Genomic DNA, 112,985 nt, shown 5'->3' on the forward strand with positions numbered 1-112,985 from the left:
CGGGCGCACCGGTCGCGGGCAGCACGGTCTCGCGGGGCGCCGCGGCCAGCTCGACCAGGTGCCGGTCGACGAAGGTGGTGTCCAGTGTCCCGTCGACCAGCTCGGGGCGGGCGAGGACGGCCTGCAGCAGCCCCAGGGTGACCGCGACGCCGGCCACGTCGAACCCGGCGAGGGCACGCCGGGCGGCGGCGGCAGCGGCCTCCGGCGTCGCCCCGCGGGCGACGACCTTGGCCAGCAGCGGGTCGTAGCGTGGCCCGACCCGGTACCCGGCGTAGCCGTGGGTGTCGACGCGGACCCCGCGCCCGGCGGGCGGCTGGAAGCGGGTCAGGGTCCCGGCGGCCGGGACGAGGGCCCCGTCCGGCCCGACGGTCTCGGTCGTCACCCGGGCCTGGACCGCGGTCCCGCGCGGCGCGGGCGGGGAGGCGAGGCCGAGGTCGGCGAGCCGGGCGCCGTAGGCGACCCGCAGCCCCAGCTCGACGAGGTCGAGGCCGGTGGTCTCCTCGGTGACGGTGTGCTCGACCTGGATCCGCGGGTTGACCTCCAGGAACGCGATGTCCTGCCCGGCGAGCAGGAACTCGACGGTGGCGAGGCCGCGGTAGCCGTCGCACAGGCGCAGCGCGGCCTCGTGCAGCCGCGCGCGCACCGGGGCGGGCACGGCGGGGGCGGGCGCGATCTCGACGAGCTTCTGCCGGCGGCGCTGCGCGGAGCAGTCCCGGTCCCCCAGCACGACGGCGCCGGTGCCGTCGCCGAGGACCTGCACCTCGACGTGCCGGGCGGCCGGCAGGAGGCGTTCGACCTGCACCGCGCCGTCGCCGAACGCGGCGAGCGCCTCGGACGAGCAGCGGCGCACGGCGTCGTCGAGGTCGGCCGGGTCGGTGACCGGGCGCATCCCGCGCCCGCCGCCGCCGGAGCGGGCCTTGACCATGACGGCGCCGCCGGGGCCGAGGCGGGACAGCAGCGCGGCGCCGTCGGCGGGTTCGACGGCCTCCAGCACCGGTACGCCGAGCGCCCCCGCGTGGTCGCGGGCGGCGGCCTTGTCCCCGAACAGCTCCAGCGCCTGCGGCGACGGCCCGACGAACACCACTCCGGCGTCCGCACAGGCCCGGGCCAGCGCCGGCCTCTCGGAGGCGAACCCGTAGCCGGGGTGCAGCGCACCGGCCCCGGCGTCGACGGCGGCACACACCAGCGCGGCGACGTCGAGGTAGGCGGCGGCGCCGGTGCCGGGCAGCGCGACGGCGGCGTCGGCGCGGGCGACGTGCGCGCAGGCGGCGTCGTCGGCCGCGTGCACGGCGACCGTGCGCACGCCCAGCCCCGACGCCGTCTCCATGATCCGGACGGCGATCTCGGCGCGGTTGGCGACGAGCAGCGCCCCGGGGAGCGCGGGGCTCAGGACAGCAGACCCGCGGCCCGCAGCGCGGCGCGGACGTCCTCGTGGTGCCACTCGTCCAGCGGCACCAGCGGCAGCCTGATTCCGCCGGGCATGAGCCCCAGCTCGGCCAGGGCCCACTTCACCGGGATCGGGTTCGGCTCGGAGAACAGCGCCGCGTGCAGGCCCGCGAGGTCGGCGTCGAGCGCGGAGGCGGTCTCGGCGTCACCGGCGACGGCGGCCTTGCACATCCGGGCCATCGTCTCGGGGGCGACGTTCGCGGTGACCGAGATGTCGCCGTGGAACCCGGCGAGCATCGACGCGCGGGCGGTGCCGTCGTCACCGGAGTACAGCGCGAAGTCGTCCAGGCCCAGCGCGACGAGCTCGCGGACCCGGTCCAGGTCGCCCTTGGCCTCCTTGAGGCCGACGATGTTCGGGATCTCCGCCAGCCGGGCCACCGTCGACGGCAGCATGTCGCAGGCCGTGCGGCCCGGGACGTTGTAGAGGTACTGCGGGATGTCGACGGTCTCGGCGATCCGCTTGAAGTGCTGGTAGAGGCCCTCCTGCGGAGGCTTGTTGTAGTACGGCGTCACGAGCAGCGCGCCGTCGGCGCCGGCCGCCCGCGCGGCGCGGGTCAGGTGGATCGCCTCGTCGGTGGAGTTCGCCCCGGTGCCGGCGATGACCGGGACCCGGCCGTTCGCGACCTCGATGGTGCGCCGCATGACCTCGGTGTGCTCGAGCACCGACAGCGTGGACGACTCGCCGGTCGTGCCGACCGAGACGATCGCCGCGGTGCCCGCGTCGACCTGCCGCTCGACGAGCTCGCCGAGGGCCTTGTGGTCGACCTCGCCGCTGTCGTGCATCGGGGTCACGATCGCGACGATGCTTCCGGTGATCATGCCGGGCCTCCCTGGTACCGCTGCTCCTGCCGGTGCGACCGTAGCAAGCGGGACCGACGTCCCGGTGCGGGTTTCCTCTCAGCCGCCGGCTCAGCCCAGGGCCAGCCGGGCGGGCTGGACCGACCGCGTGATCCGGCGCACCGCCTGCACCGCGATCACCCCGGCCGCGACCGTCGCGACGACGGTGACGGCGATCGGCCGGTCGTTGGCCACGATGCCGAGCAGCGCCCAGCACAGCGCCCCGGCGAAGCCCGCGAACCCGGCGGTGGAACCGACGACCGACAGCACGACCGCGGTGAGGATCACGAGCAGCAGGATGGCCGCGACCTGCGGGAGCACCCCGTCGGACGGCAGCCCGACCGCGACTCCGGCCGCCATCAGGCCCAGCACCAGCGCGGCCGAGGACCAGCCGAGGTAGATCGCCAGCGGCAGCCGCATCGCCAGCCGTTCCGCCCAGCCGTCGGCGACGCTGCGGGACAGCCGTCCGTAGACGACACCGAGCGCGACGACGAGCAGGACCAGCAGCACCTCGGCGGTGACCACCCACCGGTTCGAGAAGGCCGCGATCCACAGCGGGTTGAGCACCGCGGTCGCCGCGACCCACCAGCCGACGCGGCGGTGCACCTCGCGGCCGCGCTGGCCGGGCAGCAGGGCGTAGCCGGCGTAGACCAGCACGCCCAGGTAGATCAGACCCCAGATCGAGAACGCCCAGCCCGCGGCCAGCAGCGGGGTGTCGTAGTCGCGCGCGACGGCGCCGATCCCCGACCCCCCGAACGCCGACACGAGCACCTGCAGGATCGCCAGGACCGCCACGACGACTCCACGGATTAGGTCCGCGGTCGTCGGGCGCGGGGTGAGCACGGTCATGGCCCACATGGTGGACCGCGGGGACGGCCTCTGCCATCCGGCCGTCGGGGGGAATCGATCTTCCCGCGGGCCGGGGGTCAACCGAGCGGCAGGTAGAACAGGTGGACGTCGCGCGCGTCCTCCGGGGAGAGCAGCACCCCGCCGGGCAACCTGCCGTACTCGACGAAGCCGCGGGCGGCGTAGAACGCGGGCAGCGGGGTGCCGCCGCGGGCGCCGAGGGTCAGCATCGCCAGGCCCGTCTCCCGGGCGTGGGCGACGGCGGCGTCGAGCAGGACCGTGCCGAGACCACGTCCCTGCAGGGCCGGGCGGACCATGAGGCGCTGCACGTCGGCGCGGTGCGCGGCGATGCCGGTGTTCGGGACCAGGAAGACCGTGCCCAGCGGGGCGGTCTCCTCCCCCAGCACGAACATCCGGGACGCGCCGGACCGGGCGGCGTCGACGGTCTCGACCGCCAGTGCGCGGACCTCGTCCGGGTCGGCGCCGGGCACGAAGTCCACGGCGCCGCCGGCCTCGGTCACGGCGATCCAGAGGTCACCGAGCGCGGCGGCGGCGCCGGGGTGGGGGTCGACGACCCGGCGGACGGCCGGGACGCCTGCGGTCACAGGTTCGGGAACCAGAGCTTGATCTCCCGGTCGGCCGACTCCGGGGAGTCCGAGCCGTGCACCAGGTTGGAACCGGTCTCCAGGGCGAGGTCGCCACGGATGCTGCCGGGGGTGGCCTTCTCCACCGGGTCGGTGCCGCCGGCGATCTGCCGCCAGGCGGCGATGGCGCGGGGGCCCTCGACGACCGCGGCCAGGACCGGGCCGGAGGTGATGAACGACAGCAGCTCCTCGAAGAAGGGCTTGCCGTCGTGCTCGGCGTAGTGCTGGGCGGCCAGCTCACGGTCCACCGTGCGCAGGTCGAGGGCCACCAGACCGAGGCCCTTGCGCTCGATGCGCGAGACGACCTCACCGACGAGCTTGCGCGCGACGCCGTCGGGCTTGACCAGGACGAGAGTGCGTTCAGTCACGCGCGACAGGGTAGCGACGACCCGGTGGGGGTCCGGCACCCACCGTCAGGACGGCGGCTCCGGCTCGTCGGTGAGCTCCGCCAGCGCGGCGGCGATCCCAGGAAGGTCATGCAGACTGCCCTCGGACACCGAGACCACCGACGTGAACACGGCGTCCTGGTCGACCCGCGGCGGATGCCCGTTCAGTACCAGGAACACCGCCGTCGTCGCCCAGGCCAGCCGCTTGTCGCCGTCCACCAGGGCGTGGTTGCCGCAGATGCTCTGGAGCAGCGCGGCCGCCTTGAGGTGGACGGTCGGATAGGCGTCTCGGCCGAACAGCACGGTCGCCGGCCGGGCCGGCGCGGACTCGAGCAGACCGAAGTCGCGGACCACCGGCTCCTGGCCGAGTGCGTCCGGGGCGAACCGCAGGACGTCGACCAGGGAGAGGTACCGGGTCACGCCCGCCCGAGCCGGTCGAGGGCCTCCCGGAAGTTCGTGGTGACCCATGCGGCTGCGTGGTCGACGTCGGCGTCGTGGTCGTGGCGGGCGACGTACTCCCGGACCGCGGACCGCGCGACCTCCTGCATGGAGCGTCCCTCCGCCTCCGCCCGGGCGCGGAGGGCGTCGGACTCGTCATCGGTCAGGCGGAGGGTCATGGCCACGACCGAGGACGATGCCGGAAGTGATACCGCCGGACTCAGTCCTGCTGCTGCGACGGCAGCGTCCCCGCCGCCATCCGCCGGGCCACCTCGCGCCGCATCCAGACCAGGACCGCCCACACGAGGATGAACACCACCGCGACCACGACCAGCGACGACAGGAACACCAGCGCCGCGACGAGCAGCGCCCCCTGCAGCACCAGCGCCGCGGTGAGCCCCCACGGCCGCCGCTGCACCCCGGACGCCAGGATCATGGCGACGGCGATGCCCGCCACCACCCCGAAGCCGAGCGCGGTCGACCCGGTGCCGAAGCGCGGGAGCACCAGCAGCGCCAGGAGGACGACGATCGCCTCCAGGATCAGCGTCGCGGCGAACACGCCGCGGGCGCCCTTCATGGGGTCGGTGGGCGGCGGCCGCACACCCTCGGGCACACCCGGCACGTCGCTCACTCCGGTTCCTTCCCGAACAGCGACCGCGCCTCGCCGACGGTGACGACCGACCCGGTGACGACGACGCCGACCCCGGACCCGCCCGCCTCCTCGGCGATCTCACGGGCCTGCTCGACGGCCTCGGCCAGCGACGGCTCGACGCTGACCCGCTCGGAGCCGAACACCTCGGCGGCGAGCGCACCGAGCGCGTCGGGGTCCATGGCGCGCGGCGAGGAGTTGGTGGTGACGACGACCTCGTGCAGCGCGGGCTGGAGTGCCTCCAGGATGCCGCGGGCGTCCTTGCCCTCCAGCACCCCGATCACGCCGACCAGCCGGGTGAAGCGGAACTCGGTGCCGAGCGCGGCGGCCAGCGCCGTCGCCCCGGCCGGGTTGTGCGCGGCGTCGAGCAGCACGGTCGGCCGGTCCGGCCCGCCCTCGACGGGCTCGAGCCGCCCGGGTGAGCGGACCGAGGCGAACGCGGCGCGGACCGCGTCGGGGTCGAGGGGCTGCGCGGTGCCGGCGCCGACGAGCGCCTCGGCCGCGGCCAGCGCGACCGCCGCGTTCGACGCCTGGTGCTCGCCGTGCAGCGGCAGGAAGATCTCGTCGTAGCGGCCGGACAGGCCCTGCAGCTCCAGGCGCTGCCCGCCGACGGCGATCTCGCGGGAGACGACGCCGAACTCCGCGCCCTCCCGCGCGACCTGCGCGTCGACCTCGGCGCAGCGGGCCAGCAGGATCTCGGCGACCTTCCGGTCCTGCGCGGCGAGGACGGCGACGGAGCCCTCCTTGATGATCCCGGCCTTCTCGCGGGCGATGTCGGTGATGTCGTCGCCGAGGTACTCGGCGTGGTCGAGCCCCACCGGCAGGACGACGGCGACGTGCGCGTCGGCGACGTTGGTGGCGTCCCAGCGCCCGCCGAGCCCGACCTCGATCACCGCGGCCTCGACCGGGGCGTCGGAGAAGGCGGCGAAGGCCATCCCGGTGAGCACCTCGAACTTGCTGAGCGCGGGCCCGTCGCCGCGCTTGGCGTCGACGAGCTCGACCAGCGGCTCCACCTCGCGGTAGGCCGCGACATAGCGCTCGGGGGTGACGGGCCGGTTGTCGAGGTTGATCCGCTCGGTGGCGCGCTGCAGGTGCGGGCTGGTGTAGCGCCCGGTCCGCAGCCCGATCTCGGTGAGCAGCGCGTCGACCATCCGGGAGGTGGAGGTCTTGCCGTTGGTGCCGGTCAGGTGCACGACCGGGTAGCCGCGCTGCGGGTCGCCGAGGGCGTCGCACAGGGCCTGCATCCGCTCCAGCGACGGCTCCATCACCGACTCGGGCCAGCGCCGGTCCAGCGCCGCGTCGACGGCGAGGAACTCGGCGTAGCCGGTCACCGTGGACTGGGCCGGGACGACGTCGGGGTCTCCCCCGCCGCGGATCTCGTCCAGGACGGCCGCGATCAGGGCCTCCTGGGTGTCCTCCGGTGCCGCGGCGGACGCCTCGGGGGCGTCGGAGCGGTCCTCGCCACCGGGCTCGTCGTCCTGCTCCTGCTCGGCGTCGCCGCCGGACGGCTCACCGTCGGGCGAGTCGCCGAACCCGCCCTCGGCCCACCGGTCGCCGCCGTAGGTCGGCGAGTCGGCCTCGGTGAAGTCGTCGAACTCGTCGTACTCCTTCGCCACGGCGGGATCAGGCCTCCGGGAGCGCGGCGAGCCGCGCGGTGATGCGGTCGATGTCGGCGACGGCGGTCGCGTGCCGGGCACGGATCCCGTCGACGACCTCGGCCGGTGCCTTCTCGGTGAACTTCGGGTTGGTCAGCTTCTTGTCCGCCTGGTCGCGCTCCTTCTCGGCGACGGCGAGGTCCTTGCCGAGCCGGGCCCGCTCGGCGGCGACGTCGATCGCCCCCGAGGTGTCCAGCTCGACGGTGACCGGACCGCCGGAGGTGGCGACCTCGAAGCTCGCGGTGGCGGCGAAGTCGTCACCGGCCGGGTCGAGGCGGTTCAGGAAGCGCAGCGCGCGCTCGTGCGCGGCCAGCCCGGCGTCGCCGAGGCCGGTGAGGCGGGCGGCGACGGCCTTGCGGTCGGGCAGCCCCTGCTCGGTGCGGAACCGGCGGACCTCGGTGATGACCTTCTGCGCGTCGGTGACCCGGGCCGTGGCGGCCGCGTCGACCGGCGCGCCGGTGCCCTCGGCCGTCGGCCAGGCCGCGGTCACGACGGTTTCGCCGCCGGTCAGCGCGGTCCACAGCGCCTCGGTGACGAACGGCGCGATCGGGTGCAGCATCCGCAGCAGCGCGTCGAGGACGTGCCCGAGGACCGCCCGGGTGCCCGGCTCGGTCGCCGGGTCGTCGAGCTGGGTCTTGCACAGCTCGACGTACCAGTCGGCCAGCTCGTCCCACGCGAAGTGGTAGAGCCCCTCGGTCGCCTTCGCGAACTGGTAGCCGTCGAGCAGCTCGTCGGTCTGCGCGCGGACCTCGGCGAGCCGGCCCAGGATCCAGCGGTCGGCGTCGGTCCGGTCGGCGTCCGCGGGCAGCGGCAGGCTGGCGTCCGCGCCCTTGGCCAGGGCGAACCGGGTGATGTTCCAGAGCTTCGTGGTGAAGTTCCGGGACCCGGCGACCCACTCCTCCGACAGCGACATGTCGGTGCCGGGGTTGGAGCCGCGGGCGATGGTGAACCGCAGCGCGTCCGCTCCGTAGGAGTCGATCAGCGCCAGCGGGTCGATGACGTTGCCCTTGGACTTCGACATCTTCTTGCCGTGCTCGTCGCGGATGAGCCCGTGCAGGTAGACGTCGCGGAACGGGGCCTTCCCCATCACGTAGGTCCCGAACATCATCATCCGGACGACCCAGAAGAACAGGATGTCGTAGCCGGTGACCAGGACCGAGTTCGGGTAGTAGCGCTCCAGGTCCGGGGTCTCGTCCGGCCAGCCGAGCGTGGAGAACGGCCACAGCCCGGAGGAGAACCAGGTGTCCAGGACGTCGGGGTCCTGGCGCCAGCCCTCGCCCGACGGCGGCTGCTCGTCCGGTCCGACGCAGACGACCTCGCCGTCCGGGCCGTACCAGACCGGGATGCGGTGCCCCCACCACAGCTGACGGCTGATGGTCCAGTCGTGCATGTTGTCGACCCAGTCGAAGTACCGCTTGGCCTGCTCCTTCGGGTGCAGGACGGTCTCGCCGGAGCGGACGGCGTCGCCCGCGGACCGGGCGAGCGGCTCGACCTTGACGAACCACTGCAGGCTCAGCCGCGGCTCGATCGGGACCCCGGTGCGCGAGTCGTGCCCGACCGAGTGCAGGTAGGGACGCTTCTCGGCGACGATCCGGCCCTGGGCGCGCAGCTCCTCGCGGATGGCCTCGCGCGCCTCGAACCGGTCCATGCCGTCGAACCGGGTGCCGGTCCCGGCGATGGTGCCGGCCTCGTCCATGATCGTCGGCATCGGCAGGTCGTGCCGACGGCCGACCTCGAAGTCGTTCGGGTCGTGCGCCGGGGTGATCTTGACGGCGCCGGAGCCGAACTCGGGGTCGACGTAGTCGTCGGCGACGACCGGGATCATCCGCCCGGTGATCGGCATCTCGATCTCGGTGCCGACCAGTGCGGCGTAGCGCTCGTCGTCGGGGTGGACGGCGACCGCGGTGTCGCCCAGCATCGTCTCGACCCGGGTGGTCGCGACGACGACCGAGGCGTCCCCGTCGCCGTAGCGCATCGAGACGAGCTCACCCTCGGTCTCGATGTGGTCGACCTCGATGTCCGAGATCGCCGAGCGCAGCGCCGGGGACCAGTTGACCAGGCGCTCGGCCCGGTAGATCAGCCCGTCGTCGAACATCTTCTTGAAGACGGTGGCGACGGCGCGCGACAGCCCCTCGTCGAGGGTGAAGCGCTCGCGGGACCAGTCGACGCCGTCCCCGAGGCGCTCCATCTGCCCCAGGATCGAGCCGCCGGACTCGGCCTTCCACTCCCAGACCTTCTCGACGAACGCCGCGCGGCCGATCGCGTGCCGGTCGGGCTCGCCCGCGGCGGCCATCCGCCGCTCGACGACCGACTGGGTCGCGATCCCGGCGTGGTCCATGCCGGGCAGCCACAGCGCGTCGCGCCCCTGCATCCGGGCGCGCCGGGTCAGGACGTCGATCAGCGTGTGGTCCATCGCGTGGCCCAGGTGCAGGCTGCCGGTGACGTTCGGCGGCGGGATGACGATGCAGAACGGGTCGGCGTCCGACGACGGGTCGGCCCGGAAGTACCCGGCGTCGACCCAGCGGCGGTACATGTCGCCCTCTACCTCGCCCGGGGTCCACTTGGCGGGCAGGTCGGCGGTACGCGCTGGCAGGGTCTCGGTCACATGTCAAGTCTACGAGTCGACACCGACAGCATTTCCGGCCCCCGCACCGTCGCGCCCGCGACCGGGACACGCGTCGCAGCCCGCCGGACGGGCACCCCCGCACGGCCCGCCGCCCGGTGATCGCCGGAAGTGGAGTCGCGGGTGCGGCCGACCCGCCCCGGCGCTCCACTCCCGGCGATCACCGGGCGGGTAGCAGCACCGCCCACGGTCGCGGCCACCCCAGCAGCCCGGTGACGGCGGCCGGGTCCCCCTGCCCGAACAGCTCCGGGTCGACGGCCCGCACCCGGCCGGAGCCGGGCTCGTAGACGCGCCACCGGCCGTCGCCGGACGGGGGCAGGACCAGCACCCAGTGCCGCGGCAGCCACCCGGACCCGACCAGCAGCGGGACCGGGACCCCGGCGTCGCGCACCCCAGCCAGCGCACCCGCGGTCGCCGGGCGGACGCGGTAGCGCCCCGCGGCGGGCGCGTGCCGGTGCAGCCAGGCCCGCATGCCCCACGGCGTGGTGCCGAGGGCGCGTGGCCAGAGCCGGTTGGCCTGCCGGTGCGCGGTGCGCTGGGCCTCGGCGAACCGGTCGGCCACGGCGCCGGGCCACCCGGATCCGGTCAGCACCGCGGTCACGACCAGCACCGACGGTCCGCAGGTGACGCCGTCGACCTGACGGCCGAGCAGGGTGCCGGGTGGGAGGTCGTCCATGACGACACCCTCCCCCGCGGCGGGCCCCGCGGTCACCGTGGCGCGCCCCGGCGCCGGTCGCGGCGCCCTAGGCTCGGTTCCATGACCGCTCTGAGCCACGAGGTCGTCGCGTTCCTCTCCCACGGCACCCGCACCGGCATGCTCGGCTGGACCGCGCAGGACGGGCGCCCGCTCGTCGCGCCGGTCTGGTTCCTCGTCGAGGACGACGCGATCGTGTTCAACACCGGCGCCGCGACCGCGAAGGGCCGGGCGATCGCCCGCGACCCGCGCGTCGTGCTCACCGCCGACCTGCCCGAGCCCCCGTACGGGTTCGTGCAGGTCCAGGGCGTCGCCGAGACCAGCCAGGATCCCGACGAGCTGCTGCGCACCGCGACCGCGCTCGGTGGCCGCTACATGGGTGCCGACCGTGCGGAGGAGTTCGGCCGGCGCAACGGCGTCCCCGGCGAGCTGGTCGTCCGGATCCGCCCCACCAAGGTCATCGCCCAGCTCGACGCGACCGCCTGACCCCCGGCTCCGTCCCCGGGACCCGCGCGTGCACCCGCCGGGATCCACACCCCCTGGCAGGCGTCCACACCCGTCGCAACAGGTGTGGGCGCCCGCCAAGGGGTGTGGACGTGGCCGGAGGAGTTGTCGCACCCCTACGGGGGTCGGCGCACCCGCCGCGGAGGGTGCGACGACCTCCGCCCGGGTGCGGCGGGCCGCCGGTGACCGCCACGGCCGCTCCGGTCGCGGAGGCCGGACGCCGCGGAAACCGGAAGCCGCCGAGGCCGAGGAGGCCGGGGCCGCGGAAGCCAGAGGCCTCTGGGCCCGCGGAAGCCGGGGCCCGCGGAAGCCGGGGGCCGCGGAAGCCGGGGGCCGCGGAGGCCCGAGGCCGAGGAGGCCGCGTCCCACGTGGCGGGTTCGGGCGACGACACCGGTCACCTCCCGCGGGCACCCCCCGGTGGCGCCGCACAGCTGTCGGCCACGCGGGGAGTGCGGACGCGGTCGTCAGGTCCGGCGCAGGGTGGTGGTCCAGAGGGAGGCGCCGGCCTGGTCGCGCAGGTGGACCTCCAGGGTCGTCCCGTCGGGGGCGATGTCGAGCTCCCCGAAGTGCTGGAACCCCTCCAGCGGGCTCGCGCCCTGCCGGGACGGTCCGCGCACGAACTCCGCCCGCGGACCGAAGGTCGGGTCGAGCTCGTTCGGACCGAAGGCACCGGCGTGCAGCGGGCCGGAGACGAACTCCCAGAACGGGTCGAAGTCGGTGAACGCGGCGCGCTCGGGGGCGTAGTGGTGGGCGGCGGTGTAGTGCACGTCCGCGGTCACCCACACCACGTTGCGAACCTTCCGCCGGCGGATCCCGGCGAGCACCCCGGCGATCTCGGACTCACGCCCGCTCGGCGGCCCCGGCACCCCGTTGGCGACGGCCTCCCAGGCGGTGTCGCCGTCGGGTACCAGCACCCCGATCGGCATGTCCGAGGCGACGATCTTCCAGGTCGCCCGGGAGGACGCGAGCGCGTCGACGAGCCAGCGGGCCTGGGCCTCCTCCAGGATCCGCTCGCCGCGGCCGGTGTTGGCGGAGTTCGCGCTGCGGTAGGTGCGCATGTCCAGCACGAACACCTCGACGTGCGGGCCGAACGGCACCCGCCGGTACACCCGTCCGTCGACGGCGAGGCGCGGGTCGACCGGCTGCCACTCGTGGAACGCGCGGAACCCGCGGGCCGCGAGCACGTCCACCCGCTTCTCGGTGTACTTCTCCCCCACCTCACCGGTGAGGATCTCCCCCGGGTACCAGTTGTTGGTGACCTCGTGGTCGTCCCACTGCACGATCTGACCGACCGAGGCCGCGAACCGGCGCAGGTTGTCGTCGCGCAGGTTGTAGGCGAACTGGCCGCGGAACTCGGTCAGGGTCTCGGCGACCTTCGCCTTCTCGGGCGTCATCTCGTTGCGCCACACCCGGCCGTCGGGCAGCGTGACGGTCTCGGTGAGCGGGCCGTCGGCGTAGACGGTGTCGCCGGAGTGCAGGAACAGGTCGGGGTGGCGGTCGGCCATCGCGGAGAAGATCCGCATGCCGCCGGTGGCGCGGTCGATGCCCCAGCCCTGCCCGACGACGTCGCCGGACCACTGGATCCGCACCGGCTCGCCGCGCCCGGGGACCGCCCGGAAGGAGCCGGTCAGCGGCGCGCTCGCGGGACCGCCGTCGAGCGGCTCGGCGACGACGCGGTAGTGCACCCGTCCCCGCGTCGCCGGGACCCGCAGCTTCCCGGTGAGGTCGGTGTCCGGGGTCAGCACCGGGCCGGGGATCCGCAGCGCCCGCCGGAAGTCCGGCGAGCCCGCGACCTCCACGACCATCCGCGACGGCCGGTCGGCGCGGGTCCAGACGAGCCCGGAGCCGGGCCGGACGTCACCGGCGGCGACGCCGTGGGTCAGGACCGGCCGGCCGGAGCGCACCAGGGCGGGTGCGGCCGCACCCGTCCCCGGCAGGGCGAGGGCCGCGGCGCCGGCGAGACCGCCGGCGGCCGCGGTGCGGAACAGGGAGCGTCGGGAGAGAACCACGCCCGCCGTTCTAACCCGGACGAGTGATCACGAACCGGACCGTACGGGTGAACGGCGGGCGAAGACTCAGCCGAACAGGGCGGGGATCTTCAGGACGAGCTCGTACAGCCCGTAGGCGAACGGGACGCCGACCCACACCCAGGCCAGGACGGCCCCGATCCACTGCACCGGCCCCCAGGTCGACGACCCGCCGGTCTCGGCAACGCTGCTCACGCGGTCTCCTTCTGGGTCGGGGTCCGGGCCGCCTCTGCGGACGGCTCGTGGTGCTTCGCGTCGACCGGCTTGATCAGCTCGTTGCAGACGAACGCGATGACCAGCAGCACGATCATGATGATGAACGCGGTCGTGTAGCGGGCCGGGCCCTCGACGCCGGCCTCGATCCGCGCGTCGGCGATCGCGTTGACGATCAGCGGGCCGAGGACGCCCGCGGTGGACCACGCCGTCAGCAGCCGGCCGTGGATCGCGCCGACCTGGTAGGTGCCGAACAGGTCCCGCAGGTACGCCGGGACGGTGGCGAACCCGGCGCCGTAGAACGACAGGATCAGCACCGCGGCGACGATGAACAGCGCCCGCGACTGGTTCGGGATCAGCGTGATCAGCAGGTACAGCAGCGCGCCGACGCCCAGGTAGATGCGGTACATGTTCTTGCGGCCCAGCACGTCGGACAGCGACGACCAGGCGATGCGCCCGGCCGAGTTCGCCAGCGACAGGATCGCGACGAACCCGCCCGCCGCCGCGGCGAGGGTGGCCGTGGCCCCGTTCTCCGCGAAGAAGTCCTGGAAGATCGGCGAGGCCCGTTCCAGGATGCCGATGCCCGCGGTGACGTTGAAGCACAGCACGACCCACAGCAGCCAGAACTGCGGCGTGCGGATCGCGTTGTTCGCCGAGACGTTCCCGGTCGAGATCATCCCGCTCTTCTTGGCCGTCGACGGGTCCCAGCCCGGCGGCGTCCAGCCCTCGGCGGGCACCCGGATGAGGATCCAGCCGACCGACATGAAGACCAGGTAGATCAGGCCCATCGTGAGGAATGTGGACCCGATGCCGGCCGAGGTGGCCCCGTCGCCGGAGCCGCCGAACGCCGACAGCAGCGAGTTCGTGAGCGGGGTCGCGATGAGCGCGCCGCCGCCGAAGCCCATGATCGCCAGGCCGGTGGACAGGCCCGGGCGGTCCGGGAACCACTTGATCAGCGTGGAGACCGGCGAGATGTAGCCGATGCCCAGGCCGATGCCGCCGACGAAGCCGTAGCCCAGCACGACCAGCCAGTACTGCTCGGCGTAGAGGCCGAGACCCGAGATCAGGAACCCGGCGACGAAACAGCTCGACGCGACGACCATCGCCCAGCGCGGGCCGTTGCTGTCGACCTTCGTGCCGAATAGCGCCGAGGACAGGCCCAGCATGATGATGCCGAGCGTGAAGGGCAGCGCCGTGGCGACGCCCGACAGGTCGAGTGCGTTTGCCAGCGGGGTCTTGAAGACGCTCCAGGCGTAGACCTGGCCGATCGCCAGGTGGATGGACAGCGCTGCCGGTGGGACGAGCCAACGGCTCCATCCGGGTGGAGCAACGATGCGCTCCCGCGTGAGAAATCCGGACATGTCGCCCCTCCGTCGTATGTTGACGGAGCAACGCTAAGTAGTGCGGAAGGGTGCAGCAACCCGAGCGGGTCTCGAAACGACAACGCCGGTCCCACCTGCTGGTGGGACCGGCGTCGGGTCGGTTCTCGCGGCGGCTCAGGCCGAGCGGTCGCGGCGCTCCCGGCGCTGCGGCTGGCGCGGGACGATCGTCGGGTTGACGTTGTCCTTCACCGTCTGCGCGGTCACGACGACCTTCGCCACGTCGTCGCGGCTGGGGATGTCGTACATGACCGGGAGGAGCACCTCCTCCATGATCGCCCGCAGGCCACGGGCGCCGGTGCCGCGCAGGATCGCCTGGTCGGCGACGGCGTCGAGGGCGTCCTCGGCGAACTCCAGCTCCACGCCGTCCATCTCGAACAGCTTGCGGTACTGCTTCACCAGGGCGTTCCGCGGCTCGGTCAGGATCTTGACCAGGGCGTCCTTGTCGAGCGAGGTCACCGAGGCGACGATCGGCAGCCGGCCGATGAACTCGGGGATCAGACCGAACTTGATCAGGTCCTCGGGGAGGGTCTCGGCGAAGCGCTCCGCGGAGTCCAGGTCCTTCTTCGAGCGGATGTCGGCGCCGAAGCCGATGCCGGACTGGCCGACCCGCTCGCCGATGATCCGCTCCAGCCCGGCGAAGGCGCCGGCCACGATGAACAGGACGTTCGTCGTGTCGATCTGGATGAACTCCTGGTGCGGGTGCTTGCGGCCGCCCTGCGGCGGGACGCTCGCGGTGGTGCCCTCGAGGATCTTCAGCAGCGCCTGCTGCACGCCCTCGCCGGACACGTCGCGGGTGATCGACGGGTTCTCCGACTTCCGCGCGATCTTGTCGACCTCGTCGATGTAGATGATGCCGGTCTCGGCGCGCTTCACGTCGTAGTCGGCGGCCTGGATGAGCTTGAGCAGGATGTTCTCGACGTCCTCGCCCACGTAGCCGGCCTCGGTGAGGGCGGTCGCGTCGGCGATGGCGAACGGGACGTTGAGCATCTTGGCCAGCGTCTGCGCCAGGTAGGTCTTGCCGCACCCGGTGGGGCCGAGCATCAGGATGTTCGACTTGGCGATCTCGATGCCGTCGGAGGCGTCGCCGCCCGCGGCACGGCTGCGCTCGCCGGCCTGGATGCGCTTGTAGTGGTTGTAGACCGCCACCGACAGCGTGCGCTTGGTGGTGGCCTGACCGACGACGTACTGGTCGAGGAACTCGTGGATCTCGGTGGGCTTGGGCAGCTCGTCGAGCTTGACCTCACCGGCCTCGGCCAGCTCCTCCTCGATGATCTCGTTGCAGAGATCGATGCACTCGTCGCAGATGTAGACGCCGGGGCCGGCGATGAGCTTCTTGACCTGCTTCTGGCTCTTCCCGCAGAACGAGCACTTGAGCAGGTCCCCGCCGTCGCCGATGCGTGCCATAGGTGTCGATCCCCAGTCCTGGTCCGGCGTTCTCGCGTCGCGCCCGTCGCCCCGTGCGGGTTGACGGTACCTGCCCGCGGCCCGCACGGGGACCGGAAGCGGTGTCCGGTTCCCCGGCGGGTCGCCGGGCGGTCACCGGCGGCCGGAACCGGCCGCCGGTGACCCGGGTGTCACTTGCCGCCGGCGGTACCGGACAGCTTGCGGCTCTGCACGATCTCGTCGACCAGGCCGTACTCCTTGGCCTCCTCGGCCGTCAGGATCTTGTCCCGGTCGATGTCCTCGCGCACCTGCTCCGCGGAACGGTTCGAGTGCCGCGCGATGACCTCCTCCATCCGCTTGCGGATGCGGGAGATCTCCGCCGCCTGGATCTCCAGGTCCGACACCTGGCCGTACACGCCTTGGGTGGCCGGCTGGTGGATCAGGATGCGGGCGTTCTCGACCGCCATACGACGGCCGGGGGTGCCCGCGCACAGCAGCACGGCCGCGGCCGACGCCGCCTGCCCGAGGCAGACGGTCTGGATGTCGGGGCGGATGAACTGCATCGTGTCGTAGATCGCCATCAGCGACGTGAACGACCCGCCCGGCGAGTTGATGTACAGCGAGATCTCGCGGTCCGGGTCGAGCGACTCGAGCACCAGGAGCTGCGCCATGGTGTCGTTCGCCGAGGTGTCGTTGATCTGCTCACCGAGGAAGATGATGCGCTCCTCGAAGAGCTTGTTGTACGGGTTCGACTCCTTGACCCCGTAGCTGGTGCGCTCCACGTACGACGGGAGCACGTACCGGGAGCGGGCCGGGTCCGGCGCCCAGCCGCCGGGGCCGCGCAGGTCGGTCATCGACTCCGGGTGGCGCGGGTCGAAGGTGCTCACTTGTCGCTCCCGTTCTGCTCGCCGATCCGCCCGGCGTGCGTCACGACGTGGTCGACGAAGCCGTAGTCCTTGGCCTCCGGCGCGGAGAACCAGCGGTCCCGGTCGGAGTCGCGCTCGATGGTCTCGACCGACTGACCGGTGTGCTGGGCGATCAGCTCCGCCATCTCCCGCTTGGTGCGGCGGAACTGCTCGGCCTGGATGGTGATGTCGGCTTCGGTGCCGCCGACGCCCGCGGACGGCTGGTGCATCATGATCCGCGCGTGCGGCAGCGCCGAGCGCTTGCCCGGGGTTCCCGCCGACAGCAGGAACTGCCCCATCGACGCGGCCATGCCCATCGCCGTGGTCGCCACGTCGCACGGGATCAGGTTCATCGTGTCGAAGATGGCCATGCCGTCGGTGACCGAGCCACCGGGCGAGTTGATGTAGAGCTCGATGTCCTTGTCCGGGTCCTCGGCCGCGAGCAGCAGCATCTGCGCCGCGATGCGGTTCGAGATCTCCGCGTCCACCTGCTGACCGAGCACGATGATGCGCTGCTGGAGCAGGCGGTCGTACACGGAGTCGGACAGCGACATCGCGCTGATGCCGGACCGCATCTGCGGCCCGGTGCCGCGGCCCGCGGACGGGCCGGTGTCCTGCTGGCTCACTTCACCCTGCTTTCCGAAGTCGGGCCCACCCCCGCGGCGCGGACGCCGCGGGAGAGGGTCCCGGAGTCTTCCTCTGGATCGCTCTCGGTTCTCCGGTGTCGGGTCTTGCGAACCCGTTCACGGTCCCGGTTGGGGACCGGTTCGGGGCCGACCCTACGCGGAGCGGATGCCCCGTGTAGGGAACGACGCCCGATGTTCGCCGACAGCGCACGACGTGTCGTGCGAGGCCGGGTGACGGCCGCCGATCAGGCCTTCGCGTCGGCCTTGTCGGAGGCCTCGTCGGCGGTGGTGTCCGTGGCGTCGTCGGCGGTGTCGTCGGCACCGTCCACGTCGGTCGCGGGGATCTCCTCGACGGTGGTCTCGTCCTCGTCCGGCCCGAGCAGGTCGGACAGGTCGACGGCCTCGCCACCCGGCAGGGTGACGGTCGCCGCGCGCACCGCGGTGATGAGCGCCTTGGAGCGGCGGACGTCCTGGTAGATCACGCCGAGCTGGCCGGCCTGCTGGATCTGCTGGACGAACTGCTCCGGGGCCATGCCGTACTGCTGGGCCTGGTAGACGATCCGCTCGGTGAGCTCCTGGTCCCCGACCGAGATCTCCTCGCGGTCGGCCAGGGTGTCGAGCACGAGGCGGTAGCGGACGGCCTTCTCGGCCTCCTCGCGCGTCTCGGTGTCGAACTGCTCGCGGGTCTTGTCCTGCGAGGAGAGGAACTCGCCGAACTTGTCCTCGTCGTGGTCGAAGGCGTGCACCGCGTCGTGGGTGCGGGTCTCGACCTCGGCGGCGACGACCGACTCCGGCAGCGGCACCTCGGTGTCCTCGACGAGCTTGTCCAGGAGACGGTCGCGGGCCTGCGCGGCCTGCTCCATCCGCTTGGACCGGCCCAGGCGCTCGCGCAGGTTCTCGGTCAGCTCGTCGAGCGTGTCGAACTCCGAGGCCAGCTGGGCGAACTCGTCGTCGGCGTCGGGGAGGTGACGCTCCTTCACGGTGGTCACCTTGACGGTGATCTCCGCGTCCTTGTCGGCGTGCTCGCCGGCGACCAGCTTCGAGGTGAAGGTCTTCTCCTCGTCGGCCGACATGCCCTCGAGGGCCTCGTCGATGCCGTCGATGAGACCGCCCTGGCCGACCTCGTAGGAGAAGCCGGTGGTGGTGGCCTCCTCGATCTCCTTGCCGTCGACGGCGGCGGAGAGGTCGATCTGGACGTAGTCGCCGGACTGCGCGGGACGCTCGACACCGGCCAGGGTGCCGAACCGGGCGCGCAGCTGGTCGAGCTGCTCGGTGACCTCGTCCTCGGTCACCTCGGTCTCGTCGACCTCGACGGTCAGGCCGTCCAGGTCGGGGAGGGTGATCTCGGGGCGGACGTCGACCTCGGCGGTGAACGCGATGCGCTCGCCGTCGGCGATCTCGGTGACCTCGATGTCGGGCCGGCCGATCGGCTTGACGTCCTCGGACGTCACCACGGCCTCCTGGTACTTGACCGGGATCGCGGCGTTCACGACCTCGTCCAGGACGGGGCCACGGCCGATCCGGGCCTCCAGGATGCGGGCCGGCGCCTTGCCCGGGCGGAAGCCGGGGATGCGGACCTGCTGGGCGATCTTCTTGTACGCGCGGTCGAAGTCGGGCTTGAGCTCGTCGAACGGCACCTCGACGTTGATCCGGACGCGCGTCGGGCTGAGGTGCTCGACGGTGCTCTTCACGGTGGAACTCCTTGGGCGGTACGAGTGCTGCAACGGGCCGCGGCACGCGCGGCCCCCGGTCGGTGGCCCCGCCCGCCGGCGCCGGACGATCCCGGCTCTGCGCCGGGCGTCCCGTGCCACCGGCCGCCGGGTACGTGGGACGCGCCCGGTGACGGCGGGGCTCGCGCGAGTCTAGGCGAGCCCGGTCACCGTGCGACGGCCCGGGCGCGGGTCACGGCGCGGCGGGGCCCTCGACGCCGCCGGCCGCACCGACGTCGGCGACGGTCACGTCGACGGCCAGGGTGTCGTCGCCGAGGACGGCACGGACCCGGTCGGCGACCTCGTCGGCGACCGCGGCGAAGGGCCTGCCCAGCCGCACGACGACGGCGATCTCCACCGGGTCGGCCAGCCGCACGCCCTGGACCCGGTGCCCCGGCAGGTACGACGCGACCGAGCCGAACGGGCCGCCGTCGAGCCGCAGCACCGACGGGTGGGCCAGCACGGCGTCCGCGACGGCCTGCGGGCCGGGTCCTGCGGCGGGGTCGGTCACGGGGCGGACCTTAGCCATAGAAGACGGCGGCGGCACCCCGCTGTGGGGTGCCGCCGCCGTCGTCGTGCGCGGGTCAGCTCTTGAAGGTGTCCTTGAGCTTCTCGCCGGCCTGCTTCAGGTTGCCGGTGGCCTGGTCGGCCTTGCCCTCGGCCTGCAGGTCCTTGTCGTCGGTGGCCTTGCCGGTGGCCTCCTTGGCCTTGCCACCCAGCTCCTCGGCCTTGTTGCTGATCTTGTCTCCGAGACCCATGGGGCTCACCTGCTTCCTGATCGCGTGTCCGGCGGGCGGGGGTGCGAGCCGGTCGCTACGGTCCTTGACGGGGTGGACTACCCCCACCCTCCACTTTCCAATCCCGACGGGGCGCTCATGGCGAACGCGCAGGTCAGCGGCCCACCGGCCGCCGGGGCCCCGGTCCCCGACGTGCCGTCGGCGCGGCCGGTGCGGGTGCCGTCGCGGGCCGCGCTGGACGAGACCACGCTGGTCGTCCGGGCCCAGGACGGCGACGTCGGCGCGTTCGAGGAGCTGGCCCGCCGCCACCAGAACGCCCTGTTCCGGGTCGCGGTCCGGGTGCTCGGCGACGCCACCGACGCCGAGGACGCCCTGCAGGACGCGCTCATCGACGCCTGGCGGCGGATCGGCACCTTCCGCGGCGAGGCGGCCTTCTCCACCTGGATGTACCGGATCGTCACCCACCGCTGCACCGCACTGGTCCGGCGGCGGCGACGGACCGACCCGCTCCCGGCCGACGACGGACCGGGCGCCCCGGCCGACGACCGCTCCCCCACCCCGGAGCGGGCCGCCGAGGTCGACGCGGAGATGGCGGCACTGTCGCGGGCCGTCGCGTCGCTGCCGGAGGACCAGCGCACGGCCTGGGTGCTGCGGGAGCTGGAGGGGCTGGGCTACAGCGAGATCTCGCAGATCACCGGGGCGGGTGAGACCGCCGTCCGCGGCCGGATCCACCGGGCGCGCGGGGCACTGGCGGAGAGGATGCGGGCATGGCGGTAGAGAGGACCGGGGCGGAGCGCGTCGAGCCGCTGGCCTGCGGCCGGGACGCCGCCGACGTCTGGGACCACGCGGAGGCGGGTGTGCTCGACGAGCACGAGCTGACCTGCCCGCACTGCGTGCGCGCCCACGCGGACCACGACCGGCTCGGTGGGCTGGTGGCGCGGATGGCGGCCGAGCCGCTGCGGCCGCCGCCGTCGGTGCTGGAGCAGGTGATGGGCGCGGTCGTCGCGGACCTGCGCCCGCACGAGCTGCTCGCCCTCGGGCCGGACGCCTGGCTGGGCAGGCCGACCGCGGAGGCGGCGCTGCGCCACGTCGTGGACACGATGGACGGGCTGCGGGCCCGCCGGTGCCGGATCGAGCAGCTGCGCGACCCGGACGGTTCCGCGGACGGCCCGGCCGCGGTGTGGGTGCGGGTGACGGTCGCGGCCCGGTTCGGGGTCGACCTCGCCTCGGTCACCGCGCGCGTCCGGCAGATGATGATCTCGGCCGGGGACCGCACGCTCGGCGTGCCGATCGCCGGGGTGGACATCCTGGTGGAGGACCTGTGGGAGGAGCCGGCATGAGCGGGCCGACGACGGTGTCCGTCTCCGACCTGGCCGTCGCGCGGGTGGCGGCGCGGCGGGTCCGGCGGGTGCCGGGGGTGGCTGCGCTGCTGGGCGACGTCGCGCAGACCCTGCTGGGGCTGGCCGCGGACTGGTTGCCCCGCGACCCGGTGCCCGAGGAGCTGCGGGTGCAGGGCCTGGTCGCGTCGGTGCACGGGCACGAGGCCGAGATCCGGGTGACGGTCGGGGTGCGGTTCGGCACGAACTGCGCCGAGCTGGCCGAGCGGGTGCGCCGGGAGGTGGCCGAGGAGGTCGCGACGGTGTGCGGTCTCGACGCCCGGGTGCGGGTGACCGTCGCCGACATCGCGCTGCCGGTCTGACCCTCCCCCGCCCGCGTGCGGGCCCGCCGGGGTCAGGCCCGGCCGACGAGCACGCAGTCGCCGCAGGTCCCGCCGCCGGGGGCGCGGACGTAGAGGCAGCAGGAGCGGCGCCGGAACGCCCACTCGGTGTCCGGGTCGGTGTCGTCGAGGCGGAGCAGGCGCCCGGTGGCCCCCGACGGCAGCGGCCCGCGCAGCACCGGGTGGTCGGCGAGCGCGTCGAGCAGGGCCAGGTAGCGGCGCCGGTCCGGGCGTCGCATGGCCTCCATGACCCGTGCCGCCCCGCCGATCGAGGACACCACGTTGCCGCGCAGCACCCGCGGCGACACCGCGGCCCGGGCGGCGACGGCGGCGTACAGCGGCTCGAGGTGGGTGGCGGCGAGCTCGCGGGCGAGCAGGTCCGCGGCGCCCGCCGGGTCGTCGGCGACGTCCGGGGTCTCGACGCCGGTGGGCCCGGCGGGCAGGCTCGGCGCCCACGGGTCGGCGGCGCCGGGGTCGCGGCGCAGCTCCCCCAGCGACGGGAGCACACCGTGCAGGGCCACGGCCGCGAAGGGCATCGACACGAGCCGCGCCGCGAGTCCCATCACCGCCACCGAGGCCCCGATCCGCCGGTCCCCGCCGAGCGCGGTGGTGACCTCGTCGATCCGCCGGCCGAGCGGGTCCGGGCCGCCGGGGACGGGCGCGGCGTAGAGCCCGTCCCACCGGACGGTGCCGGACGCGGCGGGCGTCGCCACCGCGAACCAGGGACCGATCGTGGCGACGTCGGTCAGCACGGCGGCGACCCGCTCGTCCGTCACCCGACCGGGTGATGGCGACGACGGCTCGGCGGCGGCGGGGTGGGACGGGGACGCGTTCATCGCCCCCAGTCTCCCCCGGGCCCCGGGCTGCGGTGCGTAACGGTTCGGACGCCCGCGGCGATCCCATGCAGTAGAAGGCCGCTCCCGACGGGTGGTCACGCCTTGCTCACCGTCCGGACACGGGACGGCAACGTTGACCTGCTCGCATGGTCAGCGATCCACATCACGGGACCGGTGGGCCGCTCTCAGTAGCGCACCGCGGTTGCGACGTGCGACTCTGTGCACTCGCCAGACCGCACTCGCCGGGGTGTGCGGTCGAACCGTGCCGCAGGAATGGCCGGGTACTGGAAGTCAGCGCCCGGCTGCTAGGCGTGCCCGGAGGAAGATTCCGTCCGCCGGTCACCCACCCGGCGGCACGGTGCACCTGAACGGCCCTCGTCGCACGTCCCACTCGGGCTGCGCGCTGTATTCTGAAAACCTTTTTCGGACCGCAGCGAGCTGCCCGGTCCGGGTCGTCCGATGCGGGTGGCTCCAGGTGCACCGAGACGACAGGAGGAGCAGTTGGCCGCGATCAGTGACCAGACGCGTCGCCCCTCGCCCGGTGGGCTGTACGCCGCCGATCACGAGCACGACGCCTGCGGTGTGGCCATGTTGGCCGACGTCACCGGCAAGCGCAGCCACGCCATCGTGCAGAAGGCCATCGAGGCCCTGCTGCGACTGGAGCACCGCGGTGCGCGTGGCGCCGAGTACAACACCGGTGACGGTGCCGGGATCCTGATCCAGGTCCCGGACGCGTTCTACCGCGAGGTCACCGACTTCGACCTGCCCGCGGAGGGCGCCTACGCCACCGGCATCGCGATGCTGCCGCGTGACGAGGCCGAGGCCGCCGCGGCGATCGAGCGGATCGACGCGCTCGCCGCCGAGGAGGACCTCACGGTCCTCGGGTGGCGCGAGCTCCCGACCGACCCCGACGCCGCGGACCTGGGCTCGATTGCCCGGGACGCGATGCCCGGCTTCCGCCAGCTGTTCGTCGGCGGTGTCGAGCTGACCGGGGACGCCCCGGAGAACGCGCCCGCCGGCATCGAGCTGGAGCGCCGCGCGTTCTGCTTCCGGAAGCGGGTCGAGCACGACACCGAGACCTACTTCCCGTCGCTGTCGCCGCGCACCGTCATCTACAAGGGCATGCTCGCCGAGCCGCAGGTCGCCGCGTTCTACCCGGACCTGAACGACGAGCGCGTGACCTCCGCGCTGGCGATCGTGCACTCGCGGTTCTCCACGAACACGTTCCCGGCGTGGCCGCTGGCGCACCCGTTCCGCTACGTGGCGCACAACGGTGAGATCAACACCCTGCGCGGCAACCGGAACTGGATGGCGGCCCGCGAGTCGCTGCTGGAGTCCGCGAACCTGCCCGGCGACCTGTCGCGGCTGACCCCGATCGTCACCCCGGACGCGTCGGACTCGGCCACCTTCGACGAGGTCCTGGAGCTGCTGCACCTGTCCGGGCGCAGCCTGCCGCACGCGGTGCTGATGATGATCCCGGAGGCCTGGGAGCACAACACCGAGATGGACCCCGCCCGGCGGGCGTTCTACGAGTACCACTCCACGCTGATGGAGCCGTGGGACGGACCGGCCCTGGTCGCGTTCACCGACGGCACCCAGATCGGCGCGGTCCTCGACCGCAACGGCCTGCGCCCGGCCCGCTACTGGGTCACCGAGGACGGCCTGGTCGTGCTCGCCTCCGAGGTCGGCGTGCTGGACGTCGCGCCCGACAAGGTCGTCCGCAAGGGCCGCCTCGAGCCGGGCCGCATGTTCCTCATCGACACCGAGCGCGGCAAGATCGTCGACGACGACGAGGTCAAGGGCGCGCTGGCCGCCGAGCAGCCGTACACCGACTGGCTGCACGCCGGTCTGATCCGGCTCGACGACCTGCCCACGCGTACCCGCGAGACCCCGACCCACGAGACGCTCAACCTGCGCCAGCAGGCCCTCGGCTACACCGAGGAGGAGCTCAACCTGCTGCTCCGCCCGATGGCGGTCACCGGGGCCGAGCCGATCGGCTCGATGGGCAACGACGCGCCGATCGCGGCCATCTCCGAGCGCCCGCGTCAGCTCTACGACTACTTCATCCAGCTGTTCGCCCAGGTCACCAACCCGCCGCTGGACGCGATCCGCGAGGAGCTCGTCACCTCGCTGTTCAGCCAGCTCGGGCCGGAGCAGAACCTGCTCGACGCGACGCCCGCGCACTGCCGCACGATCGTCGTGCCGTTCCCGGTGCTGACCAACGACGACCTCGCGAAGATCGTCCACATCAACGACGACGGCGAGTTCCCGGGCTTCAGCTCGCACGTCGTGCGGGGCACGTTCTTCGCCCGCGACGGCGGCAAGGGCATGCTGTCGCGGCTGGCCGAGATCAAGCAGGAGGTGTCCCGCGCGATCGAGGGCGGGGCCCGCCTGATCGTGCTGTCCCAGCGCGGGGTGGACGCCGAGCACGCGCCGATCCCGTCGCTGCTGCTCACCGGCGCCGTGCACCACCACCTGGTGCGGGAGCGTTCCCGTACCCGGGTCGGGCTGCTCGTCGAGTCCGCCGACGCCCGCGAGGTGCACCACATCGCGCTGCTGCTGGGCTACGGCGCCTCGGCGGTGAACCCGTACCTGGCGATGGCCACGGTCGAGGACCTCGCCGAGCGCGGCGACGTCCCCGGCGTCGACGGCCGGACCGCGGCCAAGAACCTGGTCAAGGCGCTCGGCAAGGGCGTCCGCAAGACCATGTCGAAGATGGGTGTCTCGACCGTCGCGTCCTACACCGGCGCGCAGATCTTCGAGGCCATCGGTCTCGGGTCCGAGGTCGTGGACTCGGCGTTCGTGGGCACCACCTCGCGGCTGGGCGGCGTCGGCTTCGACGTGCTCGCCGAGGAGGTCCTCTCCCACCACCGCCGCGCCTACCCGGCCGACGACGTCCGTGCCTCGCACCGGGCGCTGCCGGTCGGCGGCGAGTATCAGTGGCGTCGCGAGGGCGAGCTGCACCTGTTCAACCCGCAGACCGTCTTCAAGCTGCAGCACTCCACGCGGGCCGGGAAGTACGAGGTCTTCAAGGAGTACACGAAGGCCGTCGACGACCAGGCGCGGAAGCTGATGACGCTGCGCGGCCTGTTCACCTTCAAGGACGGCCAGCGCGAGCCCGTGTCGGTCGACGAGGTCGAGTCGATCGAGTCGATCATGACCCGGTTCGCGACCGGCGCGATCTCCTACGGCTCCATCTCCCAGGAGATGCACGAGACCCTGGCGATCGCGATGAACCGCATCGGCGGCCGGTCCAACACCGGTGAGGGCGGCGAGGACCCGGACCGCTTCACCCCGGACCCGAACGGCGACTCGCGGCGCAGTGCGGTTAAGCAGGCGGCGTCCGGCCGGTTCGGCGTCACCTCCGAGTACCTGGTCAACGCCGACGACATCCAGATCAAGATCGCCCAGGGCGCCAAGCCCGGTGAGGGCGGCCAGCTGCCCGGCGGCAAGGTCTACCCGTGGATCGCGACCACCCGGTACTCGACGCCGGGCGTCGGCCTCATCTCGCCGCCGCCGCACCACGACATCTACTCGATCGAGGACATCAAGCAGCTCATCCACGACCTGAAGAACGCCAACCCGCGGGCCCGCATCCACGTGAAGCTGGTGTCCCAGGTCGGCGTCGGGACCGTGGCGGCCGGCGTGTCCAAGGCGCACTCCGACGTCGTGCTCATCTCGGGCCACGACGGTGGCACCGGCGCCTCGCCGCTGTCCTCGATCAAGCACGCGGGCGGTCCCTGGGAGCTCGGCCTGGCCGAGACCCAGCAGACGCTGATGGCCAACGGGCTGCGTGACCGGATCACCGTGCAGGCCGACGGCCAGCTCAAGACCGGGCGCGACGTCGTCATCGCGGCGCTGCTCGGCGCCGAGGAGTACGGCTTCGCGACCGCCCCGCTGGTCGTGTCGGGCTGCATCATGATGCGCGTCTGTCACCTGGACACCTGTCCGGTCGGCGTCGCGACGCAGAACCCGGAGCTGCGCAAGAAGTTCAACGGCAAGGCCGAGTACGTCGTGAACTTCATGAGGTTCGTGGCGCAGGAGGTCCGCGAGATCCTCGCCGAGCTGGGCTTCCGCTCGCTCGACGAGGCGATCGGCCGGGCCGACGTGCTCGACGTCGACACCGCCGCCCAGCACTGGAAGTCCAAGCACCTGGACCTCTCGCCGATCTTCAAGATCGCCGACGTGCCGGACGACGCGCCGCGCAAGCGGACCCGCGAGCAGGACCACGGCCTGGACAAGGCGCTGGACAACACCATGATCCAGCTGGCCGAGGGCGCGCTGCGCAACGGCGACCGGGTCCGCCTGGACCTGCCGGTGCGCAACGTCAACCGCACCGTCGGCACGATGCTCGGGTCCGAGCTGACCCGGGCGCACGGCGGCAAGGGCCTGCCCGACGACACGATCGACATCACGTTCACCGGCGCGGCCGGGCAGAGCTTCGGTGCGTTCGTGCCCAAGGGCATCACGCTGCGGCTGGTCGGCGACACGAACGACTACTTCGGCAAGGGCCTGTCCGGTGGCCGGCTGACCCTGCGGCCGGACCCGTCGTCGCCGTTCACCGCCGAGGAGAACGTCATCGCCGGCAACGTGATCGGCTACGGCGCGACCTCGGGCGAGATGTTCATCCGCGGTGTCGTCGGCGAGCGGTTCTGCGTCCGGAACTCGGGCGCGGTGGCCGTCGTCGAGGGCGTCGGTGACCACGGCTGCGAGTACATGACCGGTGGCCGGGTCGTCGTCCTCGGGCGGACCGGGCGCAACTTCGCGGCCGGCATGTCCGGCGGCGTCGCCTACCTGCTCGACGTGGACCGGAACCGGGTCAACCCGGAGATGGTCGACCTCGACCCGCTCTCGGACGAGGACCGGTCGATCGTGCACGACCTCGTCGAGCGGCACCACGCCGAGACCGGTTCCGCGGTGGCGCATGCGCTGCTCACCGACTGGGACGCCGCCGTCGAGCGGTTCGGCAAGGTCATGCCCAAGGACTACAAGCGCGTGCTGCTCGCGACGGAGAACGCCGAGCGCGAGGGCCGCGATGTCAACCAGGCGATCATGGAGGCTGCTCATGGGTGACCCCAAGGGCTTCATGACCACTCCCCGGCAGACGCCCACCCGGCGGCCGGTGGACCTGCGGCTGATGGACTGGCGCGAGGTCTACGAGGACTTCCCGACGAAGACCCTGGAGTCCCAGGCCGGGCGCTGCATGAACTGCGGCATCCCGTTCTGCCACCAGGGCTGCCCGCTGGGGAACCTCATCCCCGAGTGGAACGACCTGGTCTACCGCCAGGACTGGCGGGAGGCGATCGAGCGGCTGCACGCCACGAACAACTTCCCGGAGTTCACCGGGACGCTGTGCCCCGCCCCGTGCGAGGCGGCGTGCGTGCTGGCCATCAACGACGACGCGGTCACGATCAAGCAGGTCGAGATCGAGATCGTCGACAAGGCCTGGGACGAGGGCTGGGTCGGCCCGCAGGTGCCCGAGGTGAAGACCGGCAAGAAGGTCGCCGTCGTCGGGTCGGGTCCGGCCGGGCTGGCCGCCGCCCAGCAGCTGACCCGGGTCGGGCACGACGTCGTCGTGTTCGAGCGGGCCGACCGCATCGGCGGGCTGCTGCGCTACGGCATCCCCGAGTTCAAGATGGAGAAGGCGCGCCTGGACCGGCGCCTGGAGCAGATGGTCGCCGAGGGCACCCACTTCCGGGCCTCGGTCGACGTCGGCACCGACATCACCGTCGAGCAGCTGCGGGCCGACTTCGACGCGGTCGTCCTCGCCGGTGGCGCGACGGCGTGGCGCGACCTGCCCGCCGACGGCCGCGACGCCGAGGGCGTCTACCAGGCGATGGAGTTCCTGCCGTGGGCCAACCACGTGCAGCAGGGCGACATGGACGCGCCGCCCATCTCCGCCGAGGGCAAGGACGTCGTGATCATCGGCGGCGGTGACACCGGCGCCGACTGCCTGGGCACCTCGCACCGTCAGGGCGCGAGGTCGGTGACCCAGCTGGAGATCATGCCGACCCCGCCGGAGCACCGCACCGACGGCATGCCCTGGCCGACCTACCCGATGGTCTACCGCGTCTCCTCGGCCCACGAGGAGGGCGGCGAGCGCCTGTTCTCGGTCAACACGACCGAGTTCGTGAAGGACGCCGACGGCAAGCTCGCCGGCATCCGGATCGTCGAGGTCACGCGCGGCGAGAAGGGCTTCGAGCCGGTCGAGGGCACCGACAAGGAGCTCCCGGCCCAGCTGGTGCTCCTCGCGATGGGCTTCGTCGGCCCGGAGAAGGGCGCCCTGCTGAACGACCTCGAGGTCGACCTCGACGAGCGCGGCAACGTCGCCCGCGACGACCGCTACATGTCCTCGGTCGACGGCGTGTTCGTCGCCGGTGACATCGGCCGCGGCCAGTCGCTGATCGTGTGGGCCATCGCCGAGGGCCGCTCCGCGGCCGCCGGTGTGGACGAGTGGCTCACCGGCCGCTCCGTGCTGCCCCGCCCGATCGACCCGGGCGACCGCCAGATCGCCTGACGTCGTACGCACGGACGAGGGGCCCGGCCGCACAGGCCGGGCCCCTCCCGTGTGCCGGGGTCAGTCCATGCGCTCCAGCTCGTACGCGTCGTCGCCGATCCAGATCCGCACGCCCTCGGCGTCGTCGGAGATGTAGCCGTCCTCCTCCTCGCCGAGCTCGCGGATCGCGCCGAGCGCGAGCCGGTCGAACTCCACGACGCCGTCGCCCACGTCGACCGGCCGGTACTCCCGGGCCAGCATCGCGGTGCGGCACTGCGTCGCCAACCACGTCGCGTTCTCCGTACCGACCTCGACCCGCCACCGCTCACCGCGCATGCGACGAGTATGGCCTGGATCACTCCGTCCGTCGCCGGTCCTCTACCGGCGATCGTGACGGAATGCTCCTCATCGGACGCACACCGCGATCCGCTCCCGCCCGTCGCGGGGGCGGCGCCGCTCACGGTGGCGGGCGAGACAGGGGCCACTGCACCCACAACCCGACGGCGGGTCGGGCGTTGAACCCCGTGACCGGCATCTGCAGAACCGGGAGCCCCTGTCGATGCCGGGCACCATCGGGTCATCGGGTACCGCGGCCACGCGCCGCGGGCCCGATGCCCGGTGGTGTATCCCCGCCCCGGTCGCCGCGCGAGGCGATGAGTTCTCCGGGTCCCGCCGGTCATAGGCGGTGAGTGCCCCGGAACCGCCGGGGCCGTGCCCGCGGAGGCCACCATGACCGCTCCCTCCCCCACCCGCCGTATGCCGGTCGCCGCACACCGTGCGCTGTGGGTGCTGCAGATCCTGCTCGGCCTGTTCTTCGTCCTGGCCTCGGCGCTGCCGAAGTTCTGGGGCGACCCGTTCGCCGTCGCGATCTTCGACGGGATCGGCCTCGGCCAGTGGCTGCGCTACGTCGTCGGGTTCCTCGAGCTGGCCGGCGGGATCGGCCTGTGCACCCGGCGCTTCGCCACCCCGGCCGCCACCGGGCTCGTCCTGCTGATGATCGGTGCGGCGCTCACCCAGGCATTCGTCCTGCACGGCGGGACGCTGGTCGTCACGCCGCTGGTCCTCGGCGCCCTGGCCGCCGTGATCGCGGTCGCGCGACGGAACGAGACGCTCACCACGCCTCGCTGACCTGCGTTTACGCACAGCGATCATCGGGCATCTCCGGGGAGAGAAGACCGATCCGGATACCCCGGTTCGCCCGAGTCAGTCCCGCAAGGGGGAGGAACCCGCCATGGCCGACCGCCACGTCAAGCCGGTCGACGACGGCTGGACCGTCGAGAAGGAAGACGCCCAGCGCCCGAGTGCCCGTACGAGCACCCAGGCCGAGGCCATCACCCGGGCGGTGGAGATCATCGCCAACGACGGCGGCGGCAACCTCGTCGTGTACGGCACCGACGGCTCGGTGCGCGAACGCCGCTCCATCGACTCCGACGCCGACGCCGGCACCGCCACGAAGGCCGCCGCGAGCGCCACCGCCACCGCGGCCGGCGACACCGCGTCGAAGGCCGCCGAGACCACCGGCAAGGCCGCCGACAAGATCGGTGCCGACACGAGGACCACCGCCAAGAAGGTCGCCGGCGAGACCGGTGACAGCGCGGCGAAGGCCGGCGAGACCGTCAAGAAGGGCGCCGACAAGGTCGTCGCCGAGGCCCGCAAGGTCGACGACCAGGGCAAGGACCCGAAGAAGGCGGGCAAGGCCGCCGCCGAGGCCGCGAAGGCCACCGGCGAGCAGCTGGCCGGGAACGCCCAGCGCACCGGCAAGCAGGTCGCCGGCGAGGTGTCGGCGTCCGCGGAGCGGTCCGCCGCCACCGTCAAGGCCGTCGCCGGACAGGGTGCCGACTCCGCGGTGCGCACCGCGGACCGGGCCGCGCGCGTGAGCGCCCGCGTCGAGGACGACCTCGACGACACCGGGGCCCGCCTGGCCCGCCGGCTCTACGAGAACGGCGAGCGTGCCGCCTCGCAGCTCGACGACCTCGCCCTGCGCGTCTACAAGCCGCTGAACCCGATCCGGTTCACCAGCCGCGTCGCCGCCGGGGCGGTCGCCACCGCGTTCGGCGTGACCGGTGCGGTCACCTCGCGCGCGGGCAAGCTGTTCCAGCGCGGGACCCGCAAGGCCGCCGGCCGCTGAGTCCCTGCAGTACCGCGACCGCGCCCCCGCCGACCTCGTCGGCGGGGGCGCGGTCGTGTGCGGTCAGGACGGCGGGCGCAGCACGTAGTCGCCGGTGTCGTCGCTCCACTCCATCGCGATGAGGTCCCGGGCGCGGGCCGCCTTCGCGAAGGACAGGAAGCTGCCGAAGCCGTAGCGCTTCTCGGAGAAGTCCGGCACCCGCTTGCGGAGCTGGTTCTTCAGCCCGGACAGCTGCGGCGGGTCTCCGGCCGCGGCGATCCCGCGCACCACGTCGACGAGCAGCGCGAACGCGTCGTGGTCGGCGTCCGGGTCGTCGGGCAGCGCCACCTCGGGGTCACCCTGCGCCGCACCGGTGGTCAGCGTGACCGCGCCGCGGTCCTGCAGGTGGCGCAGCAGCTCGCCGAAACCGCGGAAGCCGTGGTCGGCCTCGTCGAAGGTCGGGTCCTTGCGCAGGATCGCGCGCTTGAGCCGCGACGCCAGCACGGTGCCGTCGGCCTGCCGGGCGAGACCGCCCAGGGTGCTGACGACGAGCCCCGCGACGTCGCGCTCCTCGGCACCGGTGGTGGCGGTGTCGTCGCTGCCGTCGGAGAAGGTGACGTCGAACGGGTCCGGCGGGACGATCGGTTCCGGTTCCGGCTCCGGGACCGCGACCGGGGCGGGCGTCGACACCGGTCCCGCGGCCGCGGCGGCGGCCGGAGCCGGGCGGGGACTCCCCCGGCGACGACGCGGCGGCGCGGGCGCCTGGGTCGGCTCGACACCGGGGAGCCGGTCGTAGAACAGGAACTCGTCGCAGGCGGGCGGCAGCAGCGCCGAGGTCGAGGACTGCACCCCGATCCCGATCACGCGCTTGTCCAGCTCGCGCAGCTTGTGCATGAGCGGGGTGAAGTCGGAGTCGCCGGTGCCGATGGCGAAGGTGGTGATGAACTCCCGCTCGTAGGCGAGCTCGATCGCGTCGACGGCGAGCTTGATGTCCGCCGCGTTCTTGCGGGAGCCGCCGATCCGCTGCGGGATCTCGATGAGCTCCACCTGGGCGCGGGCCATCAGGCGGCGGTCCTCGTCGAAGGAGGACCAGTCGGCGTAGGCGCGGCGGACCACGACCCGCCCGCGTTCGGCGAGCGCGTCGGCCACCGGGCCGAAGTCGAAGGGGACGACCCCGAGCCCGTCGCGGGCGCCGATCGCGAGGTTCTCGTAGTCGAGCAGCAGTGCGATGCGTTCGTCCTCGTGGGCCACCGCGGAAGCCTAATGCGCTGGCCCGGGTGCCCGCCCGCAGGGCACGGTGCACCGATGCGCGCGGAGGACGTCGAGAACGCGGTGACGGTACTGGTCGGAGCGCTGGGGACGGTGCCCGACGACGGCTGGTCCGCCCCGGCCGGACCGCTGGACTGGTCGTGCCGCGACACCGTGGTGCACGTCGCGGACGACCTGTTCGGCTACGCCGCCCAGGTGGCGCTCGCCCCGCCCGACGACTACCCGCCGTTCGAGATCGTGGTGCCCGGCGGCGTCGGCACCGCCGGGCTGCTGCAGGTCGTCGCGACCGGCGGGGCGATGCTCGCCGCCGCCGTCCGGACCGCGCCCGCGGGGGTGCGCGGCTGGCACCCCTACGGCGACGCCGACGCGGCCGGGTTCGCCGCGATGGGCGTCGCCGAGGTCCTGGTGCACACCCACGACATCACCCGGGCCACCGAACCGGCGTGGGCGCTGCCGGCGGCGCCGTGCCGGGACGTGCTCGCCCGGCTGTGGCCGGACGTCGACGCGGGCGACGACCCGGCCGGGGCGCTGCTGCACCACACCGGCCGGGCGTCGTGGCGCGGTGTGCCCGCGCCGGTCCGGTGGCGCTGGTACGGCGCGCCGCGCTGAGGGCGGCGCCGGGCCTGAGGGGGCGCGGGCGGTCAGCCGCCGTCCGGCTCCCCCTGCGACCCGCCCAGCGGCTGCTCGGCGACCTGGCCGGTCCACGCGGCACGCGCCCCGGAGTCCCCGATCCGCACCGTCGTCACCACCGCCCCGACCGCGACGACGACGGCCAGCACGGCCACCACCACCGTCGCGACGGTCCCGCCGGGCGCCGTCCCGGCCGGGACCTCCGGGGCCCCGCCGCCGACCGTCGCGGGGACGCGGCGCCCGGCCCGGACCGCCGCGACGTGGCGCACCGCGACCACGACGGCGACCACGGCCAGCCCGGCGACCCACGGCAGCAGCCCGTCGCCCAGCTCGGTGTGGGCCCGGATGAGCGGGGTCCGCGGCAGCCGGTGCTCCAGCCACTCCCCCGCCTCGGTGGTCACCGGGACCAGGGCCAGGGTGGCCGCGGCGAGCACCACGGTCGGCCAGACCAGACGCACCCGCGCCGCGGGCCAGACCGCGACCAGCACCAGCCCGAGGGCGGTCAGCGGGACCAGCACCACGACGCCGTGCACCAGCAGGATGTGCGCCGGCAGCCCGGCGATCGTCGACTCCACACCGGCGACGCTAGGACCGGCGTCACCCCTCCGGACAGTGAACTCAGCAGATCCTCACCGGGTTCTCACCCGGGCCTCACAGCGGCAGGGGATGATCTCGCGGGCACGACACGAGGAGAACGGTCCATGGACGCCGGCACCACCGGGATCGACGCGGTCCCGATCACCACGTGGCAGTTCGTGACGGGGTTCGTCCTCGCCGGTGTGGTGGTCCTCGTGCTGGTCGTCCTGGGGGTGCGGCGGGCCGGGCGGTCCCGGTACCGGTCGCTGCGGATCCTCGCCCGGCTGGGCGCGACGGGCGTCGTCGGGGTGGTGCTGCTGTCGAACGCCCTGGTCGGGGTGAACGCCGGGCTGGACTACCTGCGGACCGTCGGTGACGTGGCCGGGACCGGACCGGTCGAGGGGATCGGGGTCGCCCAGCTGCTGCTGAGCCGGAAGGTCCCGGCGACCGGTCAGGTCGTGCAGATCCCGATCCCGGGGACGGCGTCGCACTTCGCCGCCAGGCCCGCGGTCGTGTGGGTGCCGCCGGCCTGGTACGAGCGGCCCCGGCCGCAGCTGCCGGTGATCGTGCTGCTCCACGGGACCCCCGGACGTCCGGTGGACTGGGTGGACTCCGGGGGCGCCGCCGACGTCGCGAACGCCTGGGCCGCCCAGCATCACGGGGTGGCGCCGATCCTGGTGATGCCCGACGTCAACGGCACCTACACCGCGGACTCCGAGTGCGTCGACACCTCGACCGCGAAGGTCGAGACCTACCTGACCCGCGACGTGCCCCGGGTGGTGAGCAGGCTGCTGGGGACGCGGCCGCCGGGGCCGTCGTGGGCGGTGGCGGGGTTGTCCGAGGGCGGCAGCTGCGCGGTGATGCTGGCGCTGCGCCACCCCACGGTGTTCGCCACGTTCGGTGACTACGCCGGGCTGCTCGGCCCGCGGGTCGGGGACTCCAACGGCGGGGTCCCGGACACCGTCGCCGGGCTGTTCGGCGGGTCGCAGACCGCGTTCGCCGCACACGACCCGGCGACCCTGCTGGCCGCGAACCGGGTCCCCGGGATCGCCGGCTGGTTCGAGGCGGGCGACGCCGACACCGACCCGGCCGCCGCCGCGCGCACACTGTCGGCGGTGGCGACCCGGGCCGGTGTCGAGAACCGGCTGGTGATCGTGCCCGGTGGCGGGCACGACTTCGACCTGTTCTCCCAGGCGCTGTCGGACTCCTACCCCTGGCTCGTGGGACGGGTGTCGGCCCCGATCCCCTGATCCGCGGTCAGGGCGCGCCGAAGCCGGCCGCCCCCAGGACCTGACGGCCCTCGTCGCCGTTCACGAACTGCACCCACTTCTGCGCCAGCTCGGCGTTCTTCGTGTTCTTCAGGACGACGATCGGGTACTGGTTGACCGCCTCCGACGCCTGCGGGATGTCGACGCCCTGCGTCTGCCCCTTCGACGCGGTGACGTCGGTCCGGTAGACGAGCCCGGCGTCGGCGTTGCCGGTGGTGACCTTCTGCAGCACCGACTTGACGTCCTGCTCCTCGGAGACGGGCGTGATGTCCACGCCGGCGGCCTTCTCGACCTTCTCCGTCGCCGAGCCGCACGGCACCTGCGGGGCGCAGACCACGGTCCGCAGACCGGGCTTGCTCAGGTCCTGCAGCGACGCGATCTGCTTCGGGTTCTGCGGCGCGACCGCGATCTGCAGGGTGTTGGTGGCGAAGACCTCGGGCTGCCCCTGGGCGTTGCCCGCGTCGGTCACCTTGGTCATGTTGTTCTGGTCGGCCGAGGCGAACACGTCGGCCGGGGCGCCCTGGTTGATCTGCTGGGCCAGGGCCGAGGACCCGGCGAAGTTGAACACCACGTCCGTGCCCGGGTTGGCGGCCTCGAACTTCTTCTCCAGGTCACCGAACGTGCCGGTCAGCGACGCCGCGGCGAACACCGTCAGCGTGCCGCCCTGCGCCTCGCCGCTCGGCTGCGCGGCGGTCCCGCCGCCCCCGGCTCCCCCGCCGCAGCCCGCCAGCGCGAACAGCGCCGTCGCCGCCAGCGCGGCGCCGGCCACTCGTCCTCTGATCCTCACGAACACCCTCCCGGGATCGACTCCTCGCGCCGTTCGCCGATCACGAACTGCGGCTCGGCGGGCATCTTATGCACGCAATCACCGGTTACGCACCATCGATCGGCACGCAGGACCGGATCTCTACCGCGCGGCTCGACTGTGGACTCTCAGTGATCGCTCAGCGTCCTCTGGGGTTGCTCTGCGCAACGACCGGAAGGGTCACCCACGGCGGCGGATCGTGCCGCCACGACGCAGGAGGACGACGGCGCATGGTGCTGGAGACGCTGGTCCCGCCGGGGGCCCCGGCCCCGGGGACGACGGCGGTGGGGTCGGCCCGCGGGCGGGACGGGTCCACCCCGGGTCCGGCGGTGCGGCGATGAGCGCGGTCGAGACCACCGTCGAGATCGCACCGCCACCGGGGCCGTCGCGGCGTCGCCGGCGCCGACGTCGGGCGGGTGCCGTGCTGGGGGTGCTCGTGGTGCTGCTCGGCGGCGCGGGCGCCGGGGTCGGCGCGGTGACGCTGGCCGCGCCCCCCGGGACCGGGCCGGTCGAGGCGACCGCCGAGTGGGCCCGCGACCACGGGCTGAACTGGCTCGTCACCGGCCTGGAGAAGCTCCAGTACGACGTGGACGCGCCGTCCGAGGGCGGCACCCCGGCCGGCGGGATCCCGCGGGCTCCGGGTGCGCTGTCCGACCCGGCGACGACGCCGCCGCTCGCCCCGGTCGCGGCGGGGGCCCCGCTGCCCGGGGAGGGCGTGTGGCAGACCGTCGTCGCCGACCACGGGCGGCCCGCGGTCCAGGTGACGACGCTGCGGGTCGACGACACCCACACCTCCTACCTCGCCGGGGTGCTGCGGATGGACCCCGCGCTGGTGCGGGGCACCCTGCACCCGGGCGTCGGCGAGCCCGCCGGGCACTGGCACGCGTCGACGTCGCTGGCCGGGCGGGCGGGTGACGGCGTGGCGGTGGCGTTCAACGGCGGGTTCAAGCTGTCCGACCCCAGCCACAACGGCTACTACGCCGAGGGCCGCACGGTCGCGCCGCTGCTGCCCGGCAAGGCCAGCCTGGTCCTGCACACCGACGGCCGGGCCGACGTCGGGGCGTGGGGCACCGAGGTCGGGATGGGGCCGGACGTCGCGAGCGTGCGGCAGAACCTGCTCCCGCTCGTCGACGACGGCGCGGTGAACCCGACGTGTGCCACCGGCGGCACCGCGGAGTGGGGCAGCACGATCGGCCAGAACGCGTTCGTCCACCGGTCCGGTTTCGGCGTGACCGCCGACGGCACCGAGGTGTACGTCGCCGGACCGGCGCTGTCGGTGTGCACGCTGGGCAGGCTGCTCGCCGACGCCGGCGTGGTCCGCGGCATGGAGCTGGACATCAACCCGGCCTGGGTCAGCGGGACCTACTTCCACGACCGGCCCGGGCACGCCCCGCAGGGGTTCGCGCTGTTCCCGGCCGAGCAGGTGCCGCCCACCCACTACCTCGCGCCGACGATGCGGGACTGGTTCGCCTGGTACCTGCGGTCGTGACCGGGCGGCGGGTCCCGCCCGGGACGGGTCAGTCCTCGGGCGGGGCCTCGCCCAGCTCGTCGGCCTCCGCACCGGCGGCGGCGATCTCCTCCTTGACCACCCCGTAGGCGACCCCGGGCCCGTAGCCCTTGCGCGCGAGCATGCCGACCAGCTTGCGGGCGCTGGACTGCCGCTCCTCGCGACTCCCGACGGGCAGGCTCCGCAGCCGCCGTACGACGAGCTCGCGGGCCCGGTCGCGTTCGGAGTCGTCGTCGATGCCGGTGAGCGCCTCGTCGGCGATCTCGCGGTCGACGCCCTTGCGGTGCAGCTCCATCGCGATCGCCCGTTTGCCGAGGCCGCGGTGGCGGTGCCGGGACCGGACCCACTGCTCGGCGAAGGCCTGGTCGTCGACGAGTCCGACCTCGTCGAACCGCTCGAGGACGCGGTGCGCGACCTCGTCGGGGATCTCCTTGCGGCGCAGCGCGTCGCCGAGCTCCTTGACCGTGCGGGCGCGGTCGGTGAGCAGGCGCAGGCAGATGTCGCGGGCGCGGGTCTCCTGCTCCTGCGGTGTCTCGACGCGTGGGGTGGCGTCCTCGCCCCGGCGTCTCCCCCGGCCACGGCCCTCTCCGCGGCGCCGGCCACGGGGGGTGGTGCTCTCCTCGACCGGGTCCGGCCCGGTGCCCTCGGGCGCGGCGGCCGCGGCGTCCGGGTCGGTCGGGCCTGCCGCGGCGGCCGGACGCCGACGCGGGGTCGCGCGGTCGCGACGGGGTCCGCTGCGGCGAGCGCCCCGTCCGGACAGCTCCTCGAAGGAGACCACACGGGGCGAGCCGGGTCCTGCATCGTCGACGCCGTCGTCGGCACTCCCGCCGGAAGCAGGGTCGGGGCCGGAGTCGGGGCCGTCGAGGGTCAGTCTGCGGACCGGGGCGGGGGCCGCCGCCTCGTCTGTCGCGCCGTCCGCCGCGGGGCCCGGGGACCAGGCCGCCGGCGGGTCGGTCGCCGTCGTGGGGGCCTCGTCGGCGCCGCTCAGCGCGGCGAACGAGACCTGGTGGGGGCTCGTGTCCCAGCCGGGGACCGCCGGGGGCTCGGCGACGGACTCGTCCGGCCCACCGCGGGTCGGGTCGGCGGTCCGGATCGCGGGCGGATCCTGCTCGTCGGTGACCGACGGGGTCACGCCGAACAGGTCGTCGAGCGGGACGGTGCGGGGCCTGGTCGGCTCCGCACCGTCCCGTCCGGACGTGCCTCCGGACCCGTCGCGCTCGCCGGTCACGCTCAGAAGTCGACCGGGGCCGGGAGGGGCTCGACCGGGCTGGTCTCCTCGGCGTCGACGACGGCGCCGATCCCCAGCTTCTCCTTGATGCGCTTCTCGACCTCGGCGGCGACGTCCGGGTTCTCCTTGAGGAACTTGCGGGCGTTCTCCTTGCCCTGCCCCATCTGGTCGCCCTCGTAGGTGTACCAGGCACCGGACTTGCGGATGATCCCCTGTTCGACGCCCACGTCGATCAGCGAACCCTCCTTGGAGATGCCGACGCCGTAGAGCACGTCGAACTCCGCCTGCTTGAACGGCGGGGCCACCTTGTTCTTCACGACCTTGACCCGGGTCCGGCTGCCGACCATGTCGGTGCCGTCCTTCAGGGTCTCGATGCGGCGGATGTCCATACGGACCGACGCGTAGAACTTCAGCGCCTTACCACCGGTCGTGGTCTCCGGGGACCCGAACATCACGCCGATCTTCTCGCGCAGCTGGTTGATGAAGATCGCGGTGGTGCCGGAGTTGCTGAGCGCACCGGTGATCTTCCGCAGCGCCTGGCTCATCAGCCGGGCCTGCAGACCGACGTGGCTGTCGCCCATCTCGCCCTCGATCTCGGCGCGCGGCACGAGCGCGGCCACCGAGTCGATGACGATGATGTCGAGCGCGCCGGAGCGGATCAGCATGTCCGCGATCTCCAGCGCCTGCTCACCGGTGTCCGGCTGGGAGACCAGCAGGTCGTCGGTGTCGACACCGAGCGCCTTGGCGTACTCCGGGTCGAGCGCGTGCTCGGCGTCGATGAACGCCGCGACACCGCCCGCGGCCTGCGCGCTCGCCACGCAGTGCAGCGCGACGGTCGTCTTACCGCTGGACTCCGGGCCGTAGATCTCGACGACGCGGCCGCGCGGGATGCCCCCGACGCCGAGCGCGACGTCGAGCGCGATGGAGCCCGTGGAGATGGCACTGATCGGGACGCGGGCCTGGTCGCCCAGGCGCATCACCGATCCCTTGCCGTGGTTCTTCTCGATCTGGGCGAGGGCGAGTTCGAGCGCCTTGCCGCGGTCCGGAGCGGACATCTCTTGACTCCTCGCTGGTGGTCGACGATCGGGTCCTGCTGGTGTCTTTCGGGGAGGCACACCACAACGGTATGGGGTACCCCTGACAGTTACGGGCCCGGATCGGCGCCTGTGGACAACTCGTCCGACACCGCGCCGCAGGACCGGTACCGCGAGCCCTGCCGGAACCGTAGACGAACACGCGTTCGATCCGACACCGCGACACGCCGACCGGGCACCCACGGGAGCCGAGCGGTCACCACGACCGCCCGGGGCGCCGCTACCGCCGTGCGGGTGGGACCTCGTAGGCCGCGCAGACCGCGCGCCAGACCCGGCGCAGGTCGAGACCCGCCTCGATCGCCTGCTCGACGGTCCGGCCGCCGAGGTCGGCGAAGACGTGGTCACGGGCCAGCGACGCCGCCCGCACCGGCCCGAACTCGCCCTCCATCAGTTCCCGGAAGTGGCTCAGTCGCACGCCCGCGAGGGTAGACGGGTCACCCGTTCCGTGCGGTGTCCGCCCGATGACGGCCCGGAGCCGGTAGCCTGGGTGATATGTCCGAACTGCTCGCCACCGTCCCGGTCGACGTCGCCGACGAGGTCCTCGCGACGACCGGCATCGGGTCGCCGCTGGCGTGGCAGGTCGTGTCGCTGCTCGCTCTGCTGTCCGCGCTGGTCGTGCTGGTGCGCTGGTGGCTCCACCAGCGCCGTCGCTGAGGGTCCCGCTCAGCCGGCCGCCGGGCGTCCCGTGCGGGCCGCGCGCGCGGCCACCAGCAGGAACGGCACCGTCGCCACGACCACCAGCGCGCCGAGCAGCGCGTAGGACGACACCGTCACGAGCACCCCGGCCACGATCCCGGCGGCGGCGCCGGCCAGGTTCATCGCCACGTCCACCGAGCCCTGCACCCGCGGCCGGTCGGCCACCGCCAGCGACGCCGTGAGCTGCGCCGACCCGCCCACCACCGCTGCCGACCAGCCCAGGCCGAGCAGCACCAGGCCTACCGACAGCAGGCCGGTCGCGGTCGGCGCGGCGAGGGCGCAGACCACCCCCGCCAGCGGCAGCAGCACCCCGGCACCGGCCAGCACCCGCGCCGGTCCGAGCCGGTCGGCGAGCCACCCGAACAGCGGGCTGAGCGCGTACATCCCCGCGATGTGCAGGCTGATCACCAGCCCGACGACCGACAGCGCCGCGCCGCCGTGGTCCATGTGCACCGGGGTCATCGACATCAGCCCGACCATCACCGCGTGCCCGAGCACGATGCCGACCGCGCCGAGCAGCGCGGGGCGCGAGGCCCGCAGCACCGCCCACGGCCGCACCGCTGTGGCCCCCGGCGCGATGGCCGGGGTGCCCGCGCGCTCCCGGGCCCGCAGCAGCGGGTCGGGCCGCAGACCCAGCCACCCGGTCAGGGCCGCCAGGGCGAACGCGACCGCGCAGAGCAGGTACGGACCGGCGACACCGGGCAGCCCGACCGACACGGCCACGGCGTCCAGCGGACCGAGCAGGTTCGGCCCGGCGACCGCACCGACCGTCGTCGCCCACACCACCAGCGCGAGCGCGCGGCCGGCCCGCACCGGCGCGGCCAGGTCGGTGGCGGCGTAGCGCGCGGCGAGCCCGACCGCCGTCCCCGAGCCCACCAGCAGCAACGACACCAGCAGCAGCGCCACCGAGCCGGTCGTGGCCGCGACGACGGCACCGACCGCGCCGAGCAGCCCCACCAGATGACCGCCGACCAGCGCGGGACGCCGTCCCCGGGCCTGGGCCACCCGTGCGACGACGGCGGCCGCACCCGCCGCGCCCAGCACGCTCGCCGTCGACGCGACGCCACCGACCGCGGGCGAGCCGGACAGCCGGGAGGCGACCAGCGAGCTCGCCGCGATCGAGGTCGCGACGGCCGTCCCACCGAGCACCTGCCCGATCGCGAGCACCGCCAGCAGGCGGGGCTGGGCGGGGTCCTGCGGCGGGGAGACGGCGTCGGGTGCGGCGGTCACGGACGGATGCTGCCGTGCGACGGCCGCCGCGCGCCAGGGCGTTACGCTCCGGCCCGGCCACACGAGCGGAGGACGGTGGACATGGCGGGCACGACCCCGAACACACGCAGGTCGGCGGGCACGGACGACGCGGAGCTGCAGAACGCCTACCGCATGGTCTCCGACGTGCTGGCCGGAGCGGTGCGCGAGACCCTCGCCACGCCGGGGCCCGACCCGGCCCGGTTCGCCGTGCGCCGGCTGACCGCGGTCGACCGGGACATGCCGCCGGACGCCACCCCGCCCGGCTGGTCGCTGGCCTTCCTGGTGCTGGCCGACTGGTACGACGCCGCCCGCACCGCGCTCGCCGACCACGACGACCGCTCCGAGCGGGCGCTGGCCTGGATCGGGAGCAACCTGGGCCCGCGCTACGCGGCCCGGGCCCGCTACACGGTCGCCCCGCTCGTGGATCCGGCCGACGCCCGCGAGACCTCGCACTACGTCGACGCGCTGGGCGTGGACTTCCTGGCGTCGATGGTCTGGACGGTCGCGGCGGTCGTCGCCGAGTTCCCGGCCGAGGACACCGCGGAGGTCTGGCCCCGCACGAGGGCCGACGCCGCCCGCTGACGTCGCAGGTCACGCCCGGTCCGACGGGCGCTCGACGGGTGACTGTCGGACCCCACCCGCATGATGGTCGGCGTGACCGCACTCGAGGGCTTCTCCCCCGCCACCCGCCAGTGGTTCGAGGGGGCCTTCGCCGCGCCCACGGCGGCCCAGGAGGGCGCCTGGTCCGCGGCGCAGGCCGGGCGCAACGCGCTCGTCGTCGCGCCGACCGGGTCCGGCAAGACCCTCGCCGCGTTCCTCTGGGCGCTGGACCGGCTCGCCGCCACCCCGCCGCCCGCCGAGCCGAAGCACCGCTGCCGGGTCCTCTACGTCTCGCCCCTCAAGGCCCTCGCCGTCGACGTGCAGCGCAACCTGCGCTCGCCGCTGACCGGCATCCGCCAGGCCGCGCAGCGGCTCGACGAGCCGGTCCCCGACATCACCGTCGGGATGCGCACCGGCGACACCCCGGCCGACGAGCGGCGCCAGTTCCAGCGCACCCCGCCGGACGTGCTGGTGACCACCCCGGAGTCGCTGTTCCTGCTGCTCACCTCGGCCGCGCGGGAGTCGCTGCGCGGGGTGACGACCGTGATCCTCGACGAGGTGCACGCCGTCGCCGGGACGAAGCGGGGGGCGCACCTGGCGGTGTCGCTGGAGCGCCTCGAGGAGATCACCGAGGCCACCCCGCAGCGGATCGGGCTCTCGGCGACCGTGCGCCCGGTGGACGAGGTCTCGACGTTCCTGTCCGGCACCCGCCCGGTCGAGGTCGTGCAGCCCGCGATCCCCAAGACGATCCGGGTCGAGGTGCAGGTCCCGGTGCCCGACCTGGCCGCGCTCGACGAGCGGCCCGCCCCGGGCAGCACCGACGAGGAGGTCGTCGGGTCCGCCGCGGGCACGGCGCGCAAGCCCTCGATCTGGCCCGCCGTCGAGGAGCGGCTGCTCGGCCTGGTGCGCGAGCACCGTTCGACGATCGTGTTCTCCAACTCGCGCCGGCTCGCCGAGCGGCTGACCTCCCGGCTCAACGAGCTCGCCGCGGAGCAGGAGGCCGCCGCCCTGGAGGAGGCCGCGGACCTCGACGCCGACGCCCCGGGTGCGTTCCCGGCCGAGGCGGTCGGGCAGTCCGGGGTGGGCGGCGGGGCCGCGCCGACGGTGGCCAAGGCCCACCACGGCTCGATGTCGCGCGACCAGCGGACCCTGGTCGAGGAGGAGCTGAAGTCCGGCGTGCTGCCGTGCGTCGTCGCGACCTCCAGCCTGGAGCTGGGCATCGACATGGGCGCCGTCGACCTGGTCGTGCAGGTCGAGGCGCCGCCGTCGGTCGCGTCCGGGCTGCAGCGGGTCGGGCGTGCCGGGCACCAGGTGGGCGCGGTGTCCGAGGGCGTGGTGTTCCCGAAGTACCGCGGGGACCTCGTGTCCTGCGCCGTCGTCGCCGAACGGATGACGACCGGGTCGATCGAGTCCACGCGCTACCCCCGCAACCCGCTCGACGTGCTGGCCCAGCAGATCGTCGCGATGGTCGCGATGGAGTCGTGGCAGCTGTCCGACCTCGCCGCGACGATCCGCCGGGCGGCCCCGTTCGCGGCGCTGCCGGACTCCGCGCTGCACTCGGTGCTGGACATGCTGGCCGGGCGCTACCCGTCCGAGGAGTTCGGCGAGCTGCGCGCCCGCATCACCTGGGACCGGGTCACCGACGAGCTGCGCGGCCGCCCGGGCGCGCAGCGCCTGGCCGTCACCTCCGGCGGCACCATCCCCGACCGCGGCCTGTTCACCGTGATGACCCCGGGCGGCGCGGACGGCGCCGGCTCGCGGGTCGGTGAGCTCGACGAGGAGATGGTCTACGAGTCCCGCGTCGGGGACACGTTCCTGCTGGGGACCTCGTCGTGGCGGGTCGAGGACATCACCCACGACCGCGTGATCGTCACCCCGGCGCCGGGGGTGCCCGCCCGGATGCCGTTCTGGAAGGGCGAGTCGATCGGGCGGCCGCTGGAGCTGGGCCGGGCCGTCGGCGCGTTCGTGCGCGAGATGTCCGGGCTGGCCGACGCCGACGCCCGCGAGCGCGCCACCGCGGCCGGGCTCGACGAGTGGGCCTGCGACAACCTGCTGTCCTACCTGCGCGAGCAGCGCGAGGCGACCCGGCACGTGCCGAGCGACCGCACGATCCTGGTCGAGCGGTTCCGCGACGAGCTGGGCGACTGGCGCCTCGTCGTGCACTCGCCGTTCGGGGCGCAGGTCAACGGGCCGTGGGCGCTGGCGATCGCGGCCCGGATGCGGGAGCGCCGCGGGGTCGAGGTGAGCGCGTCGGGCGCCGACGACGGGATCGTGCTGCGCCTGCCGGACGCGGTCGACGACAACGGCACCGAGGTCGTCCCGAGCGCCGAGGACGTGCTGCTGGAGCCGGGCGAGATCGAGCAGATCGTCGTCGCGGAGCTGGGGAACTCGGCGCTGTACGCGTCGCGGTTCCGGGAGTGCGCCGCGCGGGCGCTGCTGCTGCCCCGCCGCGACCCGCGCCGCCGCAGCCCGCTGTGGCAGCAGCGTCAGAAGTCGGCGCAGCTGCTGAGCGTGGCGGGCAAGTTCGAGCAGTTCCCGATCACCCTGGAGGCGATGCGGGAGTGCGTGCAGGACGTCTACGACCTGCCCGGGCTCCGCGAGCTGATGGGCGACGTCGCCTCGCGGAAGGTGAAGGTCGCCGAGGTCGAGTCGTCGCAGCCGTCGCCGTTCGCGCGCAGTCTGCTGTTCGGCTACGTCGGGATGTTCCTCTACGAGGCCGACGCGCCGCTGGCCGAGCGCCGCGCGGCCGCGCTGTCGCTGGACTCGACGCTGCTGGCGGAGCTGCTCGGCTCCGAGGCGATCCGGGAGCTGCTCGACCCGGAGATGCTGGCCGAGATCGAGGGCCAGCTGCAGCGCACCGACCCGGACCGGCACGCCCGTGACATGGAGGGCGCCGCGGACCTGCTCCGCTTCGTCGGTGACCTGTCCGAGGCCGACGGGCGGGCCCGCGGCGTCGACCCGGCGTGGCTGGCGCAGCTGGAGCGCGACCGCCGGGCGCTGCGGGTGCGGATCGCCGGCGAGGAACGGTTCATCGCGATCGAGGACGCCGGTCGCATCCGGGACGCGCTGGGCACGGCGCTGCCGGTCGGGGTGCCGGAGGCGTTCACTGAGCCGGTGCCCGACCCGCTCGGGGATCTCGTGCTGCGCTGGGCGCGCACGCACGGGCCGTTCACCGCCGCCGAGCTCGCCCGCCGCTTCGGGCTGGGTGTGGCCGTGGTCGCCGGGGTGCTGGAGCGGCTCACCGGCACCGGTCGGCTGATGAAGGGCGAGCTGCGCCCGCAGGCGTCGGTGCCCGCCGGTTCCGGCGGCGAGCTGGAGTACTGCGACGCCGAGGTGCTGCGACGGCTGCGGCGCGCGTCGCTGGCGAAGCTGCGGCACGAGGTCGAGCCCGTCGAGCAGCGCGCCCTCGGGCGGTTCCTGCCGCAGTGGCAGGGCGTCCAGGTGCGGTCGGGCTCCGAGCGGCGCGGCCGGGTGCGCCGCGCACCGGGTGCCGAGGACGTGCTCGGTGTGGTCGAGCAGCTCGCCGGGGCGCCGCTGCCGGCGAGCGCGGTCGAGTCGCTGGTGCTGCCGGCCCGGCTGCCGGGCTACACCCCCGCGCTGCTCGACGAGCTGACCGCCGCCGGTGAGGTGACCTGGGTCGGGTGCGGAGCGCTGTCCGGGCAGGACGGCTGGCTGGCGCTGGCCCCCGCCGACGTGGCGGACCTGCTGCTGCCCGCCCCCGACCTGGACACCGCGGGCACCCCGCTGCACACCGCGGTGCTGGCCGCGCTCGGGCTGACCGACCTGGCCGCGCTGACCGATCCGGAGGCCGCACCGGACTCCGGGGGCGGTGCGCTGTTCTTCCGCGAGCTCGCGACCCGTGCCGGGGTGCTGCTGAAGGAGCAGGACGAACCGGCCCCCTCCGACGACGACGTCGTCGCCGCCGTCTGGGACCTGGTCTGGGCGGGTGCGCTCACCAACGACACGCTCGGCCCGCTGCGGGCCCGGCTGTCCGGGGGCGGTGGGCGGCGTGGCGCGTCCGGGCGTCAGGGCGGGGCGCACCGCACCGCGCGGCGGCCGGCCCGCGGGCGCTACGCGCAGCTGCGTGCGGGGCGGCCGTCGATGCCCAGCCGGACCGGGCCGCCGTCGGTCGGCGGGCGCTGGTCGGTGGCCGTGCCGCGCGAGCCCGACGCGACCCGTCGTGCGCACGCGGCCGCGGAGGCGTTCCTGGAGCGCCACGGCGTGCTGACCCGGGGCGCGCTGGGCACCGAGCGGGTCACCGGCGGGTTCGCCGCGGTCTACAAGGTGCTCCGGGCGATGGAGGAGTCCGGCCGGTGCCGGCGCGGCTACATCGTCGAGGGGCTGGGCGCGGCGCAGTTCGCGGTGCCGGGCGCGATCGACCGGGTCCGGGCCCTCGCCGGGACCGACGGCGGCCCGTCCCCCGCCCAGCCGACCGGTCCGCGCCGCCTCGGTGCCGGGCCGGGCGCGGTCGTCGCCGATCCCACCGACCGCGCCGGGTCCGCCGACCCGACCGTGGACGGCGAGCCCCTGCCCGACGACCTCTCCGGCGACGTGGCCGGGTTCCCGGGGGGCGACGACCCGTACGCGGGGGTACCCGACGACCTGCGCGGCGGCCTGGGCGGGCTCGGCGGCGCGGGCCGCCACGGCGAGTTCGACGGCGGCGCCGGTCGCCGCCCGCAGGCGCCGCGTGAGGCGTGGCGCGAGCTGTCCCGGGTGGTGCTCGCCGCCACCGACCCCGCCCAGCCCTACGGCGCGGCCCTGCCCTGGCCGGACACGACCGGCGAGACCCGGCACCGCCCCGGTCGCAAGGCCGGCGCCCTGGTCACCCTGGTCGACGGGGCGCCCGCGCTCTACGTCGAGCGCGGCGGGAAGTCGCTGCTGTCGTTCACCGAGGACCGCGACGAGCTGCGCGCCGGGGCCGAGTCGCTCGCCGGGGCGGTGCACGAGGGCTGGCTCGGATCGCTCGCCGTGGAGCGGGCCGACGGGCAGGACTCGCTGGTCTCGGCGCTGTCCGAGGTGCTCACCGAGGCCGGGTTCCGGGTGACGCCGAAGGGGCTGCGGCTGCGGGCCTGACCGGCGACATCACGCACCGGGGTCAGTACCGACGGTTGGCCAGGACCGGGACCGCCCGGCGGGCCGCGGTCACCGCGTCGAGGTCGAGGTCCACGACCAGGGTCCCCGGCGCGGCGTCGAGCGCCGCGACGAGCGAGCCGGTCGGACCGGCGACCGCGCTCATCCCGATCCCGGTCGGGGCGCCACCGGGGACCGGACGTCCCGCCGCCTCCGGGTCCGCCTGGTCGCAGGCCGCCACGAAGGCCGTCGTGTCGAGGGCCCTGGCGCGCACCAGCAGCTCCCACTGCTCACGCTTGCCCGGCCCCGCGCCCCAGGACGCGGGCACGACGACGACCTGCGCCCCGGCGTCGCCGAGGGTCTGGAACAGGCCCGCGAACCGCAGGTCGTAGCAGGTCGCGAGGCCGACCCTCACACCGTCGACGGTGACCGTGACCGGCTGGTCCCCCGGGGCGACCGTGTCGGACTCGGCGAACCCGAACGCGTCGAACAGATGGATCTTGTCGTAGTGCTCCTCCACACCGGGCCCGGTGACGAGCAGGGTGTTGCGGACGCGGCCGTCGTCGGCGGGGGTGAACATCCCGGCGACCACGATGACGCCCGCGGCGGCGGCGAGCTCGCGGACCCGGGACGCCCAGGGGCCGTCGAGGGGCTCGGCGACCGGGCCGAGCGGCACCCCGAAGCGGCACTGGGTGGCCTCGGGGAACACGACCAGCCGCGCGCCCCGGGCGGCCGCGTCGGCGACGCCGTCGGCGACCAGGGCGAGGTTCTCCGCCGGGTCGGTGGTGGCGGCGATCTGGACGAGGGCGATCCGCATGCGTTCTCCTGGGGTGGTTCGGTGTATACGTGTCGTATGCCGACGTCACGGGAGTCCGGTCGCGAGCGCGCGTTGCACTACCTGCGCGAGACCGTCCTGGTCGATCCGCAGGTGCAGGGCACGTTCCTCAACGAGAACGAGCTCGCCGGCCGGATCGGGGTGTCGCGCACGCCCGTCCGTGAGGCGTTGCTGCTGCTCGTGGCCGACGGCCTGGTCGAGATGTTGCCCGGTCGCGGCGCCTACGTGCCACCGTTGACCGGCCGGCAGATCTCCGAGCTGATGGAGCTGCGCGGGGTCCTGGAGCAGCACGCCGCGCGCGCGGCGATGGACGCCTGCGGCGTCCCGTTCGAGGCGATGAACGCGGCCCTGGACCGGCAGCGCGAGCTCGCCGGCGCCGGCGGGGACCCGGCCGAGTTCATCGAGCTCGACATGGTCTTCCACCAGGCGCTCGTCGACGCCACCGGGAACGCGCTGCTCTCGCGGACCTACGCCGGGCTGCGGGTGCGCCAGCGCCGGGTCGGCGTGACCGCGCTGTTCCGGACCGAGGACCGGCGGCAGGCGGTCTGCACCGAGCACGGCCGGATCGTCGAGGCGCTGGCCGGCGACGATCCCGACGCGGCGGCGAAGGCGATCGACGAGCACCTGCAGCTGACCCTGCGCGTGCTGCTCAGGGCGTGAGGGCGAGGTAGGCCTCGTCCTCCTCGTGGTCCGGGTCGCGGCCGATGAGCAGCCCGACGACGGTCAGCGCGCAGGCGACTGCCAGGTAGGTCGCGACCGGCACCCAGTTGCCCGACCCGCCGGACAGCGCGGTGAACGCCAGCGGCGCGACCGCGCCGCCGACGACGCCGGCGATCGTGTAGGCCAGCGAGCTGCCGGTGTAGCGCAGCCGTGGTGAGAACTGTTCGGTGACGAACGCGGCCTGCGGGCCGTACATGAACGAGTGCAGCGCGAGCCCGACGACGATGCCGACGACGAGCAGCGCGAACGAGCCGCCCGAGATCATCGGGAAGAAGACGAACGGCCACACCGCTCCCCCGACCGCGGCGACGCCGTAGACGAGGCGCCGGTTGAACCGGTCGGTGAGCGCGCCGGCCAGCGGGATCGAGGGCAGCTGCAGCGCCGAGCCGATCAGGATCGCGCCGAGCACCTCCGACCGGGAGAACCCGAGCTGGGTGGTGGCGAAGGTCAGCACGAAGACGGTGAACAGGGCGTAGCTGACGTCCGGCCCGATCCGGCTGAGGATCCCGGCGAGCAGCGGGCGGCGCTCGGCGGTGAACACCTCACGCACCGGCGCCGACGGCCGGTCGCCGGACTCGGCGATCGCGCGGAAGACCGGGGTGTCCTCCAGCTTGAGCCGGATCCACAGCCCGAACGCCACCAGCACCGCCGACAGCAGGAACGCCAGCCGCCAGCCCCAGTCCAGGAACTGCTGGTCGGTCAGCAGCAGGGTGAGCAGGGCCAGGACGCCGTTGGACAGCAGGTTGCCCGCGGGCGGGCCGACCTGGGCCGCCGAGGCCCAGAACCCGCGCCGGCGCGGCTCGCCGAACTCGCTGGAGAGCAGGACCGCGCCGCCCCACTCCCCGCCGACGCCGACGCCCTGGGCGAAGCGCAGCAGCACCAGCAGGACCGGGGCGGCGACGCCGATCGTGCCGTAGGTCGGCAGCAGACCGATGAGGAACGTCGCGACGCCGATCAGCACGAGCGTGATGACCAGGACCTGCTTGCGGCCGATGACGTCGCCGAGCCTGCCGAACACGACACCGCCGAGCGGGCGCGAGACGTAGCCGACGGCGTAGGTCGAGAACGCGAGCAGCAGACCGGTGACCGGGTCCGCGGCCGGGAAGAACAGCACCGGGAACACCAGTGCGGCCGCCGCGGAGTAGACGGCGAAGTCGTACCACTCGAGCGAGGTGCCGGTGAGGCTCGCGACGAACGCCTTGCGCAGGTCACGGCGGTCGACCGGTGGTGACGAGGAGGCGGACGGCGAGGTCATCGCGGGCTCCCGGGGTCGGAGGTGGTCGGTGGGACGGGGCTCATACTTGCTGTATACACAGTGTGTGCGCAACCCTCGTGCACATCGGTTACGCGACGTACACATCTGACGGAGGTCCCCCGTGACGCTCGAACTGGCCCTGCCCGACGGCAGCACCCGCTCGGTGGAGGTCCACCGGGTCTTCAACGCCGGGTACGCCGGACGTGCCCAGGAGGAGGTCGCCGCGCACGTCGCCGAGCTGGCCGAGCTGGGCGTGCCGGCCCCGGACACGGTGCCGGCGCTGTACCCGGTCTCGCCGTACCTGGCGTCGCAGACCGACCGGGTCCCCGCCCAGCACGACCGGACCTCCGGCGAGGCGGAGTGGGCGCTGGTCGTCGGCGACGACGTCACCGACCCGCTGCTGACCGTCGCCTGCGACCACACCGACCGCGCTCTGGAGGTGCACGGTGTCGCGTGGAGCAAGAACGCGGGTCTCGACGTCCTGGGCCGGAAGGCCTGGCGGCTGTCGGAGGTCGCCGACCGGCTCGACGACATCACCCTGCGCGCGTGGGTCCGTCACGGCGGCGACCACGACGGCACCGAGGAGCTCGTGCAGGACGCGACGCTGGCCGCCCTGCTCCCGCCCGGGTACTGGGTCGACCTGCTGCGCGAGCGCGGCTGGCTGGTGCCCGGCACCGTCTTGCTGTCGGGGACCGTCGCGATGAGGTCGGGTGTCGACCAGTTCGCCGACGCCTGGCGGGTGGAGCTGCACGACCCGGCCAGCGGCGACACGATCGGCCTGGCCTACGAGGTCGACCGGCTCCCGGAGCCGATCGGCTGACGGCCGCCCCGGGCGGAGGGCCGGTCAGCAGGCCCGGTGGACGTATCCGGGATCGCCCGCGGGGACCAGCAGCCGGTCGCGGACGACCGTCGTCCGCGGACGCCGGCCCGGGTCCCCGCAGGCGGCGGGATCGGCGTCCGGGCCGTCGACGTACTCGACGTCGAGGACACGGTCCCCATAGGCGGCGGTGAAGGCGCCGCACTCGTCGAACGCGACGCACTCCTCGGCGACGGCGAAGTCGTAGCCGCGCGCGGGCAGCCGGTCGAGCAGGTCGGTGGCGTTCTTCTGCCCGACGGCGAGGCCCCGCGCGTGGACGACCCCGGCGAGGTCGACCGCGAGGGCCTCGGCGTCGTCGGCGGTGAACGCCCCGCCGGACCGGGTCCACGAGTCCAGGTTGTCGAGCTCCACGGCGTCGAACCCGGCGGCGGCGCAGCGGTCGACGACACGGGTGACGACCTCGGCGACGCCCGCACGACGCTGCGGGGTGGAGATGTCGAGCAGCAGCTCGTCGGGCCACCCGGGGTCGGCGACGGGCTCGCGGTCGCCGCCGCGCAGGACGAGGTCTGGGTGCTCGCGCAGCCACCGCTCCCGGTCCTGCGGCTGGGTCTGGAAGGCGTTGACGTAGCAGACCGACCAGGTACCGGGGGCAGGATCCGCGGTGCTGTCGCGCACGACGATCCCGGTGCCCGGCGGGGGCGGGTAGGCGCCGCCGAGCTGGTAGTCCGCACCCGCCCCGGCCGGGAACGCGCGGCGGAGGCCGGTCGCACCCGCCGGCGCGGACGTGTCCACGGCACCGGGGTCCGGTGCCCCGGGGGTGGGGACTGTCGCGCACCCGGCGAGCAGCACCGCCGCGACGGCGAGCGCCCCGCACAGCGCGAGCCGCCGGCACAGCGCGAACGGCAGGCACAGCGCGAGCGCCCGGCCGTGCCCGTCCACGCCGCCCGTCACCGCGCCCTCCCCCTGCCGCGAGCCCCACCGGCCCGCCGCGATCTCCGGTACCGCCGCACCCCACCGGGCGGGCACCGGTCCGCCCGTCCCTGCGCCACGTGTCGATCCTCCGGGCGGCACCGGTCCGCCGTCCGGAGGGCCACGGTGCCGATCCTCCCCCCGCGCGCACCTGGCGCCGACCGTGACGCCCGCCGCACCGGGGGGCCCGGCCGCCGCCCGTACCGGGTGGCACCATCGCCGTCATGATCCGTCGCTCCCCCGGCACCCCGTCCCGCGACCGGCGTCTCGCTCTCGGGCTCGCGGGGCTGCTCGGCACCGCCGCCGTCCTGCACGTGGTGCGGCCCGAGCCGTTCGACTCGATCGTGCCGCGCAGCCTGCCCGGGGAGCCCCGGTTCTGGACCTACGCCTCCGGGGCGGCCGAGGGCGCCGTCGCCGCGGCGGTCGCGCACCCGCGGACCCGGCGCGCGGGCGGCTGGGCCGCGGCAGCGCTGTTCGCGGCGGTGTTCCCGGCGAACGTGTCGATGGCGCTGCACTGGAACCGCAAGGACCCGCTGTACCGGGCGATCGGCTGGGGACGGCTGCCGCTGCAGGTCCCGCTGGTGCTGTGGGCACTGCGGATCGCCCGCAGCGCCCCGCGCGACTGACCGGAGGGTGGACCGCCGGTAGACCGAAGTCGATCGTCCACCGCCCGATGCCCGCTGCGCCGGACGGACCAGCCGGGGTCTGATGGCGCCGGGCCCGGGACCGCCGGTGCCCGTCGTCGCTCGGGGGGACACATGACGTCGTCGACCACGGTCCGGGACTCCGACGCCGCACCCGCGACCGTTCCGCCGCTCGCGCGGCTGCCCGTCGGGATCGTCGCCGGAGTGGTGGCCGTCGTGCACCTCGTCATGGGGGCGCTGGGGCGCGGGTACTGGTTCGACGAGGCGCTGATGCTGGCGATCGGACGGAACCACCTCGACTGGGGGTCGGCCGACCAGCCCCCGGTCGCACCGGCGCTGGCCGGGCTCGCCGACGTCCTCGCGCCCGGGGTGAACGGGGTGCTGCGGATCGTGCCGTCGCTGGCGACGGCGGGCGCGGTCGTCGTCGCCGCGCTGATCGCCCGTGAGCTGGGTGGCGACCGCCGCGCCCAGGTCCTCACCGCGCTCGCCCAGGCCACCGGGCTGTGGGTGACGCTGTTCGGGCACTTCCTGACGCCGTACTCGCTGGAGCCGCTGCAGTGGGCGATGCTGCTGTGGCTGCTGGTGCGCTGGACCCGGGTCCGCGACGACCGGCTGCTCCTCGCCGTCGGCCCGCTGCTCGGCCTGGCCGCGCTGACGAAGTTCCAGGTCATCCTGCTGGGCGCGGTGCTGGTCCTCGCGATCGGCGTGGCCGGGCCGCGGGCGATGCTGCGGCGGCCCGCGTTCTGGTGGGCCGCGCTGGTCGGTGCGCTCATCGCGGCGCCGACGCTCGTGTGGCAGGCCGTGCACGGCTGGCCGCAGCTGCGCATGACCTCGGTCGTCGCGCAGGAGTCGGTCCTGTTCGGCGGGCCGGGCCCCAACGCGGTGGCGATGCTGATGCTGGCCGGGCTGCTCGGCACCGTGCTCGTCGTGGTCGGGGTGGTCGCGGCGTTCACGACACCGCGGCTGCGGCCGTACCGCTTCGTCGCGGTGACCTTCCTCGTGCTGTGGATCGTGTTCGCGGTGACCGTGGGGCGTGCCTACTACCTGTGCGGTCTGCACGGCGCCGTCGCCGCGCTCGGGGCGGTGTGGTTCCAGGAGCGGCGCGGGACCGGGCGACGGCGGTGGTCCTGGGTGGCGTGGCCGGCGGGGGTGCTGTCGGTCGCCCTCGCCGCGGCGATGCTGTCCGCGAGCGCCGGGGCGGCCGACCCCGCCGTGCCGGAGCGGATCGTCGGCGAGGTCGCCCGCGTCCGCGACGGGCTGCCCCCGGACCAGCGGGACCGCGCCGTCGTGATGGGCGGCTCGTACATCTACGCCGCCTACGTCGACACCGCCGACCCCGCGCTCGGCCTGCCGCCCGGGTACAGCGGCAACCGCAGCTACGGCTACTTCGACCCGCCCCCGGACGACCACGACGTCGTGATCTTCCTCGGCAGGGACCCCGGCCTGCTCACCCCCACCGGGGTGGAACTGCGACCGGTCACCGACCTCGGCGACGGCAACCGCATCTGGCTGGGCGAGGGCATGACGCACCCGTGGTCGCAGGTGTGGCCGCAGCTGCGGACGCTCGTCGTCGACTGAGCCGTCGGCCGGGCCCGGGCCGGTCCGGGCCCGCCCGGGTAGCGTCGCGGTCGTGCCCGAGGGAGACACCGTGTACCTGGCCGGCAAGCGGCTGCACACCGCGCTGTCCGGGCACGAGCTTGTGCGCGGCGAGCTGCGCCACCCGCGCCTGGCCGAGCACGACCTGGCCGGGCTGACCGTGACCGGCGTCGTCTCCGTCGGCAAGCACCTGTTCACCCGCTTCGACGACGGCCGCAGCCTGCACAGCCACTTCCGGATGGACGGCTCCTGGCACCTGTACCGGCCCGGCATGCGGTGGCGCCGGGTCGCGCACGAGGCGCGCGCGGTGCTGGAGACCGCCGACCGGGTCGCCGTCGGGTTCGCCCTGCACGACCTGGAGCTGCTCCCCACCGACGACGAGCACACCCTCGTCGGGCATCTCGGGCCCGACCTGCTCGACCCGGACTGGGGCCCCGGCCACGACGCCGAGGCGCTGCGCCGGATGACCGCCCGGGCCGACCACCCGCTCGGGCTGGTGCTGCTCGATCAGCGGGTCATGGCCGGTCTCGGCAACCTCTACCGCAACGACATCTGCTTCCTGCTCGGGCTCACGCCCTGGGTGCCGGTCCGCGACGTGCCCGACCTGCCCGGGGTCATCGACCTGTCGCGGCGGCTGCTGTCGTCGAACAAGGACCGCCCGGAGCAGACGACGACCGGCTCGCTGGCCGCGGGCGAGGCGCACTGGGTGTTCGAGCGGCCCGGACGCCCGTGCCGCCGCTGCGGGACCCGCATCCGGACCGCCGACCAGGGCGACGACCACCGGGCCCGGGTCACCTACTGGTGCCCGCGCTGCCAGACGGGGCCGTCCCCGCGCCCGGTGCGCCGGGCCACCGGTCCGCGCCGCGGTGCCCCCGGGCGACCGCCACCCGGCGCCGCCCGCACCCGCTGACCCCTGCTGCGACGGGCGCCACCGGCGGACGGGCCCGGACACACGTCCGCCGCGGTCCCGGGGCGGGACCGCGGCGGACGGTGCGGAACGGGCGAGCGGCTCAGGCGGTGCCGGGCTGCTGCTGGTTCTGGGTGTTCTGCTGCTGCTGGGCCGGTGCCGGCGAGGACGGCAGCTGCTGCTGCGGCTCCCCCTGGCCCACCTGCGGGGCCTGCTGGCCCCCGGCGATCGGCGCCCCCGACATCGACGCCCGGATCTGCTCCAGCCGCGACATGCCGGCCATGTCGGTGGTCGACTGCTGGACCTCCAGCATCCGGCCCTGCACCGAGTTCTGGGCCAGCTCCGCGGACCCGAGCGCGGTGGCGTACCGCTTCTCGATCTTGTCGCGGACCTCGTCGAGCGAGGGCGCGTTGCGCGGCGCGGACAGCTCGCTCATCTGCTGCAGCGACTTCGCGGCCTGCTCCTGCATCTTGGCCTGCTCGAGCTGGCTGAGCAGCTTGGTGCGCTCGGCGATCTTCTGCTGCAGCATCATCGAGTTCCGCTCGACGGCCTGCTTGGCCTGTGCGGCGGCACCGATCGACTGGTCGTGCAGCGTCTTGAGGTCCTCGACGCCCTGCTCCGCGGTCACCAGCTGGGTCGCGAAGGTCTGCGCCGACTGCTCGTACTGCTGGGCCTTCTGCTCGTCACCCTCGGAGCGGGCCTGGTCGGCCAGCACGAGTGCCTGCCGCGCCGACGACTGCAGCTTCTCGATCTCACCCAGCTGCCGGTTCAGCTTCATCTCCAGCTGACGCTGGTTGCCGATCACCGCGGCCGCCTGCTGCGACAGCTGCTGGTGCTGGCGCTGGGCGTCCTCGATGGCCTGCTGGATCTGCACCTTCGGGTCGGCGTGCTCGTCGACCTTCGACGAGAACAGGGCCGACAGATAGCTGAAGAACTTGGTGAATCCGTTGGCCATCTCTGCGCGTCCTCCGCCTGCGTTCGCTCGCGACCGTGCCCGCCACCACGGCGGGCGTGCGGACCCCGGACCGACCCCGCGTTCCCCCCGTGGTCGGCACCGGACCTCCGGCCCTGTCCATCCTGGCATCGCTGCCGGTCTGTCCGCACCCTACCGCGCAGGAGCGGTCGGCCGGGGCGGGCCGTGCGATCAGGCGGCCGAGGCCACCGGCCCGCCCGAGGACGCCGGCGCGGCGACCACGGAACCCGGCCGCCCGGCCAGCCGCAGCTCGGCGTGCCGCTGCCCGATCGGGACGAGCACGTCGTCGCGACGGCCCGCGGCCGCGGCGGACGTCGCCGTCGCCGTCGCCATCTCGGCGGCGACGGTCGTCAGCAGGTCCGGCACGGAGACCCCGAGCGCCTCGCAGATCGCCGCGAGCAGCTCGCTGGAGGGCTCCTTGCGCCCGCGCTCGACCTCGGAGAGGTACCCGAGGCTCACCCGCGCGGCCCGCGAGATGTCGCGCAGCGTGCGCCGGCGCGCCGTGCGCACCTCACGCAGCCCACTGCCGATCGCTTCCCGCAGCAGCATGTGCCCTCCTCGACTGCTCCCCGGACACCCGGTGATGTCTCACCGTACCGACTTCCCCGGTTCCCACGCGCCGTGACGCTGTCCGCCCACGGCGAACACCTCAACGCCGCGCGGGCCCCGGATCGTCCCCGCAGGTCAGGCGGGCCGGGGACGGACGGCCTTGCGGACGTAGTCGGCGCCGGTCACCACGGTGAGCACCAGCGCGACGGCCATCACCGCCCACTGGAGGACGAGCACGGCGGTCGCGGCGGCGGTGCCGGGGCCCAGCAGCTCCGGCAGCGGCAGCAGGAACAGCCCGATCGCGACGGTCTGGGCGACGGTCTTGGCCTTGCCGCCGCGGCTGGCCGGGATGACCCCGCGACGGCGGATCACGACGAAGCGCAGCGCGGTGATGCCGAGCTCGCGGACGACAATCACGATCGTCACCCACCAGGGCAGCACCCCGAGGATCGACAGCCCGATCAGGGCGGCGCCCATCAGGGCCTTGTCCGCGATCGGGTCGACCAGCGCACCGAACCAGGTGACGAGCCCGCGGCTGCGGGCCAGCTGGCCGTCGAGCCGGTCGGTGGCCGCCGCGATCACGAACACGGCGAACGCGACCAGCCGCCACACCACGTCCTCGCCGCCGCCGACGAACAGCGCGACGACGAACACCGGGACGAGCAGCAGCCGCAGGACGGTCAGCGCGTTCGCGATGTTCAGCAGCGGCGGGTCACCGACTCCGGCGGTGCCCCCGGCCGGGTGCGAGCTCATCCGGCTGCGGAGGCCGCCGGGACGGCCGCGGCCGGCACACGCGGGTCGAGCAGCTCGCACGCCTCCACCAGCAGGTCGACGCCCTCGGTGTCCACGACGCGGCAGCGGACCAGGTCACCGGGACGCAGCGAGTCCGGCTCCGGGCCGTCCTGCGCCGCGGCGACGACGATGGACTCGCCGTCGGCGTCGGGGCCCTGGTGGGCGGCGCGGCCGGTGCAGTCGTCCTCGTCGCTCTCCGCGGACTCGACGAGCACGACGACCTCGGTGCCGATGCGTTCCTCGGCGCGCTGTTCCATCAGCTCGTCGACCAGCGCGGAGATCCGCGCGACGCGGGCCTGCACCTCGGCCGGGTCGACGTGGCCGTCGTAGCCCTCGGCCTCGGTGCCGTCCTCGTCGGAGTAGCCGAACACGCCGACGGCGTCGAGCCGGGCGCCGGTGAGGAACGCCTCCAGCTCGGCGAGGTCCTCCTCGGTCTCGCCGGGGAACCCGACGATGACGTTGGAGCGGATCCCGGCCTCCGGGGCGAGCGCGCGGATGCGCTCGCAGAGGTCGAGGAAGTCGGTGCGCGACCCGAAGCGGCGCATCCGGCGCAGCACCCGCGCCGACGCGTGCTGGAACGACAGGTCGAAGTAGGGCGCGACGCCCGGCGTGGTCGCGATGACCCGGAGCAGGTCGGGCCGCAGCTCGGCCGGCTGCAGGTAGGCGACCCGGATCCGCTCGACCCCGTCGATCCCGGCGAGCTGCGGGAGCAGGTCGACCAGGGCGCGGGTGCCGCCGGGGAGGTCCTTGCCGTAGCTGGTGGAGTTCTCGCTGACCAGGACGAGCTCGCGGACGTCCTGCCGGGCGAGCCAGGCGGCCTCGCCGAGCACGTCGGCCGGCGGGCGGGACACGAAGCTGCCGCGGAAGCTCGGGATGGCGCAGAACGCGCAGCGGCGGTCGCAGCCCGACGCGAGCTTCAGCGACGCGACCGGTCCGCCGGACAGGCGGGTGCGCGCGATGTCGGGCACCCAGTCGTGGCCGGGGACCGAGACGTCCGCCGTCGCGGCCGGGCGCTCGACCGGGGAGATCGGCAGGAGCTTGCGGCGGTCGGTGGGGACGTGCGGGGCCGGGGCGTGCCCGCCCAGGACGTCGCCGAGGCGCTCGGCGAGCTCGGGGTAGGCGTCGAAGCCGAGCACCGCGTCGGCCTCGGGCAGGTCGGCGGCCAGCTCGGCGCCGTAGCGCTCGGCGAGACAGCCCACGGCGACGACCTTCGCCCCCGCCGGGCGGGCCACGTCCGAGGCGGCCAGCACGGTGTCGATCGAGTCCTTCTTCGCCTGCTCGACGAATCCGCAGGTGTTGACGACGATGACGTCGGGGCTGCCGTCCTCGGCGTCGACCAGCTCCCAGCCGGACCCGGCCAGGCGGCCCGCGAGCTCCTCGGAGTCGACCTCGTTGCGCGCGCAGCCCAGCGTCAGCAGGGCGGCGCGCCGGGGTGCGTTCTCGGGGGAAGCCACGGGTACCAGGGTAGACGCCGGGTCCGACGGCCCCGGTCTAGGCTCTCCTGCCGTGCCCGAGCCCGTCCCCGCCCCGGTTCCCGACGTGATCGTCCGCCGTGCCCGCACCCGCGACGTCCGCCGGATCCGCGAGCTCGTCGACGAGTACGCGGGCACCGTGCTGCTGGCCAAGGAGACCGTGACCCTCTACGAGGCGGTCCCGGAGTTCCTCGTCGCCGAGGTCGACGGCACGGTCGTCGGCTGCGGCGCCCTGCACGTGCTCTGGGAGGACCTGGGCGAGATCCGCACGGTCGCGGTGTCGCCGTCGGTGCTGGGCCGCGGGGTCGGGCACCGGATCGTCGCCGCCCTGATCGACGGCGCGCGCGAGCTCGGGCTGGAGCGGCTGTTCGTGCTCACGTTCGAGAAGCAGTTCTTCGCCCGGCACGGCTTCGCCGAGATCGACGGGACGCCGGTGTCGGCCGAGGTGTTCGCGGCGATGCTGCGCAGCTACGACGCCGGCGTCGCCGAGTTCCTCGACCTCGCCCACGTGAAGCCGAACACCCTGGGCAACGTGCGGATGCTGCTCACCCTCTGACCTCAGCCGGTGGCGGCCTTCACCGCCGCGACCACGGCCCACACCAGCGCGGCGACGATCGCGACGACCAGTGCCACCAGCAGCAGCACCGGCGCCAGCGCCACGACGACGCCGATCAGCACCTTGGCCGCGGTCCCGAGCGCGGCGAACCCGCCCTTGATCGCGCCCCACACCGGGTTGTCGCCGCGGGCGAGGGCCTTGCCCGCGCCGAGCGCGGCGCCGAGACCGGGCCCGCCGTCGGCCGCCATCCGCTCCAGCGAGTCGGCGAGGCGGTCGACCTGGTCGCAGGCGAGCGCGGCGAGCCGGTCGACGAGTGCGGCCAGGAGCCGCTCCTCGGCGTCGCGCAGCTGCGTCATCGGGTCGGGCGGCGCCGGCGGGGTCGCCGGGCCCGGCTCCCGGGCCTGCGGGACCGCGGGGGCCTCCTGCGTCGCGGTGCTCATCGGGTCCTCGCGGGTACGGCCATGACGATCGGTCCTCTCGGTTCCGGGTGTGTGTCGGTTTCCGCCCGGGCGGGGGAACGCTGCGGTTCATCCCGACGAGCGGAGGGGGCGCGCCGATGCGGCCACCGGACCGGGCGACGCTGGATCTGCTGCTCCTCGGCGCGGTCCACGACGCCCCCGGCGACGGGGCCGCGGTCCGCGACGCCGTGCTCGACCGCTCCGGCGGCGCGCTGGCCCTGTCGGCGGGCCTGGTGTACCGGGCGCTGCACCGGCTCGAACGGAACCGGCTGGTGCGACGCCCGGCCGGCAGCCGCGGGTACCGGCTGACCGCGGGCGGGGAGCGCGTGCTGCGGTCGCGGACCCGCGAGTTCGAGGCGCACGTGCGGGCGGTGCGCGCGGTCCTGCCCGGCGGGGGTGTCACGAGCGGTGCCGGGGCAGCAGCGGACCGAGCGGGCCGAGCTCGAGGTTCAGGTCCGCCGCGGTCAGACCGAACTCCGCGGTGAGCTCGTCCATCGCCTCCTCGAGGTGCATGAGGGCGGTGCCGAGGTCCTCGACCTCGTCGTCGGTGAGGTCGCCCTGCTCGACGCGGCGCAGCGCCTGGCGCTCCATGAGCTGACGCAGCAGCTCGACGATCGTCAGCACCAGCTTCATGAGGTCGCGGCGGACGGCGTCGCGGTCGATGTCGATCCGGCCGCCGGGGCGCGGGTCAGGCGTCATCGGGCGGCTCCTCCCCCGCCTGCCGCCCGGCCGGGGCGATCGACACGATCAGCGCACGCAGCGAGATGCGGATCAGGTCAACCCCGGCCAGCGAGACCGTGACGTCCCCGGCCAGCACGACCCCGCCGGCGAGCAGCCGGTCCAGCAGGTCGACCAGGGCGACCTCGCGGTGGGCGAGGCCGGTCTCCCCCGTGCTCACCGCTCCTCCTCGACGAACGAGTACGGCACCCACGGCCCGGTGACCTCGACGGTGAGCCCGGCGCCGTCCGCGGCCCCCGTCACGGCGGCGCGCCAGGTGTCGCGGTCGGCGTCGTCGACCAGGTAGGCGCCGTTGAGGACCATCGGCTCGGTGCGTCCGGTCAGCGCGGGGGCGTGCAGCCGGTGCCGCCGCGTCGTCACCGCGGCCCGCGCCGCCGCCTCGTGCAGCCGCTGCGCCGCGGCGTGGGCGGCGTCGTCGTCGCCCGCGACGCGGTCGAGCTCCCGGCGACGGCGGCGCAGGTACTCGGCCCCCGACGACGCCCGACCGGCGTCGCGGCGCTCCGGCTGCGTCGTGGCGTAGGCCTTCACGCCCCACTCGGTGCGGCCCCGGAGCCGGTCCAGGACCTCGGCGAACGCGGTGTGCCGTTCGGTCAGCACGGCACGGACCCGCTCGTCGTCGCGGTAGACCGTCGCGAGGGCGAGCGGCGCGACGACCGTGCGCGCACCGAGCGCGTCGACGACGGCGTGGTGCTCCCGCGCGGTGGTCGCCAGCCAGGTCAGGTCCTCCAGCCGGGCGGTCAGGGCGTCCTCGCCGAAGTCGGACTCGGGGACGGTGCCGGTGGCGGCCCAGAGCGCGTCGCCGCCGGTCACCGCGTGCACCGGGCGGCCGCCGATGCCGGTGAGCCCGGCCAGGTCGGGCGGGGCCGCGTCGCCCACGGCGTAGACGTAGGTCAGGTCCACGGCTCAGTCCCTCCCGCGTGCCGGACGACGGGTGGTGGTTCCGCGTCGCCGCCGGGGTGCGGCGGGGCGGGTGCGACGCGGTGGGGCGTCGGGTGCGTCCTCGCCGGGCTCGTCGTCATCGGTCTCGTCGGCCGGTCCGTCGGCGGCGTCGTCGTCGGTGGTTTCGTCCGTCTCGTCGGCCTCGTCGTCGGTCGCGTCGTCGGTCTCGGCGTCGGTCTCGGTCTCGGTCTCGGTCTCGGCGTCGTCGACGGCCCGGTCGATCGACCTCTCGACGGCGGCGTCGTCGGCCCGGGCCGATGCCCCGTCAGGACCGTCGTGGGCGTCGTCGGACGACGCGGACCGCTCGTCGGCGGGGAGCAGGCGTTCGAGGCGTTCCACCCGGTCACGCAGCCGTGCGTTCTCCTCCTCCAGCTCCTCGCGGCCGCCCGACAGCGTCGGGTCGCGCTCCCACCAGTCGATGCCCATCTCCTTGGCGCGGTCCACCGAGGCCACGACCAGCCGGATCTTGATGGTCAGCAGCTCGATGTCGAGCAGGTTCACCTGGATGTCGCCGGCGATGACGATGCCCTTGTCCAGGACGCGCTCGAGGATGTCGGCCAGGTCGGTGCCCGACTGCTGGGGTGCTCGCTCGGTGCGGCGCTGCGGCGCACCGGGGCTGCTCCAGCGGACGGCGTCGCTCATGGTCCTCCCTCAGTCGTCGTCGCCGCGGCCGCGCGGGTAGCGCCGGACCCGCTGGTACGACATCAGCTCGGCCTCGTCGTCGAGCTCGGCCTCGTAGACGGCGAGCACGTCGGAGGAGTCGGGGATGCGCTCGGTCTCGACGACCTCCACACCGACCAGCCAGCTGTCGTCCTGCTTGCGGACGAACGTGACCCCCTCCGGTGCGCGGCCGGTCATCTCCGCGATCTGTTCGACGGCGGCGCGGGCGGCCGCGCGGGCGCCGATGCGGCGCCGGGGTGGGTCGGGTCGCTCATCCGGCTCCTCGTCCTCCGGCGCTGTGTCCTCCGGTGCGGTGTCCTCCGCTGTGTCGTCCACGGGTCCGGGCCCGTCCTCCTCGTCCTGCTCGTCGTCCTCGTGCCGGTCACGAGCGGGGGCGGTACGGCCCTGCTCGTCGGGCGGGTCGGCGGCGGTCTCCGCCTCGGGGGCTTCGTCCTCCGGTTCCTCGTCGTCCGTGACCTCGTCCTCGGCGACCTCGTCCTCCGGTCCCTCGTCCTCGGGGGTGTCGTCCTCGTAGTCGTCGTCCAGGGAGTCGTCCTCGTCGTCGTCCTCGTCGAAGCCGTCGTCCTCGTCGTCGGCATCGAGCTCGTCCTCGATCCCCTCGGGCTCGGGTTCCTCCTCCTCGAACTCGGGCTCCTCGTCGTCGGGGTCGGACTCGGGCTCCTCGCAGTCGAACTCGGACTCCTCGTCGTCGGAGTCGGACTCGTCGTCGGAGTCGTCCTCGTCGAGGTCGGTCTCCCGGTCGTCCCCGGTATCGGTGTCGGCCTCGTCGCCGGGCCGGACGTCGTCCCCGGTCCCGTCGTCGGCCCCGGTGTCGTCCAGGACCTCCTCGTCCTGGTCTCCCACCGGCTCCCGGTCCGGCTCGTCGCGGCCGGCGCGTCCCCGCCGCGGGCCTCCGCCCGCCGGGCGACGCCGCCGCTGCGGGGGCTGTTCCTCCGTGGTGTCACGGCGACGTCGCGGCGCCGCGGAGGCCCGGTCGTCGTCGCGGGGCCGGGTCCGGCGCGTGGGTCGCTCCCGGGGCGCACCGTCGTCCCCGGACCGGCGACGACGGGCGGGCTCGTCCCCGGCGGAGCGACGTCGCACCGGGCGCTCGCCGGTGTCGCGACGCCGCTCGGACCGGTCGTCCCGTGCACCGCGTCCGCCCCGCTCCGACGACGCGTCGGCGGCCCGGTCGTCCGCGGTGCCGGAGCGGCGGCGCGACGACCCACCGTCGGGCGGACGTCGTCGAGGGGGCGGCTCGTCCTCCCGCGGGCGACGGCGCGGCGCCCCGTCCCTCTCGCGGCGACGCGACGCGTCGCCCCCGGCCGGACGTCGCCGACGGGGCGGTCCCTCCCCGTCCGCCGACCGACGGCGCGGCGCGGCGTCGTCGTCCCCGGAGCGACGGCGCGGCGGCGCGTCGTCCTCCCCGGACCGACGGCGCCGCGGAGCGTCCCCGGACCGGCGCCGCGGCGCGGCGTCGTCGTCCGCCGACCGGCGGCGGGGCGGGTCCTCCCCGTCCCGCGACCGGCGGCGGGGCGGATCCTCCCCGTCCCGCGACCGACGCGGCGGAGCCTCCCCCGCGCGTCGCCGCACCGGGGCCTCCGATCCCTCCCGCCGACGGGCCGGCTCCCCCGACCTGCGACGACGTGGTCGCTCGTCGGACGACCGGTCCTCCGGCTCAGCCACGGCCGTCCCCCGGTCGCCCCGTCAGCCGGGCCAGCAGGACCTCCTGACGCGCGTCGCGGTCGGCCTCGGAGATCTCCCCCTGCTCGTAGGCCCGTTCCACCTCGTCGATCTGCCGGCGCACCGCGACCGGGTCGTAGAGCCGGGCGTGGGCCTGTTCCTGCAGCTGCTCCCCCACCCATACGACGCCGCGCAGCGGTGCGAGCGGCAGCCCGAGCAGGCCGCGCAACAGCCCCATCAGCCCTCGGCCTCCGGTGGCTCGGGCAGGAAGTCGTACGGCGCGACCGGGCCGATCAGGCGCAGCCGCACCCGCTCGTCCCACTCGTCGCCGAGCGCGTCGACGGCCTGCTCGAAGTCACCGACCCGGTCGCGGTGCACCAGCAGCGCCAGCTCGACGGCGCCGTCCTCGGCGGCGGGCTCCTTCACCGACGTCGCGACGGCGAACGGCCCCAGCCGCTCCACGGCGAAGTCCGCGTCGTCGGACCGGATGCGCTCGACGTGGCCCGCGATCGCCTCGCCGAGCCGGATGCGCTCGTAGTACGTGGCGTCCGGGTCCTTGCCGCGCACGGCCTCACCGAGCTGCTGGATCTCCCGGTCGGCCTCGACGATGCCCGCCACCAGGCGGTCCTGGTCGTAGCGGCCGGCCAGCACGAACTGCCGGCAGCCGTCGAGCTGCTCCAACGCCCAGGTGAAGTACTCCTGGTGCGCGGCGAGGAGCTCGTCGACGACGGCGCGGTCGTCGTCGACGACGCCGCCGAACCGCATCGGCAGCACGGTCGTGCTCCCGGCCAGGGTGTTCACGGTGCGCTCGTGGGCCAGGAGGTCCTCGCGGCTGCCCAGCGGGGCGTCGCGCGGGACGTCGCTGACGACCGCGGCGAGCCGCCCGTGGTCGATCACCGCCACCTCCTCCCCGCCGCCGACGGGGGTCAGCCCCTCGGGCAGGTCGATGTCGGCGGCGACGACGGCGTAGACGTAGGTCGCACTGCTCACCCGCTCTTCTCCTTCCGCGAGCGACGCTCACCCCGGAGGTCGTCGAACTTCTCCTTGCCCGCCTCGATCACTCCTTTGGTGGCTCCTTTCGAGACCCCTTTCGAGCCGCCCTCCGAGATGCCGCTGACGACCTCGCCGAGGTCCTTGCCGCCCTTCTGGTGCAGGTCGAGGCGGTTGGTGGCCTCCGCGAACCGCAGGTAGGTGTCCACGCTGGCGACGACGATGCGGGCGTCGATCGTGACCAGCTCGATCCCGACCAGCGAGACCTTCACGAAGATGTCGATGACGAGGCCCTTGTCCAGGATCAGGTCGATGACCTGGGCGAGGTCGCCCTGCGGGGCGCGGTCGACCCGGCCGCCGCCCCCCTGTCGCTGGCTGACGGTCACGGTGTCCGTCCCTCCGTTCGCGGGTGCCGGGCCGGGTCAGGCACGTGAGCCCGCCGTGCGACGGCGACGGCTCCCGGCCCGCCGGCCGCCGTCCTCCTCCGGCTCGGGCTCCTCGGCCTCGGCGTCCTCCGGCTCGGCGTCGTCGTACTCGGCGTCGTCGTACTCCGGGTCGGGGTCGTCGGCCGGTTCCTCGGCCTCGTCCTCGGCGTCGAGGTCGTCCTCGGCGAGGTCCTCCTCCGCGTGGTCGTCGTCCTCGGCCGGTTCCTCCTCGGCGAGGTCGTCGTCCTCCGCGAGGTCGTCGTCGGCGAGGTCGTCCTCGGCGAGGTCGTCCTCGGCGAGGTCGTCCCCGGCCTCGTCGTCCTCGTCGTACTCGGCGTCCTCGTAGTCGTCGTCGTACTCGGCGTCCTCGTCGTCGTACTCGGCCTCGCGCTCCTCCTCGAGCCCCTCCTCGTGGGTCTTGACGACCTCGCTGTCGCGGATCTCCCCGCGCCAGCCCTCCAGCTCCTCGCGGTTGAGCAGGGTCTCGACCATCACGTGCCGGCCGTAGTGCTTGAACTCCAGCCGGGCCCGGCGGCCGACGGCGCGCCAGATGTTGCCGGTCTTCTCGAACAGACCGACCGGGTAGTACTCGAGGATCAGCACGACGCGGGTCAGGTTCGGCGCGAGTTCGTGGAACGACACGCACCCGTTGGCATAACCCTTGGCACCCTGCGAACGCCAGATGATGTGGGTGTCCGGAATCTGCTCGATGATCGTCGCGCTCCAGGTGCGCTTCGACCAGAACACCTGGGCCTTCCAGTTCGTCTTCTCGTCGGACTCCTGGTCGACCGACTGCACCTTCTTCATGAAGGTCGAGAAGTCCGCGAACTGCGTCCACTGGTCGTAGGCGACCCGCACCGGGACACCGACGTCGAGGTGCTCGACGATGTTCATGAACTTGAACTTGCCGCGGCCCCCGCCGGAACCACCGCCGCCGGCGCCGCCGGCGCCGCCCTCGGAGTCCTCGGACCCGTCGTCGCCACCGCCGAGCCCGACGGCCCCCATCACCTTGTCCTTGACGGCCGAGAACCCGCCCTTCACCGCGTTCGTCACCGGATTGCCCCCCTCCTCCGAGCTGCCCCCGCCGAGTGCGGCGCCCAGGCCCGTCCCGCCGTTCTCGGCGACGCCCGTCAGCCGCTCGGTGAGTCCCTCCACCTGGTTCATCGCGGCGCCGACCGCACGGTCGGCGGCGGCCTTCAACAGCAGCTGCCCGGCCTGTTTGAGGCGGTCGGTGGGCAGCTGGTCCAGCACCGAGGTGCTGCCGTTCTGCTCCTCAGCCATCGGCCCGCGCCTCCGACTTCTTCGTCGCACGCCCGCCCGAGCGCGGCGCCCGGCCGTTGCGCGAGCCGCCCTTGCCCGACGAGCCCGAGGACGACGACGACTCGGAGCCGCGGCCCGAGGAGGACCGCGCGGTCCGCCGGGCCGGGGCCGCGCGGCCCTCGGAGTCGGAGTCCGCGCCGTCCGACGACGACCGGCTCGACGATCCCGCACGTCCCGACGACGATCCCGAGGCCGACGACCGTCCGGTCCGCCGGCGCGGGGGGTCCTCGGAGTCCGCGTCCGCCGACCGCGGACGACGCGCCTTCGACGTCGTGCCCGCGACCGCCCGGCCCGCTCCCCGCGTCGCCGACCCGGCCGCGCGGGTGGTGCCCTTCGCGGCCCGGCCGACCACCGGGGCCTCCCCGGCGGCGTCGCCGACGGCGTCGGTCGTGTCCCCGACGGCGTCGGTCGCGCCCTCCGCGGTGTCCCCGGCGGCACCGGCGGCCGCACCGGCGCCCTCGACGGCCGCGCCGGCCGCGTCACCGGTCTTCTCCACGCCCGCGCCGGCGGCGTCACCGGCGGCGCCGGCGACCTGCTCGACCGGCTTGCCGAGGTTCTCGACCCGCTCGACGAGCGAGTTGGTCAGCGCCTCGAGCCGGTTGCCGGCCGCGGACACCGCGGCCTGCTTGCCCGCCTCGAACAGCCGGCCGCGCACGGCGTCGGACAGCCGGGTCAGCTCCGGCGACCCCGCCACCACCTTCGACGCCTGCGACACGATTCCGGCCGGCGTCAGATTCAGTTTCCGCCCGGCGAGCGCACCCCCGAGCATGATCGCCAGCTTGGCCCTTTTCGTTCTTCCCAGCACATAGCCGCCGACGACGGCCATTCCGATCTTGGAGGCGTTACTCATGACCCCGTCCCTCTCCATTGAGCGATTACCGGACAGCACTCCGGAACGCCCCGCGTTCCCCACCCTGGATCGGAACCATGACACACCACGAACCGATCTGCCTCCCCCGACGAATACGGACCGGGAGATCCCGCAATTCCGATCTTGCCCACCCGGTGACTATTCGATCACCAGGGTGATCGAACAGACGTGGGATCGATTAAGGAAATGATTCATCCGAACGGAGCGATTGGGCGACGACCGCCCTAAGATCCATTCCGTGAAGAGCCCTGTCCACTACGGCGGACGGCCGTGTGCGACAACCGCTCACTTTTCGGCCCCGCGGCCGTTCTCAGGATCGCCGGGCACCCCCGGTGGACCCCCGTCGACCGTTCGACGAACGACCGCGGAACACCCGGCGGCGCGGGCGCGTCCGGGCGTCGCCGACGATCGTCCGTTCCGGACTCCCGGCCTCCCCGTCCCGGCGGCGCTACCCTGGCCCGCATGTCCGACGGGGCCCGGCGCTGGCGTCCCTCCGCCCGCCTCCGCCCGCTCGTGTCCGGGATCTGGTGCTGGTCCTCCCCCGCGGGCCCGGCAGGGACGCACCAGGGCGTGTCGAGCGCCCACCTGACCGTCGTGCTCTGCCTGGACGGTGCGGTCGACCTGCTCGCCGCACCGGACCCGCGACGCGGCCCGGGCCGGTTCACCGCCTCGGCGGCCGGCCTGCACGCCGCACCCGCGGTGCTCGCGACCGGCACCCGGCAGGCCGGGATGCAGCTGGAGATGACCTGGCGCGGCGCCCGCACGCTGCTCGGGCTGCCCGCCGGCGAGCTGGCCGGCGACGTCGTCGACCTCGCGCTGCTCCTCCCCGGCCTGGACACCCTGCTGGACCGGCTGCGCGCCGAGCCGGGGTGGGCCGGGCGCTGCGCGCTGCTCGACGCCGCGCTGTGCGCCGTCGCGGACGCCCGGGACCGTCCGGGCGACCCGCCGCCGGAGGTGGTGCGCGCCTGGGAGCTGCTGGCCCGCAGCGGCGGGACCGCGCGCGTCGCCGACGTCGCCGGGGAGGTCGGCTGGTCGCAGCGCCACCTCGGTGAGCGGCTGCGGCGCGAGACAGGGCTCGCGACGAAGGCCGCGGCACGGGTCATCCGGTTCGAGCGGGCGTGCACGCTGCTGCGCCGCCCGTCGGCTCCCCCGCTCGCCGAGCTGGCCGCGATCTGCGGCTACGCCGACCAGCAGCACCTGGCCCGCGACTTCCGCGACCTCGCGGGCACCACCGCGTCGACCTGGCGGGCCGAGCGGGTCCGGCCGGCGGCTCCGATTCGTCCACGACCGCGGCGCCCGGCCCCGGCACCCTCGCACCCATGAGCGACCTGCCCGGCCTCTGGCCCAGCCTGTCCAGCCCCGACCCGCGCGCCCTGGTCACGTTCCTGACCTCGGCACTGGACTTCACCGAGCGCGCCGTCCACACCGGCGACGACGGCGCGGTCGTCCACGCCGAGCTGGTGCGCACCGGGTCCACCGGTGCCCCCGGCGGCGTGATGCTCGGCCCCGCCCACGACGGGTGCCGCCCACCCGGCGGCGCGGCCGTCCACCTCGTCTGCGACGACCCGGACGCCCTGTTCGCCCGCGCCGTCGCGGCCGGTGCCACCGTCGTGCACGCACCCTTCGACGCCGACTACGGCAGCCGCCTGTTCGAGGTCGCCGACCCGGACGGCAACCACTGGAGCGGGGGCACCTGGTACGAGTAGCGCGTGGTCCGCCTCGCCCTGCACACCCCGGAGATCCCGCCGAACACCGGCAACGCGATCCGGCTCGCCGCGAACACCGGCGCCGAGCTGCACCTGGTCCGGCCGCTCGGCTTCTCCCTCGACGAGCGCTCGGTGCGCCGGGCCGGGCTCGACTACGCCGACCTCGCCGAGGTCGTCGTGCACGACGACACGGCCGCGTTCGCCGGCTGGGTGCGCGCCGCGGGGGCGCGGGTGTTCGCGTTCGTGCCGGGCGCGCCGGTCCGCTACACCGATGTCGCCTACTCCGACGGGGACGTGCTGCTGTTCGGCCGCGAGTCGACCGGGCTGCCGCCGGAGGTGGCGGGTGCGGACTGGGTGACGGGCACGGTGGCGCTGCCCATGCGGCCGTCGAACCGCTCGCTGAACCTGGCCAACGCCGCCGCCGTCGCCGTCTACGAGGCGTGGCGCCAGCAGGGGTTCAGCTGATCCCGTCGAGGAACCGCGCGATCCCGGTGTCGAGGACCCGCTGCAGGTCGTAGGGGTGGTCCCCGATCCGGCGCAGCGCGGGCCCGCCGTGGCGGCGCAGCGCGGTGCGCAGCCCGGGGTCGTGGTCGGCCCAGGTGTCGGCGTCGACGCCGGTGTCGGCCTGCGCCTCCTGCTCCGCGGCGAGGGTCAGCGCCATCCCTCGCACGAACCCGGTCAGCGCCAGGTGCAGGTCGAACCGCTCCACCGGGTCGGCGACGACCTCCTCCAGCGCGGCCAGCTCGAACTCGGCGAAGCGCAGCAGCGACGGCAGCGCCTGCGGACGGGACAGCGACAGCACCCGCGCGAGCCACGGGTGCCGCCGGTGCACCCGCCACTGCGCGTGCACCGCCCCCTCCAGCCGGGCCCGCCACGGCCCGTCGGCCGGGGGCAGCACCAGCTCGGCGAACACCGACTCGAGCATCGCGAGCAGCAGCTCGTCGCGGCTGCGGACCAGCCGGTACAGCGACATCGTCGGCACGCCGAACGCCCCGGCGAGGCGGCGCATGGACAGCGCGGCCAGGCCCTCGTCGTCGGCGATGGCGATCGCGGTCCGCACCAGCCGGTCCGTGTCCGGCGGCGCGGCCGGGCCCGGGTGTCCCGCCGGCCCGGCGACGACGGACCCGACCCGGGCCGTCGTGTGCAGCACCCCCTCCTCGCGCAGCCGGGTCAGCGCCCGGGCGGCGGTGGACATCGCGACGCCGTGCTCGGCCACCAGCGCGCGCACCGACGGCGCGCGGTCCCCGGGGCGCAGGTCGCCCGCCTCGATGCGGGCGCGCACCGCGGCCGCGACCCGGTCCGTCGGCGACCCGTCCACCGCACCTCCCTGTACCACCTGTACCGCTACAGGCCACGCGTCGTCCCAGCTCGCGGGGTCATCGTGGCCTCGTACACCGTACCGAGGAGGACGCATGACCGACATCCTGATCAGCGGGGCCGGCATCGCCGGGGCGACGCTCGCGTGGTGGCTGCGGCGGCACGGGTTCCGGCCCGTCGTCGTCGAGTCGGCGCCGGGACCGCGGCCGGGCGGGCAGGCCGTCGACGTCCGGGGACCAGCGCTGACCGTCGTCGACCGGATGGGGCTCGGAGCCGGGCTGCGGGCCGCGCGCACCGCGATGGACGGCATGTCCCTGGTCGACGAGGACGGCACCGAGGTCTTCCGCAGCACCGAGGTGACGCTCACCGGCGGGCCGGTCGCGAGCGACGACGTCGAGATCCTCCGCGACGACCTCGCCGCCCTGCTCACCGGCGCGCTCGACGGCGTCGAGCACCGGTGGGGCGACCGGGTCGTCGCGCTCGACCCGGACCCGGCGGGCGGTGCCCGGGTCCGCTTCGCGTCCGGCACCGAGGAGCACTACGACGTCGTGGTGGGCGCCGACGGCCAGCACTCCGGCGTCCGGCGTCTGGCCCTGGGCCCCGACGACGACGGCCGGCTGGTCCCGCTCGGCCAGCACGTCGCCGTGTTCACCCTGCCCAACACCTTCGGGCTGAGCCGCTGGCAGGTGTTCCTGCAGCGCCCCGACACGATGGCCGGGCTCTACACCGCGCACGACGACACCGAGGTCCGGGTGATGCTCGGCTTCTCCGACCCGGACGCCGGCTACCACCACCGCGACCTCGGGGCGCAGCGCGCCCTGGTGGCGCGGCACTTCGCCGGCGGGGGCTGGTGGCTGCCCGAGCTGCTCGACGGGATGGCCCGCGCCGAGGACCTGTACCTCACCCCGGTCACCCAGGTGCGGCTGCCGGTCTGGTCGCGCGGTCCGGTCGCGCTCGTCGGCGACGCCGCCTGGTGCCCCACGCTGCTGTCCGGCCAGGGCACGACGCTGGCCGTGGTCGGCGCCTACGTGCTGGCCGGGGAGCTCGCGCGCGCCGGCGGCGACCCCGGGCCGGCGGCCGCCGCCCACGAGCGGCGGATGCGCGGCTGGGTGGAGGCGAACCAGGAGCTGGCGCTGACCAACGCCGCACGGGTCCGGGAGCTGACCGCTCCGGACGCCGCCGCTCCCGGGCTCGCCGAGCACTGGGCCGCGACCGCCGCGACGGCCCTCACGCTCCCGGAGTACTGAGCACTCCGCCGGAGGTCAGGACTGCCGGATCGCCTGCACGTCGAGCTGGATCTGGATCGTCGACCCGACCACGGGCAGGCCCTTGGCGATGGTCTGCTGCCAGTTGAGCGTGTAGTGCTCGCGGTGCAGCTGGGTGGTGGCGATCGCGCCGACCCGGTCACCGTTCCACTCCGCGGTGCCCAGGAACGTGGTGTCCAGCGAGACGTCGCTGGTCAGGCCGTGCAGCGTGAGGTCGCCGTCCACGGTCCACCGGTTCCCGCCGTGCGCGACGAAGCGCACGCTGGAGAAGCGCAGGTCGGGGAAGCGTTCGACGTCGAGGAAGTCGGCCGAGCGCAGGTGCGTGTCCCGGGCGGCGACGTTGGTGTCGACGCTGGCCGCGTCGATCACGACGTCCACCGAGGACTCCTCGAACGGCTCGGCGATCCGGATCTGCCCCTGGAACCGGTTGAACCGGCCGTACACCTTGGACATGCCGATGTGCCGGGCGACGAAGCGCACCGAGCTGTGGTCGCCGTCGATCACGAAGACGCCGGGGCGCGGCGGGCGCAGCGCCGGGTCCTCGCCGAGGACGATGTGGCCCATGTCGGCGTGCTCGCCCCAGGACACCTCGACGACGTCGGTGACCTGCTGGTAGCCGCCCGCCTCGACGCGCACCCGGTAGCGGCCGGGCATCAGCGACGCGGCGAACCGGCCGAACGGGTCGGTCTCGACGTGCACCGCGCGCCGGTCGGCGGGGTCCATCACCGACACCTCGGTACCGGCCAGGGCACCGCCCTGCTGGTCGCGGACCTGGCCGGACAGCACGCCGCCGGTCAGCGGAATCGGGACGAGCGCGTGCCGGTCGGTGGTGCCCCGCGCCGGGCGACGACGGTCCTTCTTCCTCCAGAACACCAGCCAGAACCTCCTCTGCCCGGCGACGACGGGCAGCACGACGTGCGGTCGCCGGCCGGCGACCCCTGGTCACTCTGGCACGAACGTGACCGTCCCGTTAACCCGCCGGCCCGAAAAGTCGATCACCGACGGTGTCGGGATCATCACCGCCCCACGACCGTCACCCGCGGCGTCACTCGTCGTCGTCGGCGACCTCGCCGCCGTCGGCGGTCCCGCCGCCGCGGATCAGGAAGAGCGCACCCTCCAGCTCGTCCGGCTTGACCAGCACGTCGCGGGCCTTCGAGCCCTCCGAGGGGCCGACGATGTTGCGGGTCTCGAGCAGGTCCATCAGCCGGCCCGCCTTCGCGAACCCGACCCGCAGCTTGCGCTGCAGCATCGAGGTCGACCCGAACTGCGAGGTGACGATCAGCTCGGTGGCCTGCAGCAGCAGGTCGAGGTCGTCGCCGATGTCGGCGTCGATCTCCTTCTTCTCGCCGGCCTTCTGCGCGGTGACGCCCTCGGTGTAGCTGGGCTCGGCCTGCTCCTTGGTGAACGCGACGACCTTGGAGATCTCGTCGTCGTCGACGAAGGCGCCCTGCATGCGGACCGGCTTGCCGGCGCCCATCGGCAGGTAGAGCGCGTCGCCCATGCCGATCAGCTTCTCCGCGCCCGGCTGGTCGAGGATGACCCGCGAGTCGGTCAGCGACGACGTCGCGAACGCCAGGCGGCTCGGCACGTTGGTCTTGATCAGACCGGTGACGACGTCCACCGACGGCCGCTGGGTCGCCAGGATCAGGTGGATCCCGGCCGCACGCGCCTTCTGGGTGATCCGGACGATCGCGTCCTCGACGTCGCGCGGCGCGGTCATCATGAGGTCGGCGAGCTCGTCGACGATGCACATGATGTACGGGTAGGGCCGGTACACCCGCTCGGACCCGGGCGGGGCGGTGATCTCCCCGGTGCGGACCTTGCGGTTGAAGTCGTCGACGTGGCGGACCCGGTTGGCCTGCATGTCCTGGTAGCGCTGCTCCATCTCCTCCACCAGCCAGGACAGCGCCGCGGCGGCCTTCTTCGGCTGGGTGATGATGGGCGTGATCAGGTGCGGGATGCCCTCGTAGGGCGTCAGCTCGACCATCTTCGGGTCGATGAGGATCATCCGGACCTCGTCCGGCGTGGCCCGCGTCAGCAGCGACACCAGCATCGAGTTGACGAAGCTGGACTTACCGGAACCGGTGGAGCCCGCGACCAGCAGGTGCGGCATCTTCGCCAGGTTCGCGACGAGGTAGTGGCCCTCGATGTCCTTGCCCAGGCCGATGCCCATCGGGTGCTGCTCGGCGCGGGCGTTGCCCGAGCGCAGGACGTCGCCAAGGCGGACCATCTCGCGGTCGGTGTTGGGGACCTCGATGCCGACCGCGGACTTGCCGGGGATCGGCGCGAGCAGCCGCACGTTGTCGTTGGCGACGGCGTAGGCGAGGTTCCGCTGCAGCTGGGTGATCTTCTCGACCTTCACCGCCGGGCCGAGCTCGATCTCGTAGCGGGTGACCGTCGGGCCGCGGGTGAAGCCGGTGACCTGGGCGTCGACGTTGAACTGGTCGAGGACCCCGGTGATCGCCTCGATCATCGCGTCGTTGGCGGAGCTGCGGGACTTCGGCGGCGGCCCGGACTCCAGGGTGTCCGCCGGCGGCAGGATGTACTCGGTGTCGGACTGCGGCTCGCGGATCGCCATCGAGAGCTGCTCGCCCTCGAGCGGCTCGTCGGCGACCTGCGGGGTCTCGACGACGGGCTTGCGCGGCTTCTTCGCCGGCGGTGCGGCCGCGGCGGGGACGGCGGCGGGCACCTCCTCGTCCGGGACGCCGGGCAGCGACGGGTCCACCGGGGCCGGGGCGTGCTCGCCCTCCTCCGTCCGGAACGCGTCGGCCTCCGCGGCCCCCTGCCTGCGCCGCGACGGGCGCCGCTTCCTCGGTGCCTCCTCGGCGTCCCCGGCCTGCCCCTCCCGCTCGGCGACGGCGTCGGCCACCGTGCGCGGGCGGCCCGCACCGGTGTCCTCCTCGTCGTCCTGCTCGGGCGGCAGCTGCCCGGTGAGCCTGCGGAAACGGTCCGGCAGCTCCCGCACCGGGATGCCGGTGACCAGCAGGACCGAGTACAGCGTCAGCAGGACGAGAACGGGGACGGCCGTCCACAGGCTGAGCCCGGCCTTCAGCGGGGTCCCCGCGACGTAGCCGAGCGCGCCGCCGGCGCCGCGCCAGGCGTCGGGCTCGGCGGGCGCTCCGGCACCCAGGTGCACCAGCCCGAGCACGCCGAGGGCGAGCAGCAGGCTGCCGGTCACGATCCGCGGCCGGGCCTCCGGGTGCCCCTCGGTGGTGACCAGCACGATGCCGACGCCCAGCAGGATCGCCGGCAGCGCCACGCCGGCCTGGCCCATCACCGCCTGCACGAGGAAGGTGAACCAGTAGCCGACCGAGCCGCCCGCCTGCCACCACAGCCCGGCGGCGGCGATGACGGCGAGCACGAGTATGCCGAAGCCGATGCCGTCGCGGCGGTGCGCGGGGTCGATCTCGCGGGTGCGCCCGACCGCGCGCCCGGAGGCGCGGACGGTCTTCGCCACGCCCCGGCCGACCGCGTCGATCCCGCGGTCGACCAGGTCCGGGCCCTGGCGCCGGGCCGGCGGCCTGCGGCCTGCCGACGGGCGCTTGCGGGCGGTGGACGCGCGCGAGTCCGACCGCCCCGAGCCGCGGCCCGCGGCCGCAGTCGTGGTGGTCCTGCCCGTGCCCGTGCGTCCCGCCATGTCACACACGGTAGCCCGGTTCGGTGATCGAACCGGGGACCGACGCGGGTGTGGAGGGGTCGACGACCCCTCCACACACTCAGACGGCGATGACCGTGGGGACGATCATGGGGCGGCGGCGGTAGGTGTCCGACACCCAGCGGCCGACGACGCGCCGCACGCCCTGGGCGATCCGGTGCGGGTCGGTGACGCCCTCGTTCTCCAGCCGGGACAGCTCGTCCTCGACCAGCGACTGGGCGGCGTCGAGCGCCTTCGGGTCGTCGGAGAACCCGCGCCCGGACAGCGTCGGACGCGACAGCGCGCGGCCGGTCTTGTGGTCGATCGCCACGTTGATCGCGATGAAGCCGCCCTCGCCGAGCGCGATGCGGTCACCGAGAGTGGTCTCGCCCACGTCGCCGACCGACAGCCCGTCGACGTAGACCTGCCCGACCTCGACCCGGCCGGTGATCGCCGCGCGGCCGTCGACGAGGTCGACGACCACGCCGTTCTCCGCGATGACCACCGACTCCGCCGGCACACCGGTGCGCACCGCGAGCGCGGCGTTGGCCCGCAGGTGGCGCCACTCCCCGTGCACCGGCATGACGTTCGAGGGCTTCACCGCGTTGTAGAGGAACAGCAGCTCACCGGCCGGGGCGTGCCCGGACACGTGCACCTTGGCGTTGCCCTGGTGAACGACGGTCGCGCCGAGCCGGGTCAGCCCGTTGATCACGCCGAACACGGCGGTCTCGTTGCCCGGGATCAGCGAGCTGGCCAGGATGATCGTGTCGTCCGGGCGGATCGTGATGCTGCGGTGGTCCCCGCGCGCCATCCGGGACAGCGCGGCGAGGGGCTCGCCCTGCGACCCGGTGGAGACGAGCACCAGCTTCTCGTCGGGCAGGCGCATCGCCTCGTCGATGTCGACGAGCAGCCCCTCGGGGATGTTCAGCAGCGAGTGGTCGTCGGCCAGGCCCATGTTGCGGACCATCGAGCGCCCGGTCAGGCACACCTTGCGGCCGTGCGCGTGCGCGGCGTCGAGCACCTGCTGGACGCGGTGCACGTGGCTGGCGAAGCAGGCCAGGATGATCCGCGACGGCGCCCGGCGGACCAGGTCGGAGATGACCGGCCCGATGTCGGCCTCGGGGGTGACGAAGCCCGGCACCTCGGCGTTGGTGGAGTCGACCAGGAACAGGTCGACGCCCTCCTCGCCCAGCCGGGAGAACCCGCCCAGGTCGGTGAGGCGCCCGTCGAGCGGGAGCTGGTCGAGCTTGATGTCACCGGTGTGCAGCAGCAGCCCGGCGGGCGTGCGGATCGCGACGGCGACGGCGTCGGGGATCGAGTGGTTGACCGCGAAGTACTCGCAGTCCCACCCGCCGTGGGAGACCCGGTCGCCCTCCTTGACCTCCTGCAGGTGCGGGGTCAGGCGGTGCTCCTTGCACTTCGCCGCGACCAGCGCGAGCGTGAACCGGGACCCGACGACGGGGATGTCCGGGCGCATCCGCAGCAGCCACGGCACGGCACCGATGTGGTCCTCGTGGCCGTGGGTCAGCACGAGCGCGTCGATGTCGTCGAGGCGGCCCTCGATGGTCCGGAAGTCGGGCAGGATCAGGTCGATGCCCGGCTCGGAGTCGGACGGGAACAGCACGCCGCAGTCGACGACGAGCAGCCGTCCCTCGTACTCGAAGACGGTCATGTTGCGACCGACCTCACCGATGCCGCCGAGCGCGTAGACGCGCAGGCCGCCCCGCGCGAGGGCGGGTGGCGGGGCGTCCGGCAGCTCCGGGCGCTCGATGTTCTCCGGCGGCGCGGAGAGCGTCCGGCCGGGCCGGTTGCGTCGGTCGTTGCGCTGGGGACTCACAGGGGTTCGTGCCTCACATGGGTTCGTGTTCTCTGGTTCGTGTTCTCGGGGCCCGCTCGGGTGCGGAGCCGGCGCTCCTGCTCAGGTGCGGTGGTACGCGACCTCGGCGCCGATGTCGGCTGCGGTGCGTCCGCCCAGGGCGCCGTGGCCGGGCTGGTAGGCGGGGGCGTTCGGGCGGGCCTGCGGGTCCAGCGCCACCCCGGCGACGGCGAGGTCGCCGGCGATCGCCGCGACCTGCTCCTCGGTGGCGGGCGGCAGCGGCAGCCGGGTGTCGCCGACGTCGATGCCGCGCAGCCGCAAAGCGGTCTTGGCGAACACCGCGCCGCCGACCCGGCCCATCCCGCGGATCACCGGGAGCATCGCGTAGTGCAGCGCACGGGCCCGCTGGTGCTCACCGGCGTGGTAGGCGTCGATCATGGCGCGCAGCCGGTCGGCGACGACGTGGCCGATCACGCTGACGAAGCCGACCGCCCCGACCGAGAGCCACGGCAGGTTCACCGGGTCGTCGCCGGAGTAGTAGGCGAGCGTGGTGGTGGCCAGCACCTCGGTGCCGACGCGCAGGTCGTTGCGGGCGTCCTTCACCGCGACGATGCGGGGGTTCTGCGCCAGGCGCTGGAAGGTCTCGACGTCGATCCCGATCACGCTGCGCGGCGGGATGTCGTAGAGCATCACCGGCAGGTCACCCGCGTCGGCGACGGCGGTGAAGTGCGCGAGCAGGCCCTCCTGCGGCGGCCGCGAGTAGTACGGCGTGACCACGAGCAGTCCGTGCGCACCGGCGCGCTCCGCGCTGCGGGCCAGCTCGATCGAGTGCGCGGTGTCGTAGGTGCCCGCCCCGGCGACGACCGTCGCCCGGTCCCCCACCGCGGACACGACCGCGCGGATCAGCTCGGACTTCTCGGTGTCCGAGGTGGTCGGGCCCTCACCGGTGGTGCCGTTGACGACCAGCCCGTCGTTGCCGAGGTCGACCAGGTGGTTCGCCAGCTCCTCGGCCTTCGCCAGGTCCAGCTCACCGTCGGCGTCGAACGGCGTGACCATCGCGGTCAGCACCTCGCCGAACGGTCGGCGCGGCGGGTGCTGCTGGCCGCCGGGGGCGGAGTCGGGACCGGTGCTCATGACTGGTGACGGTACCGCCGGAGGACCGACGCTTCCCGGTCACATCCCGGACGGGGCGCCGCGGTAGGCCTCCACGTCGGCGGGCAGACCGGTCACCTCGACCCGCGCGGCGTCCCGGCCGAAGGCGTGCAGCACCAGCTCGGCGGGCTCACCGGTCACCGTGACCACGCCGAACCCGGTCGCGACGACCTGGGTCGCGCCCTCCGGACGGGCCAGCACCAGGCCGACCGGGCTGCGCCGGAACAGCAGCTTCGCCTGGTTCGCGAGCAGGTTCCACAGCTGCCCGTCGCGCTCCGGGTCCGACGGGCGCGGCTCCCAGCCGGGCTCCCCGCGGCGCAGGTCCTCGTGGTGGACGAAGAACTCCGCGCCGTTGGCGATCTCGTCGACCTTGCCCACCTTGAACGGCGACCACGCGGGCGGGCCCTTGCGCAGGTCGTCGATCATGTTCGGCCAGGCCGCCGACGCGTAGCCGTCCATCGCCTTGTCGGTCATGCCCGACAGTGCGGGCACCACGATCCCCGCGGCGTTCCACGGCTGCCGCTCGCGCACCAGCAGGTGGGTGAGCAGGTCGCGGGCGTTCCAGCCCTCGCAGAGGGTCGGGCGGTCGGGTCCGGAACGTTCGAACTCGGCACACAGGGCGGCACGTTCGGCGGTCGCGAGGCTCACCTCGCCCAACGTAGTGCCGCCCGCCACCGGCCGCACTGCCACGACGAACGGTCGACAGACGGTCGACGGAACGCACGTGTTTTGTAGCTAGTGATACAGATCTCATCCGCCGGTGTCCCGATACTCCGATCCGTCCCACTCATCGCTTCTCGACGGGGAGAACACACGTGACGAACGCTGCCACCACGCAGCCGCCGCGGTCGATGCGCCGGATCGCGCTCGCGAGCATGACCGGCACGGTCATCGAGTTCTACGACTTCTTCATCTACGGGACCGCCGCGGCCCTGGTGTTCAACAAGGTCTTCTTCCCCGAGCTCGGGGCGGCGGCCGGTACCGCGCTCGCGCTGGCCACCTTCGGCGTGGCATTCGTCGCGCGGCCGTTCGGGTCGGTGCTGTTCGGCCACTTCGGCGACCGGCTCGGCCGCAAGGGCACGCTGGTCACCACGCTGCTGCTGATGGGCTTCTCGACGCTCGCGATCGGCCTGCTGCCCACCACCGGGATGATCGGTGTCCTGGCGCCGATCCTGCTCGTGGTGCTGCGCATCCTGCAGGGCCTCGCCGTCGGCGGCGAGTGGGCCGGGGCGACCCTGCTCACCGCGGAGAACGCGCCGACGAAGGCCCGCGGCAAGTACGCGCTGTTCCCCCAGCTCGGCCCGTCGGTGGCGTTCGCGCTGGCGTCGGCGACCTTCCTGGTCACCGCGCTGACCATGAGCAACGAGGCGTTCCTGGCCTGGGGCTGGCGCATCCCGTTCATCGGGTCGGTGCTGCTCGTCGCGGTCGGGCTCTACGTGCGGCTCGCCCTGGAGGAGACGGCCACGTTCAAGAACAGCGGCCCGGTCTCGACGAAGCTCCCCATCACCGAGGTCTTCACCAGCCGTCCGGCCGCGGTGTTCCTCGGCGCCGGCTCGACGACCGCGGTGTTCGCCTTCTTCTACATCGGCGTCACCTACCTGACCAGCTACGGCACCCAGCAGCTGGAGCTGCCGCGGCCGTCGGTGCTGGCCATGGGCATCGTCGGCGGCATCGTCTTCGCGCTGACGACGATCGCCTCGGCGATCCTGTCCGACCGGGTCGGGCGCCGGAAGATGGTCGTCGGCGGCAACATCGCCTCGGTCGTCGCCGGGCTCGTCGCGTTCCCGATCATCGACATCGGGACGGTGTGGTCGTTCGGGCTGGGCCTGTCGCTGGTGCTCGGCGTCGTCGGCATCGCCTACGGCCCGATCGGCGCCCAGCTGCCGGAGCTGTTCCCGACCCGGTTCCGCTACACCGGCGCCGGGATCGCCTACAACCTCGCCGGCGTCTTCGGCGGCGGCGTGGTCCCGCTGTTCGCCGCGGCGCTGGCCGCGTCGACGCTGGGCAGCCTCGGCATCGGCCTGCTGCTCTCGGCGGTCTCGCTGATCAGCCTGCTCTGCACGCTGGCCCTGCCGCAGACCGACGCGGACTCCCTCGCCGAGCAGGACGCACAGCTCGCGGCCGTCTGACCGGCCACCGGGGCGGCCCGTCCGGGCGGGCCGTCCCGCACCCACCCGGTGCCGGCGGCCGCCGGCCGGCACCCCCCGGACCCGGACGGCCCGGACGCACCCCTCGGTGTCCGGGCCGTCCCGCCTACCCGCAGGCGCCCCAGCCCGCTACCGTCCGGACGGACCATCGGCGACGGCCGGGAGGCGGGACCATGAGCAGCGGCGCGGCGCGGCGGCCGGACGGCACCGTGCGTGCGCTGCCCGCCCCCGACCCCGACGACCACCCGGTCTCACCGTTCCTGACCGCCCCGTGGACGTCGCTGACCTCGCGGATCGCGCGGCTGGGCAGCCCCCGCCACTACGCCCGTGGCGAGCACGTCTACACCCAGGGCCAGCTGTCGTCGCGGTTCCACCTCGTCGTGTCCGGGCGGGTGCGGATCTACCTGCACCGGCCCGACGGCTCGGAACGCTCGCTGGCCTACGCCGAGCCCGGCGCCAGCCTCGGCGAGGCGGCCTGCGTCGACGGACGGCCGCGCCACCTCGCCTCGGTCTGCACCCGGCCGTCGGAGATCGTCTCGGTGACCCGCGACGCGTTGCTGACCGCCGCCCGCGACGAGCCGGAGCTCCTGCTCGAGATCACCCGCCGGATCGCCTACAAGCAGCGGGTCATGCAGCTGCACGTGCTCATCGAGGGGCTGCCCGCCCGGGAGCGGATCATCCTGCTGCTCGGCCACCTGGTGGAGGCCTACGGCGAGATCGCACTCGACGAGGTGGCCCGGCTGTCGATCCGCCCCGCCGTCGACGAGCTCGGGCTGCTCGTGGGGCTCACCCGGGTCACGACCAGCCGGGAGCTGTCCCGGCTGGTCGCGGAGGGCCTGCTGGAGAAGGAGGGACGCGGGTTCGTCGTGCGGGACCTGCCGGACCTGCGACGACGGGTGCATGCCGTCCTGGCCTGAGCCCGGCCCGACCGGGGGTTCAGCCCTCGGCCACCAGCGGGCTGGAGGCGATCTCGGTGCCGTCGGCGAGGGTCTGGATCTGGAAGTCCGCGAACACGTTCGGCACCTCGACCTGCAGCTGGCGCAGGCACTCGACGGCGAGGTTGCGGATCTCGACGTCGGCGGCCTCGGAGGCGCGCATCGCGATGAAGTGCCGCCACGCCCGGTAGTTCCCGGTGACGACGATCTTGGTCTCGGTGGCGTTCGGCAGCACCGACCGCGCGGCCTGGCGGGCCTGCTTGCGGCGCAGCGTCCCGTTCGGCACGTCGGCGAAGCGCGCCTCCAGCCCCTCGAGAAGCTTCTCGTAGGAGGCGAGCGCGTCGGCCGAGGCCTGCAGGAACAGCTCGTGCAGCTCCGGGTCCTGGGCGATGACGTCGGGCTCGACCATCGCGGCGTCACGCTCGGGCACGTAGCGCTGCGAGAGCTGGGAGTAGGAGAAGTGGCGGTGCCGGATCAGCTCGTGGGTCAGCGAGCGCGAGATGCCGGTCAGGTAGAAGCTGACCGAGCCGTGCTCGAGGACCGAGAGGTGCCCCACCTCGAGGATGTGGGCGATGTAGCCGGCGTTGGTCGCGGTGCGCGGGTTCGGCTTGGTCCACGACTGGTAGCAGGCGCGGCCGGCGAACTCGGCCAACGCCTGGCCGCCGTCGGCGTCGGTGGACCACGGGACGTCCGCGGGCGGGGTGAACTCGGTCTTCGCGACGAGCTGCACGGTCAGCGGGACGGTCTTCGGCGCGGTCTCCGGCATGCCGCGAGGGTAACGACCGGCGTCCCCGGCACCCGCCGGGCCCCGCGCCCGCACCCACTGTGGCGGCCACGGCACCCCCGGTGCGCTGCGACGTCGCAACCGACGCCACGAACGGGTGGCGTGATGTCAGGAGTGACGCCATAGTGGTGTCATGGACCTCACGCCGTATGTCGCGCAGCTGCGCGACGACCTCGCCGCCGCAGCGGCCGCGGGCGACGAGCAGACCCGTCGCACGGCGGCCCTGCTCGGCTCCGCGATCGAGCCCGCCGCCCGGCTCGCGATCATGAACGCACTGTCCGACCTGGCCTCGGAGGCGACCGCCGCACTCGGCGACCGCTCGGTCGAGGTCCGCCTGCACGGCCGGGAGGTGCGCGTGTCGGTGTCCGGGGGCGACCCGGAGCCCGGACACTCCCCCACCCCGGACCCGGCCCCGGCGAGCGAGGGGACGTCGCCGTTCGGCGGCTTCCCCTTCGGCGGCGGCACCTCCGGTGGCCCGGCCTCGGGTGGTTCGCCGTTCTCCGGTGACGCCGGGGACATCAGCCGGGTCACCCTGCGCATCGTCGAGCAGATCAAGGCCCAGGCCGAGCGCGCCGCCCAGTCCCAGGGCGTCTCGCTCAACACTTGGGTGTCCCAGGCGGTGCAGGGGGCACTGGCCGGCGCGGAGGGACGCACCGGCCGCCCGCACCGCGACGGGCGCAACCTGAGGGGATGGGTGCAGGGATGAGCGACGAGCGGACGGGCCCCGGGCCGGACGACGGCAGCGGTGACGCCACGCACGGCTGCGACGCCCCCACCGGCTCCGGCGGGCCCACCGGCACAGGTGGCAGCCCCACCGGGGCCGGTGACAGCTCCACCGGCGCAGGTGGCAGCTCCACCGGCGCAGGTGGCAGCTCCACCGGCGCGAGTGGCAGCTCCACCGGCGCGAGTGGCGGCGACACCGGCCACGCGCCGACCGGCGACACCGGCAGCGCCGGCCCCGGCAGCACCCCCTCCCGCAGCGAGCGGTTCGACTGCGCCGGCGCCGCCGAGATCGAGGTGACGACCGGTGCCGGCCGGGTCCGGATCGACCTGGTCGACGGGGCCGACGAGGTCCGCGCGGAGGTCACCGCCGACCGCAGCGCCGCGCCGTGGTCCGGCGGCCTCGGCGGGCTGCTCGACTGGATCGGCAGCTCGATGACCGGCGGCTCCGGCGTGCCCCGCGCCGGGGCGGGCTGGTCCGGCCGCGGGTTCGACCCGATCGTCGGCGCCCCCTGGGAGGCCACCGGCGACCCGTCGGCGGACGCCGTCGACGCCGTCACCATCGAGTGGTCGGCCTCGTCGCGACGCCTGGTGGTCCGCGGTCCGGAGGACCCGGCCCTCGGCGCGGTGCCGCTCGTGGTGACGGTCTCCGCCCCCGCCGGGTCGCGGCCCGCGGTGCGGACCGGCGCGGCCTCGGTCGAGCTGACCGGCCGGGCGTCCTGGGCCGCGGTGCGGACCGGGTCCGGCGCGGCCCGGGTGGCCCAGGTGCACGGCGACGCCGATGTCACCACCGGGTCGGGGTCGATCGACCTGGGCACGTGCTCGGGCCGGGCGCACCTGCGCGCGGGCTCCGGCGGCGTCGAGGCCGGGTCGCTCGGCGGCGCGTCGCGCATCCGGACCGGCAGCGGCGACGTCCGCGTCGGTGAGCTCACCGCGGACCTGGAGGTGCGCTCGGGGTCGGGGGACGTCGTCGTCGCCGACGCGGTCTCCGGTGACGTCCGGCTCGGCACCGGGTCGGGGTCGGTCCGGGTCGGGGTGCACTCCGGTGTGGCCGCCGAGCTGGACCTGTCGACCGGGTCGGGCCGCGCCCGCTCCGAGCTCGACGTCCGCCACGACACCCCGTCCACGGCACCGGCGGTGCGGCTGTCCGGGCGCACCGGCAGCGGCGACGTGCTGGTGACCCGGGCCTCCGCCGCCGCGGTCTGATCCCGCGACCGGTACCTCGTTCGTCGAGATGATCGGCGAGCGAGGTACCGGCGTAGGCTCGGTGCCGTGGACCGCACCGAGATCGCCGCGACGAACGCCTCCATGACCGCCCGGGTGCTGCAGATGCCCGCCACCCCCGTCCCCGACGGCGGCTACGCCCTGCGCGTGCTGCGTACCCGCGGGCGGCGCAGCGGGGAGCCGCGCGACACCCCGATCGGCGTCGTCGGGCACGGTGGCGCCAGCTACCTGGTCTCCCCCACCGGTGGGCGGGACTGGGTGCGCAACCTGCGGGCGACGCCGGAGTGCGCGATCCGCTCCGCCACGGGTGACGAGCCGCACCGCGCGGTCGAGCCCGGGCGCGCCGAGGCCGCGGCCGCCGTCGTCGGCTATCTCCGGGCGCTCGACGTGCCGTGGGCGCTGTCGGCGTTCCCGGTGCCGGCCGACGCCACCGAGGAGCAGGTCGCCGAGCACCTGGACACGATCGCCGTGTTCCGCCTCGACCCCGCCTGAGCGCTCAGCCGGCGACGACCTCGGCCCGGAGCTCGGCGGCCAGGTCGCCCCGCTCCCCCACGGCGACGCCGTCGAGCCCGAGCCAGCCCGCCATCGTCGCGAGCTCCCCGGCCAGCTCGGCCGCGATCCGCGGGCGCGGGGCGCCCGCCCCGGGCTCGGCGAACGCGCCGGGCACCCGCAGCACCCCGGCCGCCCGGTCGGCCTTGAGGTCGACCCGGCCGACGAGCTCGCCGTCGAGCAGGAACGGGAAGACGTAGTAGCCGTACTCCCGCTTCGGCTCCGGCACGTAGATCTCGATGCGGTAGCGGAACCCGAAGATCCGCTCGGTCCGGTCCCGCTCCCACACCAGCGGGTCGAACGGGCACAGCAGCGCCCGCCCGGTCACCGCGCGCGGCACCCGGGCCGCCGGGTCCCGGTAGGCGGGCCGGTCCCAGCCGCGCACGCTCACCGGCTCCAGGGCACCCGCGTCGACCAGCTCGGCGATCGCGGTGCGGGTGCGTTCCGGGCCGAGCCGGTAGTAGTCGCGCAGGTCGGTCTCGGTGCCGATCCCCAGCGCGGACGCGGACCTGGCCACGAGCTCGCGCGCGGCGTCCGCCGGGTCCGGCTCGGGCAGCGCCAGGATCTCCGGCGGCAGGACCCGCGAGGGCAGGTCGTAGCGGCGTTCGAAGTGCACGCGGGTGCCGACCGACAGCTCCCCCGTCGCGAACAGGTACTCGCAGACCCGCTTGACCTCCGAGCGCTCCCACCAGGTCGCGCCGGGCGGGCGCGGGCGCACCTCACCGGCCCGGCCGGCCGGGGCCAGCGCCTTCTCGATCGCCCCGGCGCCCATCGGCCCCGCCTCCGCGACGACGTCGAGGATGTCCCCGGCCAGCTGCGGGTGCTTCTCCAGCAGCGGCCCGTAGTGCTTCCACCACCGCCGCGGCAGCGTCTCGTGGGACAGCAGCGGCCGGTCGGTGACCGGGACGAGGCTCGCCTCGTGCGCCCAGGTCTCCACCAGCAGCCGCGGGCGGCGCGCGTCGGGCGACCAGGCGGCGTCGTCGAGGAGGGCGGCGGGATAGGCACCGAGCCTACTGAACAGCGGCATGTAGTGCGCGCGCACCGCGATGTTGACCGAGTCGAGCTGCAGCAGCTTCACCCGGTCCAGGACCCGTCCGAGATGTCGACGGGTGACCGGCCCGGACGGCCGCGGGTCGGTGAAGCCCTGGGCCGCGAGGAACGTCCGACGGGCGACGTCGGCTGAGATCGTGCGCACGGCCGGGATGCTGCCACGGGACACCGACAGGATCCGGTACCGCCCGGACCGGTGGCCGGGCCGCACCACACCGGGCGGCACCGGACCCGCGGCACCGCGCCGGGTGACATCCGGCCGGTCAGCTGCCGGGCGGCGGGCCGCCGGCACCCGGCCCGCCACCGCCCGGGGCGGCTCCCGCGGCCGGCTCGGTGGTGGGGTCGACGGCGGCGGTCAGTGCGACCGTGTAGCCCGTGGCCGGGTCGCCGGTGACGGTCGCGAGCTGGAGGGCGGCGCCGTCGTCGCCGAAGACGTTGTCGGACGCCAGGCTCAGCTCGGCCAGGTTGGACACCGACTGATCGTATCCCGTGGTGGCGTAGACGGTGTCGCAGTCGGCCTGCGGCAGGGCGACCTGCGAGGTGGCGACCGCGTTGGCGGCGTCGGTGATGTCGGCCTCGGAGGGGTAGACCTCGAAGTGGATGTGCGGCCAGCGCCCCTTGTAGCAGGCCGGGAAGATGCTGGTGAAGCGCACCTTCCCGTCGCTGCCGGCGACCTGGACCCCTCGCAGGTAGTTCTCGTCCTCCAGCCCCTCGGAGTACAGGGAGTACCGGCCGTCGCGATCGCAGTGCCAGACGTAGACCGCGGCACCCGCCATGCCCGCGGCGGCCATGTCGGTGATCGTCAGCTCGAGGGTCATCGGCACCCCGGCCGCGGTCGCCGAGCCGGTGCCGAAGCTCGACCGGATGTCGCTGCGCACCACCCCGGAGTCGGTGAGCACGTTCGCACCGTTGGAGCCGTCGCCGGGGTACGGGCCCGCCGTCTCGTCCGGGATCTCGCCGGTCGTGGTCGCGGTCGTCGCCGACGGGGCCGCGGTACCGCAGGCCGCGAGCCCGGCGGTGACGGCGCCGACGCCGAGCACGGCCAGCATGCGGCGCCTGCTCAGCAGGGTGCCGAGGTCGAACCCGAGGCCCTGGTCGACGACCTCGTCGTCGGGGCGGGGCAGGTCACGGCCCTGGTAGCGGGGCATGGCGGGTCCTCCGGTGCGTCGTCGTCGGGAACTGTCGTGCGGAACCGACGACGACGCTAGGGACCGGGGATGGGGCGCGGATCGCAACGACCTGTGCGGCCGCTGTGGACCCGGGCGGTGACGCGGCCCGCGGGGTCGCACGGTAGGCATGACCCATGGCCACCGCGACCGTCCGCCCCGCCACCGACGACGACGTCGGCGCGATCATGGCGATCCAGGACCGCACCTGGCGCACCGCCTACGCCGGGCTGCTGCCCGAGGAGGCGTTCGCCGGGCTCACCTCGGACGCCGCGCGCTCGCACTGGAGCGACGCCGTGCACGCCGGGGACGGCTTCCACCTGTTCGTCGCCGTCGAGGGGGACGAGACCGTCGGGTTCGCCGCCGCCGCCCGCTACGCCGGGGCCGACGGCATGGCGATCGCCGAGGTCAGCACGCTGCTCGTGGAGCCGCGCTGGGGCAGGCGCGGGCACGGCGGACGGCTGCTCGCCGCCGCCGCGGCCGCGCTGCGGGAGTCCGGCTCGGACTCCGGGCGCACCTGGGTGGCCGAGGCCGACACCGCCTCACGGAACTTCTACAGCCGCGCCGGCTGGGCGCCCGACGGCGCGGTGCGCACGCTGGACACCGGCACGTCGACGCTGCGCGAGGTCCGCCACGCCGGGACGCTGGACCTGCACCTGGTCGACTGAGGCTCAGCCGAGCCCGAGCAGCGGCTCCAGGCCGATCGTCAGGCCCGGGCGGTCGCGCACGGCGCGCACCGCGAGCAGCACGCCCGGCATGAAGCTGGTCCGGTTCATCGAGTCGTGGCGCAGCGTGAGCACCTCGCCGTCGGTGCCGAGGATGACCTCCTGGTGCGCGATCAGCCCGGGCATCCGGACCGCGTGCACGTGGACACCCTCGACGACCGCGCCGCGGGCGCCGTGCGGGTCGTCGGTGGTGGCGTCGGGGACCTCGCCGAGCCCGGCCTCGCGTCGTGCCGCGCCGATCACCGACGCGGTCCGCGCGGCGGTGCCGGACGGCGCGTCGACCTTGCCGGCGTGGTGCAGCTCGACGACCTCGGCGGAGTCGAAGAAGCGGGCGGCCTGCGCCGCGAAGTGCATCATCAGCACGGCGCCGACCCCGAAGTTCGGGACGACGAGCACGCTGCCGGAGCCGCGCTCGTCGAGGATCGCGCGGACCTCGTCGAACCGGGCGGCGTCGAAGCCGCTGGTCCCGACGACGGGTGCGACCCCGCGCGCCAGGCACTCGCGGATGTTGGTGATCGCGGCGCCGGGGTGGGTGAAGTCCACGGCGACGTCGGCGCCGTCGAGGGCGGACAGGTCGTCGCCCGCGTCCAGCGCGGCGACCAGCTCGGTGTCCCCGGCGGCCTCGACCGCCCGGCACACCTCGGAGCCCATCCGGCCCTTCGCCCCGAGGACCGCCACCTTGATCGTCCCGCTCACCCGTACACCTCGCGCACCTCGACGTCGTGGACCGCCGGGGAGTCTATGCAGCGGCCCGCCGTGATCACGGATCCGGCACCGGACCGGTCGCACGGCGACGCGGAGGGTTCCCGATCCGTGATCACGGGGCACCGCCGGCCGGGGCTCAGCCGACGACCAGGCCGCCGATCCACACCGCGACCGTCACCAGCCCGGCCGCGAGCTCGATGAGGATGCTCCAGCCGACAGCAGTGAGCGCCTCGCGTGCCGAGCGCCAGGCGGTGGCGGCGTCGGGCAGGCGGGCCAGCTCGGCCAGCCACACCCCGAGCACGAACCCGAGGAACAGCCCGACGACGGGCACGACGAAGAACCCGACGACCCCCAGCACGAGCCCCGCGAACAGGGTGCGCGTCGGGACCCCGGCGGCCTTGAGCCGGCGTCCCGGGAGCAGGTACTTCGCGACCTGACCGGCGACGGTGACGAGCACCGCGATGCCGAGCACCCACCAGCCGACCGCGTCGCCGCGCGGGACCGCCCAGACCGCCACCCCGCCGACGATCAGCAGCGGCCCGGGCAGCACCGGCAGCACGATCCCGGCCAGGCCGACGAGCATCATCAGGCCGGCGACGACGGCGAGGGCGGTCATGACACCCAGCCTGCCAGCAGGTCACACGCGCCGAGCGGACGAACCCGCGATGACGGCCGGGTGTCATCATCACGAATGGGTAAACGCTGTGAGCCGGGTCTACCGATTTCTGGTACTGGCGTGCCAGCCTCGATGTCACCCGAAACAGTGACACCCGCTCACCTGCGGTCGTCCCACCACCCGCGCGTGCCGGTCACCACCACCGCACCGCGGACGAACAGAGAAGAGCAGCGTGCTCCGGTACCTCCTGCGCAGGGGCGCCGGGTGGCTCGCGATGATCGTCGTCGCGACCAACCTGGTCTACTTCCTCGCGAACTCGTTCCTCGACCCCCGGGTCAACTACCTGCAGCTGCGGCCGCCGCGCACCGACGCGGAGATCGCCCGTTCGCTGGGCCAGTACAACCTGGACTCGAACGTCCCGGTCCTGGAGCGGTGGTGGATCTGGGTCACCGGGATCGTGACCCGGTGGGACTGGGGCACCAGCCCGATCGGTGACCCGGTGAACGCGCAGGTGGCGTTCCGCGTTGTGGTGTCCGGGCAGCTGGTGTTCTTCTCGCTGCTGCTGTCGATCGTGATCGGGGTGGCGCTCGGGGTCTACTCGGCCCAGCGCCAGTACCGGCTCGGTGACCGCGCCGCCCAGCTGACCTCGGTGTTCACCCTGAACATCCCGTCGGCGGTCGCGGCACTGGCGGTCGTGTTCGTCGCCATCGCGATCAACCAGGGTGTCGGCGGGACGCTGTTCTACGTCGCGGGGTCCGAGTCGCCCGGGGTCACCGGGTTCTGGCCGCTGCTCCTCGACCGGGCCCAGCACCTGGTGCTGCCGACGATCTCGCTGCTGGTCATCTCCTACGCGGGCTACCACCTGCTGCAGCGCTCGATGCTGCTCGACGTGGTCAACTCCGACTACGTGCGGACCGCCCGGGCCAAGGGGCTGACCCGCAGGCAGGCCATCCGCCGCCACGGGCTGCGCAGCTCGATGATCCCGGTCGCCACCCAGGTGGCGTTCGCGATCCCGGCGCTGTTCACCGGCGCGGTGATCACCGAGAAGACCTTCGCCTGGCAGGGCATGGGCGACTACTTCATCCGCACCATCTCGACCAACGACATCCACGGCGTCGTCGCCACGGCGGCGTTCGGCGCGGTGACGACGGCGGTCGGCGCCATGCTCGCCGACGTCGCGGTCGTCGCCCTCGACCCGAGGGTGCGGGTGGGCTGACATGAGCCTGAACATGCCCGAGCTCGCCCCCACGGTCGGCGACGGCGCCGACGGCGGCCCCGGGGCCACCGCGCCCCGCCGTCGCCGGGGCGCCCGCGCCGCACTGGTCTGGCGCCGGTACCGGCGCAACCGGCCCGCGATGGCCGGCCTGGTCGTCTTCGGCCTGCTGGTGCTGTTCTCCCTGGTCGGTGGGTTGCTCTCCCCCTACGACCACACCGACGTCGACTTCGCGGCGCTGACCGCGGCGCCGTCGCTGGACCATCCCCTGGGCACCACCGCCGGCGGCAACGACGTCTACGCCCAGGCCGTGCACGGCCTGCAGCGCTCGCTGACCATCGCCGTCACGGTCTCGCTGCTGACCACCCTGATCGCCGCGGTGGTCGGGGCGGGCGCGGCCTACCTGGGCGGCGGGCGGACGTGGGCGCGGCGCGGCGAGCGCGCCCTGCTCACCGTCGTCCACTTCCTGATGGTGGTGCCGTCGTTCCTGATCCTGGCGCTGGCCTCGCAGTGGGGGTCGGGCGACTACCGGATCCTGATCGTCGCGCTGACCCTGCTGGGCTGGATGACCACCGCCCGCGTGGTCTGGACGGTCGCGACGACGCTGCGCGAGCGCGAGTACGTCTCGGCCGCCCGCTTCATGGGCGTGTCCGGGCCGGGGATCGTGTTCCGCCACCTCATCCCGAACATCGGCTCGCTGCTCATCGTCACCTTCACCCTGAACGTGGCGGGCACCGTGCAGAGCGAGACGGCGCTGTCGTTCATCGGGTTCGGCGTGCAGATCCCCGACGTCTCGCTGGGCACCATGCTCGCCGACGGCGGCTCCTCGATGGCGACCGCGCCGTGGATCTTCATCGTGCCGTCGGTGCTGCTGGTGCTGCTGACGGCGTCGCTCGCGTTCGTCGGCGACGGCCTGCGCGACGCCCTCGACCCGACGTCCCGTGCGGGAGGCAGGGCATGAGCACCCCCGTGCTGTCCGTGCGCGACCTGACCGTCGCGTTCCCCTCCGAGGCCGGCCGGGTGGAGGCCGTCCGCGGTGTCGGCTTCGACCTGCTGCCCGGGCGCACGCTCGGCATCGTCGGCGAGTCCGGGTCCGGCAAGTCGGTGACCTCGCTGGCCGTGATGGGGCTGCTGCCCGAGACGGCGTCGGTGACGGGCTCGATCACCCTGTCCGGCCGCGAGCTGGTCGGGCTCTCCGACGAGGCGATGTCCGGGATCCGCGGCGACGACATCGGGATGATCTTCCAGGACCCGCTCTCCTCGCTCACCCCGATCTTCACCGTCGGCGACCAGCTCGTCGAGGCGATGCAGATCCACCGCGACATCGGCCGGGCGAAGGCCCGCGAGCGTGCGGTCGAGCTGCTCGACCTGGTCGGCATCCCCGACCCCCGGCGACGCGTGCGCGCCTTCCCGCACGAGTTCTCCGGCGGCATGCGCCAGCGCGTCATGATCGCGATGGCGATCGCGAACGACCCGACCGTGATCATCGCCGACGAGCCGACGACCGCCCTGGACGTCACCGTGCAGGCGCAGATCCTCGACGTGCTGAAGGTGGCGCGCGACGAGACCGGCGCGGCCGTCGTCATGATCACCCACGATCTGGGTGTGGTCGCCGGGGTCGCCGACGACGTGCTCGTCATGTACGCCGGGCGCCCGGTCGAGACCGCACCGGTGGACGAGCTGTTCGCCGCACCGCGGATGCCGTACACGATCGGCCTGCTGGGCGCGGTCCCCCGCGTCGACAGCGTCGAGCGACGCCCGCTGGTCCCGGTGCCCGGCAACCCGCCCGCACCGACCGACCTGCCGCCGGGCTGCCCGTTCGCGCCGCGCTGCCCGGTCGCCGTCGACGCCTGTCGCACCGCGGAGCCCCCGCTGGTGCCGGTCCCGGGCCGCGACGGCCACGCCGCCGCCTGCGTGCGGACCGGCGAGATCGTCGACGGCGCGATCGGTGGCGAGCCGGTGTTCGCCGTCCCCGACCTGCCCCTCGGCGACGACCGTGCCGGCGACCGCGAGGACCGTCCCGCGGTGCTGTCGGTGAGCCACCTGCGCAGGACGTTCCCGCTGATGAAGGGGTCCCTGGTGCGGCGCCGGGTCGGGACGGTGCACGCCGTCGCCGACGTCGACCTCGACATCCGCCGCGGCGAGACCCTCGGCCTGGTCGGCGAGTCCGGCTGCGGCAAGACGACGACGCTGCTGGAGATCATGAACCTGCTCCCGCCGGAGGGCGGGACGATCGAGGTCGTGGGCATCGACGTCGCGATGCTGCGCGGCCGCGCCGACGTCGCGGCGCTGCGCCGGGAGATCCAGATCGTCTTCCAGGACCCGATGGGGGCGCTCGACCCGCGCATGACGGTCGGGGACATCCTCACCGAGCCGCTGCGGGCGGCCGGCTGGACCGACCGGGGCCGGGTCGCCACCCGGGTCGACGAGCTCATGGCGCTGGTCGGTCTGGACCCGGAGCACGTGGAACGGTTTCCGGCGGCGTTCTCCGGCGGGCAGCGCCAGCGCATCGGGATCGCCCGCGCGCTGGCGACGAAGCCGTCGCTGCTGGTGCTCGACGAGCCGGTGTCCGCCCTCGACGTCTCGGTGCAGGCGGGGGTGCTGAACCTGCTCACCGCGTTGCAGCGCGAGCTGGGGCTGAGCTACCTGTTCGTCGCGCACGACCTGTCGGTGGTGCGGCACGTCGCGGACCGGGTCGCGGTCATGTACCTGGGCCGGATCGTGGAGTCCGGCGCGGTCGCCGACGTGTTCGGCAACCCGCAGCACCCCTACACGCAGGCGCTGCTGTCGGCGATCCCGGTGCCGGACCCGCAGGTGGAGCGCACCCGGCAGCGGGTGGTGCTCTCCGGGGACCTGCCCAGCCCGACCGACGACGCGCCGGGCTGCGCGTTCCTGGGCCGCTGCCCGCTGGCCCGGACGCTGTCCGAGCACGAGCGGTCCCGCTGCGCCGGTGAGACCCCCGCGCTGACGGTGAAGGACGGGGCCAGCGACGCCGACTCCGACCACCGCAACGCCTGCCACTTCCGTTGAACCACCTCCCACCCCGACACCGGGGAACCGAACGAAGGAGAGACATGCGCAGACCGATCCGACGCGGGGCGATGACCGCCGCCGTCGCGGCGCTGGCCCTGGTGCTGGCGGGCTGTGGCGGGGGTGGCTCCGGCGGGCCCGCGCAGACCGGCGAGTCGCTGTCCACGACGCCGTCGTACAACGCCCAGCCGTACGAGAACGTCAAGGACGGCGGGCAGGTGACCCTGCCGTTCCGTTCGGACCTGAACCCGCAGTTCAACGTCTTCCAGGGCGACTCGACCACGGACACCCGGCTCGCCTGGGGGTTCTACAACCCGATGGTCATCACCTTCACCCCCACCGGTGATCCGGTGATCAACCCGGATTACGTGACGAAGGCCGAGCCGGTCGACAACGCCGGGAAGACCACCGTCACGTACACGATCAACCCGAAGGCCGTGTTCAACGACGGCACGCCGATCGACTGGCGCGCGTTCGAGGCCACCTGGAAGGCGAACAACGGGAAGGACACCGCGTTCATCCCGAGCGCCACCGACGGCTACGACCGGATCGCCTCGGTCACCCGCGGCGCCGACGACAGGCAGGCCGTCGTCGCGTTCACCGGCCCGAACCCGTGGTGGCCGAGCCTGTTCAACAACCTCGTGCACCCGAAGGCCGCCACCCCGCAGGCGTTCAACCAGGGGTACCTGAACAACCCGCACGCCGAGTGGGGTGCCGGCCCGTACACCGTGGCGAACTACGACAAGCAGAACTCCACCCTCACCTTCGAGCGCAACCCGAAGTGGTGGGGCAAGAAGGGCAAGCTGGACCGCATCACGCTGGTCCAGATGGAGCAGCAGGCGAAGATCAACGCGTTCCGCAACGGCCAGCTCGACGCGACCGAGGCCGAGTCGGCCGACTTCCTCGCCCAGGCCCGCTCCGTGCCGGACGCCGACATCCGCATCTCCGGAACCCCCGCGAACTACCTGCTGATGCTCAACAGCACCACGCCGATCCTCAAGGACCCGGCGGTCCGCAAGGCCGTGTTCGACACCATCGACCGCGCGCAGCTCGCCAAGATCGCCTTCCAGGGCCTGGACTACACCGAGGACCTCGGCGGCTCCCTGACCCTGCAGCCCTACCAGAAGGGCTATCAGGACAACCTCGCGAGCGCCGTGACGTTCGACCCCGAGGCCGCGAAGCAGGGGCTCGAGGCTGCGGGCTGGGTCGCCGGTCCGGACGGTGTCCGCACCAAGGACGGGCAGAAGCTGACGTTCACCTACGTGCAGACCGGTGACACCCCGACCAAGCGGGCCTCCTCCGGAGCCATGGTGGCGATGCTGAAGAACATCGGCGTCGATCTGCAGGTCCGGGTCGTCCCGTCGACCGACTTCTCCAAGGTCCTGGCGAACAAGGAGTTCGACATGGTCTTCCTGGGGTTCAAGTCCACCGACCCGTACGGCGTGGCCTACATCTGCCAGCAGTACTGCTCGGACTCGACGCTGAACAGCTCCGGTACCGGCACCCCGGAGCTCGACGCCGAGCTGCGCAAGGTCAACACCCTGCCCACCGCCGACGAGCAGTACGCCGCGGCCGCCGCCGCGGAGAAGAAGGCGCTCGCCACCTACGGCGTGCTGCCGGTCTACTCCGGCCCGTCGATCTGGGCGACCAAGCCCGGTCTCGCGAACTGGGGTTCGGCGCTGTTCGCGTTCCCGCCGCTGCCCGAGACCCTCGGCTGGCAGAACGGTTCCTGACCGGCCGCCCCCGGACAGGCGCGGAGCCCCGGACCCGTACGGGTCCGGGGCTCCGTCCGTCTCGACGGCCCGAGGCCGGTGCGCCCCGGGGCCCGGAGCGTCTCGCCTCAGGCCAGGTCGCGCAGCGCGGCCGGCAGGTCGTCGAGCTCCGCGTAGGGCCCCACGACCGCCGCCGTCAGCGGCTGGGCCAGCAGGTCCGCCGCCAGCGCCGCGACCTCGCCCGGGGTGACCGCGTCGATGCGGGCCAGGCTGTCGGCCAGCGACCGCTGCCGCCCGTGGTCCAGCTCGGCGCGGCCGAGCCGGTTCATCCGCGACGCGGTGTCCTCGCAGCCCAGCACCAGTCCCCCGCGCAGGGCGCCCCGGGCGCGGACGACCTCGGCCTCGGTCAGGCCGTCGGCCGCGACCTCGGCGAGCACGTCCCGCACCACGGCGACGACCTCGCCCAGCCGCTCCGGGGCGCACCCGGCGTACACCGACAGCGCGCCGGCGTCGGCGTAGCGGACGGTCGAGGAGTAGACCTGGTAGGCCAGCCCGCGCTGCTCGCGGACCTGCTGGAACAGCCGCGACGACAGTCCCCCGCCGAGGGCGGAGTTCAGCACCGCCAGCACCGGCAGGCCGCGTCCGGCGCGGCCCGCGGTGGGCACGCCGAGCATCATGTGGGCCTGCTCGGAGTCGTCGTCGAGCAGGCCGAGGGCGCCGGTGCGCACGGGGCGGGCCCCGGTCGCCGTCCGCGGCGGCACCGGGCGGGCGCCGCGGTGTCCCTGCGTCGCCCGGTCCAGCGCGGCGGCGACGAGCTCCGCGACGTGGTCGTGCTCCAGGTTCCCGGCCGCAGCCACGACCATCCGCGGCGCCGTGTACTCCCCGCGCCAGAAGCTGTGCAGGGTGTCGCGGCTCATCGCCCGGATCGAGTCCTCGGAGCCGATCACCGGGCGCCCGAGCGGGTGGTCGCCGAACAGGGTCTCGTCGAACAGGTCGCCGAGCAGGTCCTCCGGGTCGTCGTCGCGCATCGAGATCTCCTCGAGCACGACGCCCCGTTCCAGCTCGACGTCGGTGTGCGCCAGCTCGGCGTCGGTGACGACGTCGGCCAGCACGTCCACCGCCAGCGCCACGTCGGTGTCGAGGACGTGGGCGTAGTAGCAGGTGTGCTCCTTGGCGGTGAACGCGTTCAGCTCACCGCCGACGGCGTCCATCTCCTCGGCGATGCCCGCCGCGGTGCGCCGCCGGGTGCCCTTGAAGAGCAGGTGTTCCAGGAAGTGCGCGGCCCCCGCCTGCTCGGGCGTCTCGTCGACCGAGCCGATCCCGATCCAGATGCCCAGCGCGACCGAGCGGACGCCCGGCACCGTCTCGGTGACGAGCCGGACCCCGCCGGGCAGGTCGCTGCGGCGGACCGTGTCGGTGGTGTCGTCGGCGGTGGCCACGGGCGGCGGGGACACGCGGGCGGCGGCCCGGGAGGAGTCCCGGGCCGCCGTCGCGTGGTCGTTCTCAGATGCCAACAGTTCAGCTCGGGTTGGCGGCCTCGGCCGGGGCCTCGGCGTCGACGGCACCCTCGGCGGGCGCCTCCGTGGCCGCGGACTCCTCGACCACCGGGACCAGCGAGATCTTGCCGCGGTTATCGATGTCGGTGACCTCGACGCGCAGCTTGTCGCCGACCTTGACGACGTCCTCGACCTTGCTGATCCGCTTCCCGTTGCCGAGCTTCGAGATGTGGACCAGGCCGTCCTTGCCGGGGACCAGCGAGACGAAGGCACCGAACGCGGCGGCCTTGACCACCGTGCCCAGGAACCGCTCGCCGACCTTCGGCAGCTGCGGGTTGGCGATCGCGTTGATCATGCCGATCGCCTCCTCCGCGGAGGGGCCGTCGTTCGCACCGACGTAGATCGTGCCGTCGTCCTCGATCGAGATGTCGGCGCCGGTCTTCTCGGTGATCGAGTTGATCATCTTGCCCTTCGGGCCGATGACCTCGCCGATCTTGTCGACCGGGACCTTCACCGCGGTGACCCGCGGCGCGTACTTGCTCATCTCGTCCGGGCCGTCGATGGCCTCGCCGATCACCTCGAGGATGGTCAGGCGGGCGTCCTTGGCCTGGTTCAGCGCGGCGGCGAGCACCTCGGACGGGATGCCGTCCAGCTTGGTGTCCAGCTGCAGCGCCGTGACGAACTCCTTGGTGCCGGCGACCTTGAAGTCCATGTCGCCGAACGCGTCCTCGGCACCGAGGATGTCGGTCAGCGCGACGTAGCGCGTCTGGCCGTCGACCTCGTCGGACACCAGGCCCATCGCGATGCCCGCGACCGGCGCCTTCAGCGGCACACCGGCGTTGAGCAGCGACATCGTGGACGCGCAGACCGAGCCCATCGAGGTCGAGCCGTTCGAGCCCAGGGCCTCGGAGACCTGCCGGATCGCGTAGGGGAACTCCTCGCGGGTCGGCAGGACCGGGATCAGGGCCCGCTCGGCGAGCGCGCCGTGGCCGATCTCGCGGCGCTTCGGCGAGCCGACGCGGCCGGTCTCACCGGTCGAGTACGGCGGGAAGTTGTAGTGGTGCAGGTAGCGCTTGCGCGTCTCCGGCCCCAGCTGGTCGATCTGCTGCTCCATGCGGAGCATGTTCAGCGTGGTGACGCCCATGATCTGGGTCTCGCCACGCTCGAACAGCGCCGAGCCGTGCGCCCGCGGGACGACCTCGACCTCGGCCGACAGCGGCCGGATGTCGGTCAGGCCACGGCCGTCGATCCGGACCTGGTCGGTCAGGATGCGGCGGCGGACCAGCTTCTTGTTCAGCGAGCGGAACGCGTTGCCGAGCTCGGACTCGCGGCCGACGAAGCGCTCGCCGAGCTTGTCCAGCACCGACGCCTTGATCTCGTCGGTCCGGGTCTCGCGCTCCTGCTTGCCGGCGATGGTCAGCGCCTGCGCCAGCTCCTGCTCGACGGCCTCGGAGACCGCCTCGAAGGCGTCCGGCTGGTAGGCCGGGAACACCGGGTAGTCGGCGGTCGGCTTGGCCGCGACGTCGGCCAGCTGCTGCTGGGCGACGCACAGGCTGCGGATGAACGGCTTGGCCGCCTCCAGCCCGTCCGCGACGACGCCCTCGGTCGGGGCGGTGGCCCCACCGGCGACGAGGTCGATGGTGTTCTCGGTGGCCTCGGCCTCGACCATCATGATCGCGACGTCGTCACCGACGATGCGGCCCGCGACGACCATGTCGAACGCGGCGCGGTCGAGCTGGTCGTGGGTCGGGAAGGCGACCCACTGGGTGTCGGTGCCCGCCTCGTTCGCGATGAGCGCGACGCGGACGCCGCCGACCGGGCCGGAGAACGGCAGGCCGGCGAGCTGGGTGGACGCCGACGCGGCGTTGATCGCCACGACGTCGTAGGGGTCCTTCGGGTCGAGCGACATGACCGTCACGACGACCTGGATCTCGTTGCGCAGGCCGTCCACGAAGGACGGGCGCAGCGGGCGGTCGATGAGGCGGCAGGTCAGGATCGCGTCGGTGCCCGGGCGGCCCTCGCGGCGGAAGAACGAGCCGGGGATCCGGCCCGCGGCGTACATCCGCTCCTCGACGTCCACCGTGAGCGGGAAGAAGTCGAACTGGTCCTTCGGCCGCTTCGAGGCGGTCGTGGCGGACAGCAGCATGGTCTCGTCGTCGAGGTACGCGACGACGGACCCGGCGGCCTGGCGGGCGAGCCGGCCGGTCTCGAACCGGACGGTGCGGGTGCCGTAGGTGCCGTTGTCGATGACGGCGGTGCTCTCGTGCACGCCGTCCTCGGAGATGACGTCAGTCATACGGGGGTGTTCTCCTCGTCGTTGGGAGTGGTCTTCGTCTACCCCCACCACCGTGGCGCCGGCTCGATCCCCTGCTGGGCCGGTCTTCGATCGAAGCCCCCGGCCGCGCGTCGCGCTCCGGAGGCCACTACCGAGGACCGGCGGATGTCCGGTCGCCCGAGTGGCGGGCTCTGTTCAGTTGTGTCGCTCGGTGTTACGGAACGACCCGGCACCGGGATCCGGTGCCGGGTCGGCCGGACGGGTCAGCGGCGCAGACCCAGCTTCTCGATCAGCGCGCGGTAGCGGGCGACGTCCACCTCGCGCAGGTACTTGAGCAGCCGGCGACGACGACCGACCAGCAGCAGCAGGCCGCGCCGGCTGTGGTGGTCGTGCTTGTGCTGCTTCAGGTGCTCGGTCAGGCCGACGATGCGCTGCGTCAGCAGCGCGACCTGGGCCTCGGGGGACCCGGTGTCGGTGGCGTGGGTGCCGTACTGCTCGAGCGTGCTCTTCTTCTCGGCGGTGGTCAGTGCCACTGCTCAACTCCTTCATCCTTGAGACGGTCCGTGGGGCCATGACGTCCGACGAAACCCGGATGAACCGGTGGGACGGCAGGAAGTCGGTCTCGGCCGCCACGGACTGCAGCCGGACCCGGTGTGAAACGGTACCAGCGACGGGTGCGCCGACCGCCGCCGACCCGCGTCACCCCGGTGTGTGGTCCGGTGTGCCGGGGCACAGCGGGACCCGGTGGACCACGGTGTAGCGCGCACCGGGGTCGCTGCGCACGAGCACCGCCTCCCCCGGTGTCCACCAGGGGCCCGCGGCGATGCCGTCGCCGGCCACGGTCGCGTCGCCGCGGCGCCGGTCCCACCGCGCCAGGGTGACGTGCGGACGGTACGGCCGCGGCCCCGTCGCACCGGCCCGGGCGGCCAGGCCGGGGAGGACGGGTCCCCCGCTCTCCTCGACCCCGGCCCACAGCACACCGGGGAAGGTGCCCGTCCCGGCGATCCGCAGCCGCGGCGCGACGGCGCGGGCCAGGGCGTCGTCCAGGGCCGAGGCGCGGGTGTCCGGGTCGTCGTCGCCGTGGAAGCACAGCGTCACGTGCCAGGTCGACGGGTCGGTCGGGCGCGCGCCGTCCGGGAGCCGGGGCGGGACCTCGTCGAGCGCGCGGGTCAGCGCCGCCACCGCCTCCGGTGGCGGCCACAGCGCGGTGAACAGCCGCATCCGCACAGCCTGTCAGCGCCGTCCGGCGGCGGCACGGCGCAGCACCTCCGCGATCTCCGGGAACGCCGGGGCCAGCTCGGCCGCCGCCGCGACGAGCCGGGCCGGCGCGCTCACCCCGCGCAGCGCGTCCTCCGCGGTCGGCTCGGCGGGGGCCCGTCGCGGCTGCGGCACCGCCTGCCCGGTGGCGGGGGTCTGCTCGGCGCAGCGGCAGCCGCCGGTGGGGCCCCACGGCGTCGGCTCCTGGCGGACCCGGGCCAGCAGCACGTCGCGCTCGGCGTCGGGCACCGGGCCGTGCGCGAGCCGCCGGTCCAGCGCGGTCATCCGGCCCAGCACCGCCGGGTCCCCGATCTTGACCCGGCGCCCGCCCGCCAGCTGGGACAGCATCGCCGGGCTCAGCCCGACCGCGGCGGCGAGGCGGGCCTGGGTGATGCCGAGACCGGTCGTGAGCCGGCGGATGCGCTCGTCGAGGGGCTCGCCGTAGATCGCGCTCTGGCGGTCGCGGTTGCGCGCGATCTCCTGCGCCACCGGGTCCGCGGTGCGGGGGTCGTCCATGCCGGACAGCGTCGGCGACCACGCGGTGCGGGCGTGGACGTTCGACCCCGGCAGGGGGTTTTCACCTAACCCGGCGCCCCGTCGGGTCCGGTCGCGTCGCCGGCCGCGGTGAGGATCTCGCGGCAGGTCGCGACGTCGCGGCCCATCTGCGCGACGAGCGCCTCGATGCCGTCGTAGTGCTCCTGGCCGCGCAGCCGCTCGACGAACTCGACGCCGACCTCGTGGCCGTAGAAGTTCTCGTCGACGTCGAGCACGTAGACCTCGACGGTGCGCACCCGCCCGGAGAACGTGGGGTTGGTCCCCACCGAGACGGCGCCCATCAGGCGGCGGTCGCCGATACGGAACCAGCCCGCGTAGACGCCGTCGGCGGGGATCGCCGTGTGCGGTGGGCTGGCGACGTTCGCCGTCGGATAGCCCAGGTCACGGCCACGCTTGTGCCCGTGCACGATCACGCCGTCCACCCGGTGCCAGCGGCCCAGCGCGTGCGCGGCGTCGCGGACGGCCCCGGCGTCGATGCAGGACCGGATGTAGGTGGAGGAGAAGGTCACGTCGTGGTCGGAGACCAGGTCGAGGGCCTCGCAGGCGAACCCGAAGCGACGGCCCAGCTCGGCGAGGGTCCCGACGTCGCCCTCTGCCCGGTGGCCGAAGGTGAAGTTGCTGCCCACGACGACGACGGCCGCGTGCAGCCGGTCCACCAGCACCTCGTGCGCGAACCCGGCGGGCGCCATCCGGGACAGCGCCTCGGTGAACGGGATGACGCAGAAGACGTCCGCGCCCGCCTCGGCCACGAGCTCCGCCCGCCGGTCGAGTGTGGACAGCCGCGCCGGGTGGGTGCCGGGCCGGATCAGCTCGGCCGGGTGCGGGTCGAACGTCACGACCACGGCGGGCAGGCCACGCTCGTGCGCCCGTTCCACCGCGCGGGCGATCAGCTGCCGGTGTCCCCGGTGCACCCCGTCGAACACGCCGACGGTGACGACGCACCGGCCCCAGCCGGGCGGAACCGCCTCCAGACCACGCCACCGCTGCACGGCCGCGAGCCTAGGCGAACCGGGTGGGATCCCGCGCAGCGGGCGACCGCGGCCGGCCCGGGGGGGGTCAGCCGGCCGGGGCGAGCACGACGACCGGGCGGGCGGCGGCGCCGCGGTCGGCCATCAGGGCCAGCGCGGCGCCGTCCGGGGCGAACACGCCGTAGGTGCCCTCGATCCCGGCCGCGGGCAGCGACTTGCCGAACCGCACGTCGGTGGCGGCGGAGGCGTCGAGGTCGACGCGGGGGAACGCCGTCGCGACGGCCGCGGCGAGGTCCAGCGACAGACCCGGGTCGTCGGCGAGCTGCCCGACGGTGCGCGCGTGCTCCAGGGTGAACGGTCCGACCCGGGTGCGTCGCAGCGCGGTCAGGTGACCGGCGGAGCCCAGCGCGGCGCCGAGGTCGCGGGCGAGCGCGCGGACGTAGGTGCCCGAGGAGCAGTCGACGGCGACGTCCAGGTCGCACCACGGCCCCTCGCGGCGCACCGCGAGCAGCTCGAAGGCGGACACGGTGACCGGGCGGGCCGGGATCTCGACGGTCTCGCCGTCGCGGACCCGCTGGTAGGCGCGCTTCCCGTCGATCTTGACCGCGGAGACCGCGCTGGGGACCTGCATGATCCCGCCCGTCAGCGCGGCCATCGCGGTCCGGAGAGCGGCGCCGTCGGCATCGACCGGGACGGGCTCGCCGACGGGCGTGCCCTCGGCGTCGTCGGTGTCGGTGGCCTGCCCGAGCCGCACGGTCGCGGTGTAGGCCTTGGTGTCCAGCGACAGGTGCCCGAGCAGCTTGGTGGCCCGCTCGATGCCGACGACCAGCACCCCGGTCGCCATCGGGTCCAGCGTCCCGGCGTGGCCGACCTTGCGGGTGCCCATGATCCGGCGGAGCTTCCCGACGACGTCGTGACTGGTCGGGCCCCGGTCCTTGTCGACGATCACGAGTCCGGGCGGCGGGGGCGGGTTGCGTGCGGGCACGCCGGGACGCTAACGCGCCAGCCGGTAGCCGACTCCACGGACCGTCACCACGACGTCGCGGGCGCCCAGCTTCGACCGCAGCGACGCCACGTGCGCCTCCAGGGTGCGTGCCGCGGAGGCGTCGGCGATCCCCCACACCTGCTCCAGCAGTTCGGTGCGCGGCAGCACCGCGCCCTCGCGGCGGGCGAGCGCGGCGAGCAGGTCGAACTCCTTGCGGGTCAGCGCGACCTCGGCGCCGCCCGCGGTCACCGCGCGCCGGTCGAGGTCGACGACGACGTCGCCGACGCTCACCGTCGCGGCCACCGCGGCGCCGGTGGCACGACGCAGGACCGCCTCGATCCGGGCCACGAGCTCCTCGGTCGAGACCGGCTTGACCAGGTAGTCGTCCGCGCCCGAGCGCAGCCCCTGCACCCGCGCCGCGACGTCGCCGCGGCCGGTGATGGCCAGGATCGGCACCCGGGACCGCTCCCGGATCTCCCGGCAGACGCCGATGCCGTCGCGGTCGGGCAGGCCCATGTCGAGCAGGACGACGTCGGGCTCCCGCTCGGCGACGGCCGCGATGGCCGCGGATCCGCTGGTCACGAGGTCGGTCGGGTAGCCCTCGCGGACCAGGCTGCGCCGCAGGGCGTCGCCGAGGACCGCGTCGTCCTCGACCAGCAGCACCCGCACGCGCCCACCCTAGCGACGTTTCCTCAAAGCTTCCTCAAGCCCGGTGTCCCCGCGGTTGCCCCACGACACGCCCCGGCCCCATCGTTTCCCCACCGCACACGTCGAGGAGGACGGACATGGCCGAGGTCGCCAACGCAGACGGCTCGTCCGGGACGGGGTCCACCACCCCCACCCGGACCAAGAAGAAGGTCTACACCCAGCTCTGGTTCTGGGTCATCGTCGGCATCGTCTCCGGCATCCTGGTGGGCTTCTTCGCCCCCGGGTTCGCCAAGGAGACCAAGTGGCTGGCCGACACGTTCGTCCAGATGATCAAGGTCATCATCGGCCCGGTCATCTTCTGCACCGTGGTCGTCGGCATCGCCTCGCTGGGCAATCTGGCCCGCGCCGGCGGTCTCGCCGCCCGGGCACTGGGCTACTTCCTGGTCATGACCGTCATCGCGCTGGCGATGGGGCTCATCGCGGGCAACGTGTTCCAGCCGGGCGCCGGCTTCACCGGCCAGCCCAGCGCGTCCGACCTCGCGAAGGCCACCGACCAGGCCGCCACCGGCAGCCAGGAGTCGGGCGTCATCCCGTTCATCCAGGACTCGCTGCTGCCGCACAGCTTCTTCGGCCCGTTCGTCGACAACTCGGTCCTGCAGGTCCTGGTGCTGGCGATCCTGTCCGCCTGCGCCATCTCCTCGCTGAACCCGGCCCTGCGCAGCCGCCTGGTCGGCGGCATCGAGGGCATCGCCCAGGTCATCTTCGGCATCATCAAGATCATCATGTGGGCCGCGCCGGTCGCCGCGTTCGGCGGCATGGCCTACACCGTCGGTCAGATGGGCGGCGGGTCGCTGGTCAACCTGCTCAAGCTGATGGCCGTGTTCTGGGGCACCTGCGCGGTGTTCGTCGTCGTCGTCCTCGGCGCGGTCTCCTGGGCCGCCGGGTTCAACGTCCTCAAGGTCATCCGGCTGATCAAGGACGAGCTGCTGATCATCGTCGGCACCTCGTCGTCGGAGTCGGTGCTGCCGCGCTTCCTCACCAAGCTGCAGTCCGCCGGTGCGTCCAAGCAGACCGTCGGCATGGTCATCCCGACCGGCTACTCGTTCAACCTCGACGGCACCTGCATCTACCTGACCCTGGGTGCGCTGTTCATCATCCAGGCCGGTGGCGAGTTCCTGCCGATCGGCGCGCAGATCGCGCTGGCCGTGCTGATGGTGCTGACCTCCAAGGGCGCCGCCGGTGTCACCGGCGCCGGCCTGGTCACCCTGGCCGCGTCGCTGCAGGCCTTCGGCGGGGAGTTCTTCACCCCCGAGGCCATCGTCGTCGGCCTCGCGCTGATCGTCGGCATCGACCGCATGATGTCCGAGGGCCGCGCCCTGACCAACGCGATCGGCAACGTCGTGGCCACCCTGGTCATCGCCCGCTGGAACGGCGAGCTCGACCGTGAGCGGCTGGCCGCGGTGCTCGACGACCCGACGCTGGTCGAGGCCGACATGGAGGCCGCGCACGGTGGCGGCGCCGCGGACGCCGAGATCGACGAGGCCGCCGACGGCGCCGCGAAGCCGGACGCCGACGAGTCCCGCCGCGAGAAGGTCGGCGCGGGCTCCTGACCGGGCACGTCCTCCTCCCATGACCGTCGCACCCCCGCGGAGCCCCGAGGCCCGCGGGGGTGTCGACGTCCCGGCCGGTGCACGGGTCCCCCTGCCGCTCCCGCGGTGGCAGGCTGGGCCCGTGCGCCGGCCGTTCCGTTCCTCGCCGCCGCTGCGCCGGTCGCGGCTGGTGCGGCGGCTGTTCCTGCTGCAGGTCGTCACCGTGCTGCTGACCGTCGGCGGGCTCGCCGCGCTCGGCGGCTACGGCGCGAGCCGCCTGGAGCACGACGCCGCGGGCCGGCTCACCACCGCCACCGCGCTGTCGCTCGCCTCGGACCCCGAGGTCGTCGACGCCGTCCGCGACGGCGGCGGTCTCGCCGCCCTCTCCGCCCGCCTCCAGCCCGTCGCCGAGCGGGTCCGGCGGGCCACGAACACCGGCTTCATCGTCGTGATGTCCCCGCAGGGCGTCCGCTACAGCCACTACAACCCCGCCGAGATCGGCCTGATCTACCAGGGCAACATCGCCCCGGCGCTGGCCGGGGAGACCTCGACCGAGGTCTACACCGGCACCCTGGGGCCCTCGGTCCGCACCGTCACCCCGGTCCTGGTCGACGGCCGGATCGCCGCGGTCATCTCCGTCGGCGTGCTGCAGACCCGGATCAGCGACCTCGCGCTGCGCTCGCTGCCCGGGATCATCGCGGCCGCCGCGGTGGCGGTGCTCGTCGGCTCGGGGCTGGCGGTGCTGCTGGCCCGGCGGCTGCGCCGCCAGACCCTGGGGCTGGAACCCGAGGACATCACCGCCGCCTACACCCACCACGAGGCGGTGCTGCACGCCGTCGGCGAGGGGCTGCTGGTCGTCGACGGCGACGGGCGGCTCGTCGTCGTCAACGCCGAGGCCCGGCGGCTGCTCGGCCTGCCCGGCCACGACTCCCCCGACGACCCCGCCGTCCCGGGGCGGCCGCTCGCCGGGCTCGGCATGGACCCCGCCGTCGCCGCCGTGCTCACCAGCGGGCTGCGCTCGGACCTGCGCGACCGGGCCGCCCTGGCCGGGGAGCGGGTGCTGCTGGTCAACAGCAGGCACGCCGGGCCGGCCGCGGGACCGGGGACGCGGGTGTTCACCCTGCGCGACCGCACCGAGCTGGCCGGGGTGCTGCGCGAGCGCGACGAGGCCCGCGACACCGTCGCCGCGCTGTCCGGGCAGGCGCACGAGTTCGGCAACCGGCTGCAGACCGTGCTGACCCTGATCGAGCTGGGCGACACCGCCGACGCCGCCGCGGCCGGCACCGCCGCGCTGGACCGCACCCGCGGACCCGGTGCACGGGTCGTGGCCGAGGTCTACGACCCGGTCCTCGCCGCGCTGCTCGCGGACAAGGCGTGGCAGGCCTCCGAGCACGACGTCACCTTCGCCGTCACCGACGCCTGCGACCCCGACGTACTGCCGGACCTGCGGCTGCCCTTCGCCGCGGACGACCTGGTCTCCCTGGTCGGCAACCTCGTCGACAACGCGGTCGAGGTCGTCACCGGGCGCGCCGGGGAGCGGTCGGTCGCCGTCGTCCTGCGCACCGGGCCCGACGGCCGCGAGCTGCTCCTGGAGGTCGCCGACAGCGGCCCCGGGGTGCCCCCGGACACCGCCCGCGAGCTGTTCACCTTCGGGTTCAGCACCCGCGCGACGCCCGGCGGCCGCCCCCGCGGCATCGGGCTGGCGCTGGTCGACCGGATCGCCCGCCGCCTCGGTGGGTCGGTGACGGTCGGTACCCGCGACGACGGCAGCGGCGCCGTGTTCACCGTGCGGCTGCCCCTCCCCTCCCAGGACACGGGCCCGGAACCCGGTGCGGGCGTCACGCCACGGTCGTCGGAGGTGCCGGTCACCGACCGGACCTGAACCACGCCGGGGCCCGCGCTCCGCCGCACCCCACCGCATCGCGCCGCGCCATGGCCCGCCGCGCCCCGCCGCGGCCCCCGCCGAGTGGTACGTCACGTCCCTCCGGGCCCCACCGCCGGGTACGTGGTGTGCCACTCGCCGCGAAGAGCCCGGTGCCGCACCACCGCCGGTGTGGGACGGACGGTCAGGCCCGGATCTGGCCCGGGACCGCCCAGCGCCCCGACCGCGCCCGCAGCCCGACCGCGACCAGGCGCACCACCATGAACGCGGCGAGCCCGGTCCAGATCCCGGCCAGTCCCCACCCGAACAGCAGCGACAGCCAGATCATCGGCAGGAACCCGCCGAGCGCGGCGAGCAGCGTCGTGGTGCGCAGGAAGGCCGCGTCGCCGGCGCCGAGCAGCACGCCGTCCAGGGCGAACACCACCCCGGCGATCGGCTGCAGCGCGGTGAAGAACCACCACGCCGCGGGGATCGCCGCGAGGACCGCCGCGTCGCGGGTGAACACCGGCGGCAGGACGGGATAGAGCGCGGCGAACAGCACGCCGAACCCGCAGCCGAGCACGAGGCCGTAGCGGGTGACCCGGGCGGCGAGCGACCGCGCCGGCCCGGTGTCCGCACGGTCGCCGTCGGCACCGCGCCCGCCGTCCGCACCGTGTCCGCCGTCCGCACCGTGTCCGCCGTCCGCACCGTGTCGGCCGTCCGCGCCACCCAGGGCGGCCCCGACCAGCGACTGCGCGGCGATCGCGACCGCGTCGAGCACCAGGGACTGGAACACCCACAGCTGCAGCACGATCTGGTGCGCGGCGACGGACTCGGACCCGAACCGAGCGGCCACCGCCGTCGCGGACAGGAAGCAGGCCTGGAACCCCAGCGACCGCACGATCAGGTCGCGACCCATCGTCGCCTGCGAACGGAGCACCGCGGCGTCCGGGACGAAGCGGACCGGGTCACCGGCGGGCGCGCGCCGTCGTTCGACGACCAGCGCCCGCAGGAACAACGACGCCGCGACGGCCTGCCCCGCGACGTTGGCGACCGCCGAGCCCTCCAGCCCCCAGCCCGCCCAGTCCCCCGCCCCGTGCACCAGCAGCGGGCAGAGCAGCGCGGACAGCAGGTTGCCGCCGATCACGATCCACATCGGGCGACGGGTGTCCTGCACCCCGCGCATCCAGCCGTTGCCGGCCAGCGTCACCAGGACCAGCGGGGCGCCGAGCAGCGCGATCCGCAGCCACGACACCGCGCCCTCGGCGATCACCGGGTCCCCGGCGAGCAGCCCCGCCAGCGGTGCCGCGGCGAGCTGTCCGAGCAACACGACCAGCAGCCCGACGCCCAGCGCCAGCCAGGTCGCCTGCACGCCCTCCGCCACCGCGGCCGACCGGCGCCCGGCGCCGTAGAACCGGGACGCGCGCGCCGTCGTCCCGTAGGACAGGAACGTCAGCTGGGTCGTGACCTGCGCGAACAGCACCGCGGCGACGGCGAGCGAGGCCAGCGGCAGCCCACCCAGCCGTCCGACGACGGCCGTGTCGACCAGCAGGAACAGCGGCTCGGCCGCCAGCACCGGGAGCGCGGGCAGGGCGAGCCGGAGGATGTCACGGGGCCCGCCCGCGATGGGGGCGGGCCGGGTCACCGACGGGGACGACGGCAGAGGAAGCAGAACGCGGGCGGCAGGTTGCGCCACACCGTACGGGTCATCACGACCTCGTCGAACGTGTCGTGCAGGGCCGCCTTGAACCGCCGCGCCGAGGGCATCGGCAGGGTGTGGGAGTAGGCGAACGTCGCGAACGCGCCGGTCTCCCCCACCGCCCCGACGACCTGGTCGAGGATCTCCTGCTGCATCGTCCGGTCGAACAGCGACCAGGGCAGCCCGGAGATCACCGCGTCGACCGAGGTGATGTCGCGCTCGGCGAGCAGCGACCCCAGCTTGCGGGCGTCACCGTTCACGACCTCGACGCCCGGGTGACGGTCCTGCAGGAAGCGGGCCATCCGCGGGTCGAGCTCGACGGCCAGGTGCCGGCCCTCCGGCGGGAGCCGCCTGCCGACCTGCGTGGTGACGGCGCCGGTGCCCGGCCCCAGCTCCACGACGACCGGCGCGCCGTGCCCCGGCGCGATACGGGCCAGCTTCGCCGACAGCCGCGGCGAGCTCGGCCACACCGCACCCACCTGGGCCGGGTTGCGCAACCAGGCCCGGAGGAACTCCGGCCACCCGCTGGGCTCGTTGCCGTGACTGTCGTCGCCCCCGCGGGCCGCAGCGGGCTCGGATCGCACCGCACACCTCCTGGTCTCGCGGGACACGCTACGTGCCCCGGTGCCGCGACACCGGACCGCCCCGAGGTCCACCCGATCGTGGTGTCGCGGCGATGTACCCCGGATGAACCCGATCGACCGGGCACGTGCTCAGCGGGCCAGCTCCGCCCGGAGCAGCTCCAGGAGCCCGTCGCGGGTACCGGAGCGTTCGAACCCGGCGGCACCGGTGTGCCCGCCACCGCCGAGCGCCGTCGCCACCCGGGACAGGTCCGGGGACCCGTTGCCGCGCAGCGACACCGACCACTCCCCCGGCGCCGTCTCGGTCAGCAGCGCCGCCACCCCGCCCCCGGCCGCGGCCTGCAGCGGCCCGACCAGGGCGACCGTGCGGTCGCGGAACCGGGTCGCGGTCGCCACGTCGACGGCGGCCCACACCAGGTCCGCCCCCGCGGCGACGCCCGCCTCCCGGTGGGCCCCGGCCAGCACCGTGGCCTGCGCGGCGAGCCACGCGAACGGCACCGGACCGCCGATGTCACGCAGCAGCGGAGCGGGCTCGACGCCGGCGTCGACGAGCTCGGCGCCCAGCCGGAGCGCCTCCGCACCGCCGCGCCGGAAACCACCGGTGTCGGTGTAGAGCCCCGCGAACAGGGACCGGGCGAGGACCGCGTCCAGCGGGGTGCCCAGCTCGGCGAGCACCGCCCGGACGAGCGTCACCGTCGCCGGGGCGCCCGGGTCGACGAGGTACCGGTCCGTGAACGCCACGAACGACGCGTGGTGGTCCACCGCCAGCGACGACCCGGCCGTGTCCAGCACCGGCTCCAGGTCCCCCAGCCGGGGGGACGACGAGATGTCGCAGCAGACCAGCAGGTCCGGCGCGCGCGGCGCGTCCACCGAGGCGACGACCAGCCCGTCGGGGTCGAGGGTGTCGACCAGCCCGGCGGGCACCGGGTCCGGCCCGCCGAATGACACGGTGACCGGGGTCCCCGCGCGGTGCAGCGCCGTGGCCAGGGCCAGGGCGCTGCCCGCGGCGTCCGCGTCGGGCCGGACGTGCCCGACCACGAGCACGTCACGGGCCCGGCGCAGCACCGCCGCGGCCTCGGCCGGATCGACCGGACCGGGACCCGGGACGGTCTCGTGCGCGCCGCTGGTCACTCGGCGTCGGTCTCCCGCGGGGCCTTGTACGGGTCCGCCTCCCCCGCCGGCGACGCCGTGGCCGCCAGCCGGGCCACCTCCTCGTCGGAGGCGCGGGTGCGGGCCAGCAGCTCCTCCATCCGGCGGGCCGTGTCCGGCACCGCGTCCAGCACGAACGCGAGGCTCGGCGTGTGCCGCACCCCGGTCTGCTGTCCCACCCGGCTGCGGAGCACCCCGCTCGCGCTCTGCAGCGCGGCGGCGGCCCCCGCGGTGTCCGGCTCCTCCTCCAGCGAGGCACCCATGACCGTGTAGAACACGGTCGCCTCGCGCAGGTCGCCGGTGACACGGGTGTCGGTGATCGTCACCATCGCCAGCCGCGGGTCCTTCACCTCGTGCTCGAGGGCCTCCGCGACGATCTGCGAGATCCGCTTCGCGAGCTTGCGCGCGCGGGCCTGGTCGACCATGTCCTGCTCCTTCCAGCGGGTCGTGCGAGCCCGAGTCTAGGCACGGGTCGCGGGGTCACGCCGCGTTCGATTCTCGGTCCTGCTGGTCCGTCCCCCGGCCACCGCCGGGGCTCAGTCCTCGTCGGGGCCGAACAGCCGGGTCCGGGCCGACAGCAGCTCCAGCTCGGGGCGGGCGGCCACCAGCCGCTCGCACCGCTCCAGCAGGGCACGGACGTGCCCCGCGTCGGCGGCGACACAGCTCACCCCGATCAGCGCACGCCGGTGCAGGTCCAGATGGCCCGCCTCGACCGCCGCCACCTCGAACCGGCGCAGCTCGGCCAGCAGCGGACGCACCGCCGAGCGCTTCTGCTTCAGCGACCGGACGTCGCCGAGCAGCACGTCACAATCCAGGGAGCCGACGTACACACACACCTCCGCTGACGCCGACGGGGCGGCCGGTGACCGGCCGCCCCGTCGGAGCGCGTTCGTCAGCCGCTAGTCGCGCGGCTTCTCCCGCATCTCGAACGTCTCGATGACGTCGTCGACCTTGATGTCGCCGTAGGTACCGAGCGTCAGACCGCACTCGAAGCCCTCGCGGACCTCGACCACGTCGTCCTTGAACCGGCGCAGCGACGAGATCGGGAGGTTCTCGTGGATCACCTTCGAGTCGCGCAGCAGGCGCGCCCGGGCGTTCCGGCGGATCTCCCCACCCATCACCAGGCAACCGGCGATCGTGCCGAACTTCGAGGACTTGAAGACCTCGCGGACCTCCGCGCGGCCCAGCTCGACCTCCTCGTACTCCGGCTTGAGCATGCCCTTGAGGGCCGCCTCGATCTCGTCGATCGCCTGGTAGATCACCGAGTAGTAGCGGATCTCGACGCCCTCGCGGTTGGCCAGCTCCGTGGCCTTGCCCTCGGCACGGACGTTGAAGCCCATGACGATGACGTTGTCCGCGATGGCGAGGTTGATGTCGCCCTCGGTGATACCGCCGACGCCGCGGTGGATGACCCGCAGCTCGACCTCCTCACCCACGTCCAGCTTCATCAGGGCTTCCTCGAGCGCCTCGACGGTGCCCGAGTTGTCACCCTTGATGATCAGGTTGAGGGTGTTGGTCTCTTTCAGCGCGGCGTCCAGGTCCTCCAGGCTGACGCGCTTGCGACGGCTCGCCAGCTCGGCGTTGCGCTCACGGGCGCGGCGCCGGTCGGCGATCTGGCGGGCCACCCGGTCCTCGTCCACGACGAGGAACGTGTCGCCCGCACCCGGCACCGACGTCAGACCGATGACCTGCACCGGACGCGACGGGAGCGCCTCGGTGACGTCCTGGCCGTGCTCGTCGACCATGCGCCGGACGCGCCCGGAGGCGTCGCCGGCCACGACCGAGTCGCCGACCCGGAGCGTTCCGCGCTGGACCAGCACCGTGGCCACCGGGCCGCGACCGCGGTCCAGGTGACCCTCGATGGTGACGCCCTGCGCCTCCATCTCGGGGTTGGCCCGCAGGTCGAGCGCCGCGTCGGCGGTCAGCAGGACCGCCTCCAGCAGACCCTCGATGTTGGTGCCCTGCTTCGCGGAGATGTCGACGAACATGGTGTCGCCGCCGTACTCCTCGGCCACCAGGTTGTACTCGGTGAGCTGCTGGCGGATCTTCTGCGGGTTCGCACCCTCGACATCGATCTTGTTGACCGCGACGACGATCGGCAGACCGGCCGCCTGCGCGTGGTTGATCGACTCGACGGTCTGCGGCATCACGCCGTCGTCCGCCGCCACCACGATGACCGCGATGTCGGTGGACTTCGCACCACGGGCACGCATGGCGGTGAACGCCTCGTGACCCGGGGTGTCGATGAACGTGATGAGCCGCTCCTCGCCCTCGAGCTCGGCCGCGACCTGGTAGGCGCCGATGTGCTGGGTGATGCCGCCGGCCTCGCCCTCGCGGACGTTCGCCTTGCGGACCGTGTCCAGCAGCCGCGTCTTACCGTGGTCGACGTGACCCATGACGGTCACGACCGGCGGACGGGCCTCGAGCGCGTCCTCGTCGCCCGGGTCACCGAACTCGATGTCGAACGACTCCAGCAGCGCACGGTCCTCCTCCTCGGGGGAGACGACCTGCACGCGGTAGTTCATCTCCTGGCCGAGCAGCTCCAGGATCTCGTCCGAGACCGACGCGGTGGCCGTGACCATCTCACCGAGGTGGAACAACACCTGCACCAGCGAGGCCGGGTTGGCGTTGATCTTCTCGGCGAAGTCGGTCAGCGACGCGCCACGCGGCAGCCGGATCGTCTCGCCGTTGCCCTTGGGCAGGCGGACGCCGCCCACCGAGGGCGCGGCCATGGCGTCGTACTCCTGGCGCTTCTGCCGCTTCGACTTGCGACCCTTGCGGGCCGGACCGCCGGGACGGCCGAACGCACCCGCGGCACCGCCGCGACCACGCGCACCGCCACCACCGGGACGACCGCGGAAACCGCCGCCGGCCGGGGGCGGACCACCGGGACCGCCGCCACCGGGACGGAAACCGCCGCCACCGCCACCGGGACGACCGCCACCGGGGCCACCACGGCCACCGCCGGGGCCACCACGACCGCCGCCGGGGCCACCACGACCACCGGCACCGGCGCCGGGACGACCCGCAGCCGGACGCGCGGGCATCATGCCCGGGTTCGGCCGCGGAGGCATGTTGCCCGGGTTCGGACGGGGACCGCCCGCACCCGGAGCGCCACCCGGACGGGGCGGACGCGGCGGGGCCTCACCGGAACGCGCGGCCGGAGCCTCGGGACGGCCGCCGCCCTGCTGGCCGCCACCGCCCTGCTGGGGCTGCGGCGGGCCGGGACGCGGGCCCGGCTTGGGCGAACCCTGGCCGACGCCGAACGGGTTGTTGCCGACGCGCGGCTGGCGCGGGCCCGGACGGGCGCCACGCTCACCGGGCTGGCCGGCGGGACGCGGGGCGCCACCGCCCTGGCCACCCTGTCCCTGTCCCGGACGGGGCGCGGGGGCGGGCTTCGGCGCGGCCGGACCCGGCTTCGGGGCCGCCGGACCG

At 74.2% G+C, this 112,985-nt stretch carries 109 protein-coding genes (2 of these 109 cut by a window edge); 37 read left to right on the top strand and 72 right to left on the bottom strand.

The window, feature by feature from the left end:
• From DMP17_RS18135 to DMP17_RS18185, 11 genes are all read right to left on the bottom strand, one after another.
• Window positions 1-1,441: the 5' end (the start) of an acetyl-CoA carboxylase family protein gene (locus DMP17_RS18135; protein ID WP_337830155.1), read on the bottom strand. 1,826 nt of this gene lie to the left of the window's left edge; the window shows 1,441 of its 3,267 coding nt (coding positions 1-1,441); it begins with the start codon at window positions 1,439-1,441; its stop codon lies beyond the left edge, outside the window.
• Window positions 1,387-2,265 carry a 4-hydroxy-tetrahydrodipicolinate synthase gene (gene dapA / locus DMP17_RS18140; RefSeq protein ID WP_226355881.1) on the bottom strand — a complete coding sequence of 293 codons (879 nt, stop codon included), beginning with the start codon at window positions 2,263-2,265 and terminating at the stop codon, window positions 1,387-1,389. Before dapA (DMP17_RS18140) ends, DMP17_RS18135 begins: the two co-directional genes overlap by 55 nt.
• Before the next feature lie 90 nt (window positions 2,266-2,355).
• The gene (locus tag DMP17_RS18145; RefSeq protein ID WP_337830156.1) at window positions 2,356-3,132 is read right to left on the bottom strand and encodes a hypothetical protein; all 777 of its coding nucleotides are present in this window, start codon (window positions 3,130-3,132) and stop codon (window positions 2,356-2,358) included.
• A 77-nt stretch (window positions 3,133-3,209) separates the two neighbouring features.
• A complete protein-coding gene (locus tag DMP17_RS18150; RefSeq protein ID WP_226365893.1) occupies window positions 3,210-3,734 on the bottom strand; it encodes a GNAT family N-acetyltransferase in 525 nt (174 codons plus the stop codon).
• Entirely contained in the window at window positions 3,731-4,141 is a 411-nt protein-coding gene (gene ndk / locus DMP17_RS18155; RefSeq protein WP_062404405.1) for a nucleoside-diphosphate kinase, read from the bottom strand. Before ndk ends, DMP17_RS18150 begins: the two co-directional genes overlap by 4 nt.
• A gap of 45 nt (window positions 4,142-4,186) precedes the next feature.
• A complete protein-coding gene (locus DMP17_RS18160; RefSeq protein ID WP_226355878.1) occupies window positions 4,187-4,579 on the bottom strand; it encodes a type II toxin-antitoxin system death-on-curing family toxin in 393 nt (130 codons plus the stop codon).
• A complete protein-coding gene (locus DMP17_RS18165; RefSeq protein WP_337832696.1) occupies window positions 4,576-4,776 on the bottom strand; it encodes a ribbon-helix-helix protein, CopG family in 201 nt (66 codons plus the stop codon). The genes DMP17_RS18160 and DMP17_RS18165 overlap by 4 nt, the downstream gene beginning before the upstream one ends.
• A 41-nt stretch (window positions 4,777-4,817) precedes the next feature.
• A complete protein-coding gene (locus DMP17_RS18170) occupies window positions 4,818-5,228 on the bottom strand; it encodes a DUF4233 domain-containing protein (protein ID WP_307799092.1) in 411 nt (136 codons plus the stop codon).
• Window positions 5,225-6,862 (bottom strand): bifunctional folylpolyglutamate synthase/dihydrofolate synthase, encoded by a 1,638-nt coding sequence (locus tag DMP17_RS18175; RefSeq protein WP_374203839.1) that lies wholly within the window; start codon window positions 6,860-6,862, stop codon window positions 5,225-5,227. The genes DMP17_RS18170 and DMP17_RS18175 overlap by 4 nt, the downstream gene beginning before the upstream one ends.
• A gap of 7 nt (window positions 6,863-6,869) precedes the next feature.
• Entirely contained in the window at window positions 6,870-9,506 is a 2,637-nt protein-coding gene (locus tag DMP17_RS18180; RefSeq protein ID WP_226355877.1) for a valine--tRNA ligase, read from the bottom strand.
• Window positions 9,507-9,684: 178 nt separating this feature from the next.
• Window positions 9,685-10,200, bottom strand: a complete 516-nt coding sequence (locus tag DMP17_RS18185; RefSeq protein WP_337830157.1) for a hypothetical protein — start codon at window positions 10,198-10,200, stop codon at window positions 9,685-9,687.
• 81 nt (window positions 10,201-10,281) lie between these two features.
• On the opposite strand from DMP17_RS18185, the gene DMP17_RS18190 reads away from it, so the two are divergent.
• A complete protein-coding gene (locus DMP17_RS18190) occupies window positions 10,282-10,704 on the top strand; it encodes a PPOX class F420-dependent oxidoreductase (protein WP_226365896.1) in 423 nt (140 codons plus the stop codon).
• Window positions 10,705-11,187: 483 nt separating this feature from the next.
• On the opposite strand, the gene DMP17_RS18195 is transcribed toward DMP17_RS18190, so the two are convergent.
• The 9 genes from DMP17_RS18195 to DMP17_RS18235 all read right to left on the bottom strand — a co-directional run bounded on the left by DMP17_RS18195 (window position 11,188) and on the right by DMP17_RS18235 (window position 19,726).
• Entirely contained in the window at window positions 11,188-12,732 is a 1,545-nt protein-coding gene (locus tag DMP17_RS18195) for an alkaline phosphatase D family protein (RefSeq protein ID WP_337830158.1), read from the bottom strand.
• A gap of 66 nt (window positions 12,733-12,798) precedes the next feature.
• A complete protein-coding gene (locus DMP17_RS18200; protein WP_157818505.1) occupies window positions 12,799-12,945 on the bottom strand; it encodes an MFS transporter small subunit in 147 nt (48 codons plus the stop codon).
• On the bottom strand, window positions 12,942-14,324 hold the full coding sequence (locus tag DMP17_RS18205) for an OFA family MFS transporter (protein WP_226355873.1): 1,383 nt from the start codon (window positions 14,322-14,324) through the stop codon (window positions 12,942-12,944). Before DMP17_RS18205 ends, DMP17_RS18200 begins: the two co-directional genes overlap by 4 nt.
• A 135-nt stretch (window positions 14,325-14,459) precedes the next feature.
• Window positions 14,460-15,749: an ATP-dependent Clp protease ATP-binding subunit ClpX gene (clpX, locus tag DMP17_RS18210; protein ID WP_020625701.1), complete on the bottom strand. Its 1,290-nt coding sequence runs from the start codon at window positions 15,747-15,749 to the stop codon at window positions 14,460-14,462.
• Between the two features lie 170 nt (window positions 15,750-15,919).
• Entirely contained in the window at window positions 15,920-16,582 is a 663-nt protein-coding gene (locus DMP17_RS18215) for an ATP-dependent Clp protease proteolytic subunit (RefSeq protein WP_226356687.1), read from the bottom strand.
• Window positions 16,583-16,611: 29 nt separating this feature from the next.
• Complete coding sequence (locus DMP17_RS18220) at window positions 16,612-17,208, bottom strand: ATP-dependent Clp protease proteolytic subunit (RefSeq protein ID WP_062404398.1); 597 nt, start codon at window positions 17,206-17,208, stop codon at window positions 16,612-16,614.
• Between the two features lie 296 nt (window positions 17,209-17,504).
• A complete protein-coding gene (gene tig / locus DMP17_RS18225; RefSeq protein WP_337830159.1) occupies window positions 17,505-18,950 on the bottom strand; it encodes a trigger factor in 1,446 nt (481 codons plus the stop codon).
• Window positions 18,951-19,161: 211 nt separating this feature from the next.
• Window positions 19,162-19,479 carry a hypothetical protein gene (locus DMP17_RS18230; RefSeq protein WP_337830160.1) on the bottom strand — a complete coding sequence of 106 codons (318 nt, stop codon included), beginning with the start codon at window positions 19,477-19,479 and terminating at the stop codon, window positions 19,162-19,164.
• Window positions 19,480-19,552: 73 nt separating this feature from the next.
• Entirely contained in the window at window positions 19,553-19,726 is a 174-nt protein-coding gene (locus tag DMP17_RS18235) for a CsbD family protein (RefSeq protein WP_062401261.1), read from the bottom strand.
• A gap of 117 nt (window positions 19,727-19,843) precedes the next feature.
• Between DMP17_RS18235 and DMP17_RS18240 the strand changes: the two genes are divergently transcribed.
• Genes DMP17_RS18240 through DMP17_RS18250 form a run of 3 tightly spaced genes read left to right on the top strand, consistent with a single transcriptional unit; the run spans window position 19,844 to window position 21,404 of the window.
• The gene (locus DMP17_RS18240; RefSeq protein ID WP_226355869.1) at window positions 19,844-20,482 is read left to right on the top strand and encodes an RNA polymerase sigma factor; all 639 of its coding nucleotides are present in this window, start codon (window positions 19,844-19,846) and stop codon (window positions 20,480-20,482) included.
• Window positions 20,473-21,045, top strand: coding sequence for an Asp23/Gls24 family envelope stress response protein (locus DMP17_RS18245; protein ID WP_226355868.1), 573 nt, complete (start codon window positions 20,473-20,475; stop codon window positions 21,043-21,045). The genes DMP17_RS18240 and DMP17_RS18245 overlap by 10 nt, the downstream gene beginning before the upstream one ends.
• Window positions 21,042-21,404 (top strand): Asp23/Gls24 family envelope stress response protein, encoded by a 363-nt coding sequence (locus DMP17_RS18250; RefSeq protein ID WP_226366074.1) that lies wholly within the window; start codon window positions 21,042-21,044, stop codon window positions 21,402-21,404. The genes DMP17_RS18245 and DMP17_RS18250 overlap by 4 nt, the downstream gene beginning before the upstream one ends.
• 32 nt (window positions 21,405-21,436) lie before the next feature.
• On the opposite strand, the gene DMP17_RS18255 is transcribed toward DMP17_RS18250, so the two are convergent.
• Window positions 21,437-22,258, bottom strand: coding sequence for a (2Fe-2S)-binding protein (locus DMP17_RS18255; protein ID WP_337830161.1), 822 nt, complete (start codon window positions 22,256-22,258; stop codon window positions 21,437-21,439).
• Between the two features lie 588 nt (window positions 22,259-22,846).
• Between DMP17_RS18255 and gltB the strand changes: the two genes are divergently transcribed.
• Entirely contained in the window at window positions 22,847-27,331 is a 4,485-nt protein-coding gene (gene gltB, locus DMP17_RS18260) for a glutamate synthase large subunit (protein WP_374203869.1), read from the top strand.
• Complete coding sequence (locus tag DMP17_RS18265) at window positions 27,324-28,775, top strand: glutamate synthase subunit beta (protein ID WP_226355864.1); 1,452 nt, start codon at window positions 27,324-27,326, stop codon at window positions 28,773-28,775. Before gltB ends, DMP17_RS18265 begins: the two co-directional genes overlap by 8 nt.
• Window positions 28,776-28,835: 60 nt before the next feature.
• On the opposite strand, the gene DMP17_RS18270 is transcribed toward DMP17_RS18265, so the two are convergent.
• Window positions 28,836-29,090, bottom strand: a complete 255-nt coding sequence (locus DMP17_RS18270; protein ID WP_226355863.1) for a hypothetical protein — start codon at window positions 29,088-29,090, stop codon at window positions 28,836-28,838.
• A 393-nt stretch (window positions 29,091-29,483) separates the two neighbouring features.
• On the opposite strand from DMP17_RS18270, the gene DMP17_RS18275 reads away from it, so the two are divergent.
• Together DMP17_RS18275 and DMP17_RS18280 are read left to right on the top strand one after the other, a co-directional pair.
• Entirely contained in the window at window positions 29,484-29,882 is a 399-nt protein-coding gene (locus DMP17_RS18275; protein WP_337830162.1) for a DoxX family protein, read from the top strand.
• A gap of 103 nt (window positions 29,883-29,985) precedes the next feature.
• Window positions 29,986-30,882: a DUF2188 domain-containing protein gene (locus DMP17_RS18280; RefSeq protein ID WP_337830163.1), complete on the top strand. Its 897-nt coding sequence runs from the start codon at window positions 29,986-29,988 to the stop codon at window positions 30,880-30,882.
• Window positions 30,883-30,945: 63 nt separating this feature from the next.
• Here DMP17_RS18280 and DMP17_RS18285 read toward each other — a convergent pair whose 3' ends face one another.
• Window positions 30,946-32,112 carry a PIN domain-containing protein gene (locus tag DMP17_RS18285; RefSeq protein WP_226355860.1) on the bottom strand — a complete coding sequence of 389 codons (1,167 nt, stop codon included), beginning with the start codon at window positions 32,110-32,112 and terminating at the stop codon, window positions 30,946-30,948.
• A 54-nt stretch (window positions 32,113-32,166) separates the two neighbouring features.
• Between DMP17_RS18285 and DMP17_RS18290 the strand changes: the two genes are divergently transcribed.
• Window positions 32,167-32,739 carry a maleylpyruvate isomerase N-terminal domain-containing protein gene (locus tag DMP17_RS18290; protein WP_226355859.1) on the top strand — a complete coding sequence of 191 codons (573 nt, stop codon included), beginning with the start codon at window positions 32,167-32,169 and terminating at the stop codon, window positions 32,737-32,739.
• Between the two features lie 32 nt (window positions 32,740-32,771).
• Here DMP17_RS18290 and DMP17_RS18295 read toward each other — a convergent pair whose 3' ends face one another.
• Complete coding sequence (locus DMP17_RS18295) at window positions 32,772-33,335, bottom strand: DUF2231 domain-containing protein (RefSeq protein WP_226355858.1); 564 nt, start codon at window positions 33,333-33,335, stop codon at window positions 32,772-32,774.
• A gap of 126 nt (window positions 33,336-33,461) precedes the next feature.
• Between DMP17_RS18295 and DMP17_RS18300 the strand changes: the two genes are divergently transcribed.
• Complete coding sequence (locus tag DMP17_RS18300; RefSeq protein ID WP_337830164.1) at window positions 33,462-34,586, top strand: alpha/beta hydrolase; 1,125 nt, start codon at window positions 33,462-33,464, stop codon at window positions 34,584-34,586.
• A 7-nt stretch (window positions 34,587-34,593) separates the two neighbouring features.
• Here DMP17_RS18300 and modA read toward each other — a convergent pair whose 3' ends face one another.
• Complete coding sequence (gene modA / locus DMP17_RS18305) at window positions 34,594-35,373, bottom strand: molybdate ABC transporter substrate-binding protein (protein ID WP_337830165.1); 780 nt, start codon at window positions 35,371-35,373, stop codon at window positions 34,594-34,596.
• A gap of 373 nt (window positions 35,374-35,746) precedes the next feature.
• On the opposite strand from modA, the gene DMP17_RS18310 reads away from it, so the two are divergent.
• Window positions 35,747-36,898: a hypothetical protein gene (locus DMP17_RS18310; protein ID WP_226355855.1), complete on the top strand. Its 1,152-nt coding sequence runs from the start codon at window positions 35,747-35,749 to the stop codon at window positions 36,896-36,898.
• 28 nt (window positions 36,899-36,926) lie between these two features.
• On the opposite strand, the gene DMP17_RS18315 is transcribed toward DMP17_RS18310, so the two are convergent.
• From DMP17_RS18315 to DMP17_RS18325, 3 genes are all read right to left on the bottom strand, one after another.
• Window positions 36,927-38,144 (bottom strand): RecX family transcriptional regulator, encoded by a 1,218-nt coding sequence (locus tag DMP17_RS18315; RefSeq protein ID WP_337830166.1) that lies wholly within the window; start codon window positions 38,142-38,144, stop codon window positions 36,927-36,929.
• 2 nt (window positions 38,145-38,146) lie between these two features.
• On the bottom strand, window positions 38,147-39,199 hold the full coding sequence (gene recA, locus DMP17_RS18320; RefSeq protein WP_020624149.1) for a recombinase RecA: 1,053 nt from the start codon (window positions 39,197-39,199) through the stop codon (window positions 38,147-38,149).
• A gap of 259 nt (window positions 39,200-39,458) precedes the next feature.
• Window positions 39,459-39,653: a DUF3046 domain-containing protein gene (locus DMP17_RS18325; protein ID WP_226355854.1), complete on the bottom strand. Its 195-nt coding sequence runs from the start codon at window positions 39,651-39,653 to the stop codon at window positions 39,459-39,461.
• Between the two features lie 77 nt (window positions 39,654-39,730).
• Between DMP17_RS18325 and DMP17_RS18330 the strand changes: the two genes are divergently transcribed.
• Window positions 39,731-39,892 carry a hypothetical protein gene (locus DMP17_RS18330; protein ID WP_167379121.1) on the top strand — a complete coding sequence of 54 codons (162 nt, stop codon included), beginning with the start codon at window positions 39,731-39,733 and terminating at the stop codon, window positions 39,890-39,892.
• 9 nt (window positions 39,893-39,901) lie between these two features.
• Here DMP17_RS18330 and DMP17_RS18335 read toward each other — a convergent pair whose 3' ends face one another.
• Window positions 39,902-41,164, bottom strand: coding sequence for an MFS transporter (locus tag DMP17_RS18335; RefSeq protein WP_337830167.1), 1,263 nt, complete (start codon window positions 41,162-41,164; stop codon window positions 39,902-39,904).
• 81 nt (window positions 41,165-41,245) lie between these two features.
• On the opposite strand from DMP17_RS18335, the gene DMP17_RS18340 reads away from it, so the two are divergent.
• Both DMP17_RS18340 and DMP17_RS18345 read left to right on the top strand, forming a co-directional pair.
• Window positions 41,246-41,767 (top strand): hypothetical protein, encoded by a 522-nt coding sequence (locus DMP17_RS18340; protein ID WP_226355852.1) that lies wholly within the window; start codon window positions 41,246-41,248, stop codon window positions 41,765-41,767.
• A gap of 60 nt (window positions 41,768-41,827) precedes the next feature.
• Window positions 41,828-46,858, top strand: a complete 5,031-nt coding sequence (locus DMP17_RS18345) for an ATP-dependent helicase (protein ID WP_337830168.1) — start codon at window positions 41,828-41,830, stop codon at window positions 46,856-46,858.
• Window positions 46,859-46,880: 22 nt separating this feature from the next.
• Here the strand turns inward: DMP17_RS18345 and DMP17_RS18350 are convergent, their stop codons facing one another.
• Window positions 46,881-47,672, bottom strand: coding sequence for a carbon-nitrogen hydrolase family protein (locus DMP17_RS18350; RefSeq protein ID WP_226355850.1), 792 nt, complete (start codon window positions 47,670-47,672; stop codon window positions 46,881-46,883).
• 36 nt (window positions 47,673-47,708) lie between these two features.
• On the opposite strand from DMP17_RS18350, the gene DMP17_RS18355 reads away from it, so the two are divergent.
• Complete coding sequence (locus DMP17_RS18355; RefSeq protein WP_226355849.1) at window positions 47,709-48,350, top strand: GntR family transcriptional regulator; 642 nt, start codon at window positions 47,709-47,711, stop codon at window positions 48,348-48,350.
• Here DMP17_RS18355 and DMP17_RS18360 read toward each other — a convergent pair.
• Window positions 48,340-49,665, bottom strand: coding sequence for an MFS transporter (locus DMP17_RS18360; protein WP_178376774.1), 1,326 nt, complete (start codon window positions 49,663-49,665; stop codon window positions 48,340-48,342). The two genes, DMP17_RS18355 and DMP17_RS18360, sit on opposite strands and share 11 nt — an antisense overlap.
• A 121-nt stretch (window positions 49,666-49,786) precedes the next feature.
• Here DMP17_RS18360 and DMP17_RS18365 point away from each other — a divergent pair, with 121 nt between their 5' ends.
• The gene (locus DMP17_RS18365) at window positions 49,787-50,485 is read left to right on the top strand and encodes a DUF2848 domain-containing protein (protein ID WP_226355848.1); all 699 of its coding nucleotides are present in this window, start codon (window positions 49,787-49,789) and stop codon (window positions 50,483-50,485) included.
• 24 nt (window positions 50,486-50,509) lie between these two features.
• On the opposite strand, the gene DMP17_RS18370 is transcribed toward DMP17_RS18365, so the two are convergent.
• Window positions 50,510-51,508, bottom strand: a complete 999-nt coding sequence (locus DMP17_RS18370; RefSeq protein WP_337830169.1) for an endo alpha-1,4 polygalactosaminidase — start codon at window positions 51,506-51,508, stop codon at window positions 50,510-50,512.
• A gap of 167 nt (window positions 51,509-51,675) precedes the next feature.
• Here DMP17_RS18370 and DMP17_RS18375 point away from each other — a divergent pair, with 167 nt between their 5' ends.
• The 3 genes from DMP17_RS18375 to DMP17_RS18385 all read left to right on the top strand — a co-directional run bounded on the left by DMP17_RS18375 (window position 51,676) and on the right by DMP17_RS18385 (window position 54,601).
• Window positions 51,676-52,077 (top strand): MauE/DoxX family redox-associated membrane protein, encoded by a 402-nt coding sequence (locus DMP17_RS18375; RefSeq protein WP_226355846.1) that lies wholly within the window; start codon window positions 51,676-51,678, stop codon window positions 52,075-52,077.
• 132 nt (window positions 52,078-52,209) lie between these two features.
• Complete coding sequence (locus DMP17_RS18380) at window positions 52,210-53,673, top strand: glycosyltransferase family 39 protein (protein WP_337830170.1); 1,464 nt, start codon at window positions 52,210-52,212, stop codon at window positions 53,671-53,673.
• 52 nt (window positions 53,674-53,725) lie between these two features.
• On the top strand, window positions 53,726-54,601 hold the full coding sequence (locus DMP17_RS18385) for a DNA-formamidopyrimidine glycosylase family protein (protein WP_337830171.1): 876 nt from the start codon (window positions 53,726-53,728) through the stop codon (window positions 54,599-54,601).
• A gap of 100 nt (window positions 54,602-54,701) precedes the next feature.
• Here DMP17_RS18385 and DMP17_RS18390 read toward each other — a convergent pair whose 3' ends face one another.
• The 4 genes from DMP17_RS18390 to rimO form a co-directional block, all read right to left on the bottom strand.
• Window positions 54,702-55,553: a PspA/IM30 family protein gene (locus DMP17_RS18390; RefSeq protein ID WP_337830172.1), complete on the bottom strand. Its 852-nt coding sequence runs from the start codon at window positions 55,551-55,553 to the stop codon at window positions 54,702-54,704.
• Window positions 55,554-55,742: 189 nt separating this feature from the next.
• A complete protein-coding gene (locus DMP17_RS18395; RefSeq protein ID WP_337830173.1) occupies window positions 55,743-56,120 on the bottom strand; it encodes a helix-turn-helix domain-containing protein in 378 nt (125 codons plus the stop codon).
• Window positions 56,121-56,255: 135 nt separating this feature from the next.
• Window positions 56,256-56,873 carry a CDP-diacylglycerol--glycerol-3-phosphate 3-phosphatidyltransferase gene (gene pgsA / locus DMP17_RS18400; RefSeq protein ID WP_226355842.1) on the bottom strand — a complete coding sequence of 206 codons (618 nt, stop codon included), beginning with the start codon at window positions 56,871-56,873 and terminating at the stop codon, window positions 56,256-56,258.
• Window positions 56,870-58,366: a 30S ribosomal protein S12 methylthiotransferase RimO gene (gene rimO, locus DMP17_RS18405; RefSeq protein WP_226355841.1), complete on the bottom strand. Its 1,497-nt coding sequence runs from the start codon at window positions 58,364-58,366 to the stop codon at window positions 56,870-56,872. The genes pgsA and rimO overlap by 4 nt, the downstream gene beginning before the upstream one ends.
• A gap of 52 nt (window positions 58,367-58,418) precedes the next feature.
• Between rimO and DMP17_RS18410 the strand changes: the two genes are divergently transcribed.
• On the top strand, window positions 58,419-58,940 hold the full coding sequence (locus DMP17_RS18410) for an amino-acid N-acetyltransferase (protein WP_100880044.1): 522 nt from the start codon (window positions 58,419-58,421) through the stop codon (window positions 58,938-58,940).
• A gap of 2 nt (window positions 58,941-58,942) precedes the next feature.
• On the opposite strand, the gene DMP17_RS18415 is transcribed toward DMP17_RS18410, so the two are convergent.
• Window positions 58,943-59,380, bottom strand: a complete 438-nt coding sequence (locus DMP17_RS18415) for a hypothetical protein (RefSeq protein WP_337830174.1) — start codon at window positions 59,378-59,380, stop codon at window positions 58,943-58,945.
• Window positions 59,381-59,496: 116 nt separating this feature from the next.
• On the opposite strand from DMP17_RS18415, the gene DMP17_RS18420 reads away from it, so the two are divergent.
• Entirely contained in the window at window positions 59,497-59,883 is a 387-nt protein-coding gene (locus DMP17_RS18420) for a PadR family transcriptional regulator (RefSeq protein ID WP_226365917.1), read from the top strand.
• On the opposite strand, the gene DMP17_RS18425 is transcribed toward DMP17_RS18420, so the two are convergent.
• The 10 genes from DMP17_RS18425 to DMP17_RS18470 all read right to left on the bottom strand — a co-directional run bounded on the left by DMP17_RS18425 (window position 59,798) and on the right by DMP17_RS18470 (window position 67,000).
• Window positions 59,798-60,097 (bottom strand): gas vesicle protein K, encoded by a 300-nt coding sequence (locus tag DMP17_RS18425; RefSeq protein ID WP_062401193.1) that lies wholly within the window; start codon window positions 60,095-60,097, stop codon window positions 59,798-59,800. The two genes, DMP17_RS18420 and DMP17_RS18425, sit on opposite strands and share 86 nt — an antisense overlap.
• Entirely contained in the window at window positions 60,087-60,296 is a 210-nt protein-coding gene (locus tag DMP17_RS18430; protein WP_062401191.1) for a gas vesicle protein, read from the bottom strand. Before DMP17_RS18430 ends, DMP17_RS18425 begins: the two co-directional genes overlap by 11 nt.
• Window positions 60,293-61,036 carry a GvpL/GvpF family gas vesicle protein gene (locus DMP17_RS18435; RefSeq protein WP_226365918.1) on the bottom strand — a complete coding sequence of 248 codons (744 nt, stop codon included), beginning with the start codon at window positions 61,034-61,036 and terminating at the stop codon, window positions 60,293-60,295. Before DMP17_RS18435 ends, DMP17_RS18430 begins: the two co-directional genes overlap by 4 nt.
• A 3-nt stretch (window positions 61,037-61,039) precedes the next feature.
• Entirely contained in the window at window positions 61,040-61,717 is a 678-nt protein-coding gene (locus tag DMP17_RS46425) for a gas vesicle protein (protein WP_443217893.1), read from the bottom strand.
• 9 nt (window positions 61,718-61,726) lie between these two features.
• Window positions 61,727-62,599, bottom strand: coding sequence for a gas vesicle protein GvpO (gene gvpO, locus DMP17_RS18445; RefSeq protein WP_337830175.1), 873 nt, complete (start codon window positions 62,597-62,599; stop codon window positions 61,727-61,729).
• Window positions 62,600-63,410: 811 nt separating this feature from the next.
• On the bottom strand, window positions 63,411-63,653 hold the full coding sequence (locus DMP17_RS18450; protein WP_062401189.1) for a gas vesicle protein GvpG: 243 nt from the start codon (window positions 63,651-63,653) through the stop codon (window positions 63,411-63,413).
• Complete coding sequence (locus DMP17_RS18455) at window positions 63,653-64,405, bottom strand: GvpL/GvpF family gas vesicle protein (protein ID WP_226365920.1); 753 nt, start codon at window positions 64,403-64,405, stop codon at window positions 63,653-63,655. The genes DMP17_RS18450 and DMP17_RS18455 overlap by 1 nt, the downstream gene beginning before the upstream one ends.
• A complete protein-coding gene (gene gvpJ, locus DMP17_RS18460; protein ID WP_226355835.1) occupies window positions 64,402-64,791 on the bottom strand; it encodes a gas vesicle protein GvpJ in 390 nt (129 codons plus the stop codon). Before gvpJ ends, DMP17_RS18455 begins: the two co-directional genes overlap by 4 nt.
• A gap of 36 nt (window positions 64,792-64,827) precedes the next feature.
• Window positions 64,828-66,111, bottom strand: a complete 1,284-nt coding sequence (locus DMP17_RS18465) for an SRPBCC family protein (protein ID WP_337830176.1) — start codon at window positions 66,109-66,111, stop codon at window positions 64,828-64,830.
• Window positions 66,104-67,000 carry a hypothetical protein gene (locus DMP17_RS18470; protein ID WP_337830177.1) on the bottom strand — a complete coding sequence of 299 codons (897 nt, stop codon included), beginning with the start codon at window positions 66,998-67,000 and terminating at the stop codon, window positions 66,104-66,106. Before DMP17_RS18470 ends, DMP17_RS18465 begins: the two co-directional genes overlap by 8 nt.
• A gap of 483 nt (window positions 67,001-67,483) precedes the next feature.
• On the opposite strand from DMP17_RS18470, the gene DMP17_RS18475 reads away from it, so the two are divergent.
• From DMP17_RS18475 to DMP17_RS18485, 3 genes are read left to right on the top strand one after another with little or no spacing between them, the layout of a single operon-like run.
• The gene (locus DMP17_RS18475) at window positions 67,484-68,344 is read left to right on the top strand and encodes a helix-turn-helix domain-containing protein (RefSeq protein ID WP_337830178.1); all 861 of its coding nucleotides are present in this window, start codon (window positions 67,484-67,486) and stop codon (window positions 68,342-68,344) included.
• Window positions 68,341-68,727, top strand: a complete 387-nt coding sequence (locus DMP17_RS18480; protein WP_226355831.1) for a VOC family protein — start codon at window positions 68,341-68,343, stop codon at window positions 68,725-68,727. The genes DMP17_RS18475 and DMP17_RS18480 overlap by 4 nt, the downstream gene beginning before the upstream one ends.
• Before the next feature lie 3 nt (window positions 68,728-68,730).
• On the top strand, window positions 68,731-69,192 hold the full coding sequence (locus tag DMP17_RS18485; RefSeq protein ID WP_208819473.1) for a tRNA (cytidine(34)-2'-O)-methyltransferase: 462 nt from the start codon (window positions 68,731-68,733) through the stop codon (window positions 69,190-69,192).
• On the opposite strand, the gene DMP17_RS18490 is transcribed toward DMP17_RS18485, so the two are convergent.
• Entirely contained in the window at window positions 69,185-70,045 is an 861-nt protein-coding gene (locus tag DMP17_RS18490; RefSeq protein ID WP_337830179.1) for a winged helix-turn-helix domain-containing protein, read from the bottom strand. The genes DMP17_RS18485 and DMP17_RS18490 overlap by 8 nt on opposite strands.
• Window positions 70,046-70,139: 94 nt before the next feature.
• On the opposite strand from DMP17_RS18490, the gene DMP17_RS18495 reads away from it, so the two are divergent.
• A complete protein-coding gene (locus DMP17_RS18495) occupies window positions 70,140-71,291 on the top strand; it encodes an FAD-dependent monooxygenase (RefSeq protein ID WP_337830180.1) in 1,152 nt (383 codons plus the stop codon).
• Between the two features lie 15 nt (window positions 71,292-71,306).
• On the opposite strand, the gene DMP17_RS18500 is transcribed toward DMP17_RS18495, so the two are convergent.
• The 5 genes from DMP17_RS18500 to DMP17_RS18520 all read right to left on the bottom strand — a co-directional run bounded on the left by DMP17_RS18500 (window position 71,307) and on the right by DMP17_RS18520 (window position 78,559).
• Window positions 71,307-72,182: a YceI family protein gene (locus tag DMP17_RS18500; RefSeq protein WP_337830181.1), complete on the bottom strand. Its 876-nt coding sequence runs from the start codon at window positions 72,180-72,182 to the stop codon at window positions 71,307-71,309.
• Window positions 72,183-72,354: 172 nt separating this feature from the next.
• Entirely contained in the window at window positions 72,355-74,946 is a 2,592-nt protein-coding gene (locus tag DMP17_RS18505; protein WP_337830182.1) for an FtsK/SpoIIIE family DNA translocase, read from the bottom strand.
• Window positions 74,947-75,025: 79 nt separating this feature from the next.
• The gene (locus DMP17_RS18510) at window positions 75,026-76,714 is read right to left on the bottom strand and encodes a ribonuclease J (RefSeq protein ID WP_337832697.1); all 1,689 of its coding nucleotides are present in this window, start codon (window positions 76,712-76,714) and stop codon (window positions 75,026-75,028) included.
• A gap of 147 nt (window positions 76,715-76,861) precedes the next feature.
• Window positions 76,862-77,893 carry a 4-hydroxy-tetrahydrodipicolinate synthase gene (gene dapA, locus DMP17_RS18515; protein ID WP_226355826.1) on the bottom strand — a complete coding sequence of 344 codons (1,032 nt, stop codon included), beginning with the start codon at window positions 77,891-77,893 and terminating at the stop codon, window positions 76,862-76,864.
• 39 nt (window positions 77,894-77,932) lie between these two features.
• Window positions 77,933-78,559 (bottom strand): TIGR03085 family metal-binding protein, encoded by a 627-nt coding sequence (locus DMP17_RS18520; RefSeq protein ID WP_208819483.1) that lies wholly within the window; start codon window positions 78,557-78,559, stop codon window positions 77,933-77,935.
• A 167-nt stretch (window positions 78,560-78,726) separates the two neighbouring features.
• On the opposite strand from DMP17_RS18520, the gene DMP17_RS18525 reads away from it, so the two are divergent.
• Together DMP17_RS18525 and DMP17_RS18530 are read left to right on the top strand one after the other, a co-directional pair.
• A complete protein-coding gene (locus DMP17_RS18525) occupies window positions 78,727-80,040 on the top strand; it encodes an MFS transporter (RefSeq protein WP_226355825.1) in 1,314 nt (437 codons plus the stop codon).
• Window positions 80,041-80,231: 191 nt separating this feature from the next.
• Entirely contained in the window at window positions 80,232-80,975 is a 744-nt protein-coding gene (locus tag DMP17_RS18530; protein ID WP_226355824.1) for a Crp/Fnr family transcriptional regulator, read from the top strand.
• Between the two features lie 19 nt (window positions 80,976-80,994).
• On the opposite strand, the gene thyX is transcribed toward DMP17_RS18530, so the two are convergent.
• Complete coding sequence (gene thyX / locus DMP17_RS18535) at window positions 80,995-81,759, bottom strand: FAD-dependent thymidylate synthase (RefSeq protein WP_062401161.1); 765 nt, start codon at window positions 81,757-81,759, stop codon at window positions 80,995-80,997.
• 151 nt (window positions 81,760-81,910) lie between these two features.
• On the opposite strand from thyX, the gene DMP17_RS18540 reads away from it, so the two are divergent.
• The 3 genes from DMP17_RS18540 (at window position 81,911) to DMP17_RS18550 (ending at window position 84,213) form a co-directional block, all read left to right on the top strand.
• Window positions 81,911-82,483, top strand: coding sequence for a toxin-antitoxin system HicB family antitoxin (locus DMP17_RS18540; RefSeq protein ID WP_226365929.1), 573 nt, complete (start codon window positions 81,911-81,913; stop codon window positions 82,481-82,483).
• Window positions 82,480-83,703: a DUF4097 family beta strand repeat-containing protein gene (locus DMP17_RS18545; protein ID WP_337830183.1), complete on the top strand. Its 1,224-nt coding sequence runs from the start codon at window positions 82,480-82,482 to the stop codon at window positions 83,701-83,703. Before DMP17_RS18540 ends, DMP17_RS18545 begins: the two co-directional genes overlap by 4 nt.
• Window positions 83,704-83,769: 66 nt before the next feature.
• The gene (locus DMP17_RS18550) at window positions 83,770-84,213 is read left to right on the top strand and encodes a nitroreductase family deazaflavin-dependent oxidoreductase (RefSeq protein ID WP_337830184.1); all 444 of its coding nucleotides are present in this window, start codon (window positions 83,770-83,772) and stop codon (window positions 84,211-84,213) included.
• A 4-nt stretch (window positions 84,214-84,217) separates the two neighbouring features.
• Here the strand turns inward: DMP17_RS18550 and DMP17_RS18555 are convergent, their stop codons facing one another.
• On the bottom strand, window positions 84,218-85,465 hold the full coding sequence (locus DMP17_RS18555) for a winged helix-turn-helix domain-containing protein (protein ID WP_337830185.1): 1,248 nt from the start codon (window positions 85,463-85,465) through the stop codon (window positions 84,218-84,220).
• A 118-nt stretch (window positions 85,466-85,583) separates the two neighbouring features.
• Window positions 85,584-86,468: a dioxygenase family protein gene (locus DMP17_RS18560; RefSeq protein WP_337830186.1), complete on the bottom strand. Its 885-nt coding sequence runs from the start codon at window positions 86,466-86,468 to the stop codon at window positions 85,584-85,586.
• Window positions 86,469-86,623: 155 nt separating this feature from the next.
• Here DMP17_RS18560 and DMP17_RS18565 point away from each other — a divergent pair, with 155 nt between their 5' ends.
• Window positions 86,624-87,154, top strand: coding sequence for a GNAT family N-acetyltransferase (locus tag DMP17_RS18565; protein WP_226355819.1), 531 nt, complete (start codon window positions 86,624-86,626; stop codon window positions 87,152-87,154).
• A 3-nt stretch (window positions 87,155-87,157) separates the two neighbouring features.
• Here DMP17_RS18565 and dapB read toward each other — a convergent pair whose 3' ends face one another.
• Together dapB and DMP17_RS18575 are read right to left on the bottom strand one after the other, a co-directional pair.
• A complete protein-coding gene (gene dapB, locus DMP17_RS18570) occupies window positions 87,158-87,907 on the bottom strand; it encodes a 4-hydroxy-tetrahydrodipicolinate reductase (protein ID WP_337830187.1) in 750 nt (249 codons plus the stop codon).
• A 145-nt stretch (window positions 87,908-88,052) separates the two neighbouring features.
• Window positions 88,053-88,532: a DUF456 domain-containing protein gene (locus DMP17_RS18575; protein WP_020627871.1), complete on the bottom strand. Its 480-nt coding sequence runs from the start codon at window positions 88,530-88,532 to the stop codon at window positions 88,053-88,055.
• Between the two features lie 232 nt (window positions 88,533-88,764).
• Between DMP17_RS18575 and DMP17_RS18580 the strand changes: the two genes are divergently transcribed.
• From DMP17_RS18580 to DMP17_RS18595, 4 genes are read left to right on the top strand one after another with little or no spacing between them, the layout of a single operon-like run.
• Window positions 88,765-89,748 (top strand): ABC transporter permease, encoded by a 984-nt coding sequence (locus DMP17_RS18580; RefSeq protein ID WP_062401151.1) that lies wholly within the window; start codon window positions 88,765-88,767, stop codon window positions 89,746-89,748.
• Between the two features lies 1 nt (window position 89,749).
• On the top strand, window positions 89,750-90,706 hold the full coding sequence (locus DMP17_RS18585; protein WP_337830188.1) for an ABC transporter permease: 957 nt from the start codon (window positions 89,750-89,752) through the stop codon (window positions 90,704-90,706).
• Complete coding sequence (locus DMP17_RS18590) at window positions 90,703-92,775, top strand: ABC transporter ATP-binding protein (RefSeq protein ID WP_337830189.1); 2,073 nt, start codon at window positions 90,703-90,705, stop codon at window positions 92,773-92,775. Before DMP17_RS18585 ends, DMP17_RS18590 begins: the two co-directional genes overlap by 4 nt.
• A 44-nt stretch (window positions 92,776-92,819) precedes the next feature.
• Window positions 92,820-94,508: an ABC transporter family substrate-binding protein gene (locus DMP17_RS18595; protein ID WP_226365935.1), complete on the top strand. Its 1,689-nt coding sequence runs from the start codon at window positions 92,820-92,822 to the stop codon at window positions 94,506-94,508.
• A 107-nt stretch (window positions 94,509-94,615) separates the two neighbouring features.
• Here the strand turns inward: DMP17_RS18595 and DMP17_RS18600 are convergent, their stop codons facing one another.
• From DMP17_RS18600 to DMP17_RS18635, 8 genes are all read right to left on the bottom strand, one after another.
• Window positions 94,616-95,926: a M16 family metallopeptidase gene (locus DMP17_RS18600; RefSeq protein WP_226356683.1), complete on the bottom strand. Its 1,311-nt coding sequence runs from the start codon at window positions 95,924-95,926 to the stop codon at window positions 94,616-94,618.
• A gap of 79 nt (window positions 95,927-96,005) precedes the next feature.
• The gene (locus tag DMP17_RS18605; RefSeq protein WP_226355814.1) at window positions 96,006-98,279 is read right to left on the bottom strand and encodes a polyribonucleotide nucleotidyltransferase; all 2,274 of its coding nucleotides are present in this window, start codon (window positions 98,277-98,279) and stop codon (window positions 96,006-96,008) included.
• A 242-nt stretch (window positions 98,280-98,521) separates the two neighbouring features.
• The gene (rpsO, locus tag DMP17_RS18610; protein WP_020621572.1) at window positions 98,522-98,791 is read right to left on the bottom strand and encodes a 30S ribosomal protein S15; all 270 of its coding nucleotides are present in this window, start codon (window positions 98,789-98,791) and stop codon (window positions 98,522-98,524) included.
• 166 nt (window positions 98,792-98,957) lie between these two features.
• Complete coding sequence (locus DMP17_RS18615; protein ID WP_226355813.1) at window positions 98,958-99,479, bottom strand: 2'-5' RNA ligase family protein; 522 nt, start codon at window positions 99,477-99,479, stop codon at window positions 98,958-98,960.
• 12 nt (window positions 99,480-99,491) lie between these two features.
• The gene (locus DMP17_RS18620) at window positions 99,492-100,031 is read right to left on the bottom strand and encodes a helix-turn-helix domain-containing protein (RefSeq protein WP_226355812.1); all 540 of its coding nucleotides are present in this window, start codon (window positions 100,029-100,031) and stop codon (window positions 99,492-99,494) included.
• Window positions 100,032-100,096: 65 nt separating this feature from the next.
• The gene (locus DMP17_RS18625; protein ID WP_100880018.1) at window positions 100,097-101,059 is read right to left on the bottom strand and encodes a bifunctional riboflavin kinase/FAD synthetase; all 963 of its coding nucleotides are present in this window, start codon (window positions 101,057-101,059) and stop codon (window positions 100,097-100,099) included.
• Between the two features lie 67 nt (window positions 101,060-101,126).
• On the bottom strand, window positions 101,127-102,023 hold the full coding sequence (truB, locus tag DMP17_RS18630) for a tRNA pseudouridine(55) synthase TruB (RefSeq protein WP_226365938.1): 897 nt from the start codon (window positions 102,021-102,023) through the stop codon (window positions 101,127-101,129).
• A 9-nt stretch (window positions 102,024-102,032) separates the two neighbouring features.
• Window positions 102,033-102,692, bottom strand: a complete 660-nt coding sequence (locus tag DMP17_RS18635; protein ID WP_226355810.1) for a response regulator transcription factor — start codon at window positions 102,690-102,692, stop codon at window positions 102,033-102,035.
• A gap of 116 nt (window positions 102,693-102,808) precedes the next feature.
• Here DMP17_RS18635 and DMP17_RS18640 point away from each other — a divergent pair, with 116 nt between their 5' ends.
• Together DMP17_RS18640 and DMP17_RS18645 are read left to right on the top strand one after the other, a co-directional pair.
• Window positions 102,809-104,281, top strand: coding sequence for a cation:dicarboxylate symporter family transporter (locus DMP17_RS18640; RefSeq protein WP_226355809.1), 1,473 nt, complete (start codon window positions 102,809-102,811; stop codon window positions 104,279-104,281).
• Window positions 104,282-104,300: 19 nt separating this feature from the next.
• Window positions 104,301-106,142: a sensor histidine kinase gene (locus DMP17_RS18645; RefSeq protein WP_255655384.1), complete on the top strand. Its 1,842-nt coding sequence runs from the start codon at window positions 104,301-104,303 to the stop codon at window positions 106,140-106,142.
• A 184-nt stretch (window positions 106,143-106,326) separates the two neighbouring features.
• On the opposite strand, the gene DMP17_RS18650 is transcribed toward DMP17_RS18645, so the two are convergent.
• The 6 genes from DMP17_RS18650 to infB form a co-directional block, all read right to left on the bottom strand.
• Entirely contained in the window at window positions 106,327-107,766 is a 1,440-nt protein-coding gene (locus DMP17_RS18650; protein ID WP_337830190.1) for an MATE family efflux transporter, read from the bottom strand.
• Complete coding sequence (locus tag DMP17_RS18655; RefSeq protein WP_373324103.1) at window positions 107,763-108,404, bottom strand: class I SAM-dependent methyltransferase; 642 nt, start codon at window positions 108,402-108,404, stop codon at window positions 107,763-107,765. Before DMP17_RS18655 ends, DMP17_RS18650 begins: the two co-directional genes overlap by 4 nt.
• Window positions 108,405-108,533: 129 nt before the next feature.
• Window positions 108,534-109,532 carry a DHH family phosphoesterase gene (locus tag DMP17_RS18660; protein WP_337830191.1) on the bottom strand — a complete coding sequence of 333 codons (999 nt, stop codon included), beginning with the start codon at window positions 109,530-109,532 and terminating at the stop codon, window positions 108,534-108,536.
• Window positions 109,529-109,975 (bottom strand): 30S ribosome-binding factor RbfA, encoded by a 447-nt coding sequence (gene rbfA / locus DMP17_RS18665; RefSeq protein WP_226355806.1) that lies wholly within the window; start codon window positions 109,973-109,975, stop codon window positions 109,529-109,531. Before rbfA ends, DMP17_RS18660 begins: the two co-directional genes overlap by 4 nt.
• Before the next feature lie 111 nt (window positions 109,976-110,086).
• Window positions 110,087-110,380, bottom strand: a complete 294-nt coding sequence (locus DMP17_RS18670) for a DUF503 domain-containing protein (RefSeq protein WP_337830192.1) — start codon at window positions 110,378-110,380, stop codon at window positions 110,087-110,089.
• 69 nt (window positions 110,381-110,449) lie between these two features.
• Window positions 110,450-112,985 carry the 3' portion of a translation initiation factor IF-2 gene (infB, locus tag DMP17_RS18675; RefSeq protein ID WP_226365943.1) on the bottom strand. Its footprint extends 491 nt past the window's final position, so the window shows 2,536 of its 3,027 coding nt (coding positions 492-3,027); its start codon lies beyond the right edge, outside the window; it ends in the stop codon at window positions 110,450-110,452.

The organism is Pseudonocardia sp. TMWB2A (genome assembly GCF_017312135.1).

Bases quoted from the DNA above. Each gene is read 5' to 3' on its own strand.
- dapA (WP_226355881.1), bottom strand. From the start codon at position 2,265: ATGATCACCGGAAGCATCGTCGCGATCGTGACCCCGATGCACGACAGC.
- DMP17_RS18145 (WP_337830156.1), bottom strand. From the start codon at position 3,132: ATGACCGTGCTCACCCCGCGCCCGACGACCGCGGACCTAATCCGTGGA.
- DMP17_RS18165 (WP_337832696.1), bottom strand. From the start codon at position 4,776: ATGACCCTCCGCCTGACCGATGACGAGTCCGACGCCCTCCGCGCCCGG.
- DMP17_RS18185 (WP_337830157.1), bottom strand. From the start codon at position 10,200: ATGGACGACCTCCCACCCGGCACCCTGCTCGGCCGTCAGGTCGACGGC.
- DMP17_RS18190 (WP_226365896.1), top strand. From the start codon at position 10,282: ATGACCGCTCTGAGCCACGAGGTCGTCGCGTTCCTCTCCCACGGCACC.
- DMP17_RS18205 (WP_226355873.1), bottom strand. From the start codon at position 14,324: ATGTCCGGATTTCTCACGCGGGAGCGCATCGTTGCTCCACCCGGATGG.
- clpX (WP_020625701.1), bottom strand. From the start codon at position 15,749: ATGGCACGCATCGGCGACGGCGGGGACCTGCTCAAGTGCTCGTTCTGC.
- DMP17_RS18215 (WP_226356687.1), bottom strand. From the start codon at position 16,582: ATGACCGACCTGCGCGGCCCCGGCGGCTGGGCGCCGGACCCGGCCCGC.
- DMP17_RS18220 (WP_062404398.1), bottom strand. From the start codon at position 17,208: ATGCGGTCCGGCATCAGCGCGATGTCGCTGTCCGACTCCGTGTACGAC.
- DMP17_RS18235 (WP_062401261.1), bottom strand. From the start codon at position 19,726: ATGGGTCTCGGAGACAAGATCAGCAACAAGGCCGAGGAGCTGGGTGGC.
- DMP17_RS18240 (WP_226355869.1), top strand. From the start codon at position 19,844: ATGGCGAACGCGCAGGTCAGCGGCCCACCGGCCGCCGGGGCCCCGGTC.
- DMP17_RS18245 (WP_226355868.1), top strand. From the start codon at position 20,473: ATGGCGGTAGAGAGGACCGGGGCGGAGCGCGTCGAGCCGCTGGCCTGC.
- DMP17_RS18250 (WP_226366074.1), top strand. From the start codon at position 21,042: ATGAGCGGGCCGACGACGGTGTCCGTCTCCGACCTGGCCGTCGCGCGG.
- DMP17_RS18255 (WP_337830161.1), bottom strand. From the start codon at position 22,258: ATGAACGCGTCCCCGTCCCACCCCGCCGCCGCCGAGCCGTCGTCGCCA.
- gltB (WP_374203869.1), top strand. From the start codon at position 22,847: ATGTTGGCCGACGTCACCGGCAAGCGCAGCCACGCCATCGTGCAGAAG.
- DMP17_RS18265 (WP_226355864.1), top strand. From the start codon at position 27,324: ATGGGTGACCCCAAGGGCTTCATGACCACTCCCCGGCAGACGCCCACC.
- DMP17_RS18270 (WP_226355863.1), bottom strand. From the start codon at position 29,090: ATGCGCGGTGAGCGGTGGCGGGTCGAGGTCGGTACGGAGAACGCGACG.
- DMP17_RS18275 (WP_337830162.1), top strand. From the start codon at position 29,484: ATGACCGCTCCCTCCCCCACCCGCCGTATGCCGGTCGCCGCACACCGT.
- DMP17_RS18280 (WP_337830163.1), top strand. From the start codon at position 29,986: ATGGCCGACCGCCACGTCAAGCCGGTCGACGACGGCTGGACCGTCGAG.
- DMP17_RS18290 (WP_226355859.1), top strand. From the start codon at position 32,167: ATGCGCGCGGAGGACGTCGAGAACGCGGTGACGGTACTGGTCGGAGCG.
- DMP17_RS18300 (WP_337830164.1), top strand. From the start codon at position 33,462: ATGGACGCCGGCACCACCGGGATCGACGCGGTCCCGATCACCACGTGG.
- DMP17_RS18310 (WP_226355855.1), top strand. From the start codon at position 35,747: ATGAGCGCGGTCGAGACCACCGTCGAGATCGCACCGCCACCGGGGCCG.
- recA (WP_020624149.1), bottom strand. From the start codon at position 39,199: ATGTCCGCTCCGGACCGCGGCAAGGCGCTCGAACTCGCCCTCGCCCAG.
- DMP17_RS18330 (WP_167379121.1), top strand. From the start codon at position 39,731: ATGTCCGAACTGCTCGCCACCGTCCCGGTCGACGTCGCCGACGAGGTC.
- DMP17_RS18340 (WP_226355852.1), top strand. From the start codon at position 41,246: ATGGCGGGCACGACCCCGAACACACGCAGGTCGGCGGGCACGGACGAC.
- DMP17_RS18345 (WP_337830168.1), top strand. From the start codon at position 41,828: ATGATGGTCGGCGTGACCGCACTCGAGGGCTTCTCCCCCGCCACCCGC.
- DMP17_RS18350 (WP_226355850.1), bottom strand. From the start codon at position 47,672: ATGCGGATCGCCCTCGTCCAGATCGCCGCCACCACCGACCCGGCGGAG.
- DMP17_RS18355 (WP_226355849.1), top strand. From the start codon at position 47,709: ATGCCGACGTCACGGGAGTCCGGTCGCGAGCGCGCGTTGCACTACCTG.
- DMP17_RS18360 (WP_178376774.1), bottom strand. From the start codon at position 49,665: ATGACCTCGCCGTCCGCCTCCTCGTCACCACCGGTCGACCGCCGTGAC.
- DMP17_RS18375 (WP_226355846.1), top strand. From the start codon at position 51,676: ATGATCCGTCGCTCCCCCGGCACCCCGTCCCGCGACCGGCGTCTCGCT.
- DMP17_RS18380 (WP_337830170.1), top strand. From the start codon at position 52,210: ATGACGTCGTCGACCACGGTCCGGGACTCCGACGCCGCACCCGCGACC.
- DMP17_RS18390 (WP_337830172.1), bottom strand. From the start codon at position 55,553: ATGGCCAACGGATTCACCAAGTTCTTCAGCTATCTGTCGGCCCTGTTC.
- DMP17_RS18395 (WP_337830173.1), bottom strand. From the start codon at position 56,120: ATGCTGCTGCGGGAAGCGATCGGCAGTGGGCTGCGTGAGGTGCGCACG.
- pgsA (WP_226355842.1), bottom strand. From the start codon at position 56,873: ATGAGCTCGCACCCGGCCGGGGGCACCGCCGGAGTCGGTGACCCGCCG.
- DMP17_RS18415 (WP_337830174.1), bottom strand. From the start codon at position 59,380: ATGAGCACCGCGACGCAGGAGGCCCCCGCGGTCCCGCAGGCCCGGGAG.
- DMP17_RS18420 (WP_226365917.1), top strand. From the start codon at position 59,497: ATGCGGCCACCGGACCGGGCGACGCTGGATCTGCTGCTCCTCGGCGCG.
- DMP17_RS18425 (WP_062401193.1), bottom strand. From the start codon at position 60,097: ATGACGCCTGACCCGCGCCCCGGCGGCCGGATCGACATCGACCGCGAC.
- DMP17_RS46425 (WP_443217893.1), bottom strand. From the start codon at position 61,717: ATGAGCGACGCCGTCCGCTGGAGCAGCCCCGGTGCGCCGCAGCGCCGC.
- DMP17_RS18450 (WP_062401189.1), bottom strand. From the start codon at position 63,653: ATGGGGCTGTTGCGCGGCCTGCTCGGGCTGCCGCTCGCACCGCTGCGC.
- DMP17_RS18465 (WP_337830176.1), bottom strand. From the start codon at position 66,111: ATGGCTGAGGAGCAGAACGGCAGCACCTCGGTGCTGGACCAGCTGCCC.
- DMP17_RS18470 (WP_337830177.1), bottom strand. From the start codon at position 67,000: ATGAGTAACGCCTCCAAGATCGGAATGGCCGTCGTCGGCGGCTATGTG.
- DMP17_RS18475 (WP_337830178.1), top strand. From the start codon at position 67,484: ATGTCCGACGGGGCCCGGCGCTGGCGTCCCTCCGCCCGCCTCCGCCCG.
- DMP17_RS18480 (WP_226355831.1), top strand. From the start codon at position 68,341: ATGAGCGACCTGCCCGGCCTCTGGCCCAGCCTGTCCAGCCCCGACCCG.
- DMP17_RS18495 (WP_337830180.1), top strand. From the start codon at position 70,140: ATGACCGACATCCTGATCAGCGGGGCCGGCATCGCCGGGGCGACGCTC.
- DMP17_RS18505 (WP_337830182.1), bottom strand. From the start codon at position 74,946: ATGGCGGGACGCACGGGCACGGGCAGGACCACCACGACTGCGGCCGCG.
- dapA (WP_226355826.1), bottom strand. From the start codon at position 77,893: ATGAGCACCGGTCCCGACTCCGCCCCCGGCGGCCAGCAGCACCCGCCG.
- DMP17_RS18530 (WP_226355824.1), top strand. From the start codon at position 80,232: ATGAGCAGCGGCGCGGCGCGGCGGCCGGACGGCACCGTGCGTGCGCTG.
- thyX (WP_062401161.1), bottom strand. From the start codon at position 81,759: ATGCCGGAGACCGCGCCGAAGACCGTCCCGCTGACCGTGCAGCTCGTC.
- DMP17_RS18540 (WP_226365929.1), top strand. From the start codon at position 81,911: ATGGACCTCACGCCGTATGTCGCGCAGCTGCGCGACGACCTCGCCGCC.
- DMP17_RS18545 (WP_337830183.1), top strand. From the start codon at position 82,480: ATGAGCGACGAGCGGACGGGCCCCGGGCCGGACGACGGCAGCGGTGAC.
- DMP17_RS18560 (WP_337830186.1), bottom strand. From the start codon at position 86,468: ATGCCCCGCTACCAGGGCCGTGACCTGCCCCGCCCCGACGACGAGGTC.
- DMP17_RS18565 (WP_226355819.1), top strand. From the start codon at position 86,624: ATGGCCACCGCGACCGTCCGCCCCGCCACCGACGACGACGTCGGCGCG.
- DMP17_RS18575 (WP_020627871.1), bottom strand. From the start codon at position 88,532: ATGACCGCCCTCGCCGTCGTCGCCGGCCTGATGATGCTCGTCGGCCTG.
- DMP17_RS18585 (WP_337830188.1), top strand. From the start codon at position 89,750: ATGAGCCTGAACATGCCCGAGCTCGCCCCCACGGTCGGCGACGGCGCC.
- DMP17_RS18590 (WP_337830189.1), top strand. From the start codon at position 90,703: ATGAGCACCCCCGTGCTGTCCGTGCGCGACCTGACCGTCGCGTTCCCC.
- DMP17_RS18595 (WP_226365935.1), top strand. From the start codon at position 92,820: ATGCGCAGACCGATCCGACGCGGGGCGATGACCGCCGCCGTCGCGGCG.
- DMP17_RS18605 (WP_226355814.1), bottom strand. From the start codon at position 98,279: ATGACTGACGTCATCTCCGAGGACGGCGTGCACGAGAGCACCGCCGTC.
- DMP17_RS18615 (WP_226355813.1), bottom strand. From the start codon at position 99,479: ATGCGGCTGTTCACCGCGCTGTGGCCGCCACCGGAGGCGGTGGCGGCG.
- DMP17_RS18620 (WP_226355812.1), bottom strand. From the start codon at position 100,031: ATGGACGACCCCCGCACCGCGGACCCGGTGGCGCAGGAGATCGCGCGC.
- DMP17_RS18640 (WP_226355809.1), top strand. From the start codon at position 102,809: ATGGCCGAGGTCGCCAACGCAGACGGCTCGTCCGGGACGGGGTCCACC.
- DMP17_RS18645 (WP_255655384.1), top strand. From the start codon at position 104,301: ATGACCGTCGCACCCCCGCGGAGCCCCGAGGCCCGCGGGGGTGTCGAC.
- rbfA (WP_226355806.1), bottom strand. From the start codon at position 109,975: ATGGTCGACCAGGCCCGCGCGCGCAAGCTCGCGAAGCGGATCTCGCAG.